The organism is Xenorhabdus sp. SGI 60, from assembly GCF_056632175.1.
Window position 1 is genome coordinate 4,010,370 of sequence record NZ_CP196860.1, and the last position, 115,343, is coordinate 4,125,712.

The following is a 115,343-nucleotide window of genomic DNA, read 5'->3' on the forward strand; positions in this document are numbered from 1 at the left end:
TACATTTGTTGCCAAATAAGCCCCTTGTTTAATCAACCAATGATTACCTTCGTTCGCAGGAGTGCCTAATGGACCAGGTAATGCAAAGATGTCTCGCCCTTGTTCAAGTGCACAACGCGCTGTAATCAGTGATCCACTATTCTTATGAGCTTCCACAATAAGAAGAGCCAAACTTAACCCACTAATAATTCGATTTCGCCTTGGGAAATGTTTGGCTTTAGGTGGTGCATCAGGAAAAAATTCGGAAACTAATGCCCCATTTTCTTTAATATGTCCGGCCAAGGACTTATGTCTACTGGGGTAGATATTTTTAAAACCACTACCAAGTACCGCGACTGTTTTCCCTCCCGAATCTAATGCTGCCTGATGGCAGATACCGTCAATACCAATCGCCAGTCCACTAGTTATTACCAGATTATTTTTAGCCAAATCACTAGCAAATATCTTTCCCCATTTTTCACCATAAAAAGTCGCAGCCCTACTACCAACCATTGAAATTTGCTTTTGAGATAAGACCGATACATCACCTATAACAAAAAGAACAAGAGGTGGAGAGTGTATTTGCTTTAATAAAGGCGGATATGCGGGATGAGAGAAAGTCAACAAATGATGATCTGGTTGTTCTAACCAATTGAGAGCCGAAATCAGCACAGAAGTGTTAGCTTTCATAAATTGCAAGCATTGTGCAGATGACAGACCACATGCTTTAAGAGAAGATATACTGCAATTTTTCGTTTGTAACAGGCGATCCATAATAAACATGGCCTTCGCTGCTGAAAGATAAGAGACCATTTTCATTCTTAACCACATTTCCATCGCTTCCATATCGTCATCCTGACCTAAGGTTGAGAGCAATCCTCTCATGATTAATTTATGTTCAATACTGTCAATCTAAATGGGAAATGTCTAGAATAGGCATCGATTATCACTCACTTTTTGGATGCAGTTCTAAACATATATGTCAATTTTACAAGTATTACATTATCCAGACGAACGACTTCGCACAGTTGCCAAGCCAGTAGAAAAAGTCGATGCAGAAATTCAGCGTATCGTTGATGATATGTTTGAAACGATGTATGCAGAGGAAGGTATTGGTTTAGCGGCAACACAAGTCGATATACATCAGAGAATTATTGTCATTGACGTCTCTGAGGAGCGTGATCAACGTCTTGTTCTGATTAACCCGGAATTGATTAATGCAACCGGTGAAACAGGAATAGAAGAAGGTTGTTTATCTGTTCCTGAACAGCGTGGATTTGTGCCTCGTTCTGAGCAAGTAAAAATTAAGGCCTTAGACTATAACAGCCAACCATTTGAATTAGAAGCTGATGGATTATTGGCAATCTGTATTCAACATGAAATGGATCATTTAGTCGGTAAACTCTTTGTTGATTATTTATCACCATTGAAACGCCAACGCATCCGTCAGAAAGTTGAAAAAATTGACCGACTGAGAGCCAAAAACAAATAACTTTTATTATCGCAGGAAATAACAGTGTCTGATTCTTTACGTATTATTTTTGCCGGAACGCCTGATTTCGCGGCTCGCCATCTGACTGCTTTATTAAACTCTCAACACCAGGTTGTCGGAGTGCTCGCTCCACCAGACAAACCGGCAGGAAGAGGTAAGAAACTGACACCAAGTCCTGTAAAGGTATTGGCTGAAGAACATGATATTCCTGTTTTCCAGCCAAAAACCTTACGTACAGAAGAAAGCCAGCAATGGATCATAGAGCAGCAAGCTGATATTATGATCGTTGTTGCCTATGGCTTAATTCTTCCTCAAGCCATTTTAGATATACCACGTCTAGGATGTTTGAATGTCCACGGTTCTTTGCTACCTCGCTGGCGTGGTGCAGCCCCCATTCAGCGCTCCATTTGGGCTGGCGACCAAGAAACTGGCATAACGATCATGCAAATGGATGCAGGACTTGATACGGGTAATATGCTGTTGAAAGCCATTTGCCCAATTACAAATGAAGATACTAGTGCTAGTTTATACGAAAAACTTGCCAATATTGGGCCAAAAGCCCTACTCAACACCTTAGATTTAATCACATCGGAGACATGTCAACCTGAAATTCAGGATGACACACTTGCGACCTACGCCGAAAAACTGAGTAAAGAGGAAGCAAAAGTAGATTGGAATTTACCTGCAAGCCAAATTGAGCGTTGTATTCGTGCTTTCAACCCTTGGCCTATGAGCTTCTTCTTAGTTGATGATCAACCAATTAAAATCTGGCTGTCAGAAGTCATTGCAGAGCAAACCACCCAAGCTCCTGGAACAATTATCAGCGCAGATAAAAAAGGTATTCAAATTGCAACTGCGGATGGGATATTAAATATTGTTCAATTGCAACCACCGGGCAAGAAAGCAATGTCGGTTGCCGATCTCTTAAACTCCAAACGTGAGTGGTTTACACCTGGCAGCAAAATCAACTGATACTAACCTGACTTTGCCTGAATATTTTAGCCTTCAGGCTTCTTCCTATCTACTATGCTGACGAAAGTCAGCTTTTTGACCATACCATGAAAAATACATATAACCTGAGAAGCATCGCTGCAAAAGCAATCACTCAAGTGCTTGACCAAGGGCAATCCCTCAGTACTGTTATCCCTGAACTCCAACAAAAAGTTTCTGATAAAGATAAGGCGTTGTTGCAAGAAATCTGTTTTGGTGTGATGAGAGTATTACCTCAGCTTGAGTGGTTTATCAGTCAACTAATGGCAAAGCCATTGAAAGGAAAACAACGTATTTTCCACTACCTAATCATGGTTGGTATATATCAGCTGATATATACACGTATACCTGCACACGCTGCACTTGCCGAAACCGTCAATGGCGCTACTAATTTAAAACGACCACAGCTTAAAGGGGTAATTAATGGTGTCCTTCGCCAATTTCAGCGCCAACAACAAGAATTAATCGAACGGGCAAATAATCAACACCTACATCCCAAATGGCTGCTAGAACGCATTCAAAAAGCATATCCACAAAATTGGCAAACTATAGTGAATGCCAACAACCAAAAACCACCTATGTGGCTACGAGTTAACCAATTCCATCATACGGCGAAAGAATATCTTGCACTATTAGAAGAAGCTAATATAGAAGCAGAATTAGATATCAACCATCCTAGTGCTATTCGTCTTCTGAACCCCTGTCCTGTCAGTGCATTACCCGGATTTAGCCAAGGCTGGGTAACTATTCAGGATCGCTCCGCACAGGGATGTGCTGAACTCTTAGGCCCATGTAACGGTGAATCTATACTGGATCTTTGTGCTGCACCTGGCGGAAAAACTACTCATATCCTCGAAATAGCACCAAAATCTAAGGTTCTCGCTATCGATATTGATGAGCAACGAATTAAGCGAGTAAAAGAGAACTTACAACGACTTAACTTGCATGCTGTCGTCAAAACAGGTGATGGACGCCTTCCACACGAATGGGCTGCTGATGAACAATTTGATCGTATTCTTCTTGACGCGCCATGCTCTGCTACAGGGGTTATTCGCCGTCACCCTGACATAAAATGGCTGCGCAGGAATGAAGATATAAATCAACTGGTTACATTGCAATCTGAAATCCTTGAAGCTATCTGGCCATATTTGAAGCGGAATGGCACGCTGGTTTATGCCACCTGTTCAATTTTACCTCAGGAAAATAGTGAGCAAATAAAAGAGTTTTTGGCCCGTCATCCCGATGCAGTATTATCAGAAGCAGGTAATTCGGATACTCCTGGAACACAAATTATTCCAGAAGCTACGGGCGGTGACGGTTTCTTTTATGCCCGACTAACTAAGCAATAATAACGCTCTCTCGTTCCAACTGAACGAGAGAATTTTATGGTTTTGCTAAAATATCAAGAATAAAAGATGGCTTCCAATTGAGAAGAGAATGCTATGAAGATAATCATTCTGGGTGCTGGCCAGGTTGGTGGAACATTAGCTGAGAATTTAGTTGATGAAAACAATGATATTACTGTCGTTGATACTGATACAGATCGTCTACGCCAGTTACAGGATAAATTCGATCTCCGAGTTGTCAATGGCCATGGCTCCCATCCCAGAGTATTGAAGGAAGCTGGCGCTGAAGATGCTGATATGTTAATAGCTGTCACAAATTCAGATGAAACCAATATGGTTGCATGCCAAATTGCTTATTCTCTATTTAACACACCTAATAAAGTCGCCAGAATACGCTCATCAGAATATATCCGAGAATCAGAAAAATTATTTCAACCTGATGATATTCCTATTGATTATCTAATATCTCCTGAGCAACTGGTTATTGATTACATCTATAAATTAATCCAATACCCAGGAGCATTACAAGTTGTTAATTTTGCTGAAGGGCGTGTCAGCATTGTCGCGGTTAAGGCCTATTATGGTGGTTCACTGGTAGGCAATGCCTTATCCTCACTCCGAGAGCATATGCCACATATTGATAGCAAAGTTGCTGCAATATTTCGTCAAGATCGCCCTATTAGACCTCAAGGTTCAACAATTATTGAAGCTGGAGATGAAGTCTTCTTCGTTGCTGCATCACAACATATCAGGGCCGTAATGAGCGAATTACAACGCCTTGAAAAACCGTATAAACGCATCATGATTGTTGGTGGCGGTAATGTTGGTGCAGGCCTAGCCTCACGACTTGAAAAAGATTACAGCGTCAAGCTAATTGAACATAACCAAAAAAGAGCCATTGAATTAGCTGAACTATTGCACGATACCATCGTGTTTTATGGCGATGCTTCAGACCAAGAATTACTAGCTGAAGAACACATTGAGCAAGTTGACGTTTTTATAGCGCTAACAAATGATGATGAAGCCAATATTATGTCAGCCATGCTTGCAAAAAGAATGGGGGCCAAAAAAGCAATGGTTCTTATTCAACGCAGTGCATATGTTGATTTAGTACAAGGTGGGGTCATTGATATTGCAATTTCACCTCAACAAGCAACAGTATCGGCGCTACTTGGTCATGTCCGTAAAGCAGATATTGTTAGTGTGTTCTCATTAAGAAGAGGAGTTGCTGAAGCTATCGAGGCCATAGCTCATGGAGATGAACATACTTCAAAAGTTGTTGGGCGTAAGATAGGTGATATCAAATTACCACCAGGAACAACAATAGGTGCCATTGTCCGTAATGAAGAAGTCATCATTGCTAATGATTACAGTATTATTCAACAAGGTGATCATGTAATCATGTTTATTACTGATAAAAAATTCGTGCCTGAAGTAGAAAAGCTTTTCCAGCCAAGTCCTTTCTTCCTGTAAAAACACCAATTCGGACTTATTCGATTATAGTATCTACTTAAAAAGCTAGAAGGCCAATGATAACAACTTGATAAAATTATTATCATTGGCCTCCCAACCATGCTTTTCTTTACGATTATAACTTCCTTTACCTTTTTTATTTTTCTCTACTCTCTGCCTAAACAAAGGATCATGTAATAAGGCTTCTATAGCATTATCTTTGATAACACCTTTTTTATGGCGATATGTTGTCATAATAACCTCTAAATTAATAAAATCATTTTATGATTAAAAACAGTGCGATTGTACTCTTAGCACTCAGAACAATAAAGAAAAATTATCTGTTTGTCGCACCTTCTTCCAGAATTTCTAATATAGAACAATATGTACTGACGTGAGTACTACCACAGCAAGCATCACTCAACATTTTCAAAGAATCACACATTTTTTGCATTTCTAATAATTTTTCTTCAACTTCTCGCAATCTAGAATCAACAATATGTTTTGATTCCTTGCAAGTATGATGCTCAGGATCAACCCGAATAGATAATAGTTCTACAATTGCTTCGAGTGTAAAACCTAATTGTTTTGCATAGCGGATAAAACGTAATCGCTGTAGATCCTGTTCAGTATATAGTCTATAACCACCTTCTGTTCTTTCTCCATGAAGCATCAGCCCCTGTTTTTCATAAAAGCGGATAGTGTCCGGTGTTACACCTGCTAATTTTGCCAACTGACCGATACGATACATAAGATTCTTCCTATCAAGTAGAAAATAATCACAATACTACCAGAATAGGCTAAGAGATCATCTGAACAGGAAAAATTTGCAGATTAGCTGATGAATATAAAACGGAGAATTAGAGGATCAAAATTAACAGGCAATAAAAAACCGGGATAATACCCGGCTTTTTACGCTCCTACAGATTACTCTGCAGACGCTACTTCTGTCTGAGACTCTGCTGCACGGTCAACAAGCTCGATGTATGCCATCGGTGCATTGTCACCTGCACGGAAGCCACACTTCAGAATACGAGTGTAACCACCTGCACGGCTCGCAAAACGCGGGCCCAGTTCATTAAACAGTTTTGCCACGATCTCGTTATCACGAGTACGGGCGAATGCCAGACGACGATTAGCTACGCTGTCGGTCTTGGCAAGAGTAATCAGCGGCTCAACGACGCGACGCAGTTCTTTCGCTTTAGGCAGAGTCGTCTTGATGATTTCATGACGAACTAAAGAACCTGCCATGTTACGAAACATAGCTTGGCGATGGCTGCTGTTGCGGTTCAATTGACGACCACTCTTACGATGGCGCATGACCTTATCCTTCTCAGTAAAACCTTAACCTGTGATCTAGTTACTCATCAGCAATACTTGCTGGTGGCCAGTTTTCCAGACGCATGCCCAGAGAAAGTCCACGTGAAGCCAGTACATCTTTAATCTCAGTAAGAGATTTTTTACCCAAGTTAGGTGTTTTAAGTAACTCAACTTCAGTACGCTGTACCAGATCACCGATGTAGTGGATAGCTTCTGCTTTAAGGCAGTTAGCAGAGCGGACAGTCAATTCCAGATCGTCAACAGGGCGCAGCAGGATCGGATCAAACTCTGGCTTCTCTTCTTTTACTTCTGGTTGACGTACATCACGTAAATCAACGAAAGCTTCTAGTTGTTCAGCCAGAATGGTAGCTGCACGGCGAATCGCCTCTTCAGGATCGATTGTACCGTTAGTTTCCATCTCGATAACCAGCTTATCCAAGTCAGTACGCTGTTCTACACGAGCTGCTTCAACATTGTAGGCGATACGCTCTACTGGGCTATAGCAAGCATCTACTAACAAACGACCGATAGGGCGCTCATCTTCTTCCGAATGAATTCGGGCAGAAGCCGGCACATATCCACGACCGCGCTGAACTTTTATACGCATACTAATGGAAGCGCTTTCGTCAGTCAGATGGCAGATTACGTGCTGCGGCTTGACGATTTCGACATCACCATCATGGATGATATCGGCTGCAGTCACAGGGCCAATGCCAGATTTATTCAAAGTAAGGATAACTTCATCTTTACCCTGAACTTTCACCGCCAGCCCTTTCAGATTGAGGAGAATCTCCAGGATATCTTCCTGTACACCTTCTTTGGTGCTGTACTCATGCAGTACACCATCAATCTCAACCTCAGTCACCGCACAACCCGGCATAGACGAAAGCAGAATACGGCGCAGTGCGTTGCCAAGAGTATGGCCAAAGCCACGCTCTAATGGCTCAAGGGTCACCTTGGCGTGCGTCGAACTGACTTGCTCGATATCTACCAGGCGCGGTTTTAGAAACTCTGTCACAGAACCCTGCATTGTGTCCTCTCTTTGGTACTAAGCTTTACTTAGAGTAAAGCTCGACGATCAGGTGTTCGTTAATGTCAGCGGATAGATCAGTACGTTCAGGAATACGCTTGAACACACCTTCCATCTTCGCAGCATCAACTTCCAACCAAGTTGGTTTCTCACGCTGCTCAGCCAGCTCTAAAGCTGCTTTAATGCGAGCCTGCTTCTTCGCTTTTTCACGAACGCTGACTACGTCATTCGGGGATACCTGATAAGAAGCGATGTTAACAACGCGACCATTTACCATGATAGCCTTGTGGCTTACCATCTGGCGTGATTCAGCACGAGTCGCGCCAAAACCCATACGATAAACGACGTTATCCAAGCGACTTTCCAGCAAATTCAGCAGGTTTTCACCTGTGTTGCCTTTCAGACGAGTCGCTTCTTTATAGTAGTTACGGAATTGACGTTCCAGAACACCGTAAATACGACGAACTTTTTGTTTTTCACGTAACTGTACACCATAGTCAGACAGACGCGGTTTACGTGCGCCGTGCTGGCCTGGTGCCTGTTCTAACTTACACTTGGTGTCAATCGCGCGAACGCCAGACTTCAGGAAAAGGTCTGTACCCTCGCGACGGCTCAGCTTGAGCTTAGGACCCAAATATCTTGCCATTTTCTTTCTCCAACAATCCTAAAAAACGAAGACGTACTAAACGCGACGTTTTTTCGGTGGACGACAACCGTTATGAGGGATCGGAGTCACATCCGTAATATTAGTAATGCGGAAACCAGCCGCATTTAATGCGCGGATAGTTGACTCACGGCCAGGACCAGGTCCTTTAACCATAACTTCCAGGTTCTTAATTCCGTACTCTTTTACTGCTTCAGCGCAGCGCTCTGCCGCAACCTGAGCTGCAAACGGAGTAGATTTACGAGAACCACGGAAACCGGAACCACCGGCAGTTGCCCAACCCAATGCGTTACCCTGACGATCAGTAATAGTAACGATGGTATTGTTGAAAGAAGCATGGATATGAGCCACACCGTCAGAGACTTGTTTTCTTACACGCTTACGTGCACGAATAGGTGCTTTTGCCATTATTCAATACCCCGATTATTTCTTGATCGGTTTACGCGGACCCTTACGGGTACGTGCATTGGTCTTAGTACGCTGACCGCGAACTGGCAGACCACGACGATGACGCAAACCACGATAGCAACCAAGATCCATCAGACGTTTGATACTCAGGGTTACTTCACGACGCAGATCACCTTCTACAACGTATTTGGCAACTTCGTCACGCAGCTTGTCAATTTGCTCTTCAGACAGCTCACTGATCTTAACATTTTCAGCAATGCCCGCTGCTGCACAAATTGCTTGTGAGCGGGTTTTACCGATACCGTAGATCGAAGTTAATGCGATTACAGTATGTTTCTGATCAGGAATGTTAATGCCTGCTATACGGGCCACTATGCACTCCTACAATATTTATTCACTGCAACATCATTCTGAAAAGCCCGTTTTCAGGATACTCAAACAATGTTGCTGTCAGATAAAAAGATTGGCTGGCTAATTTAGCCAGCTCAACCCAACTTTGCAAGAAAAATATGCGACTAATTAGCCTTGGCGCTGTTTGTGCTTAGGCTCTGCATTGCAAATCACACGAACGATACCGTTACGTTTAACAATTTTGCAATTGCGGCATAATTTCTTGACGGAAGCACGAACTTTCATTTTTACTCTCCGTAACTTCTCAAGCAAACCAATTAGCGGTTATATCCTTTCAGGTTTGCCTTCTTCAATGCAGACTCATATTGACTCGACATCATCAGAGTTTGCACTTGAGCCATAAAGTCCATGATGACGACGACTACAATCAGTAAAGAAGTACCACCAAAATAGAATGGAACTTTCATTGCATCACGCATGAACTCCGGGATTAAGCAGATAAAAGTAATATATAACGCACCAATTAAGGTTAGACGAGTCATTACTTTATCAATGTACTTAGCCGTTTGCTCTCCCGGACGAATTCCTGGTACGAATGCACCAGACTTCTTCAGGTTATCTGCTGTTTCTCTTGGATTGAAAACCAAAGCCGTGTAGAAGAAACAGAAGAAGATGATTGCAGAAGCGTATAATAACACATAAAGCGGTTGACCTGGTTGCAAATACATAGAAATAGTTGTCAACCAATTCCAGCCTGTTCCCCCTCCGAACCAAGAAGCTATGGTACCGGGGAACAAAATAATACTGGAAGCAAAAATTGCAGGGATAACCCCAGCCATATTCACTTTCAACGGCAAATGTGTACTTTGTGCCGCAAAAACTTTACGACCTTGCTGACGTTTTGCATAGTTAACAACGATACGACGTTGACCACGCTCAATGAAAACAACGAAGAAAGTTACGGCAAATACTAATACTGCAACCAACAGCAACAGGAGGAAGTGCAGGTCGCCTTGCCGAGCTTGCTCGATGGTGTGACCAATTGCAGGCGGTAGACCCGCAACGATACCAGCAAAGATTATGATTGAAATACCGTTACCGATACCTCGCTCAGTAATCTGCTCACCCAACCACATCAAGAACATGGTTCCCGTGACCAGACTTACAACAGCCGTGAAATAGAATGCAACGCCAGGATTAATAACTAATCCTTGCATCCCAGGCATATTCGGCAACCCAGTAGCAATACCGATTGACTGGAATATTGCCAGCACCAATGTGCCATAACGGGTGTACTGACTGATCTTACGACGACCAGCTTCCCCTTCCTTCTTAATCTCTGCTAAACGGGGGTTAACCACAGTTAACAACTGGATAATAATAGATGCAGAAATATACGGCATTATACCCAGTGCAAAGATAGAAGCACGGCTTAAAGCACCACCAGAGAACATGTTAAACATTTCAATGATGGTGCCTCTTTGCTGCTCGAGCAATTTGGCAAGCACAGCGGCATCAATACCAGGGATTGGAATAAAAGAGCCAATACGGAAAACAATTAGAGCTCCAATGACAAACAAAAGTCTGCGTTTTAACTCGCCTAATCCGCCTTTGGCACTTTGAAAATCTAATCCTGGTTGTTTAGCCATCTGTTACTTATTCCTCAATTTTACCGCCAGCAGCTTCAATTGCAGCACGGGCGCCTTTAGTAACACGCAAGCCACGCACAGTTACTGCGCGATTGACTTCGCCAGAAAGCATTACTTTTGCGAATTCAATTTGAGGGCCAATAATGTTAGCAGCTTTCAGTGCATTCAGATCGATAACATCGCCTTCAACGCGAGCAAAATCAGACAGACGAATTTCTGCGGTGACCATTGCCTTACGTGAAGTAAAACCAAATTTTGGCAGACGACGGTATAAAGGCATCTGGCCACCTTCAAAACCACGACGAACGCCACCGCCAGAACGAGACTTCTGACCTTTGTGACCACGACCGCCGGTTTTACCCAGACCAGAACCAATACCACGACCTACACGTTTAGGTGCGTGCTTGGCACCTTCAGCCGGAGACAGAGTATTTAAGCGCATCTGTTACTCCTCAACTTTAACCATATAGGAAACCAAGTTGACCATACCGCGAATAGCTGGTGTATCTTCACGCTCAACAGTATGCCCAATGCGACGCAGACCTAAACCAGTCAGAGTTGCCTTATGCTTAGGCAAACGACCAATTGAACTGCGAACCTGAGTGATTTTAATAGTCTTAGCCATGGTCATTACCCCAGAATTTCTTCGACGGATTTGCCACGCTTAGCTGCGACCATTTCTGGAGACTTCATGCTGTCTAAAGCGTCCAGGGTTGCACGAACCACATTAATCGGGTTAGTGGAACCGTAGGTTTTAGCCAGTACGTTACGAACTCCAGCCACTTCCAAGACAGCACGCATCGCACCACCGGCGATGATACCTGTACCTTCGTGAGCAGGCTGCATGAACACGCGAGAACCGGTGTGTGAGCCTTTCACTGGATGGTACAGAGTGCCGCTGTTAAGTGCGACGTTTTTCATATTGCGACGTGCTTTTTCCATCGCTTTCTGGATTGCTGCCGGAACTTCGCGTGCTTTGCCGTAGCCAAAACCAACGCGACCGTTACCATCACCAACTACAGTCAGTGCTGTAAAGCTGAAAATGCGGCCACCTTTAACGGTTTTAGATACGCGGTTTACCGCGATCAGCTTTTCCTGCAGTTCGCCAGCTTGTTTTTCGATGTGAGCCATCTTACACCTCTACCTTAGAACTGAAGGCCAGCTTCACGGGCAGCATCTGCCAGTGCCTGGACTCTACCATGATATTGGAAACCAGAACGGTCAAAGGATACATCTTTGATGCCTTTTTCCAGAGCACGTTCAGCAACAATCTTACCAACTAATGCTGCGGCTTCTTTGTTTCCAGTAAATTTCAGTTGTTCACTGATAGCTTTTTCTGTTGTAGAAGCGGCCACCAGAGTTTCAGAACCATTTGGTGCAATAACCTGCGCATAAATATGTCGAGGGGTACGATGTACCACCAAGCGAGTCGCACCCAGTTCTTTGAGCTTGCGGCGTGCGCGGGTCGCACGACGGATACGAGCTGCTTTCTTATCCATAGTGTTACCTTACTTCTTCTTAGCCTCTTTGGTACGCACGACTTCATCGGCGTAACGAACACCCTTGCCTTTATATGGCTCAGGACGACGATAGGCACGCAAATCTGCCGCAACCTGACCAATCACCTGCTTATCAGCACCTTTCAGTACGATTTCAGTTTGTGATGGGCATTCCGCAGTTATGCCTGCTGGCAGCTGATGCTCAACCGGATGCGAGAAGCCTAAAGACAAGCTAACTGCGTTGCCTTTAACTGCTGCACGATAACCAACACCAACCAGCTGAAGTTTCTTAGTGAAACCTTCGTTAACACCAATAACCATAGCGTTCAGCAGAGAACGAGTTGTACCTGCCTGCGCCCAAGCGTCAGCAAAACCTTCGCGCGGAGCGAAAGTCAGTTGGCTATCCGCATGATTAACTTCAACTGCGTTGTGGATTTTACGACTTAGCTCGCCGTTTTTACCCTTAATCGAAATAACCTGACCGTCGAGTTTAACCTCTACGCCGGCAGGAATGACGACGGGTGCTTTTGCAACACGAGACATTCTTTCCTCCCGAATTAAGCTACGTAGCAGAGAATCTCGCCACCCAGACCAGCCTGGCGAGCTGCACGATCAGTCATTACACCTTTAGAGGTAGAAACAACAGCGATTCCCAAACCAGCCATAACTTGTGGCAGCTCATCTTTTTTCTTATAGATGCGCAGACTTGGGCGGCTTACACGCTGAATGCTTTCTACAACAGCCTTACCTTGGAAATACTTCAGAGTGACTTCCAGTTCTGGCTTAGTGTCGCCTTCGATTTTAAAATCTTCAATGTAACCTTCTTCCTTCAGCACCTTGGCAATTGCCACTTTCAGCTTGGAGGAAGGCATGGTGACCGCAACTTTATTCGCGGCCTGACCGTTACGGATACGGGTCAGCATATCCGCGATCGGATCTTGCATGCTCATCTGTCTTTACTCCCGTGATTCAATTGGTGACAATTACCAGCTAGCCTTTTTAAGGCCCGGGATTTCACCGCGCATAGCGGCTTCACGGACTTTAATACGGCTCAACCCAAACTTCCGCAAAAATGCATGCGGACGCCCAGTTTGACGGCAGCGGTTACGCTGACGGCAAGGGCTGGAATCACGTGGCAGTGTTTGCAGTTTAAGAACAGCATTCCAACGGTCTTCATCAGATGCGTTTACATCAGAGATGATCGCTTTCAGTTCAACGCGTTTTGCGAAGAATTTCTCAGCTAATTTCGCACGTTTTACATCACGTGCTTTCATTGATTGCTTAGCCATGAGTACCCTGCCTTACTTGCGGAACGGGAAGTTAAACGCAGCCAACAGTGCGCGGCCTTCATCATCAGATTTCGCAGTAGTGGTGATAGTAATATCCAAACCACGTACGCGATCCACTTTATCGTAATCGACTTCAGGGAAGATGATTTGCTCACGAACACCCATGCTGTAGTTACCACGACCATCGAATGATTTAGCGGACAAACCACGGAAGTCACGGATACGTGGTACAGCAATAGAAATCAGGCGCTCAAAGAACTCCCACATGCGTTTTCCACGCAGGGTTACTTTACAGCCGATTGGATAGCCCTGACGGATTTTGAAGCCTGCAACTGATTTGCGTGCTTTGGTGATCAATGGCTTCTGACCAGAGATTGCTGCCAAGTCAGCCGCTGCGTTATCCAGCAGTTTTTTATCAGCAATTGCTTCACCAACACCCATGTTCAGGGTGATCTTCTCGACCCGAGGGACTTGCATGACAGAATGGTAACCAAACTGAGTCATCAGTTTTTTGACTACCTCGTCTTTGTAGTAATCATGCAGTTTCGCCATCGTATACTCCAAATTACTTGATAGTTTCGTTGTTAGATTTGAAGAAACGCACTTTTTTGCCATCTTCGAATCTAAAACCTACACGGTCAGCCTTGCCGGTTGCTGCGTTGAAGATTGCAACGTTAGAAACATCAATAGCTGCTTCTTTTTCAACGATGCCACCTGGTTGGTTCAGAGCCGGAACTGGCTTCTGATGTTTTTTTACCAGGTTGATGCCTTCAACAATAACTTTACCAGAAGAAAGAACCTGTTTTACTTTACCGCGCTTGCCTTTGTCTTTACCAGTCAGCACGATAATTTCGTCATCACGACGGATTTTCGCTGCCATAGCCTGCTCCTTAGAGTACTTCAGGTGCCAGAGAGATAATTTTCATGAACTTTTCATTACGAAGTTCACGAGTCACCGGCCCAAAAATACGCGTACCGATAACTTGCTCACTATTGTTGTTCAACAATACGCAAGCGTTGCTATCGAAGCGAATGACAGAACCGTCCGGGCGACGAACACCCTTCTTGGTGCGCACCACTACCGCTTTCAGGACATCACCTTTTTTCACTTTACCGCGAGGAATTGCTTCCTTGATAGTGATCTTGATGATGTCACCGACATGTGCGTAGCGACGGTGCGAGCCACCTAGAACCTTGATACACATTACGCGACGTGCACCGGAGTTGTCGGCCACGTTCAGCATAGTCTGTTCTTGGATCATTTTAGTGCTCCGCTAAATGTCAACTACTACTGAGCCACTTTATTTTAAAGAGGCCGTTTCAATATCCCATACTACGAGGGCGCGGCATTATAACACCACATCTTCGCGATGGACAGAAAAATAAACGGCCCCGTTATTTTTTGGGCCGTTTATTTTGTACGATACAGCGATCTATTATAGAACCGCTTTCTCTACGACGCGAACTAAAGTCCAAGATTTAGTCTTAGACAGTGGACGGGTTTCGCGGATTTCCACTACATCGCCAATTCCACATTCATTGTTCTCGTCATGTACGTGCAGTTTAGTCGTACGTTTGATGAACTTACCATACAATGGGTGTTTCACCTTACGCTCAATAGCAACAACAATGGATTTTTCCATTTTGTCGCTAATAACACGACCTTGCAGAGTACGGATTTTATCGGTCATTACGCACCCGCCTTCTCAGTCAGTAAAGTCTTAACGCGTGCAATATTACGACGCACTTGTTTCAACAGGTGAGACTGTTGCAGCTGGCCACTTGCCGCCTGCATACGCAGATTGAATTGTTCACGTAACAGGTTCAGCAGCTCAGTGTTCAGCTCTTCAACGCTTTTTTCGCGCAGCTCTTGTGCTTTCATTACATCACCGTCTTAGTTACAAAGGTGGTTTTGATAGGCAGTTTCGCTGCTGCCAGCTTGAATGCTTCACGAGCCAGCTCTTCAGGCACACCGTCCATTTCATACAGGACCTTACCGGGCTGGATCAAGGCAACCCAGTATTCTACGTTACCTTTACCTTTACCCATACGCACTTCGAGTGGCTTTTCGGTGATAGGTTTGTCTGGGAACACACGGATCCAGATTTTACCTTGACGTTTAATTGCACGGGTCATAGCACGACGTGCCGCTTCGATCTGACGAGCAGTCAGACGACCACGGCCCACAGCTTTCAGACCGAAAGTGCCGAAGCTAACATCCGCACCTGCAGCCAGACCACGGTTGCGGCCTTTGTGCACTTTACGGAATTTCGTACGCTTTGGTTGTAACATCAGCGACTCTCCTTACTTGCGGCCTTTACGCTGCTGCTTTTTAGGTTGAGCAGCCGGTTTTTCCGCCTGTTCAACTGCAGCCATACCACCCAAGATCTCACCTTTGAAGATCCATACCTTAACGCCGATTACACCATAAGTGGTGTGCGCTTCAGAAGTATTGTAGTCGATGTCTGCACGCAGAGTATGCAGAGGTACACGACCTTCACGATACCACTCAGTACGTGCAATTTCAGCACCGCCCAGACGGCCGCTGACTTCCACTTTGATACCTTTAGCGCCCAAACGCATAGCGTTCTGTACAGCACGTTTCATAGCACGGCGGAACATTACACGACGTTCCAGCTGTGAACTGATGCTGTCAGCAACCAATTTTGCGTCCAGTTCAGGTTTACGTACTTCGGCAATATTGATCTGCGCAGGAACGCCAGCGATATCCGCTACAGCCTTACGCAATTTTTCAACGTCTTCACCTTTTTTACCGATTACAATGCCTGGACGAGCAGTGTGAATGGTTACACGGATGCTTTTCGCAGGACGTTCGATAACGATACGTGAAATAGATGCTTTAACCAGTTCTTTGTTCAAGTACTGGCGAACTTTAAAGTCGCTGTCCAGGTTGTCAGCGAATTCTTTGGTATTCGCATACCAGGTAGAGTTCCAAGGTTTGACAATACCCAGACGAATACCATTAGGATGTACTTTCTGACCCATTGCTAGTCTCCAGAGTCTCAGCGATCGGACACAACCACAGTAATGTGGCTGGTGCGCTTCAGGATACGATCTGCGCGGCCTTTGGCACGAGGCATAATACGCTTCATAGTTGGGCCTTCGTCTACGAAAATTTTCGTGACTTTCAGATCATCGATGTCAGCGCCATCGTTGTGTTCTGCGTTAGCAATAGCAGACTCAAGTACTTTCTTCACTAAACCAGCAGCTTTTTTGTTGGTATAGGTCAGAGTTTCCAGAGCTTGCGACACTTTCTTACCGCGGATCAGGTCAGCCACAAGGCGAACCTTCTGAGCAGAAGAACGAGCGTGGCGATGTTTAGCGATAGTTTCCATCTCTTCCTCCTACCTTAGCGCTTTTTAGCCTTTTTATCGGCCGCATGGCCGCGATAAGTACGGGTCGGCGCGAATTCACCCAGTTTATGACCAACCATTTCGTCGGAAACAAAAACTGGTACATGCTGACGACCATTATGGACCGCGATGGTCAAACCGATCATGTTAGGAAAGATCGTTGAACGACGGGACCAAGTCTTAATAGGCTTTTTGTCTCCGCTTTCCACCGCTTTCTCTACCTTCTTCAGCAAGTGCAGGTCAATAAATGGACCTTTCTTGAGAGAACGTGGCATGGTTTATCCTCTAATTATTTTTTAGAACGGCGACGTACGATATATTTATCAGTACGTTTGTTGCTACGGGTCTTCTTACCTTTGGTCTGGATGCCCCATGGAGTTACAGGGTGTTTACCAAAGTTACGACCTTCACCACCACCATGTGGATGGTCTACTGGGTTCATCGCCGTACCACGAACGGTAGGACGAATACCACGCCAGCGGCTTGCACCAGCTTTACCCAGAACGCGCAGCATATGTTCTGCGTTACCAACTTCACCTAAAGTAGCACGGCAATCAGACAGTACTTTACGCATTTCACCAGAACGCAGACGCAGGGTCACATAAGAACCATCACGTGCAACGATCTGAGCATAAGCACCTGCTGAACGAGCCAACTGGCCACCTTTACCTGGTTTCATTTCTATGTTGTGAACAGTAGAACCAACCGGAATGTTGCGCATTGGCAAGGCGTTACCGGTCTTGATCGCTGAATCAGCACCAGACTGGATTTGATCACCCGCTTTCAGGCCTTTAGGCGCAAGGATGTAACGACGCTCACCGTCTTTGTACAGAACCAGTGCGATGTTTGCTGAACGGTTTGGATCATATTCCAGACGCTCAACAACAGCAGGGATACCATCTTTATTACGTTTAAAGTCAATCAGACGATAATGCTGTTTATGGCCACCACCAATGTGACGAGTGGTAATACGACCATTGTTGTTACGACCACCAGTTTTGTTGTTTTTTTCCAACAACGGAGCATAAGGTTTACCCTTATGCAGCTCAGGGTTAACCACTTTAACAACGTGGCGACGGCCCGGAGACGTAGGTTTACATTTAACAACTGCCATTGTTCTTTACTCCTCCGACTTACTCAGCGCCGCCAACGAAGTCCAGGTTCTGGCCTTCTTTCAAGGTGACGTAAGCCTTTTTCCAGTCGCTACGACGACCAATACGCTGTCCGTGGCGTTTAACTTTACCTTTAACCAGCAAAGTGTTTACACCTTCAACTTCAACTTCAAACAGTTTCTGTACGGCAGCTTTGATCTCTGCTTTAGTCGCGTCTTTCGCAACTTTGAGAACGATGGTGTTGCTTTTCTCCATCGCTGTAGAAGCTTTTTCAGATACGTGCGGCGCGCGCAGTACTTTCAGCAGACGTTCTTCACGGATCATGCCAGCATCTCCTCAACTTGCTTCACAGCTTCAGCAGTCATAACCACTTTGTCGAAGGCAATCAGGCTTACAGGATCAATACCTGCTGTATCACGAACGTCAACCTTGTACAGGTTACGAGCAGCTAAGAACAGATTCTCATCAACTTCGCTAGTGACGATCAGCACGTCTTCCAGAGCCATTTCTTTTAGTTTCTGTACCAGCAACTTAGTTTTAGGTGCTTCAACAGAGAACTTCTCGACAACGATCAGACGATCTTGACGTACCAGTTCAGACAGGATGCTTTTCAGAGCACCACGGTACATCTTCTTATTAACTTTTTGACTGTGGTCCTGTGGTTTCGCTGCAAAAGTTACACCACCAGAGCGCCAAATTGGACTCTTAATAGAACCAGAACGCGCACGGCCAGTGCCTTTCTGACGCCATGGTTTTTTACCTGAACCAGAAACTTCAGCACGAGTTTTCTGAGCACGAGTACCTTGACGAGCACCAGCTGCATACGCAACAACTACTTGATGCACAAGCGCTTCATTGAAATCACGCCCGAAGGTAGTTTCGGAAACAGTCAGCGCGCTTTGCGCGTCTTTCATTACCAATTCCATTCCTATCTCCTTGACGTTACGCCTTGACAGCCGGTTTTACGATCAGGTTACTGTTCGTTGCACCTGGAACAGCACCTTTGACCAGCAGCAGGTTACGCTCAGCGTCAACACGTACTACATCTAAGCTCTGAACGGTTACGCGCTCATTACCCAGTTGGCCTGCCATTTTCTTGCCTTTAAACACTTTGCCCGGAGTCTGGTTCTGACCGATAGAACCCGGAACACGGTGAGACAAGGAATTACCATGGGTAGCATCTTGAGTACGGAAGTTCCAGCGTTTAACAGTACCCGCGAAACCTTTACCTTTAGATGTACCAGTAACGTCAACTTTTTTAACATCAGCGAAAATTTCAACGCTAATGCTTTGACCTACAGTGAATTCAGCATCGTCTTCTGACAGGCGGAATTCACGCAGAATGCGGCCAGCTTCAACGCCAGCTTTAGCGAAATGACCTGCTTCAGCTTTCTTAACACGACTAGCTTTTTTGCTACCAGTCGTTACCTGAATTGCACGATAACCGTCAGTCTCTTTGTTTTTAACTTGAGTTACACGGTTATTTTCGATTTCGATAACAGTTACAGGGATTGAAACGCCATCTTCAGTGAAGATGCGAGTCATGCCCACTTTTTTACCGACTAAACCAATCATTGTTTCAACCTCTCAATCGTTCAATGACCTGATTAACCCAGGCTGATCTGCACATCTACACCGGCAGCCAGATCCAGACGCATCAGAGCATCAACGGTTTTCTCGGTTGGCTCAACGATGTCAACCAGACGTTTGTGAGTGCGAATTTCGTACTGATCACGCGCATCTTTATTTACGTGTGGAGAAATCAGAACGGTAAAACGCTCTTTACGAGTCGGCAGAGGGATCGGACCACGAACCTGCGCACCAGTGCGCTTCGCAGTCTCTACGATTTCCGCAGTTGATTGATCGATCAAACGATGATCAAATGCTTTCAGGCGGATACGGATTCTTTGGTTCTGCATGAGACCAGAGCTCCAACTATTTTATAAACGTAAATGATTACTCCTCACACCCATTTCGGTTGATGGGAGAGCGTAATCGTTCTGTGCATAACCCCCATATCGGAGGTATTTTAAATGGCGGTTATTTATCAACCGCTCATTACTGATAATAAATCAGTCCTACTCTGTGTAGGTAAGCCCGCGCATTATACGTGAATTTACCCACAAAGCAATATTAAGAGTGAAATCTATGCAAAAAGTACATACTAGAAAGAGGAAAGTAAGAAAGAAAATGGAAGAAAACGCCCTATATACATCAAATTATAGGGCGACAAAATTATAGCTATTCTTCTTCACTAAGCTGAGATTGAATGTAATTTTGTATTCCAATTCTAGTTATCAGTTCAAGTTGAGTTTCCAACCAATCAATATGATTTTCTTCATCAGCAAGCACCTCTATCATCAAGTCTCTACTAACATAATCATGAACTGAATCGGCATATGCGATTGCTTCTCTGAGATCTTTTGCACCACGTAATTCTAATTCCAGATCAGATAGCAGCATTTCTTCCACATCTTCCCCGATATTGAGTTTGCCTAAATCTTGTAGATTTGGCACCCCTTCCAGAAAAAGAATACGTTCAATAAATTTATCTGCGTGCTTCATCTCATCAATGGACTCGTGATACTCGACATCATTCAAACGTATCAATCCCCAGTTCTTAAACATTCGAGCATGCAAGAAATATTGATTGATGGCGACAAGTTCATTGCCGAGAAGTTTATTAAAATATGCAATTATTTTTTTATCACCTTTCATAGCAAGGTCCTCCGCTTCCAGTAACTAAAGTGTAGTACTAATTTGGCAGAGTAATTGCAAGAAAATTGTGCTTATTTTAGGCAACATTATTTATTGGAGGTAGTAGGGCAATTTCCTCATTCATGATTTCACGTGCTTGACGTATACATTTTCCGCAGTCGCTTCCTACAGGAACAAAATTCCTCAACTCTCTGATAGAGCGAATATGTTGCTGATGAACAGCATTACGTATGGTTTTATCGCTTATTGCATTGCAGAGACAAACATACATGGAAGCACTCTTCTAACTATTTACACACTTTTGATGACTATTTAGGTCGGATAAAAACCCCATACCCAAAATTTATCCACGCTTATAAAATAAACGAAACCCCGCAATAGTAAATAGAAATAAATATCATTTCAATTATTGTTTTTATTTTGTTGAGTAACAAAAAAACCACCAATTTCGGTGGCTCAAAATACAAAAAGAGGAGCTAAGGCTCCTCTTTCTCATAATCTTTTGATAACTAAAGATTAAGCAATGACTTTAGCAACAACACCGGCGCCTACAGTACGGCCACCTTCACGGATGGCGAAACGCAGACCTTCGTCCATTGCGATTGGGGCAATCAGGTTAACTACCATGTTGATGTTGTCACCTGGCATTACCATCTCTACGCCTTCTGGCAGTTCGATAGTACCGGTTACGTCAGTGGTACGGAAGTAGAACTGTGGACGGTAACCTTTGAAGAATGGGGTATGACGGCCACCTTCATCTTTGCTCAGGATATACACTTCAGATTCGAACTGAGTGTGTGGGTGGATAGAACCCGGCTTCGCCAGAACCTGACCACGCTCAACGTCGTCACGCTTAGTACCACGCAGCAGAACACCCACGTTCTCACCCGCACGGCCTTCGTCCAGCAGTTTGCGGAACATTTCAACACCGGTACACGTGGTTTTAGTGGTTTCTTTGATACCCACGATTTCAACTTCGTCACCGACTTTAACGATACCACGCTCTACACGACCGGTTACTACAGTACCACGGCCGGAGATGGAGAATACGTCTTCGATTGGCAGCAGGAATGGCTTGTCAATGTCACGCTCTGGTTCTGGAATGTAAGTATCCAGTGCTTCAGCCAGTTCGATAACTTTCGCTTCCCACTCTGCGTCGCCTTCCAGCGCTTTCAGCGCAGAACCGCGGATAATTGGGGTGTCGTCGCCTGGGAAATCGTACTGAGACAGCAGCTCACGCACTTCCATTTCGACCAGTTCCAGCAGCTCTTCATCATCAACCATGTCACATTTGTTCAGGAACACGATGATGTAAGGAACGCCTACCTGACGACCCAGCAGGATGTGCTCACGAGTCTGTGGCATTGGGCCATCAGTTGCAGCAACAACCAGGATCGCGCCGTCCATCTGAGCTGCACCGGTGATCATGTTTTTCACATAGTCGGCGTGGCCTGGGCAGTCAACGTGTGCGTAGTGACGAGTTGGAGTATCGTATTCTACGTGAGAAGTAGAGATGGTGATACCACGTGCTTTTTCTTCTGGCGCGTTGTCGATCTGGTCGAATGCACGCGCGCTACCACCGTAAGTTTTTGCCAGAACGGTAGTGATTGCAGCAGTCAGGGTAGTTTTACCGTGGTCAACGTGGCCGATAGTACCAACGTTAACGTGCGGTTTTGAACGTTCAAACTTTTCTTTAGACATTAGGTTGTCCCTCTAAGACACGGAATCGGTGGTTTCACCACATCAACCAAGCAATCGCTTGCGAGATATTTACAGGAAGAAAATCAGGAAGTAACAACAGGAGAAGTGGTGCTGATAGGCAGATTCGAACTGCCGACCTCACCCTTACCAAGGGTGTGCTCTACCAACTGAGCTATATCAGCACATCTTGGAGCGGGCAGCGGGAATCGAACCCGCATCATCAGCTTGGAAGGCTGAGGTAATAGCCATTATACGATGCCCGCGTGAACTCGGCTACCTGACTTTAATCAGCTGTATACTATATCTTAAGTGTTTTTTCTAGAGTATAACTCGAGCTGAACACTCAAGATCGAAACTGGTTAATGGTGGTGGGGGAAGGATTCGAACCTTCGAAGTCTGTGACGGCAGATTTACAGTCTGCTCCCTTTGGCCGCTCGGGAACCCCACCTTTCCAAATTTTTAATGGTGCCGGCACCAAGAGTCGAACTCGGGACCTACTGATTACAAGTCAGTTGCTCTACCAACTGAGCTATGCCGGCATCAAGTGCTGCGCATTCTAGAAAGAGTTGGCCCACGATGCAACAAAAAAATTGTTTTTTTTGTTCTTTTGCTCACAAAACAATCTCTTTTAGTGCTTCTGGTGTTTTTTTCAATAGTTTCAGATTAAATATCCAACAAGAAACTCTTGTACAGGAAGAACCAATAAATACATCTGCCAATTATTTTTTTAAAATTATTTGTATCACACTTGTCTCTATCTTTATAAAAGAAAGAAACTGACGGTCATAATAGACTCAGAAATAATACATTTTTGCATTTGCCATCAAAAAAATGACTAAAATCATAAAAAATTCTACGCCTACGATGTCGCAACCGATATGATGAGATTTATTTTTTTGTCGGATACGGGTGTTCTCAACAACCTGTCCAACCTGCATAGACAGGCAGATGTTGGCTTATGAATAAGAAAGAATCTTTTTTGACGACTCCATATTTACAATTTGATCGTAAACATTGGGCCACATTGCGTGACTCGGTGCCTTTAACATTAACAGAAGAAGAAGTCGCTGCTTTAAAAGGGATCAATGAAGAAATCTCAATAGATGAAGTGATTGAAATCTATCTTCCATTGTCACGCCTACTCAATTTTTACATTAGTTCCAATTTGCGGCGGCAAGCTGTTCTTGAGCAATTCCTAGGGACAGATGAACAAAAAATACCTTATGTTATTGGGATAGCAGGCAGCGTTGCTGTTGGAAAAAGTACAACCGCACGCTTATTACAGGCGCTACTAAGCCGTTGGCCAGAACATCGTCGTGTCAAATTAGTGACAACAGACGGTTTTTTGCACTCCAACAATATATTAAATGAACGTGGATTAATGAAAAAAAAGGGATTCCCTGAATCCTATGATATGCGTAGCTTGGTCAAATTTGTTGCCGATATAAAATCAGGTGCAGAAAAAGTCATCGCGCCGGTATATTCTCACCTGAGCTATGACATCGTTCCTCATGAGCAACTTATTATCGAAAAGCCAGATATTCTTATCCTCGAAGGTTTAAACGTATTACAAAGTGGCATGGATTATCCACATGAGCCACATCATGTATTTGTCTCTGATTTTGTTGATTTTTCTATTTATGTAGATGCACCGGAAGAATTACTCGAACAATGGTACGTCAATCGTTTTCTTAAGTTTCGGCAAGGCGCTTTTTCCGATCCTGATTCTTATTTCCACAATTATTCTAAATTAACGACAGAAGAAGCGATAGAAGTAGCTTCGAGTATTTGGCAGGAAATCAATGGATTAAACTTGCAGCAAAACATCTTACCAACGAGAGAACGGGCTAGTTTGATTATGACGAAAGGCATCAATCACACGATTGAAAGCGTCAGATTAAGGAAATAAAGCAAAAAGCCGGAAATATTTCCGGCTTTACATTCAACAACCTCGCAAGGAAATTTCGCCGCCGATATAAGGCGTAACAACGCCATTAATATCAAGTAACAAAGCCCCTTGTTGATCTATTCCACGAGCTATCCCATGAACTTCCTGATCACCAATAATTAATTTCACCGAACGATTAATAAAATTATCTAATTCAAACCACCGAGCAATGAAAGAAGTTAGTCCTTCATTTTCAAATTGCATTAACGCTTTTTTAAGTCCCACTATGATTTCAGAGACCAACTTATTCCGTTCAATAATCGTTCCTGATTGCTGTAAATTAGTCCAATTTTGATTAATTGATGTCTGTTGATCGCTACTCATCGAAATATTCATGCCTATTCCGATAACAACATGGGCTGCATCTCCCGTTTTTCCCGTTAACTCAACCAATATTCCAGCAAGTTTTTTATCATTTAAGTATAAGTCATTTGGCCATTTTACTTTTACTCTTTCTGCTCCCTGGCGATTAAGAACTTCTGCAATGATAATACCAACGACTAAACTTAAACCTATCGCTGCTGCTGGCCCTTGTTCCAAACGCCAATACATAGATAGATATAAGTTGCGCCCAAAAGCAGAAACCCACTTTCTACCACGACGCCCTCTACCTTCATATTGATATTCTGCAACACAGGAATCTCCTGAATCGAGTTCAGCTAACTTTTCCAGAATATATTGATTCGTGGAATCAATGACAGGAATTACTTCAATACGATCATTAGGAAGATAGTTTTCAATAACTTCTTTATCCAGAAGATTCATTGGGGCAGGAAAGCGATAACCTTTGCCTGGAAGAGTGAGAACCTCTACTCCCCATTCACGAATAGTTTGAATATGTTTATTGATACCTGCTCGGCTCATTCCCAGTTCCTGACCAAGTTGTTGGCCTGAATGAATTTCGCCATCAGATAGTACTTTAATTAATTTTAATGGGATACTAAGATCTTTCATGAAATACATTCCACTGCGTCTATCTCACCTGCACTGCCAATGAAGCGTACCTCAGGCTCTAAGAAGATATTAAATTTTTCTGCAACCTTATTACGTACATAAGCAGCCAAGGTAATGACATCTTGTCCCGTTGCATTACCTTTATTAATTAATACCAATGACTGTTTCAGGTGTACGGCAGCGCCACCAATAGCATAACCCTTCAATTGACATTGTTCGATAAGCCAACCCGCTGCAATCTTTACGCTATACCCATTATGAGGGTATTGAGGGCAGTTGGGATATTCAGACTTAATCCTGTATGCTAACTCAATCGATATAATAGGGTTTTTGAAGAAACTACCTGCATTACCCATCAACGCAGGATCTGGTAACTTACTCTGGCGCATTTCACACACAGCATCGAATATTTGTTCTGGTGTGACTTTTTCTCGTGAGAACTTCGCTAAGGCACCGTAAGTTAAAATGGGTTCCCATTTTTTATTCAAACGTAAACCAACCGCTGTGATAGCATAACCATCTTTATATTGACGCTTAAAGATGCTGTCTCTATACGCAAATTGACAATCATTCGCCGTTAGACGGATTAAATTACCTGTTTTCAGCTCAACAAAATCCACATACTCACAAACATTTTTAAATTCAACACCATATGCTCCAATATTCTGGATTGGAGCAGAGCCAACATTTCCAGGGATCAAGGCTAAATTTTCCAAACCATAGATCCGTTGTTTAAATAAATAAGTAATCAGTTCATGCCAGTTTTCACCTGCACCAACATGAATGTGCCATGCAGTATCTGACTCTTGTATATTGATACCAAGAATACGATTTAAGATCACAGTACCTTTAAAATTTTCGGTGAAAAGGATGTTACTTCCTCCTCCCAATAATAAAATAGGATGATCTTTTTCCATTGCTTCTTGCCATAAAGCCAAAAGCGATTCAATAGAAGTGGCTATACCAATATGATCAGCACTGGCTAAAATGCCAAACGTGTTAAACGTTTTTAGTTGAGTAGATTGACAGACAGACATTCATTTCAAACTCAATAGGGTAATTTAAGTCGTAGTCTACCAGACTCTATATTTGAAAGATAAGTAAGTAGTTACCTGACACCTATCTATTGAATTGATGGAAATAAAAAAAGAACTAGAAATGCAAAAGGCCACCCAATATGGGTGGCCTTTTGACTGGATATTAAAGCTTGGCAGTTTCCTACTCTCGCATGGGGAGACCCCACACTACCATCGGCGCTACGGCGTTTCACTGCTGAGTTCGGCATGGGGTCAGGTGGGACCGCCGCGCTATCGCCGCCAAGCAAATTCTGTTGTATTTGCCGAACATATTATTCATGGTGCTGATACCCAGATTCGAACTGGGGACCTCACCCTTACCAAGGGTGTGCTCTACCAACTGAGCCATATCAGCAAATACTAAATAAAATAAAAAATGTTGCCAAATGGGCAACAATTATAAAGTGATGTCTGGCAGTGTCCTACTCTCACATGGGGAGACCCCACACTACCATCGGCGCTACGGCGTTTCACTGCTGAGTTCGGCATGGGATCAGGTGGGACCACCGCGCTGTTACCGCCAGACAAATGCTGTATTCAATCCCGAACAAGCTGCTGTGCTCTCTGAAACCTTCTCTCAATCCCCAAAACACCTTCGGTGTTGTCAGGTTAAGCCGCACGGCTCATTAGTACCGGTTAGCTCAACGTCTCGCAACGCTTACACACCCGGCCTATCGACGTCCTCGTCTCGGACGGTCCTTCAGTACCCTCAAAGGAGTAAGGGAAGACTCATCTTAAGGCAAGTTTCCCGCTTAGATGCTTTCAGCGGTTATCTCTTCCGCACTTAGCTACCGGGCAATGCCATTGGCATGACAACCCGAACACCAGTGGTGCGTCCACTCCGGTCCTCTCGTACTAGGAGCAGCCCCTTGCAATCTTCCAACGCCCACGGCAGATAGGGACCGAACTGTCTCACGACGTTCTAAACCCAGCTCGCGTACCACTTTAAATGGCGAACAGCCATACCCTTGGGACCTACTTCAGCCCCAGGATGTGATGAGCCGACATCGAGGTGCCAAACACCGCCGTCGATATGAACTCTTGGGCGGTATCAGCCTGTTATCCCCGGAGTACCTTTTATCCGTTGAGCGATGGCCCTTCCATTCAGAACCACCGGATCACTATGACCTGCTTTCGCACCTGCTCGAGCTGTCACTCTCGCAGTCAAGCTGGCTTATGCCATTGCACTAACCTCCTGATGTCCGACCAGGATTAGCCAACCTTCGTGCTCCTCCGTTACGCTTTGGGAGGAGACCGCCCCAGTCAAACTACCCACCAGACACTGTCCGCAACCCGGATAACGGGTCCGCGTTAGAACATCAAACATTCAAGGGTGGTATTTCAAGGATGGCTCCGTGCAGACTGGCGTCCACACTTCACAGCCTCCCACCTATCCTACACATCAAGGCTCAAGGTTCAGTGTCAAGCTATAGTAAAGGTTCACGGGGTCTTTCCGTCTTGCCGCGGGTACACTGCATCTTCACAGCGAGTTCAATTTCACTGAGTCTCGGGTGGAGACAGCCTGGCCATCATTACGCCATTCGTGCAGGTCGGAACTTACCCGACAAGGAATTTCGCTACCTTAGGACCGTTATAGTTACGGCCGCCGTTTACTGGGGCTTCGATCAAGAGCGTCGCGTTGCCGCTAACCCCATCAATTAACCTTCCAGCACCGGGCAGGCGTCACACCGTATACGTCCACTTTCGTGTTTGCACAGTGCTGTGTTTTTATTAAACAGTTGCAGCCAGCTGGTATCTGCGACTGGCCTCAGCTCCGGACGCCTGGTCCTTCACCTAACGCCAGCGTGCCTTCTCCCGAAGTTACGGCACCATTTTGCCTAGTTCCTTCACCCGAGTTCTCTCAAGCGCCTGAGTATTCTCTACCTGACCACCTGTGTCGGTTTGGGGTACGATGGACCATAATCTGAAGCTTAGGGGCTTTTCCTGGAAGCGGGGCATCAGCAACTTCAGCACCGTAGTGCCTCGTCATCGTGCCTCAGTGTTAGGGATAACCGGATTTGCCTGATTATCCCACCTACACACTTAAACCGGGACGACCGTCGCCCGGATTGCCTAGCCTTCTCCGTCCCCCCATCGCAATTATGGCCCGTACAGGAATATTAACCTGTTGCCCATCGACTACGCTTTTCAGCCTCGCCTTAGGGGTCGACTCACCCTGCCCCGATTAACGTTGGACAGGAACCCTTGGTCTTCCGGCGAGCGGGTTTTTCACCCGCTTTATCGTTACTTATGTCAGCATTCGCACTTCTGATACCTCCAGCAAACCTCACAGTTCACCTTCAACGGCTTACAGAACGCTCCCCTACCCAACAACACATTCATGTCGCTGCCGCAGCTTCGGTGCATGGTTTAGCCCCGTTACATCTTCCGCGCAGGCCGACTCGACCAGTGAGCTATTACGCTTTCTTTAAATGATGGCTGCTTCTAAGCCAACATCCTGGCTGTCTGAGCCTTCCCACTTCGTTTCCCACTTAACCATGACTTGGGGACCTTAGCTGGCGGTCTGGGTTGTTTCCCTCTTCACGACGGACGTTAGCACCCGCCGTGTGTCTCCCGTGATAACATTCTTCGGTATTCGCAGTTTGCATCGGGTTGGTAAGTCGGGATGACCCCCTAGCCGAAACAGTGCTCTACCCCCGAAGATGAGTTCACGAGGCGCTACCTAAATAGCTTTCGGGGAGAACCAGCTATCTCCCGGTTTGATTGGCCTTTCACCCCCAGCCACAAGTCATCCGCTAATTTTTCAACATTAGTCGGTTCGGTCCTCCAGTTAGTGTTACCCAACCTTCAACCTGCCCATGGCTAGATCACCGGGTTTCGGGTCTATACCCTGCAACTTAACGCCCAGTTAAGACTCGGTTTCCCTGCGGCTCCCCTATACGGTTAACCTTGCTACAGAATATAAGTCGCTGACCCATTATACAAAAGGTACGCAGTCACCCTGATAAATCAGGGCTCCCACTGCTTGTACGTACACGGTTTCAGGTTCTCTTTCACTCCCCTCGCCGGGGTTCTTTTCGCCTTTCCCTCACGGTACTGGTTCACTATCGGTCAGTCAGGAGTATTTAGCCTTGGAGGATGGTCCCCCCACGTTCAGACAGGATACCACGTGTCCCGCCCTACTCTTCGAGCTCACAATATCACACCTCTTCGGATACGGGGCTGTCACCCTTTACTGCCGGCCTTTCCAGACCGTTCTCCTGACGTGTGTATCGCTGATGGCTCTGGGCTCCTCCCCGTTCGCTCGCCGCTACTGGGGGAATCTCGGTTGATTTCTTTTCCTCGGGGTACTGAGATGTTTCAGTTCCCCCGGTTCGCCTCATTAACCTATGAATTCAGTTAATGATGGTGCAACGGATTGCACCGGGTTTCCCCATTCGGACATCGCCGGCTGATAGCGCTTCATATCAGCTCACCGGCGCTTTTCGCAGATTAGCACGTCCTTCATCGCCTCTGACTGCCTAGGCATCCACCGTGTACGCTTAGTCGCTTAACCTCACAACCCGAAGGTGTCTTCGAATCGGAGTTATTGAGAGACTCCTCAATACCGTCCTCAAGACAGATACTGAGTGTTTCAAATTTTCAGCTTGTTCCAGATTGTTAAAGAGCTAATATTGCTAAACCGACGCGCACGTCCGCTTAACAATATTTCGGTGGCACCGTCTTTCACCCGATACCAGAGCAAGATGGCGTCCCCTAGGGGATTCGAACCCCTGTTACCGCCGTGAAAGGGCGGTGTCCTAGGCCTCTAGACGAAGGGGACTCAAAGTCTTCTTCGCAGACGCTTGCTCTGCTTTATTTCATCAGACAATCTGTGTGAGCACTGCAACAAAATCCACTATCTTTTCGGTAAGGAGGTGATCCAACCGCAGGTTCCCCTACGGTTACCTTGTTACGACTTCACCCCAGTCATGAATCACAAAGTGGTCAGCGCCCTCCCGAAGGTTAAGCTACCGACTTCTTTTGCAACCCACTCCCATGGTGTGACGGGCGGTGTGTACAAGGCCCGGGAACGTATTCACCGTAGCATGCTGATCTACGATTACTAGCGATTCCGACTTCATGGAGTCGAGTTGCAGACTCCAATCCGGACTACGACAGACTTTATGAGGTCCGCTTGCTCTCGCGAGGTCGCTTCTCTTTGTATCTGCCATTGTAGCACGTGTGTAGCCCTACTCGTAAGGGCCATGATGACTTGACGTCATCCCCACCTTCCTCCGGTTTATCACCGGCAGTCTCCCTTGAGTTCCCACCATGACGTGCTGGCAACAAAGGATAAGGGTTGCGCTCGTTGCGGGACTTAACCCAACATTTCACAACACGAGCTGACGACAGCCATGCAGCACCTGTCTCACGGGTCCCGAAGGCACTTCCGCATCTCTGCAGAATTCCGTGGATGTCAAGAGTAGGTAAGGTTCTTCGCGTTGCATCGAATTAAACCACATGCTCCACCGCTTGTGCGGGCCCCCGTCAATTCATTTGAGTTTTAACCTTGCGGCCGTACTCCCCAGGCGGTCGATTTAACGCGTTAGCTCCGGAAGCCACAGCTCAAGGCCACAACCTCCAAATCGACATCGTTTACAGCGTGGACTACCAGGGTATCTAATCCTGTTTGCTCCCCACGCTTTCGCACCTGAGCGTCAGTCTTCGTCCAGGGGGCCGCCTTCGCCACCGGTATTCCTCCACATCTCTACGCATTTCACCGCTACACGTGGAATTCTACCCCCCTCTACGAGACTCTAGTCAACCAGTCTTAGATGCCATTCCCAGGTTAAGCCCGGGGATTTCACATCTAACTTAATTGACCGCCTGCGTGCGCTTTACGCCCAGTAATTCCGATTAACGCTTGCACCCTCCGTATTACCGCGGCTGCTGGCACGGAGTTAGCCGGTGCTTCTTCTGCGGGTAACGTCAATCACAGCACTTATTCAGTCCTGTGCCTTCCTCCCCGCTGAAAGTACTTTACAACCCGAAGGCCTTCTTCATACACGCGGCATGGCTGCATCAGGCTTGCGCCCATTGTGCAATATTCCCCACTGCTGCCTCCCGTAGGAGTCTGGGCCGTGTCTCAGTCCCAGTGTGGCTGGTCATCCTCTCAGACCAGCTAGGGATCGTCGCCTAGGTGAGCCATTACCCCACCTACCAGCTAATCCCATCTGGGTTCATCCGATGGCGTGAGGCCCGAAGGTCCCCCACTTTGCTCGTTCGAGGTTATGCGGTATTAGCCACCGTTTCCAGTGGTTATCCCCCTCCATCGGGCAGATCCCCAGACATTACTCACCCGTCCGCCGCTCGCCGGCAGGAAAGCACGCTTTCCCCCGCTGCCGCCCGACTTGCATGTGTTAGGCCTGCCGCCAGCGTTCAATCTGAGCCATGATCAAACTCTTCAATTAAAGTGTTTGATGCTCAAAGAATTCTGACTGTTCGTTCATAATGAATTAACTGTTCAGTCACTCTTCAAGACTGTTTAATCTTTTTCGCCTTGCGGCGTCAGATAGTGTCTTGCGAGTGCCCACACAGATTGTCTGATTAATTTGTTAAAGAGCGGTAGCAACCGGAAGCCTCTTCCGGGTTGCGAGGCTGCGTATCTTACGCTTTTCGCCTCGGGAGTCAAGCGATTATTTTCGCTTTTCTCTCACTGTCCTTCGCGGCCTGTTTCAGCGCAGCGTCGGTCAGTGGTGGCGCATTATAGGGCGTTTTACGGCGCTGACAATAGTTTTTTTGAAAAAAATTACCAAGTGGTGATTATTACACCAAATTGCACTTAAGTTGGTAGTTTTTCCAGCGTTAAGAAGCCTAATTCGCGTAAAACGGGATGTAATGTTTCGCTCTCCGGTTCGATCTTTGTGCAATAGGCTAAGTTATCCGCTGTTGTTAAAAACAAATCTTCCCGATTTTTGACAAGCCATGCAGTTCTGCGAGCAATTGCCGCTCCCGAATCAATTAATCTTGTTCCATCTGGTAAAACTTGAGCAATTTCTTCTGCTATCAGAGGAAAGTGTGTACACCCTAAAATAACGGTATCTGGTGGCTCTTTCATTCTTAGCCACGGTTTCAGTATTTTCTCTAACTCTTTTAGAGGAACATCCTTACCATGTAATTTTCGTTCAGCTAACTCAACCAATTCAGCAGAGCCAATTGCATACATCTGGCAATCCGTAGCAAACCTTGCGATTAATTCTTTGGTATAGTCGCGCTTCACTGTGGCACTTGTCGCCAATAATCCCACAACACGGTTACAGGTTAGCTTCGCCGCAGGTTTGATCGCAGGCACAACACCAACCACAGGAAAAGAAAAACGTTCACGCAAGGCGGGCAAACTGACCGTACTGGCAGTATTGCAAGCAATCACGACAACTGCCAAAGGGTGTTTTTTCTGGATCGTATCAACAATCTGAACAACCCTTTCTACAATTACTTCCGCCGTTTTCTCGCCATAAGGGAATGCTTCATTATCGAAAGCATATATATAGTGGAGATCTGGCAAAAGTTGCCGAATCTCTTGATAGACAGATAAACCACCCACTCCAGAATCAAAAACCAGAATCGTTGGACGGGCGGTCTTGTTTAAATCAGAAGTTGTAGCTTCCAGTAAGGTAGTATTCTCTTCCTGGGGTGCGATAGCCATAGGCTGTCTCATAATGCTTATCAAACAGATTGGCTATTCTAGCACGGATTGTCAGGTGGTCAGTGATCGAATATGCGGCGCTGATATCCCACAGATTTACGCCCGCTAATTTTACTGTTTTCGCAGGATATACATTATAGTCTTGGTCATAACGCCGACCAATATATTGATAGGTTATTCCCCAATCGACATTAAACGCTTCCCAATCCAATTGATATTTAACTTGCTGTTTAGCCCTGCGAGTTAATTGCTGCCCACTGCCATCACGCGGATCAATGAACTGTAATGTGAGTTGATGTTGGAATAAGCCAGTCTCCATTGTTCCCGTCCATTCAACACCTTTTATTTTTGCCTTATCACCGTTCTCATAGCGGTTATTTGCAAAATTTATCAACTGCTCAATATCGTTACGATAAGCAGATAGACGCCAATTAAGTGGCCCGGTCAATCCTTCAATTCCGATTTCCCATTGCTTGCTTTTTTCTGCTTTAAGGTTTTCATTCCCCCATTTGCTATAAAGCTGATTCAAAGTTGGTGCTTTGAATGCCGTTCCATACGAAGTGATAAAACGATAACCATCAACAAATTCCCAGCCGATGCCGATTTGCCCTGTAGTATTCCAGTTATAATCAGAATGGTGATCTGAACGTATAGCACCTTCTAAAATGACATTCTGCACCTTTTGCTGCGCAGTTAAATAGAGTCCCGTATTATCAACATGTTTTTGTACAGGGATGTTATTAGAGCCTGCGGCAACCCATTCTCTTTTCCAATCAACCCCACTACTGATTGCCCCATGACCAACCTGCCACGTATTTCCCCATTGCACATTGTACTGTTTTGAATCACTCAGACTGGCGTTATTGCCATAACGCCCATGCTTAGGAACATAATCGTAATCTTTGACATGACCGTAACTGACAATGAATTGGGAAGAATAACCGCCTTGATTAAATTGAATACCCGCATCATAGGAACGATTGAACAGTTCGCGAGTGTCTGCTTCGCCGATATTCCATGCATCATAAGCCGTCCGATTATTCAATCCATAGGCTCGGGCAAATCCGCTTATTTGCTCACTTATTTTATGATCTATTTCCAACCACAGCATTTTACTCATAAAGCCATCACGATCTGGCTGACGATATCCCCCTGTTTTACCATCAACTATCACATCAAACCCTTTGGTGTAGGTATAGCCGGCGGCTGTAGTTAATAAAGTATTCTCACCGAGTTTTTGCTGTGTTGAACCATTATAGTTCTGGTATCCGTTTGAGCCGATACCCGCATTCAGTGTTATCCCACGTTGTTCCCGTTTTGTGATGATATTGATCACGCCACCAATGGCATCAGAACCATATACAGCAGAACGCGCGCCACGGATATATTCTATTCTTTGCACCATTGAGATTGGGATCTGGCTAAAATCGGCGGCTCCGGTAATGCCTGCCTGATTCAAACGGATCCCATCCACCAGCACCAGTGTATGATTTGAGTTCGTACCACGAACAAATAAAGAAGAGTGCTGCCCAATCCCCCCATTCTGCGCAATATCAATACTCGGCAACCGGCGAAAAACATCCACCAGGCTACTGGATTGCCAACGATCTATATCTTCACGAGTCACTACCGTCGTTGGCGCCAACACTGAAGAAATCGGCTGCTTAAAGCGATGAGCTGTAATCACCAACGTATCCTGATTATCTGCCACTGCAAAATGGTTCCAACCAGAAAATATCGCCACGGACGCAGCAGATAGAAGAAGATGTTTTTTATTTGCCATAAGATTTGTGATGAGAATGAGTGTGGATCTGGCTATTTATATTAACGATAAAGCGTCATGCTACGATGAAGGCTTTAGCGTGTCCAGAATGCCCCTCTATCAAAAAAGCGCGGATAAACTAGAAAACTGGACATCCTTTGCACTTGCCCTACAATGCCGCACGGAAATTTTTCTTAACGCGACCATACGAGAACCCGATAATGCAGAATGCCTTGCCAACGGAAAATTATGAAAATCAATTGACGGAGAAAGTTTATCGTCTAAAAGGAATGATGCTCCCCTTTAGCGCACCTGAGCCTGAAGTTTTCCGTTCCCCGGCATCACATTACAGAATGCGCGCAGAATTCCGTATCTGGCATGAGGAAGATGACCTCTACCACATTATGTTTGATCAGCAGACCAAACAGCGTATCCGCATTGATCAATTTCCAGTTGCCAATCAGCTCATCAATAAAATGATGCAAGCCATTATAGCTGGCGTAAAAGACAATCCCGTATTACGCCATAAACTGTTTCAGGTGGATTACCTTTCTACCCGCAGTAACAAAATTATTGTCTCCCTGCTTTATCACAAAAAACTGGGGGATGAATGGCGTGAACATGCAACCGCTCTGCGTTCTCAACTCATCGCCACAGGGTTTGATGTACAACTTATTGGACGCGCTGCAAAAACCAAGATCATGCTTAACCATGACTATATAGATGAAGCGTTGTCTGTTGCAGGTAAGACGATGATTTACCGTCAGGTCGAAAATAGCTTCACACAACCGAATGCCAGCATCAATATTCATATGTTGGAATGGGCAATTGATATCACCAAAGGCTCGAAAGGTGACTTGCTTGAGCTGTATTGTGGTAATGGTAATTTCTCCCTGGCGCTGGCGCAGAATTTTGAACGTGTACTGGCGACAGAAATTGCCAAGCCTTCCGTAGCTGCGGCACAATTTAATATCGCAGCAAACAAAATTGATAACGTACAGATTATCCGCATGTCAGCGGAAGAATTTACCCAGGCGATGAACGGAGAGCGTGAGTTTAACCGACTGCAAGGAATTGATTTAAGCAGTTATCAATGTGAAACCATTTTTGTTGATCCACCGCGCAGCGGACTGGATGAAGAAACGCTAAAAATGGTTCAAGCGTATCCACGTATTCTTTATATTTCCTGCAATCCAGAAACACTTTGCCAAAATCTGGAGACGCTGACACAAACCCACAAAATCAGCCAACTGGCACTCTTTGACCAATTCCCTTATACCCACCATATGGAGTGCGGTGTCCTACTGGAAAAAAGAACATAGTCGTCATTAAAAACCCAAACGCCACCAAATTGACTTTGTGGCGTTTTTATTGAATCGTTCTTGATAAAAGCGATTAGCTTTGGCTTTCTGAAGTGAGCGCTGCTTGCTGCTTGCGTTTTTTCATCTTTAGGTAGATCCAAAACACCAAGACAGTACCAATAACGACAGGCAAGAAATTAGAGCCAATTGCTGGATATTCCATCCGAATAAATGCGTTATACACAAACATGCCTAAGAAGAAGCATCCCACGGCCAGCTTTGGTAATCCTTCTGCCATCGGATAATTCAAATAACGTTGATGGAGACAATATAAAGAAAGTACCAGTGCAATAAGAGGGAAAATAGAAAAAGGGACAAATGAATTAAAAAATGTTGAGAAAGTTCCGTGTGTTGCCATTCCAACGATAAGAGCCAGCAACATTGTGCTTTTATCTTGGCGGTATTGTTCCATCGTATTATTCTCCTTTCATTATTATTCAGAGGTTTTAGGGATCGCTTTAGGGACAGTGTTTTTTTCTTGCTCACGACGATACCAATAATAAGCGCCTTTGGAAATTATACGGAGTTGCAGAACCAAACGCTCTTCGAGACGACGCCTTTTTTCTTCATCAATATCCAGCGCTTCTGCACCTGCACTGAATACGATTGTCACCATCGCCTCGGCTTGTATTTCAGTGAAATGGCGTGGCATATGGCTGGCTTGCTCAAGGTAGTCTGCCAATTCGGCAATAAAATGTTGGATTTCCCGTGCTACAGCAGCACGAAATTCAGCCGATGTACCGGAACGTTCACGCAGCAACAGCCGGAACGCATTAGGATTGTTGCCAATAAACTCCATGAAAGTTGAAACCGAAGTACGAATGACACTGCCGCCTTTGGCGATGCGCTGACGTGCCTGACGCATTAACTGACGCAACATCAAACCACTTTCATCCACCATCGTCAGCCCCAGTTCATCCACATCGCGAAAATGTCGATAAAAAGAAGTTGGTGCAATACCCGCTTCCCGAGCCACTTCCCGTAGGCTCAGGCTGGTAAAGCTGCGTTCAGCACTGAGTTGGCTGAATGCCGCCTCAATCAGGGAGCGGCGGGTTTTTTCTTTCTGTTTTGCTCTAACGCCGGTTACGTTACTCACAACAATCCTGATCTATCTCGACTCTAATCGGGCAAATATAACAGATTCTGCTAAGTTTGCTGTGATTGTTCTCTTAAAGATATTATTCGATGTTTTCCTGATCTATTTCTAAACAGTGAGATAAAAACCTTATGCTCATTGGGTTATTGCATCAAGTAATGTTAAGATAGCGTTGTTATTTTGTGTAAAAACAGGTCTTTCCTCTATGCAACATACTCATTTTGATGCCATTGTGATTGGCTCTGGTCCCGGTGGGGAAGGAGCAGCAATGGGGCTAGTAAAACAAGGCAAAAACGTTGCTGTTATAGAACGTTATAATAATGTCGGTGGTGGATGTACTCATTGGGGTACAATACCGTCGAAAGCGCTCCGCCATGCTGTTAGTCGTATTATCGAATTTAATCAAAATCCCCTCTACAGTGATAACTCCCGCATTCTTCGTTCCTCGTTTTCAGAAATTCTGCGCCATGCTGAAGTCGTTATTAACCAGCAAACTAAGATGCGCCAAGGGTTTTATGAACGTAACCGTTGCCGAATGTTTGCAGGAGAAGCCACTTTCATTGATGAACATCGGGTAAGTGTGCGTTATGCCGATGATAGTGTTGATATCTTGAGTGCAGACAACATTATCATTGCCACCGGCTCCCGTCCTTACTGTCCTCCTGATGTCGATTTCACCCACTCCCGTATTTATAACAGCGATACCATACTGCAACTGGATCACGAACCTCGCCATGTCATTATTTATGGTGCCGGAGTGATTGGTTGTGAATATGCCTCCATTTTCCGCGGACTAGGTGTTAAGGTGGATTTGATCAATACTCGTGATCATCTTCTGTCCTTTCTTGATCAAGAAATGTCTGATGCCCTTTCCTATCATTTTTGGAATAGTGGTACGGTCATCCGTCATAACGAAGAATATGAAAAAATTGAAGGCGTTGATGATGGTGTTATTGTTCACCTGAAATCTGGCAAGAAAGTCAAAGCGGATTGCCTGTTGTATGCCAATGGCAGAACAGGTAATACAGACATGCTAGGTTTAGAAAATGTCGGACTGGAAACAGACAGCCGAGGTTTACTGAAAGTCAATCGTGTCTACCAGACCAACAATGAAAACATCTATGCAGTGGGTGATGTTATTGGCTATCCAAGTTTGGCTTCTGCGGCCTATGATCAGGGACGCATCGCTGCAAGAGCGATGACCACAGGCAATGCTAATCTGCATCTGGTGGAAGATATCCCAACCGGGATTTATACCATTCCTGAAATTAGTTCGGTGGGCAAAACCGAGCAGCAATTAACCGCAATGAAAATCCCTTATGAGGTAGGTCGCGCCCAATTCAAGCATCTGGCAAGAGCGCAAATTGCCGGTATGAATGTTGGCAGCATCAAAATCCTGTTCCACCGTGAGACAAAACAGATTTTAGGCATCCACTGTTTTGGCGAACGTGCCGCAGAGATTATTCATATTGGTCAGGCCATTATGGAACAAAAAGGTGAAGGCAATAATATCGAATATTTCGTTAATACTACCTTCAATTATCCAACAATGGCGGAAGCCTACCGTGTTGCGGCACTCAATGGGCTAAACCGATTATTTTGATGTTTTTCCGGGTATTTCAAAATAATTGCCCATTTTAGTACGGATCGCCTCTGCCAATTGCTCATAGCGACCACGCAGAGGTGAGCCGGGACGATAAACCAATATGACGGTCCGCTTAGGTTCCGGTTCATAACACTCCAGATAGCAAACCCCATCCCGTCTTCTCTCATTCGGCACTGACAAATCAGGTAATAATGTAATGCCGCTGCCCGCTGCGACCATATTGCGCAGAGTTTCCAGACTGGTCGCCCTAAAATGGGTATCTTCTTTGGCTCCCGCCTGGAAACAAAATCCCATCGCCTGATCACGTAAACAGTGCCCATCTTCCAGCATCAATAACTTCTCGCCGGATAGCTCACCCATCTTAATTTTGTCCCGCCCAGCCCATTTATGCTCCTCATATACCGCCAGCTTCATGGGTTCTTCAAACAACGGCACTTCGATAAATGCTTCGGTTTCTTTCACCAACGCCAAAATAGCGCAGTCAAGCTTTCCACTATCAAGTTGAGCCAACAAGTTTAAGGTTTGTGCCTCATGCAGGTACATTTCCAATTTGGGGAACAATTTATGCAGTTCAGGAATAATCAGTGGCAGGAGGTAGGGACCGATTGTTGGAATAAGACCGATATGCAACGGCCCAGACATACTTTCACCTTGAAGGGAGGCCATTTCCTGCAAAACCTTCACTTCCCTCAAAACGGTTTTGGCCTGTTCCACTAGCAACATTCCCTGTTGGGTAAACAATACCTTGCGGCTAGTGCGTTCCAGCAGCATCACGCCAAGCTCATCTTCCAGTTTGCGGATTTGCCCGCTCAGTGTCGGTTGGCTGACATGACAAGCATCAGCGGCTCGGCGAAAATGTCGGTATTCAGCAAGTGCTACAAGGTATTCCAGATCGCGGATATTCATTCCCAACCTCAGCATTTGATATCAATGATAGTATTGACCAATAAATCATTATATCCACGAGGGGAAAAAACTATCAACTGCGTGTGATTATTGATGTTTTTAGCTAAATCGCTGCTTGGCCTGAGCAATCGCTTGCTTCACTTGTTCTTGCGCTACACCACCTTTTGCCAGTCGCTTGTCCAAACACGATTGCAACGATAAAATATCATAGACATCCACAGCAATGACGTTGCTGAATTTTTGCAATTCAAGCAGAGAAAGCTCTTCCAACGCCTTACCTCTGTCAATTGCCGCAACAACAACTTCACCAACAATGTGATGTGCCTCGCGGAACGGAACACCTTTTGCGACCAGATAATCAGCCAGCTCAGTCGCATTAGCATATCCTTGCTTTGCTGCTTCCTCGCAACGGGGGCGTTTTATCTGAATGCCATCTAACACCAGTATCGCCATATGCAAACAATTCAACCAGGTATCCAGTGCATCAAACAAGCCTTCCTTATCTTCCTGCATATCTTTATTGTAAGCGAGAGGAAGTCCTTTCAGCATCATCATCATCCCCGTTAACGCTCCCTGAACTCGGCCACATTTACCACGGATAAGCTCCAACGCATCCGGGTTTTTCTTTTGTGGCATCAAGGAAGAACCGGAGGTTACCCGATCCGACAACTCAACAAATCCAGCCTCTCCGCTATTAAAGAAAATCAGATCCTCAGCAAAACGCGAAAGGTGGATCATGCTAATGCTCGCATCCGACAGCAGCTCCAAGACATGATCACGATCAGACACGCTATCCAGGCTATTGCGTGTCGCCGAAGCAAAACCTAGCCATGACGCCAGTTGCTCACGATCAATATCATAAGCCGTTCCTGCCAGCGCCCCGCATCCCAACGGACTGACATCTAACCGCCTTAATGCATCTTGCAATCGGCTTTCATCACGACTCAGCATTTCCATATAAGCCAAACACCAATGGGCAAAAGTGACAGGTTGCGCCCGCTGTAAATGGGTATAACCTGGCATTACCGCATCCTGATTGTTTTCAGCAGTGAATACCAACGCTTGTTGCAACTCATCTAATGCTTTTAGAATGTGGACGATCTGATCTTTACACCATAATTTCAGGTCAGTTGCGACCTGATCATTACGGCTGCGTCCCGTATGAAGTTTCTTCCCCAAATCGCCCACTTTCGAGATAAGTTGCCCTTCTACCCAACTGTGAATATCTTCCGCATCGCTTTGCAAAATGGCCTTGGGGTTGGTTCGCACTTCATCCAGTAACGCATTTAAAGCCAGCTCCAGCTTTTGCTGCTCTTCGGCAGTTAACACGCCGACCGTCACCAACGCTTTCGACCATGCAATCGAGCCAATAATATCCTGCTCCGCCAAACGATAATCAAAACACAGTGAATCATTGAATTGCTTGAACCGCTGATCGGCTTCTTGACTGAAACGCCCACCCCAAAGTGCCATAATATCGTTCCTGTTTTTTCTAATCGCTATTAATTACTAAAAGTTGCTCGCCCCAAAATTACTTTTTGCTGTTCAGTGCACGAATACGTGAAGAAAGCGAATAGAGGCGAATAAACCCTTCTGCATGGCGATGATCGTAAACTTCATCCTCGCCAAAAGTGGCGAATTCTTCAGAATAGAGACTATTGGCTGATTTTTTCTGCACTGCCGTTACCTGCCCTTTATAAAGTTTCAGGACAACTTCACCACTGACACTGGCTGCTAAAATTTCTGCTGCCGCTTGAATTGATTGACGTAATGGCGCAAACCAACGGCCGTCATAAACCACATAAGACATCTCCAGCCCCAGTTGTTGACGCCATTTAAAGCTATCGCGATCCAGAACCAGTTGTTCGATACCACGCAGTGCTTCCATCATGATGGTTCCCCCCGGCGTTTCATAACAACCACGGGATTTCATGCCTACCAAACGATTTTCCACGATATCGATCCGGCCAATGCCGTGCCTGGCTCCCAACTTATTTAACTCATCAATGCATTGATAAGGTGAAAGCGCCTGATCATTCACGCCAACTACTTCACCGCTTTCAACCGTTACCGTGACATATTCTGGTTCATTGGGCGCCTCTTCTGGTTCGACTGTCCACACCCAACAATCTTTATTGGCAGCATTCCACGTGCTTTCCAGAACCCCACCTTCGGTTGAAATGTGCCAGGCATTTTCATCACGGCTATAAATTTTCTCCAGCGTTGCGGTTGTCGGGATATCACGAACTTTCAAATAATCCAGCAGCGCTTCACGGGAACGCAGATCCCATTCCCGCCACGGAGCCACAACTTTCAGATGTGGTGCCAATGCGGTATAAGTACTTTCAAACCGAACCTGATCATTACCTTTACCTGTTGCACCGTGGGCGACGGCATCCGCGCCCACTTTCAGAGCCAACTCAACCTGAGCTTTAGCAATAATTGGACGAGCCATTGACGTACCAAGCAGATAGCTTCCCTCATACAGTGCGCCAGTTTTTAACACAGGATAAACATACTCTTTGATAAACTCTTCGCGCAGATCAACGACATGGCATTCGGAAGCACCGGAACGTAGTGCTTTCTGCTCCACACCGTCCAGATCTTCACGACTTTGGCCGACATCAGCGACAAACGCAATTACTTCACAATTGCCATAATGCTCTTTCAACCACGGAATAATGGCGGATGTATCCAAACCACCTGAATATGCCAACACGATTTTCTTAATGCTTTTAGTCATAGAGATAACCTTTTTAATTTTAGTAAAAACATAAGTTCGATAAATACACGTTCAATTACGCCAAAATTCGTGTGCCAATCGGTATACCATTAAATAACGCAATCAATTGATCTGCATGACGCCAACTCGCGATATCCACGGGTTGTCCGAGTGTTTTTGCCGCTTCCAGCGCTGCATTCACTTTCACTATCATGCCGTCGGTGATAATACCTTGATCGATAAGCTGCGTGATCTTCTCTGCCGTCACTTCTGGGATCTTTTTCCCTTTCCCATCCAAAATACCGCTGACATCGGACAACAAGATCAAATCTGCATTCAGTACTTGTGCGATGGTCGTCGCAGCTTGATCGGCATTCACATTCATCAACTCACCCTGCTCAGTGATACCAATTGAGCTGATAATCGGCATATAGCCCACATCCAGCAAAATTTTCAGGAGATCAGGTGTTCCTGGTTGAGCCTTTCCAGTGTGGCCAAGCTCTTCATCAAGTTGAGAAACTTTAACCATTCCCCCATCACCCAGACATAATCCGATAGCAGGCAAACGATACTTTGTTGCCGACGCCAGCAATTTCTTGTTGGCAGTTCCGGCTAACGTCCCTGTAATGATGTCGATTTGATCCTCTGGCGTCACCCGCAGACCTTGTTTCTTCAAAATCGGCATCTGTAATCGCTGCATCAACTCATCAACCAAGCAACCACCGCCGTGTACAATGACCAGCGGACGTTTATGGGTTTTTCGGTATAACTGTAATGCGGTAAATAACCGTTCTAGCGCTTCTTCACTGTCTAATAACACACCACCCAACTTGATCACTAACGGCTCCATCGGATTCACCCTCTGTCGATATTCATATCTGTAGGTTAGAAATTAAAGTAGTGCCTGAGTTTCTTCATACCCAAAACGAATATTCATGCACTGTACTGCTTGTGCAGCGGCCCCTTTCAACAAATTATCCTCAGCCCCTACGATGATCAGGTGTTGCCCCTGAACAGCAAAACCAATATCGCAGAATGGCAAACCAACAACGGCTTTCAACGCGGGAACCCCTTTGCTATATAACCGCACCAACGGCTTATCATGATAGGCCTGTTTATAAGCCTCCCTAATTTGTGCTTCTGTCACACCAGATTTCAATTTACAGGTAATTGTGGCAAGAATACCGCGTGAGAAATTGCCCAAATGGGGGGTAAAAATCACCTCAGTACCTAAATGTGCTGTGATTTCAGGTTGATGACGATGGTTAAAAACCCCATACGGTTGCAAACTCACTTCACAGAAACTATTGGTGATCGATGCTTTCCGGCCAGCACCACTGACACCACTGACCGCATTGATAACAGGCCAATGTTCTGTATCTAATAAATTTTGTTCAAGCAACGGTTTCAAGGAAAGTTGGGAAACAGTAGGGTAACAACCGGGAACAGCAATCAATTGCGCTTGCCTGATTTTTTCTGCTTGCCATTCTGCCAATCCATATACCGCTTGCTCCAACCACAGCGTATTTTTATGTTCAAACCCGTAGTATTTTTTATAGAACTGTGTATTTTGTACGCGATAGGCACCAGATAAATCAAACACGATACAACCTGCTGCCAGAAATATCGGGGCAATATCATGGCTGACTTCATGGGCTGTGGCGAGGAAGACCACATCAATCCCTTTTGCCGCTTCACTCACATCGGCCAACGGCTGTAAGGGCAAATCAAGAATACCCCGATATTGTGGATGAAGTTCTGAAAAACATTTCCCTGCATCTAAACTTTGAGAAGAAACCATCAAGCCGGAGAGATGGACATAGGGATGACGTTGCAGATATGCTGCTAACTCAGCTCCGGTATAACCACTGGCACCAACTATCAGCGTATTCAACATGGGATATATTCACCTTATAGTATTAACCCAATAATATTAATTCAATGACTTTATTGAATTAATATGCAATTAATTTGCATTAATATTGATACTATTATGAGTAAGGGCTGTCAACAGTGAATCTTAAATTACCGTCTTTTATTAAATTATATCATCAGCTCATTGCGGCTCCTTCTATCAGCGCAACTGATGCTGAACTCGATCAAAGCAATGAAGTTGTTATCAATCTGCTGGCGGAATGGCTAAAAGAGCTCGGGTTTGCCATTGAAATTCAAGGCGTCCCCGAAACTCGAGGTAAATTCAATCTGCTGGCAACATTAGGCAGTGGTTCCGGTGGTTTACTCCTATGCGGCCATACAGATACCGTTCCTTTTGATGCGGGGCGCTGGACACAAGATCCCTTCACACTGACCGAACGCGATGGCAAATTATATGGACTTGGGACGGCTGACATGAAAGGCTTTTTTGCCTTTATCGTTGATGCGTTACGGGATATCGATGTCAGTAAACTATCTCATCCCCTTTATATTCTGGCCACCGCTGACGAAGAAACATCAATGGCAGGCGCTCGTTACTTTGCTGCCAATGCCCATATTCGGCCGGATTTTGCCATCATTGGCGAACCGACATCATTACAGCCAATCCGCGCCCATAAAGGGCATATAGCCCGGGCGATCCGCATTGAAGGAAAATCAGGGCATTCCAGTGATCCGGCACGAGGCGTCAATGCCATTGATCTGATGCACGAATCCATTACCCAGCTAATAAAACTACGCCACACCTTACAAGAACGCTATCACAATCCGGCATTCGTCATCCCTTACCCAACCATGAATTTCGGCCATATTCACGGTGGTGATGCCGCAAATCGCATTTGTGCCTGCTGCGAGCTGCATATGGATATCCGTCCGCTTCCTGGATTGACTTTGCAGGATTTAAATGAATTGCTGAATGACGCACTGGAACCGGTAAAACAGCGCTGGCCGGGTCGCCTGAACGTGACAGAACTTCATTCCCCCATTCCGGGCTATGAATGCCCAACAGACCATAAGCTGGTCGGCGTGATTGAAAAATTGTTGGGAACGAAAGCAGATACCGTCAATTACTGTACGGAAGCGCCTTTTATTCAGGAATTGTGCCCAACATTGGTTTTAGGACCGGGATCAATTGAACAGGCGCACCAGCCTGATGAATTTTTAGATATGGCCTTTATTGAGCCAACCAGAAAACTGCTTTCACAACTTGTAGAACATTTTTGTTTGAAAGCGGGTTAAAGCGGTTCTGTTTTCCAGCCGTCAAATAGCAAATTGGTTTCCTCTGCAGAAGTGTTCATAATAACCTCGGTGAGTGCATCGGGGTTTTTTGCTATTTAGAGCTAAGGAAAAATTTTAACCCCCATTGCTTATATCCCCATCCCAACAACCTTTCTTCCTACTTCACAATAGAACTTTTTGGTTGTGAATCAGGGTGATGGGATGGCGCGCCGCCGCGTTTTTCCGCGTGGCTCCAGGTGTTCAGATGCTGGCTCCATACCAGCGTACAATTTTCCGTCCCAGCGCATCACGACGGTTGAACTGAACGTGGTTCAGATGGTTAAGGCACATTCTAAGCAAAACCGCGTGTAAATAAGGATATGAAAATAGAACATTATTACACCGTGGGATACGTGCCGCAAAATGATAAGGTAGCCGCCCCACCTGCGATCCATCTTAAAGGCTAATGGTTTAAGGCGGCAGGCTTTGATAAGGGCTGCACACTAACCGTAAAGATACTGGATCGTTGTCTGGTGCTGATCCCACAGCGATGACACCCGCACCATCAAGCAGCAGTATCAGCGCCAGCAAGACCAGCTCAGCGAGATTAAGCTGCGGATGCGCGAACTGATTGGTGGGTACAAAAGCCGCTAAGAGCAGGAACTGAGCGGCCTTAAAGAAAGCCGGAAGATCTTATGGATCATCGGCTTCATGACTCATTTATATTCAAATATTACTCAATTTCAATTATTAAGTTATCAACCCATATATCAAAATTACTTTTTGACATTAAAAATAAAGCCTCTAATAAATTAGAACACTTTATTTTTTCACAATGATCATCACTGATGTCTTTTTCAGCAAAAAAACTGATAAATAACTTAACATGTGTCAATTTGTTCATTGATATGAATTTTTGAATAGCATCACTAAACTCTATTATTCTCTTTGTAGGATTTTCATATTCTTTCCAGTCCTCAAACTCACCTGCGAATGTTTTATCTACAAAATCAATAAAGTATTTATCACTATATTCTTTGAAGTAATCCAGCTTAACAAATTGAACTTCATCATTGAACTTCACCTCAAAGCCGATATTTTCAAACAAATATGTTGATGACGGAGGAGCGCTTTCATTCCAATCAAATGATATTAATTGAGAACAATCGAAATTACTTTTCATAGATTATATTTTCCGTTGTATACATGATCATATAACTGTTTTATATCTTTTGTAGAAGGTGAAGTAACACCGCCATCACTCGTTTTTGTTCCTTGTGAACCATATACATCTCCAGTTTTAGGAGAAACATTTCTTACTGGTTGATGGACATGAGGGCTAATACCAGCATGAGAATCTAAACCATAGCGCTTAAATTGCCCGCCTACTTTACCTTTATTATTATTAAAACCTGGCGATTGCGTGAATAACAATGTCTCGCGGTCAGGAGCAACATGTTTTTTCATAAAACCGTCTAAGGTTCTATCTTTAGGATCAGGGGTCTTACCCCCCGTATTTGACGATTCTCTAGCTGCCTTACTTGCTTCAATATTAGCCTTCACACGAGCTATGATTTCCGGGCACGTTTCTAACCCGAACGGATCTATAAAATTCGCCGGATTATGCACATATCCATACGGATTAAATCCACCCAGCAACCCGAATAGGGTCTTCGGAGATTCCGACACGACCATACTTTTTTGGTGAGTTTTTCTTTTAATAACAGCTTGTTAAAGAACCGTTTTTACCCGTACTGCCCACGCCCGCGAACCTAAAATGCCGATGTGCACTTTAGGGTTGTTTTGCGGTTTTGCTCCGGTGCACTTTTACCCTGCTTCCGCTGCAAGCCATGGTGCAGTATAGCGCCCCTTTTCCTTTGTGATGGGCTGAACAGCCTGTTTTTGTGCGGTTTTTCACGGCAACGGCCGCACACCGACCAGCTTGCTGGGCGGTGGGCGGCCGTTCTGCGGGTGCGGGTGGCATAGAGCCTGCCAGCGGCGCTCTGCGACGCTCTGATGCACGGAAGCCTAAGCAGGGGCACGGCTTTGTTGACGGCACTTTTCCAAGGGAAGCCCCCTGCGGGGGCTGCATGCGGGGGCGCAGTCAGTCGCAGCGGGGTCGGGGCGGGGGAGGTAAACGCGGAGGCCGCAGGCCGACCTGCCTCAGGGTTGTTTGCCCAAGTCACGCAGGCCGCTAAAGATGAAGGGGTTTTATCCGAACGGGGGCACGGTGTTCCGGTCTGGCGCGGTTTTTGGCAGGCATTGGCTCAGGCGGTTAGAGCATAAGGCGCAGCCTTGTGCGGTGCACCCCTGCGATGCCGAACAGCGGGGGCGCCAGACATAATGCAAATTATACGTTGCGAGCCGCTCCGGCCGCTGGCTGGCAGCGTGGCTGCCCGGTGAGTGGCGTGTAATTCCCCACATTATGTTGAGTGGGCTTTGGGCGGCCTGCACTGACTCAACGGGGACACAGTTGTTCAGGCCGACCATTGCCCACGTACCCCCGCAAGCACTGATGCTAACGGGCAGTCCGGTTACGGTCTGCCCCCGCACCGATCCCAGCGAACTCAACGGGGACTGCCGGGCTGTCCGGTGCGCGGGGGGTTCAGTTCGGCGTCTGGCTCTCCGCTGACACTGCCTGAGCCGCTCTCTGGCGTTGATTTTGTCGGATTATCACGCTCTGCCGGGTGTGTCTGTTGATGCACTTCTTTCAGGTGTCCGATAGCGACCCGCGTATAAATTTGCGTCGTTTCCAGACTGGCATGGCCTAATATGGCCTGGATATGCCGCGTATCCGCGCCGTTCTCCAGCATCTGCGTGGCCATCGCATGGCGGAACAGGTGACAACCGCCCGGTTTTTCAAATCCTCAGTACGATGAAGCGCATTGCGGACTATTTGCGTCAGGTGTCCATCGGTCAACCCCTTACCTTTATTGGAGACAAACAGATAACCCGGTCTTTTCCCCCACCAGACGCGGGCGCACTTCCTCCAGATAGCTCTGTGTCCACTGCTGTGCCGATTTACCGAACGGCACAACTTGATCTTTCGTCCCTTACCCAGCCTGATAGACCACGCCGCGCCCGAAGTCCACATCACCCACCTGTAACCGCTGTAGCTCTGAACGCCGGATGCCTCTGCTCCATAACATTTCCATGATGGCCCGGTCACGCAGACCCAGCGGTGTTCTCTGATCGTCAAGTCAGGATATGGGCGGTTTCTTCTTCACTCGGGATTGCCCCGGTAACCCTTTATCTGTCGGTAGCTCCAGATCCGCGCCGGGTTATACAGCAGGTATTGCCGTTAACCAGCTGAACAGAGCCGCAGGTGTCAGTCTTTTTCGATGTTAGTGCTTTCCGTAAGGGGCTGACCCACGGTTTTTCGGTTTTTGCGCTGCAGATAACGTTGCCAGCTTTCCAGATGGGCGAAGCTCACCTGTTGCGCCGGTTGTGATCCCCCGTTCATCACACCAGCGGACCAACTGCATCAGATTCGACTGATACGTCGTAGCCGGGTGTCCCGCGTATAACGCAAGGTATCAAGGTGTTCAATGTAATTTTGGATATGTTGTCTGAGTGTAATCGATGCCATGATAATCCCCCTTTCTGTGTGAGAAGCACTGTGGTTACGATGGGATAAATTAATGTGGTGGGAACCGTGTTTTTTGAGGTTGTCCGACCGCTTTTGGTGAAGCCTCTGCTGCCTGCGTTATGATTTCGGTTTTGCTATGCCACCCCGACCAACTAACCCGACTGGGGGACGACCGTTGATTTTTACCCCGACCGAAGTAAGTCATACCTCCTGTCACGGCACGATAAGGCCGCACAGGTACGCGGTGTCGCTGTCGTCACCATCAAACAGCAGTTCATAGGCGAACGTCAGCCCGCTGCCGGTGCAACAGCAGATATTCCATTTCAACCAGCCGCGAGAGATGGATCTTTAACTGCGTATCGCCCCACTGCACCGCATAGTCGCGCAACTGTTTCGGGTAAAAATCATCTCATGCCGTGGCTGCGCTGCGTTATGCTGTATCAGCAGCAACAGCTTGCGCGTCTGCGGCGGCATTTCGTCGAGTGTCCGGCCTAAGATTTCATGCGCCAACTGATTGGCAAGCCGGATATCGTCTTTGGTCACTTCGATGTATTCAAGTCGTCTGCCGCGATGTTCGGCAGTTTTGATTTCCCGCTGGTACTGGTGCAACAAGGCGATACTTTGGATCAGGGTGAGATATTTCATATGATCACGGCGGGTGCGGGTCTTATCGGTCATAAAGGTGAGCTGGCTGGCATACGGATTCACGACATTTAATGGTTTCAGCAACCGCTGGGCATTTTGATGACGCTGCGTCAGATAATCGCGCTCGTTCTCAGCCAGCAAGCCTTCGAGTGTCTGCTTCTGGCGCTGTAACGCATGGATCGCTTCGGTCTGTTCGCGGGATTCGTTGACGGTCAGCACCAGACAACGATTGAGCAGTTCTTCGTCAATATCGATGGCCGTTGTGGTGAGCATCAGCATCACCGGGCCTTTGACGGTATAGCTTTTGGTGACCAGTTCCCCGTGGCTTCATCCTTGCCCGTGCTCGCCATCGTCAGCTCGCCGTCTGACTGCAACAGCTTGAGCGCATAGGCCGCCTGCCGCACCCCTTCTTCTTCCGCGATGGCGAGGATTTTATGCTGGAGATTAGTTTCACCGAGGTAAAACAGGCTTTGCCCGGTCATGGCGCTGTACTGGATACGCTCTTCTTCGGGGATCAGGTTTAGCACGGCATCCATTAATGAGGATTTCCCGGCGGCGCTGCTGCTCTGGATCAGGACGGCTAAGGGTTTGGGTAATTTTCGGCTCACCGCCGCCAGATACGCTGCGAGCAGATTGGTGGACTCACCGACCACCCCACAGGCGGCTAAATCCGCCGTGATACGGCTGCCAGCGCCGGATCTTGCAACAAGTCCAGCGCGGCCTGCTGTTCATCGGATTCAAAGACTTTGCGGCGTGTTCCGTTTCTGCGGCCACCTATGTTTTCGTACCAGTAACACCCGCCCCAGCGCACGTGAAGCGTTATCCGGTAACGCCAGTTCCTGCGCGGCTTGACGCACGAACCCTGTCCGCGCACGGGCGCTCAGGATATCGAGACTGTCCACGAACAACGCCCCGCTGTTTTTATCCAGCAACTGCACGTTGATTTTCATGACCGCACCCATTGTTTGGCGGCACACCCGCGCAGCCGCCATTCCCGTTTGCCTGTCAGATAACCAGTACGCCATATCCGCGTTCCAGACCACGCCCGGCTGTCACTCTGGGCACAGGCCGCCGAGATGCGGATCGGCAACGTGCCGGCAGCACTGTATGACAGCTGGTGCTTTTCGTTGGTTTACCGAGCCCATTGCGCGATTCAAGTAACTGACCGAAAGCCGTTTCCGGGTTTGCCACCCACTAAACGATTGGCATCACTCCTTCCGGGAACACCACCCGCCAGGACATCCACCCATTAATGCAACTCTGCCGCCAGTGCTGCGGCCGCTTCATTGTCTGCCTTGTCATTGTCATAGGCGATATGCATTTGCTTAATCTCATCTGCTGGAATGCTGCCCGTCGGTAAAGCCGTGAACCCCAGAGAACAGGTGACGTTGCGAAAGCCCGCACACCAGAACGACATCGCATCAATCAGCGATTCACACAGGATAACGGACGCCCAGCCCGGCTTCATTCCAGACACCGCCATGCTCACCCGGTAAATACAGATGCCGCGGTGTGCCTATCCCGCGATTTTACGCCCGTACATCTCCTGTATCTGCCCTCCAGACCGATCACCGGCACAACCAGCGAGCCGCTGAAGTGTTCGTGCCCGCTGTCGCGCAATAGCCCGACGGCCTGCAACGGCGCGCGGATCTCCGCGCCCGCTTTGGTTTTTTTCTCCGGTAAGCGATAACCCAGAGTGCGGTTGGCAAAGCCCAGTTTAAAATGGCTGACCAGCTCAGGATGATCGAGACGGCGTTTTTTCAGGTACGCCAGCGCTTCCGGCGCATTCAGCAGGGTCTGGTGATAAAAGGTGATCACCCGCTGACAACAGCGCCTGCCGCCCGATCCCCTCCGCCACCGACGGCACCGCTGACCAGCGGCTCGACCGCCGGATTGTTCCCCAGCACGGCCCGCAAGCGTTCGGCGGCATGGCGCAGACTTAAACCTCCGTTTTCATCACCCAGTCGAGTACCAGCCGCCGCATCGCAGCCAAAGCAGTGATAGAGATTTTTCGCCGGGGTGATCACCATCGAGGGCGTTTTCTCCTGATGGAACGGGCACAGCACGGTCATGTCTTTGCCGCGCTTAAAAAGCGGCCGCCCTTGCTGCTCAATAACGGCAACTAAAGAGACGGCGGATTTCAGGTGCTGTAATTCTGCTTCCGGGATGCGAGCCATATCAAATGTCCTTTTAAAACCTTGTCAATGCACTTTATAGTATTATTATATGTTCTATAAAGGTTACTTCGTCAAGTCTATTTAGAGCAGGGGACGATAATGGAACTCATCGATATTGATAAAGGAACGGACTGGATGAGTTTTCAGCCCGCTTTCTGCAACTGCGCAAGCAAAACGGCATGACTCAGCCACAGATGGCTGAACGGGTCGGTATACACCTGACACAAGTACGCCGTTGCGAGTCTGGCGTGGCACAGCCCTTTTGGACATTCTAAAGCGGATTGCCGTCACGTTTAGCGTGTCGGCGACTGGCTGATATTTGAGGAAGACGAGCGCGAGCCGCAGGATGAACTGAAGCTGAAGTTTGAGGCGGTTAAACAGATGGATGAGGAAGAGCAGCGCTCTGTCACTGATATATTTGATGCCCTGATATTAAAACATCAGGCAAAACGGCTGTTTGGATGACCTGATTTAACGCGGCGCTGTTGTGCTTGCAACACACCAACGCCGCTGACCACAAGCAACTATTGAGGAGTTGAATGATGGCTAAGGCGCATTCTAAGCAAAACCGTGCAGTAAATAAAGCCACAAAAACAGAACGTTATTACACCGTGGGATACGTGCCGCAAAATAACAAGGCCACCGCCCCGCCTGCGATACACCTGAAAGGCCAGTGGCTTAAGGCTGCCGGGTTTGATAAGGGTTGCACCCTCACCGTGAAGATTATGGATGGCTGTTTGGTGCTTATTCCTGACAGCGACGACACCCGCACCATCAAGCAACAGTACCAGCGCCAGCAAGACCAGCTCAGTGAGATTAAGCTCAGGATGCGGGAACTGCTTGGCGACTACAACAGCAACTAAGGGCAGGGACTGAGCGGCTCTAAAAAGAAGAAAGCCGGAAGATTATGGGATCTTTCCGGCTGATTTCAACGATATTTTATATCTGATTTTTATCGAAATAAGCCATAGATATAAACTCTCCAAAAATACTATTTCTTATTATTAATGAACAATGCAGTTGCTTAAATCCAAATAGTTAGTCATTACCTCTGACATATTCTTCAAGAAAACCTTTTATTTCTGTCAAAAAAAGAGACTTATCGTCTATTTCATAGTCAAAAATAAAATTCATTTCAGAAAAAACAACATCAATAAGATTAACTTTTCCATTTATAATAAAGTTAATAGACTGAATCACTTTATCTCTATTGGCTGGTATATATTCTAAAAACCAAGGTTTGAGAACAATTTCTGAAACAGAACGTAGATCATCTTTATTATTCACATTTTTATTGTTAATTAACAAATAATCTTTATCACTGATAACTTCCTCATCAAGAGCAGAAAGAAAACCTACTAATATAGAAATTTCATTTTTAGTTTTTAAATCAAATTTATTCATTATCTCCCCCATACAGGATATGCAGTGATTGTTTGCCCATTTGGAGTTAAGATCACTGTTGCGGTACTCGAAGTGCCATATGTTGGGCCAGTCTTGCTATACCCTTCACCGATTCTTCTTCCATACGGAATTGTAGCTTTAGTCACAACGCCACCTGATTGTCGCTGAATAGTTTGTGCTCGTTGTATAGCATTTAATTGATCTCTATGACTATCAAATCGAGTTGCTGCCATCGGTGTACGCTGCTGAACTCCCGTAGTAGGATTCGCTCCATTAGTTGCTCGCCCAAGCTGGGATTCTAAAGACGTTTGGGCACCATGTCTCTCAAGGAAGTGAGATCTAGGATTCATACTTTCCATTTCTTGTAAACGTCTGAGTGCATTAGCCTCTGCAAGCTCATTGATCCTTGCCTGCCTTTGTTCCCTAGTAAGACTTGCCGGACAATCCGTCAACCCAAACGGGTCAATAAAATTGACCGGATTATGGACATAAGCATAGGGATTAACACCACCCAGCAGCCCTATGGGGTCTTAGGAACGATTCCGGTGCGGTCATACTGTTTTAGGTGATTTTTTCTTTGACTATCAGCTTGTTAAAGAACCATTTTTACCTGTTCCGCCCATCCCCGCGAACCTAAAACGCCGATGTGCACTTTTGGCCTGTTTTGCGATGTTGCCCCAGTGCGCTTTTTGCCCTGCTACCACCGCAAGTCGTTGTGCAGTATAGCGCCTCTGTTTCTTATTAATGGAGTAAACAACCTGATTTTGTGCGGTTTTTCAAAGCGGCAACGGGCGAACGCGGCCCAACTTGCTGGGCGGCGGGCGCACGTTCTGCGGGTGCGGGTGGCATAGAACCCGCCAGCGGCGCCCTGCGACGCTCTGAGGCACTAAAGCCGAAGCAGGAGATCGGTTTGTTTGAGGGCACAAGCTTTACTCAAGGGAAGCCCCCTGCGGGGGCTGCATGGGGCGAAGTCAGTGCAGCGGGGTCGGGGCGGGGGAGGTCAACGCGGAGGCCGCAGGCCAACCTGCCTGCAGGGTTGTTTACCAAAGCCAGGCAGGCCGCTAAAAAAGAAGGGATTTTAGCCTATCGGTGGCTCGGTGCTCGGGTGGCCTGTTTTTGGCAGGCATGGGTTCCGGCGATCAGAGCATAAGGCGACAGCCTTGTGCGGTTGCACCTCTGCGATGCCGATAAGCGGGGGCGCCAGACATAATGCGATTATACGCTGCGAACCGCTCACCGATGCCGCTGAGCTGGCTGCGTCGCCGCCCGGTGAGTGGCGTATAATTTCCCCACATTATGTTGAGTGGGCTTTGGGCAGCCTGTACTGTCTCAATGGGGACACCACTTCCGCTGACCATTGTCCACGTATACCCGCAAGCGCCGAGGCTAACGGGCATTCCTGCCACCGTCTGCCGGGGCCCCGAACCCCGCGCACTTAACGGGGACTGCCGGGCTGTCCGGTGTTCTGTGGCTTCGTTTCGGCATCCGGCTCACTGCTGACACTGCCTGAGCAGCTCTCGGTGCTGTCGGATTATCACGCTCTGCCGGGTGTGTCTGTTTATGCACTTTTTTCATGTGTCCGATGGCAATATACGTATAAATTTACGTCGATTCCAGACTGGCATGACCTAATATGGCCTGAATATGCCGTGTATCCGCGCCATTTTCTAACATCTGGGTCGCCATGCCATGGCGGAACAGGTGACACGCCCCAGGTTTTTCAAGATGCCCCTCCAGCACGATGAAGCGCATTGCGCACTATTTGTGTCAGGTGTGCCATCGGCTCAACGCATTAACGTGTTGTGAGACCAACGGATAACCGGGATCTTTTACCCGACCAGACGCGGGCGCACCTCATTCAGATAACTTTGCATCCAGTGGTGTGCCGACTTGCCGAAGGGCACAACCCGATCTTTCTTCCCCTAGCCCTGATACAAAACGACCGCGCGCCGAGCGAAGTCCACATCACTCACCTGTAACTGCTGTTTCTCGATGCGCCGCATGCCGCTGCTCCATAACATTTCCATGATGGCCCGGTCGCGCAAAACCAGCACTCACTGATCGTCAAGGCTTACAAAACATGGGGGGTTTCCTGTTCGTTCAGGATCTGCCTCGGTAAACGCTTTGCTTCTGTCGGGGCAGCTCCAGACTGCCCGGCCGGGTTATACAGCGTATTGCCGTTTCCAGCCCCCAACTGAACCAGATACGCACGTTGATCAGCTTTTCACAATGAAGTGCTGGCCGCAAGGGGCTAACCCTGCGGCTTTGCGGTGAAACGGCAGATAACGTTGCAGGCTTTCCAGTAATCACCGGTGATCACCTGTGACATGGTTATTCGATCCGTTCGTTCATCACACCAGCCGGCGAACTGCATCAAATCTCTTCTATAGGTGTAAAGCGTGCGGGTTAGCCGGAATGTGCTCGCAGGGCATCGAAAAAAGGTTTAATATGTTCAATGTAATTTTGGTTTTGTTGTCTGATGTTATCATGCTGAAACTCCTCTCTGTGATGGAAGGACTATGGTTACGAATGGAGGGTATAAATTAATGTGGTGCCGGAACCGTGTTTTTGAGGTTGTCCGACAAACGCGCTGTGAGCCTTGCTGTCTGCGTTGTGATTGCATTTTGCTATTCCGACCGGCCCGCACCGACTTGAACCCCGACTCAGAGACAACACGCTTAGATTCCGCACCAACTTGACACCTCCTACGGCACAATCAGGCCGCACAGGTGTGCGGTGTCGCTGTCGTCACCATCAAACAGCAGCACGTCCCAGGCCATCAGCCCGCGCTGCCGTGTGCAGCAGCAGGTATTCCATTTCAACCAGCCGCGAAAGATGGAATTTGAGCTGATTATCCCACTGGGTATAGCCACGACATCGCGCTATTTTCGGGTAAAAATCATTCATGGCCATGGTGCGCTGCCCTATTCCTTAATCCATCTCTGTATCAGCAGCAACAGCTTGCGCGTCTGTGGCGGCATTTCGTCGAGTGTCCGGCCTAAGATTTCATGCGCCAACTGATTGGCCAGCCGGATATCGTCTTTGGTCACTTCGATGTATTCAAGCGTTTGCCGCGATGATCGGCAGTTTTGATGTCCCGCTGGTACTGGTGCAGCAGGGCGATACTCTGAATGAGTGTCAGATATTTCATATGATCGCGGCGGGTACGGGTTTTATCAGACATAAAGGTGAGCTGGCTGGCATACGGGTTGACGACATTTAGTGGTTTCAGCAACCGCTGGGCATTTTGATGAAGCTGTGTCAGATAATCGCGCTCGTTCTCAGCCAGCAAGCCTTCGAGCGTCTGCTTCTGGCGCTGTACCGCATGGATAGCTTCGGTCTGTTCGCGGGATTCGTTGACGGTCAGCACCAGACAACGATTGAGCAGCTCTTCGTCAACATCAATGGCGGTTGTGGTGAGCATCAGCATCACCGGGCCTTTGACGGTATAGCTTTTGGTGACCAGGTTGCCGGTGGCTTCATCCTTACCCGTGCTCGCCATCGTCAGCTCGCCGTCTGACTGCAACAGCTTGAGCGCATACGCCGCCTGCCGCACGCCTTCTTCTTCCGCGATGGCTAAAATCTTGTGCTGGAGATTGGTTTCACCGAGATAAAACAGGCTCTGCCCTGTCATGGCGCTGTACTGGATACGTTCTTCTTCGGGGATCAGATTCCAGACCGCATCCATCAGGATGCTCTTGCCGGCCGCACTGCTGCTCTGGATCAGGACGGCTAAGGGTTTGGGTAACTTTCGGCTCACCGCCGCCAGATACGCCGGCTAACAGATTGGTCGATTCACCCACAACGCCACAGGCGGCTAAATCAGTGGTTATACGTTGTCATTCTGGATCTTGCAATAAATCAGGCTGCTGCCCGTTCATCGATTCAAAACGAGTGGCGGCGTGTTCGCGTTTCTGCTGCCTCATGAACGTTGCTGTCCAGCACCAGTAACACCCGCCCCAGTGCACGCTTTCAGCGTTATCCGGTAATGCCAGTTCCTGCGCGGCCTGACGCACGAACTGGCCGCCACGGGCGCTCAGGATATCGAGACTATCCACGAACAGCGCGCCGCTGTTTTCTAATAACTGCACATTGATTTTCATTATGACCGCACCGATTTTTGGCGCGCACCCGCGCAGCCGCCACTCCTGTGTGCCTGCCGGATAACGATATGGCCGTTCTCAGCGATTGTCCACCACGCCCGTTGTCAGGCTGGGCGCTGGCCAGCGGCTAAGAAGCTGGGGATTTTGGTACTGCCAGCAGCATTTTTGACAGCGGTGCACCTTTTCGCGGTTCGTGCATCGGCCATTGCGCATTCAAGTAACTGACCGAAAGCCGTTTCCGGGTTAGCGACGTGTCACAGCTAAAACGTTCGCATCCTTCCGGCAAATATCACCCGCCAGACGTCCATCCCGCTTAGTTCCAGCTCTGCCGCCAGTGCAGCGGCCGCTTCATTGCCTGCCTTATCATTGTCATAGGCAATATAGATTTGCAGGATTCGTACTTGGAATGCTGCCGGTGGTCGGCAAAGCCATGAACCCCATACGAACAGGTGACATTGCGAAAGCCGGCACACCAGAACGACATCGCATCAATCAGCGATTTACACAGGATAACGAGGCCGCCGATCAGCCCCGCTTCATTCCAGACACCGCCATGTTCACCCGGTAAATACAGATGCCGCGGTGTGCCTGGCGCAAGCGATCGTGATTTTACGGCCGTACATTTCCTGTATTTGCCCTCCAGCACCATCACCGGCACAACCAGCGAGCCGCTGAAGTGTTCCTGCCGCTCTCCCGCAATAGGCCGACCGCCTGAACCGGCCCACGGATCTCAGCGCCCGCTTTGATTTTTTTCTCCGGTAAGCGATAACCGAGTGTCCGGTTGGCAAAGCCCAGCTTAAAATGACTGACCAGCTCAGGATGATCAAGGCGGCGTTTTTTCAGATACTGATGGGCTTCCGGCGCATTTAGCAAAGTCTGGTGATAAAACTCAACCACCCGTGACAGCAGCGCCTGCTGCCCGATCGCCTCCCGGGGCAGCTCTGCCATGCTAACCAGCGGCTCGACCGCCGGATTGTGCCCCAGCAGCGCCCGCAACCGTTCCGGGCATGACGCAGACTTAATTCTTCGGTTTTCATCACCCAGTCGAGTACTGAGCCTCCCGCATCGCAGCCAAAGCAGTGATAAAGATTTTTCGACGGGGTGATCACCATCGAGGGCGTTTTCTCCTCATGGAACGGGCACAGCACGATCCGGTCTTTGCCGCGTTTAAAAAGCGGCCGCCCCTGCTGCTCGATAACAGCCACTAAGGGGACGGCGGATTTCAGGTGCTGTAATTCTGCTTCCGGGATGCGAGCCATAAAAATGTTCCTTTTAAAACCTTGTCAATGCTCTCTATAGATATTATTATATGCTCTATAGAGGTCACTTAGTCAAGCTATTTAGAACAGGGGGCGATAATGGAACTCATCGATATTGATAAAGGAACAGACTGGATGAGTTTTTCTGCCCGTTTTCTGCAACTGCGTAAGCAGCACGGCCTGACTCAGCCCCAGATGGCTGAACGGGTCGTATACACCTGACACAAGTACGCCGTTACGAGTCTGGCGAGGCACAGCCCTCGTAGGATTCTCAAGCGGATTGCCGTCACGTTTAGCGTGTCGGCGGACTGGCTGATATTGAGGAAGACGAGCGCGAGCCGCAGGATGAACTGAAGCTGAAGTTTGAGGCGGTTAAACAGATGGATGAGGAAGAGCAGCGCTCTGTCACTGAGATATTGGATGCCCTGATATTAAAACATCAGGCAAAACGGCTATTTGGATGACCTGATTAACGCGGCGCTGTTGTGGTTGCAACACACCAATGCCGCTGACCACAAGCAACTATTAAGGAGTTGATAATGGCTAAGGCGCATTCTAAGCAAAACCGCGCGGTAAATAAAGCCGCCAAAACCGAACGTTATTACAACGTGGGATACGTGCCGCAAAATAACAAGGCCAAAGCCCCGCCTGCGATCCATCTAAAAGGCCAGTGGCTCAAGGCTGCCGGGTTCGATAAGGGTTGCACCCTGACCGTGAAGATTATGGATGGTTGTTTGGTGCTGATCCCTGACAGCGATGACACCCGCACCATCAAGCAGCAGTATCAGCGCCAGCAAGACCAGCTCAGTGAGATTAAGCTGCGGATGCGCGAACTGATTGGTGGGTACAAAAGCCGCTAAGAGCAGGAACTGAGCGGCTCTAAAAAGAAGAAAGCCGGAAGATCACGGGGATCTTTCCGGCTGATTTCAACGATATTTTATATCTGATTTTTATCGAAATAAGCCATAGATATAAACTCTCCAAAAATACTATTTCTTATTATTAATGAACAATGCAGTTGCTTAAATCCAAATAGTTAGTCATTACCTCTGACATATTCTTCAAGAAAACCTTTTATTTCTGTCAAAAAAAGAGACTTATCGTCTATTTCATAGTCAAAAATAAAATTCATTTCAGAAAAAACAACATCAATAAGATTAACTTTTCCATTTATAATAAAGTTAATAGACTGAATCACTTTATCTCTATTGGCTGGTATATATTCTAAAAACCAAGGTTTGAGAACAATTTCTGAAACAGAACGTAGATCATCTTTATTATTCACATTTTTATTGTTAATTAACAAATAATCTTTATCACTGATAACTTCCTCATCAAGAGCAGAAAGAAAACCTACTAATATAGAAATTTCATTTTTAGTTTTTAAATCAAATTTATTCATTATCTCCCCCATACAGGATATGCAGTGATTGTTTGCCCATTTGGAGTTAAGATCACTGTTGCGGTACTCGAAGTGCCATATGTTGGGCCAGTCTTGCTATACCCTTCACCGATTCTTCTTCCATACGGAATTGTAGCTTTAGTCACAACGCCACCTGATTGTCGCTGAATAGTTTGTGCTCGTTGTATAGCATTTAATTGATCTCTATGACTATCAAATCGAGTTGCTGCCATCGGTGTACGCTGCTGAACTCCCGTAGTAGGATTCGCTCCATTAGTTGCTCGCCCAAGCTGGGATTCTAAAGACGTTTGGGCACCATGTCTCTCAAGGAAGTGAGATCTAGGATTCATACTTTCCATTTCTTGTAAACGTCTGAGTGCATTAGCCTCTGCAAGCTCATTGATCCTTGCCTGCCTTTGTTCCCTAGTAAGACTTGCCGGACAATCCGTCAACCCAAACGGGTCAATAAAATTGACCGGATTATGGACATAAGCATAGGGATTAACACCACCCAGCAGCCCTATGGGGTCAGGACTGATATACTGCCCCGTTTCCGGCGAATAATACCTAAATCGGTTATAATATAACCCACTTTCCTCATCCTCATATTGCCCCATAAACCGCAGGTTGCAGTTGACGTGATAATCAGGGTCGTTGGAGGCAATCACCAGCGATCGTTCCGCTTTGCCCCACGTGGTTAACCGCTGTGCCCACACCAGAATCCCTTCCTCATTAAGCATCTCGCGCGGCGTGCCCTGATGGTCACTGACAATATAGTGTAGCTTACCTCGTTCAAAGCGGGCCGATGGTGTTAATGAACCGGGTTCATAAAGCCAGCGGATACGCTGATCTTCTGCTGGCGTACCATCCGCGTAAATCGGCGTTTCTTCGATAAGCTGGTCACCGCTCCACAAATAATCATGCCCGACAATCGCATCGGCTTTCGATTCCATATCCGGCCTGCCCGCTAACCATAATTTTAAATTAGCAGAGGCCCGTTTTCCATCATACACTTTCAGCTTCCGGATCCTTCTGCCAAAAGGATCATATTGATAATGCCAGCGTGAGCCGTCTGGTGTTTCACATTGCGTCAGCTGATTGAGTACATTCCAGCGATAACGCCATATTTGTGGACGGAAGCCATCACGGTACTCATTTTTCTCTACCAGCCGTCCAGCAGTATCGTAATGATAACGGCTATCTCCGTGCTGCATCACCCGCCCGGCTTTCTGACGCTGGACGATCTGCGCCACCGCTCCGCGTGCATCGGTAGGAATGTGCTGGCTTAGGTTGCCATTGGCATCATAACTGAACTGCTCTTTGTATGGACAGGAACCCTGATACCGTGTCTGGATTATCTGGCCGTTAACATTGTAACGGTAACGGGTTTGTCCCCAGCGACCGTCATCAATTACCCGGAGGTTGCACGCCCGGTCATATTGCCAGCTCCGGTTAACCGCCGTAGCCTGGGGGGGAAAATGCGGATCATTTTGTTGCAGGGTTTCCCGGAAAAAGGTGGTTGCCCGACCGGCCGACTGATGGGCCAGCAATCCCGTCGCGGTGTAACGGCTGGCAAGGATAAAGCCAAGGGCACTTTCCCGCACGGTTTCCTGCCCGAGCGGATCATGCTGTAAAGAAAGCGGGCTATGTTGGTTGAACTGAAAATGATTCAACCACCCCATCCGGTTATACCCAAAATGCAGGGTATCCCCGCCCAGAGTTTCGGCTGTCGGCAGGTCGTTAAGGTCATCCCATTCACGGTTAATCTCACGCCCGTTCAGGCGCTCGCCAGTCAGGCGTCCTGCCTCGTCATATTCAAATTCCACCACGGCATCGGCTGAGGTAGCGCGAACCAGCCTGCCCTGCGTGTCATAGGCATAATCAGTCACCGACTGCAATTCATCATGCAGTTTCCCGGCCTGCCAGTATTCCTGCCGCTGGATTTGGTCATTAGCGGTATAACAAAAACGAATGAACTGACCGTTAGGATAGCGGATCAGCGTCCGGCGGCCGGCTCGGTCATAGGTATATTCGACTGTTCGCCCGGTAAAATCGGTTTCACGGATAATTTGTCCGGCTAAATCCCGCTCATAGCGATAGGTTTCACCGGTGGCCAGGGTCACGCTGTTCAGGCGAATTAAGCGATCATAACCAAAATGCAGCACCGTCCCATCCGGGCGAGTGAGCTGGGTCAGCAGGTCAAAGGCGCTATAGGTATAACGCGTGGTATTTCCCTCACCGTCCGTGACCGCAGTGACCCGGCGTTCATTGTCATAGCTGATGTGCTGTTTCACCCCGTCCGGCCGTTCGATTTCCGTGACGCTGCCTGCCGGGCTGGCATGAAACGCGCAGTGCTGATAACGGGTTTTCTGTCCCAACGCATCGGTCACACTGTGCAACCGCCCCAGCCCGTCCTGCTCATAATGCGTGGTGTAACCGTTTGGCGCCAGGACCTGATGCAACTGGTGTTGTTCGTATTCATAACGCCACTGGGTGCCATCCGGTAGCACCCGCCGCAACATCTCACCCTGCGGGTTATAACGGTATTCTTCCCGCCGCCCTTGTGGGTCTGTCACCGCATCCAGTGCGCCCTGTTCACTATAGTGAAAAATCCACTTTTTGCCGTTCGGCAGTTTGGCCTGCAACAGTTGACCGTATTCATCATAGTCATAGACAAATATTTCACCGGAAGGCAGCGTCAGTTGGGTCAGTTCGCCGTAGGGCGTGTATTCGAACTGGGTTTTTCTGCCCAGTGGATCAGTTTCTGAAAGTTGATGGCTCAGATCCCATTCCAGTACCGTTTCCCGCCCCAATGAGTCAATTTTGCGGGTGATCTGGCCGTTTTCGTTGTACCAATAGCGGGTACAACCGCCTTCTGCATCCAGATAGGTGGTGACTTTGTTGACATCATCATACAAAAAACGATCCTGCCAGTAGCCTTGTGGGGTTCTGACCGAGACTACCCGTCCCCGGTTGTCATACCCCATCGACACATCGGTGGTGTCCGTGTCATGCCAGCGGGTCATATAACCGCGGGGATCATATTCGTGCCACAGGTGACTGAACTGAAACGCATGACATTCTGACAGATAATCTTGCGGGTTATATCGGCAGGTCACCAAAGTCTGGCGCAGTTCTCCGGTCAGGTACTCGATAGAAGCCAATCGGTTCTGATAGTAATCCAGTAACAAACGATAACCATCGGAATGGATAACCTGTGACAGCCGATATTGTTGCTCCCCAAAGGGATCTGCGTAATGGAAAGTGATTTGGTTATTGTGACGGTCACGGATTGTAGACAATAACCGTTTATCGCCGGCCTGCTGTTCAAAACTCAACGTTAATTGGGTCTGACGATCAAACAGGTGCAACCCGCCTGTTAAAGTGCCAAACAGCAGATAATGTCCGGCATGCAGGTTAACCGAGAACACATTTTCTTCCGGCGTATGGAATGTGTAGACCACCCCATCGGCATCCGTGAAATGCGTCACTTCACCCGCTCGCCTTAAATGTTGTGACCAGTCATCGGACCATTTAGGGCCAAACAAGCCCGCAAAATTTTCGGTTGAACGGTAAGTTCGGGTCAGTGAGAGCGGTAATGTGCCCGGCAGGGAGAGCAGGGGCCATTGTTGCAAAAAATCCCCGGTGGCCATATCGACCGGGTCACTACAGGTATCTTTCTCGTTCGGTTTTTTACTTTGCTTCTGGGTCGATTCCTTCGGTTTATCCGATTTGGTGACCCCTTTTTTATTGCGTGGCAAGGGCAATAAACCGGCGATAACCACGGCCCACTGCAAGGTTTTATTGCTTTCCTGCAAAATAGGAAGCGCCTCTCCCGTTTCCGGGGTAATGGAAATCGATCCCGCTGCACTGTTGATATTGGCATCACAGGTGGTGCGATGCCCCAATCGGGCAATTGGCTTGCCGTTGGCAAACACGGTCTTTGCGCCTTCAGCGACCACGCCGGGAGGATGGTCACTGCATACCACCGGGTCGCCTTTCCGCGCGACCGGTTTACCCTCAAAGAACACATTGGGTGATCCTTTCGCAATGGTGCCTTTATTGCTGCCATATTGCCCGATGGCGGCGCCAATCCCAGCACAGGTTCCACCAACAAACCCGCCAGCGGCTGCGGCGGCGGCAACCACAACCAGTGCCGCCCCGCCCGTGGCAACCACCAGAGCGCCCACCGCAACCGCCGCGACAGCCCCCAGTAAAATCCCGCCCAGCGCCCCCCACAACCCGGCATTCTTGTTCTGATGGGCAATGGCATCGCCTTCCCTGGCCGGATTTTCACCTTCGGTTGCCACAGTGCCCATGCCCATCCCTTTGGCGATAGCGTGGCCGATTTTATCGCCGACATACATCCCCGCGGCCCCGCCTGCGGTGCCGGCGGCTAATCCCACCGCAAAAGGGACAGCAGCGCCCGTGGCCGCCGCATAGGTCGCACTGGTTGCCAGCGTGGCATCGGAGAAAGTATCACTTTGTAAAAACGCCAGCGCCCGGTCAGAAGTGGATTTTTCTGTCCGTGGCGGCACGGGCGCAGGTTTGCCTCCCTTTGAAGGCAGGGTAGGATTGCTGGCGACCGGTGACGGAGACGGTCGCCCAGCCGCTGCTGCGCCCATAATCACATTCTGTGAAACACTCATGTCACACCTCCCTGTCAGGCGTTATCTTTCTGCTCACCGCGCAGCCGGAACGTGGCCATCATGGTCTGCATTTGTTCCCGCTGTGCCGGTGTCATCGCGCCCTGACAGGAGCCGGTGAAAATCAGCACGTCCCTGGGTGCATTCAGCATCATCATCAGTTGGTGCACCGTTCCGTTCGGGGCACGCCAGCGAAATTCAAACGTCTCCGTTTCAAACCCGTTCAGCGCCCCCGATTCATGGGCTATCGCTTCATAATCTTTTAATTGCTTGCCAATTGCGGTCATTTCCCGCTCGGCAAACTGACTGAATGTCAGTCCCCACGGTAAATTATCGCGGGAAATGGTGAAACTGGTGCCATTTTTTTCATCGGTGCTGTTCAACACCAGAATACTGGCATCCTGCCAGCTGGCCGGCAGCATGATGGTGCCCTGATTGAAGTGAAAAGGGGTGAGATCAAGTTGATTGTTCATGGAAGTTCCTTCTTGCTGCAATTTAAAAATCAATGTGTTATTTGTTGATGTTAACCTGGCCACCTAATACGGTGACCCCGCTGTCGTTTAGCTCAATACTGGCCCCCCCAAACGAAATTTTGATGTTGGTTTTCGTCATCTGGAGGGTGCCGCTGCCCACTTTCAGCGTGATATCATCTTCCGCTTCATATAATTGTGTTCCCGCGCCAGCTTTACCTGCCGTGGCTTTCACCTGTACCACATTGGCTTCAGTACTGCGTGTCTGACCGATAGTTTCTGTCAGATTACCTTGCTGCACGGTTTTGAATTCATCACCTGTCTGGATTGTCAAAGTCCGGTCGCCTGCCTCCACCACCAGACTCTGGGCATTTTTAACTGTGGTATCCATGTCCCGCTGCGCATGTAACGCCAGCCGCTCACTGCCTTTCGCATCCTCAAACAGCAGCTCGTTGTAGCCTTCGCCTTTGTGGGTTTTGGAGCGGAAGGCCATCTGGGTTTTGCTGCCCGGCAGGGTGCCCGGCGGGATATTGCTGGCATGGTAGGTGCGCCCGGTGACGATGGGCTGATCCGGGTCGCCGTGCAGAAAGTCCACCACCACTTCCTGCCCGATACGCGGAATAGCCAGCATCCCCCAGCCCTGTCCCGCCCACGGTTGGGTGACCCGTATCCAGCACGAACTCTGGTCATCGCTCTTGCCGTCACGATCCCACGGAAACTGAAGGCGGATACGGCCGTACTGGTCACAGAAAATCTCTTCGCCGGCCGGTCCCACCACTTCGGCAATCTGCGGGCCGTCGATGACCGGTTTGGGCAGGGGCGTCGGGCGCCAGTGCTGGTTATGGCGGATAAAGTGAAAGTGGCTGCTCAGGGTGGTACCCGTGCCGCTGTTGGCGGTTTCCAGCGCCTGCGGCTGGCTGCCGGCATGATGGGTTCCCACCACCTGCCATGGCTGGTTTAGATCTTCACGCGGGTGGTGGCTCAGGGTGAATAATTTACCTGGCTGGATGGCAATGGCATGGCCGCTGCCTTGCCCGGTCATGGCATTGTTGCGCAGGGCTTCCAGCCGGTAACGGGTAAAATCTTTCCCGTGCGCTTCATCCTTAAAACGCCCCGGATAGTCGTAGTGCTCGTAATACCGTTGTTGCAGGGTATCTTCCTTCATCTGCTGGCTGAATTCGGCTGGCCAAGCCGGGTTTTTGAAGGTGTAATCTTTCAGTTGCACCTGGGCCGGTCGCACCTGGGCGCTACAGGTCAGGCTGCTGATGGCCGGTTCACCGGTGGTACTCACATCGCCCGGCTGGTAAGGAAACACGTTACCCGGGGTACCGAACCGCAGTCATCAGCAAATACCAGCGTGTTACGCCCGTTACCACATTCAAAGAAATAGAAAATCCCCTCTTCGGCGGTCAGCCGTTGCAGAAACGCGAAATCACTTTCCTGATATTGCACACAAAATTCCCGCTCTGGGTGGGCGTGGCGCAGGCTGAACACCACGTCACGGATACCGTGCTCTTTCAAAATCGTGGTGATAATGGCGGCGATATTAAGTTGCTGGAAAATGCGCGAATTCTGACGCAGGGTGGTACGCCACAGATCCGGGCGAATGCTCATCTGGTAGGTGGTCTGGTGCAACCCGGTGTTACCCTGCTCAAAGCGGGCCACCACTCCCGTGATGCTGCGCTGTTCAACGCCTTCCTGCAAAATGGTCAGTGTCGCCGTGCGATCCAATACCGCCGGAAAATCGATCGCCGGATCCGCACTGGCCAGCCCCACTTCCAGCTGGAACGGCTGGGAAAAGTGTTCACTCAGGGTGAAGTCGGTGACGGCAAAGGTTTGTGGTGCCAGGCCACCGGCGGTCAGGGTAAATTGCAGCCCGCTGGGCGAGCTTCCGTCCCCAGACAACTGACTGATTTTTTGCAGGGCTTTGGTGGCGGTGCTATGTCCGGCGGCCGCTTTTTGAGCCAGCCCGCCGGCAAAACCGCCGCCGGTGATACCGCTCCCGATCCCCCCTGACAACCCGGGGGATGGTTCCCGTGAAACAAAAGATTGCCCCTGCTTCAGTTTGGCGAGGATCTCTTTATCGGCGGCGCGTCTGGCCAGTTTGTCGGTGAGGTCTTTTCCGCTTTCACTCAGCTGCCCGGCGGACTCTTTCCCCTGCCGAACAAAGGATTGCCCCTGATGTAACTGATTGAAGATTTTTTTCTCTGACATGGTTATCTTCCTGAAATAATGACGAACGCGATGGCGCCGGCTCTCCCGTCTGATTGCCCGGCAGGCCATCACACCCGGCACAAGAGTTAAATGTCATTCACGTTGTCTCTGACAAATGGGTTCATTAAGTCCGCAGGTTGTGGCCTTGTCGCAGGCTTAATAGCGGAATAAACGCCACTATTACGCCGGGATAGGGCGATAATTTGCAAAGACGCTGTTGCCCGAATTCATCGGTATTCATGGTGAATAAATTGGGGGAATGATAAAGAGCGAACGCGTAAAAACCAAATTCACGCCAGTGAAATAAAACGTTGCCAGCAACAATAGCGGAATAAAAAGTTAAAATCATTGCTTCACTGGCGGAATATGCTGTCTTTTTATAAAGGGTTAACGCATTATTTTGCCTCTTTTAGCTGAGAGGGCAAAACACATTTTACTAACGGACTGATTTAATTATGAAAATGTAAAATTCACTGCTTTGGAAAGGATGATCATTTTCATTTTATGATAATGATCACGAAAATGATTTTTAAAAGAATAAAAGAGTGATTAACGCCATCATTAAATAAATCGCTATAACACACAATAGCGATGTCATTCGGGTTAAAAATAGCAAAATCAATATAAACTGGCATATTCAATATGTTCTGTAAAATTCTGGACAACGACATTATTCACAAAAGCCGCCGGACACAACTGTGGTTAAAGAATAACCCTAAATTCAAATTGTTATTCCAGCCGGTTTACTCGCCTTGGGTCAATGTGATTGAGAAACGGTAGCACGCCTTACATGAAACGATCACACGCAACCACAAGTGCAGATATATGTGGCAACTTCTCAGGCAGGTTAGGCATTTTATGGGCACGGTATCACCCTATCCCGGAAATGGGCATGGAATGGCAAAAATGTAGCACAATTAGGATCAGCTACTTAGGGCGGGCGTTCACCCATAGTCAGTTGTGAAAAAGAAATTTTGAAAATTTACACTAAGCCAATTCAGTTTAATTTAAATAGCTGGGATAAAATTTCATTTATCTGGATTAAATTAAAAAAACAAAATGGAATGTTTTTTAATGGTTTTATTCATGTATTTTTTGAAAAGCATAATAAAAATAATGGTAAAGTTTATATTTGAAGTTAAATGTCTGATGACTATTTTTTCATAAAAAAGGAGTTACAAATGGCTTGGATTTATCATCAATACTCAGGCGAATTATATCATGACGATAAATTAGTTTACCGTAATGGATATAGTGGAAATGGAATACATAAAAACAATCCTGCTTCAGAATCGATACGTGGAAAAGGGCCAATCCCTAGGGGTCAATATACGATTGGAGGCTATACCAGTAGTAAAGGTGCAATGACTATCCATTTAGAGCCACGTGAGGGTAACAATATGTACGGAAGGGATCTTTTTAGAATACATGGTGACAGCACGAAAAGACCCGGTGAGGCATCAGAGGGTTGTATAATTGTTGGAAAAAGTGCAAGAAGAGAGATAATTGATTCTATGGATAGAGAGTTAATAGTGAAATAGGCCATGAAAAAAAATATTTTATTTTCGATGTTATTTATTCCTACTATTGCTTTTTCTTCAATAAAAGATGATACCGAAAAAGCTTTAGATTATTGCGCAACTAGTCAGTCTTGGGCTGCGCAGATTGTTATAACTAATTCTTATCAAAAAAATAATCAATTCGATAGAATGAAAGCAACATCTTCTCTACTAGAACGAACCAAATTAGTAAAAGAAGGTAAGCCAATTGTTCTTAAAGAATCGGGGCAGTTATATACGCAGACATTAGAAATAATTATTCCGTATATTGATAAAAACAAAAAACCTGCTGTTTTTATTGCTTCATCAATTATTTCAGCAGAAGAATGCTCATTATCAGAGGTGGCCTATTTTGATATAACTCCTGAAATCGATTGAGAGGCGGCGTCACTTGGATTTTTTACCAAGTGACGCCACCTAAAAAAACTGGATACACCAACTCTGTCACGACTTTGTCTTCTCCTTTTCTCATTATTCCCCAACATGAATTTCTTTCCTGATCATTTTGAATATTCCTCATTGGGAATAAGCCATTTCTCGATTGACTAAAAACTCCGCTTCGCCCATTCTATTTGGACATCTAAACGGATAGACATTTAAACACTTAAACATCTAAAAATATGTTCATGAGGGCACAGGGTATGAGTTTTTTTCACGCTAATCAGCGAGAAGCGCTGAACCAGAATCTGGCTGAACTTGAAGGGCAAATTCGTGTTTCCTTTGAATTCTTTCCACCCAGAACGGCTGAGATGGAACAAACCCTGTGGAAGTCCATTGATCGCTTGAGCAAGCTGAAACCTAAATTTGTTTCTGTTACCTATGGCGCCAACTCTGGCGAACGTGATCGCACCCATAGCATTATTAAGGGCATTAAAGAAAAAACAGGCCTTGATGCAGCCCCACACCTGACTTGCATTGATGCCAGCCGTGAAGAGCTGAGCAACATTGCTCATGATTATTGGCAAAACGGTATTCGTCATATTGTGGCATTACGTGGTGATTTACCGACTAACGGTTGTAAACCAGAAATGTACGGTGCTGATTTAGTTGAGTTATTAAAAAAAGAAGCGGATTTTGATATCTCTGTTGCGGCTTATCCAGAAGTGCATCCAGAAGCGAAAAGTGCACAGGCAGACTTGATCAATTTAAAACGTAAAATTGATGCCGGAGCCAATCGTGCCATTACCCAATTCTTTTTTGATGTGGAAAGTTACCTGCGTTTTCGCGATCGTTGTGTCGCAACTGGGATTGACGTGGAAATTGTACCAGGGATCTTACCCGTCTCGAACTTCCGTCAGTTACAACGATTTGCCACGCTGACCAATGTACGTATTCCAAGCTGGATGACCAGAATGTTTGAAGGGTTAGATGATGATCCAGAAAGTCGCAACTTAGTCGGTGCCTCTATTGCGATGGATATGGTGAAAATTCTCAGTCGTGAAGGCGTGAAAGATTTTCATTTTTATACCCTGAATCGGGCAGAATTGAGTTATGCCATCTGCCATACATTGGGAGTACGTCCTTGTTAAAACCCAAAAAGCCGAACAGTTTCCCTATTCGGCTTCTATGATTAAAAAATATTTAAATTATCCTGTATTACGCATGCCTGCTGCAACGCCGGCAATCGTCACCATCAGCGCTTGTTCAAGATGCGGATCAGGATTTTCCTGCTGACGGGAACGCTGTAATAATTCGGCCTGTAGTACGTTCAACGGATCGGTATACACGTTACGCAAAGCAATAGATTCGGCGATCCACGGCAAATCTGCCATCAATTGCTCATCCTGTGCAATGGTCAATACCGTTTCGATATCCTCTGCAAGTTGGTTACGCAATTTTACACCTAATGACCACAGTTTCGGTTCTACCAAACGTTGATCGTAATATTCCGCTAACCACAAATCTGCTTTGGCAAATACCATCTCCAACATGGCAATACGCGTATTGAAAAATGGCCAGTCGCGACACATATCCGTTAAAACTGACAAATTACCAGCATCGATCACCCGTTGCAGCGCTGTACCCGCGCCTAACCATGCCGGCAACATCAAGCGGTTTTGCGTCCAGGCAAATATCCACGGGATCGCTCGCAAACTTTCAACGCCTCCGGTCGGGCGTCGTTTAGCCGGCCGCGAACCCAAAGGCAGTTTTGCCAACTCTTGTTCCGGTGTCGCTGCCCGAAAATAAGGCACAAATTCCGGTTGCTCACGGACATAATCACGATACATGTCACAGGAAACATCAGAGAGTGTATCCATAATCTGGTGCCATTCCGGTTTCGGCTCCGGTGGCGGCAATAAGTTTGCTTCCAGAATCGCACTGGCATACAAGGCCAAACTGCTGATCGTTACCTGCGGCAAACCAAACTTAAAGCGGATCATTTCCCCCTGTTCCGTTACCCGAAATCCTCCTTTCAAGCTGCCCGGCGGTTGGGAAAGTAAAGCCGAATGGGCTGGAGCACCACCACGGCCAATCGTACCACCACGTCCGTGGAACAGAGTGAGTGTCACTCCTTCTTTTTCACACACGTTGATTAATGCATCCTGTGCCCGATATTGTGCCCACGACGCCGCCATCACCCCTGCATCTTTGGCTGAATCGGAGTAACCAATCATCACCATCTGCTTATCCTTAATCAGATCGCGATACCACTCAACGCCCAATAGTTGCCGAATTACACCTTCTGCATTGTTCAGGTCATCAAGGGTTTCGAACAACGGCACAACCGGCAATGACAATGGGCATCCCGCCTCTTTCAACAATAATTTCACCGCCAAGACATCAGAAGGGACTTTCGCCATAGAAATAACATAAGCCGCAATCGAATCTTGTGGTGATTCAGCAATCACCTTGCAGGTATCGAAAACTTCTTGCGTTTCTGCGCTTGGTTGCCAATCACGCGGGGTCAGAGGGCGTTTTGATTGCAACTCTCTCAGCAGGAACACCTGCTTTTCGGTTTCAGGCCAGCTCGCATAATCGCCCATTTCCAGATATTGCGTCAGTTCAGCAATCGCATCGCGATGGCGGGTACTTTCTTGGCGGATATCAATACGCACCAAAGACAAACCAAAGCAACGGATGCGACGCAAGGTATCCAACAATTGCCCGCTGGCGATAATTTCCATACCGCAATCCTTCAGGGATTGATAGCAGGCATATAGCGGTTGCCATAACTGTTCGTTATGCAGGAGTAGATCCGCTGGTGGTAAAGCTTGCTCGCCCTTAAGACGTTTTTCCAGATAAGCCAGTGTGTTATTTAATTGCGTGCGCAATTGTTTGGCAATTTCACGGTAAGGCTCTAAAACATGCTCACCTCCCGCCATTTGGCGCAGTTCAGGTGTACATTCCGACATGGAGAGTTCAGAGACTAAAACCTGAATATCTTTCAGGAACAGATCGGCGGCCTTCCAACGGCTCAACAGTAAAACATGACGGGTAATTTCAGCGGTAACGTTAGGATTCCCATCGCGATCACCCCCCATCCAAGAGGTGAAACGTACTGGCACGGCGTCCACTGGCAAGCGATGGTCAATGGATTCTTCCAGTTGTTCATTGAATTCACGCAGGAATGCGGGCACACCTTCCCATAAGCTGTTTTCAACCACAGCAAAACCCCATTTTGCTTCATCAATTGGGGAGGGACGGTTCTTACGGATCTCATCAGTATGCCATGATTGGGCAATCAACTGACGCAATCGGCGCATGATGTTATTGCGTTCATAATCTGCCAAATCGTCATGATCAAGCTGTGCCAGACAGCCATTAACTTCAACCAACTTATGAATCAGAGTACGGCGGGCAATTTCTGTCGGATGAGCGGTCAGAACTAATTCAATCGCCAATTCATTGACTGCCTTGATCAGATCGTCATTGCTGAATTGTTTGTCTTTGAGTCGATTAAACAGGGCTGCCAATGCAACCGGATTACTTGCTGCTTCGCCGTGTGGCGAAATGCTGTGATATTGTTCGGCAACGTTAGTCAGATTTAAAAACTGGTTAAACGCACGGGCAACAGGCAATAATTCATCATTGGATAAATTTTCCAGCGTCGATAAAAGCTGCTGACGGTGAGTTTCATTACCTGCACGGGATGATTTAGATAACTTCCTGATCGTTTCAACCTTATCAAGAATATCTTCTCCTGAAGCTTCTTTAATTGTATCGCCCAGCAACTTACCGAGCATACTGACATTACTTCGCATTGCGGAATATTGTTGATTCATGTGGTTCCTGGCCTTGTGTTGCTGTATGTCACCTATTTCACCAATGGATTGGCTTACCCTATTTTCTGTCTAAATGTTTCATGTTTTGCTGTAGAGCGTGTTCTTCTGTTTATCTCTAACGTTCTATTCATATCAGAAAACAAACAACTTGGGCGAATTTTAAAGCCTGATTACTCAATATTTCTCCTACAGAGATATTCTGTTACAGAAGTTGCGATAGACGATTTAAATCCGATTGGATTGCCCCTGCGGTAACATCTCGCCCCGCTCCTGGCCCACGGATCACTAACGGATTATCACGATACCAGCGGCTTTCTATCGCAAAGACATTATCTGCCGGCAGCAGTGAAGCTAATGGATGATCGCTATGCACTGCTTCCACTCCCACTTTCGCCTTACCACTGGCATCAAAACGCGCGACATACCGTAGTACCATGCCCATTTCCTGCGCCGCTTGCAAACGTTGCAACATTTGTTCATTAATGACCGCACTATTTTCAAAGAACTCTTCAATGGAGCCGCTCCGAGCCTCTTTCGGTACTAAAGACTCAACACGCACATGATTAGGCTCTATCTCATAACCCGCTTCGCGCGCCAGAATAACCAACTTACGCATTACATCTTGACCGGAAAGGTCAATGCGCGGATCAGGTTCCGTCAACCCTTGTTGCCATGCTTGTTCTACTAAGTCACTGAAAGGCACAGAACCATCAAATTGCAAGAACAGCCAGGATAATGTGCCGGAAAAAACGCCACTGATGGATAAAATGGTATCACCGCTTTCCCGCAGATCCCTGACAGAGTGGTTAATCGGCAGCCCTGCACCCACTGTGGCGTTGTATAACCAATGACGCCCCGTTTTTGCAAAGGCATCACGGATCATACGATATGTATTGCTGTCGGAAGAACCGGCGACTTTATTGGCACTGATAACGTGGAGTCCATAGCTGGCAAAGTAGATATACTCTTTAGCCAATTCTTCACTTGCCGTGACATCCAGAACAACCAAATCATCATAAGGATGTGCCCGCATCCATAAAAACAGGGCATCGTCTTCATGTTCAGTTGCTTCATCATCAAAAAAGGCCAACGCACGACTAGCATCAATGCCCTGATAATTCAGTAAACTCCGGCGACTATCGACGACACCCGCCAGAATAAATTCAAATCCACTGCGAGCAGAAATGTTCTTCTGTTCACGGGCAAACAGCTCCAGCCAACGAGAACCAATATTCCCTTTGCCAAAGAGCACCAAACCGATGCGTTTTTCTGCCCTGAACAGGCTTTGGTGCAATCCCTGAATCAAATGTGATGTCTGATTCGAACGCAGTATAGCAACCAGACTAATGTCATCTTCTGCATGCCAGATAAATTCAACTGGCTGATCTTTTAATTGTTGATAAAAACGATGGCTATGCAGCGGATTCTTGCATACACCCGCCCCCACTAATGCCACCAGCGCTAAACCTTCACGCAAAGAAAGTTTGCCGGGTATGGAGGCATCCTGCAAAACATCCAGGGCGCTATTCACAATCTCAGAGGTATAACAAAGTTGGATCAGGTTGCAATCTGCATGTAACCCTGTTGCCAATGGCCGGATTTGGGCGCGCTTCAATAAAGAATCAATGTCCTTATGGATTTGCTTGAAATCGTGGGCTGGAGAAACATGCAATTCAATCAGGCAAACATCATCATGGCTGGTGACAATTTTTGCCCCTGTCCCCGTTGCCAGCACCCGTTCAATCCGGGTGGAACCCTGTTCAGGTTGGTAACTGCAACGCAATTGCAGATCAATATCGCTGAGAGAAACAGGCTGCAATGTACGAGTATGGAGAACAGGTGCGGCTAAACGTGCCAATTCACTGGCTTCATCCAAACGCAGCAACGGCAACAGGCAGGCATCGTTAACTTTACGTGGATCGGCACTGTAAACCCCCGCCACATCACTCCAAATTGTGACTTTTTTGGCTTCTGCCAAAGCCCCGACTTGGGTAGCAGAATAGTCGCTGCCATTGCGTCCCAACAATACCGTCTCCCCCTTCTGATTACTGGAAATAAAACCGGTAACCACTAAACGCTTATTGGGGTTTTGGATCAATAATTGGCTCAGTAGAGGTTGGGATAAGCTGACGTCAACTTGCGGTTGAGCAATACGCTCTGCCCGCAAGAACTGACGCGCATCCAGCCATGCACTGGGGATACCCTGATTTTCCAGCACCGCCGCCATTAAACGGGCAGACCAGATTTCCCCATGACCGACAACTTCGGCATATGTGATATCGGTGACGGGCTTATCCAACAATACGCTCAATCTTTCCAGATCAGCGATAAACATTGCGTTCAGTTCTTCTGCAACTGTTTCGGGCAACAAGCCACGGATCAATTCTTGCTGGTAACGCCGCAAAGATTGCTGTATTTGATGTGCTGATATCCGGTCACTCTGACTCAATTTAAGCCAATCAATCAACTGGTTGGTCGTACTCCCCGCGGCCGATACCACCATCAAATCACCCGGCTGGCTGTAGTTCGCCATAATTTCAGCAACCCGCTGATAACATTTCACATCAGCCAGGCTACTACCACCAAATTTATGTAACTGACGGCCAGATTCCGCCCCCGCTGTTGCCAGTATACTCATGATTAATGATTACCTCGTTACCGCTGCCTGAAATGCATTGTCCAGATCAGCAATTAAATCCTGACTATCTTCAATTCCTACAGAGACACGAAGAAGCAAATCCGTAATCCCTGCCTGAGTCCTTGCTTCTGCCGACATTCCCGCGTGTGTCATTGTTGCAGTATGAGAAATCAACGACTCCACACCACCGAGAGATTCAGCCAAGGTAAATAATTTTAACGCAGATAAGAAACGACGCATGGCCTGCTCATCACCATCCAGTTCGAAACTTAGCATCGCCCCAAAACCTTGCTGTTGCTTAACAGCAATTTCATGCCCCGGATGGTTCTTCAACGCAGGATAGAAAAGCCTTTTCACTTGGGGCTGCTGTTGCAAATAATCCACAATGGCAACAGCATTGTTTTGTTGGAGCAACACACGGGCAGATAATGTACGAATGCCACGCAGTAGCAGATAGCTATCAAACGCCGCAGCCGTCACACCAATATTGTTCGCCCACCAAGCCAACTCTTCCGCAATGGATGGCTCCTTAGCGATAATTGCGCCTGCGATCAGATCAGAGTGTCCATTCAAATATTTCGTGCAAGAATGCACTACTAAATCTGCCCCCAAATCCAATGGCTTTTGCAGTACAGGACTTAAGAACGTGTTATCGACCATAGCCAGTGCCCCAATTTCATGGGCCAATCCACAAATGTATTGAATATCTACGATCCGCAACAAAGGATTACTCGGTGTTTCAATTAGCACCAGTTTGGGCTTTTTGGCCAACGCTTGTTTCAACGCCTGTTCATCTGACTGATCAACAAAAATCACCTTGTATGCACCACGCTTGCTCAGACTGTCAAACAGCCGGTAACTACCGCCATAACAATCATGGGGCGCCACCAATAAATCTCCCGGTTTCAGGAATACGGTACAAAGCAGATGAATCGCTGACATGCCACTGCTGGTCATGACTGCGCCAGCTCCTCCTTCCAGCTCGGCCAAAACCTGTTGGACAACATCACGACCAGGGTTGCCACGGCGTGAATAATCATGTCCTCTGGGTTCATTGAAACCGGTAAAGTTGTATGTACTGGAAAGATAGATAGGCGGAACAACACAACCATATTGTTCATCAACATTTAAACCACTGTGAACCGCAATTGTCGCTTGCTTACACCCCATAACCTTTCCCCATCGTCGTTATTATTAGCGTCACGCAAGAATAACGACTGGAAAGATGGACGTCAATACATCTAGACATCCAAATTATTTTGCGGTTTAATACCACAATTCTATGGCTGTCATTACACTTTATATGTCTTCTGGTTATATTTTATAAATTAGTGCGGGTGGGACGATATAGTCGACAGGCTAATTATGTTAGACTACTGAATTATCGATATGAAAACAGATCAGCAATTCCTTCCAATTTCTGATCTCAATTACTTGATTCAAAAATTATTTAAGGTATCTCATGGCTGAGTGGAATGGTGAGTATGTCAGCCCTTATGCTGAACATGGCAAAAAAAGTGAACAGGTCAAAAAAATTACAGTTTCAATCCCGCTAAAGGTATTGAAAATCCTGACTGATGAGCGCACTCGCCGTCAGGTAAACAATTTGCGTCATGCAACAAACAGTGAATTGCTGTGTGAAGCTTTTCTCCATGCGTTCACCGGACAGCCTCTGCCTAACGATAACGATTTGCGCAAAGAACGCCATGATGAGATCCCAGAAGCAGCGAAGGCCATGATGCGTGAAAAAGGCATTGATCCTGATACATGGGAATATTAAGAATAAAAAAACGCCCGATGCAAAAACATCGGGCGTTTTTTTTGTTCTGACCCGCCTGTATTGATTACAGACAGGAGAAAATCATTATTTCTTAGCACCAGGAACGCTGAAACGTTTGTTAAAGCGATCAACACGACCACCAGTTGCAACATCACGCTGCTTACCCGTGTAGAACGGGTGACATGCACCACAAACGTCCAGGTTCAGATCGTGACCTACAGTAGAGTTGATTTTGATGACATTACCGCAAGAGCAATTTGCAGTAATTGCTTCGTATTTAGGATGGATACCTTGTTTCATGGGAAACCTCTGTTCAGGCCGTGTCGCTATCCAGCCTTGTTTTGCTGCCAGACACCACACGTCGTATTGATAAATAAAAATATGTATCGGTAATTTCTATACCAAAGGCGGCGGATCATACAGAATATCTGTTTATTGCGCAATGAAATCTGCCGATTTGCTATGATACCCTTATCGCCATATGTTCTTTTATACGTTCTTTCATCTGGTCATTAATTATCTGGAAATCACCTTATGACAGTTGTCCAGGTTGCATTGCCTGTTCCCCTAACCCGCTCGTTTGATTATCTACTGCCTACAGGGTTACCTTTACCAGCTATTGGTGTTCGAGTACTCGTGCCTTTTGGTAAGCGTAATGCGATAGGTATCATCACTGGTATCGCAGACAGCAGCGAATTTCCTCCTGAGCAGCTCAAGTCTATTGCCACCATTCTTGATATCCACCCCCTTTTTCCTAACGATCTCTGGCAATTGCTTCAGTGGGCCGTCAGCTATTATCACTATCCGCTGGGCGAAGTGTTATTCCATGCCTTGCCTGTCTTGCTACGGCAGGGAAAACCGGCAGAATTTTCCCCACTCTGGCAATGGCAAGTCACCGACGCTGGCCGTGAACTTCCACTGGCTCAACTCAAGCGCTCCGCCAAACAACAAAAGGCATTGGCCGCTTTGCGCCAACGCCCTGTTTATCGTCACCAAGTCTCTGAATTGGAGTTAAGTGAAAGCGCACTGCAATCACTGAAAAAGAAATCACTGATTGCCCTGCATCCCATCCAACCAGAAGCGGAAAATTGGTGTGAGCATTTTAAAACCATTGGCGAACGGTTAACACTCAATACAGAACAAGCTACTGCGATAGGCGCCATCCGTGCAGAAGATCAAACCTTTTCTCCGTGGCTATTGGCGGGAATCACGGGATCGGGTAAAACGGAAGTCTATCTCAGTGTACTGGAGAACATTCTTGCACAAGGCAAACAGGCTCTTATTTTAGTGCCGGAAATTGGCTTGACTCCACAGACTATCCGTCGGTTCCGGGAACGTTTCAACGCGCCTATTGATGTTCTGCATTCAGCCTTGAATGACAGCGAACGGCTGACAGTCTGGCTGAGAGCGAAAAGAGGGGAAAATGCCATCGTTATCGGTACACGATCGGCTTTGTTTACTCCCTTTGCTCATCTAGGTGTCATTATTATCGATGAAGAACATGACAGCTCTTACAAACAGCAAGAAGGCTGGCGCTATCATGCCCGCGATCTGGCGGTGTTTCGGGCGAAAAAAGAGGGGATTCCGATCATTATGGGTTCTGCCACCCCCGCACTGGAAACACTGTATAATGTGCAACAGGGGAAATATCGCCAACTAACCTTAACTCAACGGGCAGGCCGCGCCCAACCCGCCACTCAGCATTTATTAGATCTGAAAGGATTGCCATTGACGGTTGGGTTATCCCAGCCGCTCATCAATCGCATGGGTGAACATCTCAAGGCTGATAATCAGGTCATCCTATTTCTGAACCGTCGTGGTTATTCCCCCGCCTTGCTCTGTCACGAATGCGGTTGGATAGCAGAATGCCAACGCTGTGATCACTATTACACCCTGCACCAAAATCATCACCACCTGCGTTGCCATCACTGTGACAGCCAGCGCCCAATCCCACGCCAATGCCCGCAATGTGGCACCACTAACTTAATTCCCGTTGGTTTAGGTACTGAGCAGCTTGAAGATGGTATTACAAAATTGTTCCCCAACACTCCAGTTACCCGTATCGACCGTGATACCACCAGCCGCAAAGGAGCACTGGAACAGCAACTGGCCGAAGTACATCAAGGTGGCGCCCGTATCTTGATTGGTACGCAAATGCTGGCGAAAGGTCACCATTTCCCCGATGTTACACTGGTCGCCTTACTGGATGTCGATGGTGCCCTGTTTTCTGCTGATTTTCGAGCCGCCGAACGTTTTGCCCAACTCTATACCCAAGTTTCCGGTCGGGCTGGACGGGCTGGAAAGCGGGGAGAAGTTGTCCTCCAAACCCACCATCCTGAGCATCCACTTTTGCAAATATTGTTGGAGAAAGGCTACGATGCCTTTGCCCAGCAAGCAATGGAAGAGCGTCAGCAAGTTCACCTGCCACCGTTTGTGAGCCATATCCTGCTCCGCGCAGAAGATCACGACAATCACCAAGCCTCCGCATTTTTGCAACAAATGCGTCAATTGTTTGAACATCATGCACTGTCTGATAATCATTTATGGATCATGGGACCTGTACCCGCATTACTGGCCAAACGTAGCGGTCGTTATCGTTGGCAGTTGATGATTCAGCACCCTTCCCGCATTTTTCTCCAGAAAATGATGGCCGGAATCTATCCCCAAATCACGACACTGCCACAAGCGCGTAAAGTGAAATGGAACATTGATGTTGATCCCAGCGAAAGTTGATAATTATTTCTTTAATTTGCGAAGCACCTCTAAGAAATGATTCATATCACACTTTTTATGCAAACAAAGTAACAGATTGATCGGTTAATCAGCTTAAAATGAAATTATTAATATAACTGTAGAAAACAATTCGCCAGCACGCCCCTCTCAGGCAAGACGGGCGTTTTTTTAGCAGCCGGATAGCAATCGTTTCGCTGCGTGTGGAGAGTGAGGAGTGAACTATGGAAAAAAGGAAGAGCGCGCTGGTAACCATGAAAGATGTTGCCAAAGTGGCTGGTGTTTCTACCGCAACTGTATCAAGAACATTAATGAATCCTGACAAGGTTTCTGCCCGTACACGCCAGAAGGTCGAGAATGCGGTGTTGGAAGTGGGTTATTATCCCCACAAACTGACCAAAAATTTACGGCGTAATGTATCCAGAACCATCCTGGTTATTGTGCCTAATATCAGTGATCCTTTCTTTACTGAGGTTATTCGGGGCATTGAAGAAACCGCCACTGAACATGGTTACCTGGTTCTGATTGGTGATTGCAAGCATCAACAGCAACAAGAACATGCGTTTATCAATCTTCTGATCACCAAACGCATTGATGGTATGGTGCTACTGGGTTCCAACATTCCTTTCGATGTTTCCAAAGAAGAACAGAAAAACCTGCCTCCCATGGTTATGGCCAATGAATTCACTCCAGAACTGGAACTACCCACGGTCCATATTGACAACCTGACAGCCGCCTTCAATGCCACTCATCATTTGCAAAAACTGGGACACAAACGCATTGCCTGCATTACCGGGCCGGAAACCATGCCATTGTGCCACTATCGTTTACAAGGTTACATCCAGGCATTGCGGCGCACAGGAGAAGAAATTCGCGAAGAATATATTATCCGCGGTGATTTCACCCATGAAAGCGGAGCGACATTGGCAGAAACCTTGCTTAACCTGCCAGAGCCTCCAAGCGCTATTTTTTGCCATAGTGATGTCATGGCTCTGGGCGCAATGTGGCAAGCTAAAAAAATGGGATTAAAATTACCAGAAGATCTCTCTGTTGTCGGTTTCGATAATTTAAATCTGGCTCAATACTGCGAACCAGCCCTAACCACGGTGGAACATCCCCGTTATGAGATTGGATATCATTCCATTCTGTTGTTGCTGGAACAGCTTCAAGGCCGTTTGGTTTTTAAAGGTTCAAGATTATTGGAGGCAGAATTGATCATTCGTGCGAGTACTTGTTCGCCTAAAAGCTAGGCAAATAACGACAGCTTAAGTAACATTAGTTACCTATCCTTTAATTTTTTAAATAACTCAGTGAATTAAACAGTGGCACAACGAGATTATGTGAGTCGCGGGCGTAGCAATCCCCGTCAGAAAAGTACTGGTAAGAAAAAAAATCAGGCTCAAGGATTACCCAAAACTACATTAGCCGTTGCCGTGGCCTTAGTGGTCATGTTTATTGGTGGGCTTTATTTCATCGTACACAATAAACAGGAAGAAAATAAGCAGGAAGGAAGTGCACAAAATGCCTCACCGTCTCATCATCAAACCAAGGGACACGGCTTGCCACCAAAACCAGAAGAGCGCTGGAGTTACATCAAAGAATTGGAAAATCGTCCTGTTAATGAATCTTCTATCCAGGAAGGCGATGCAACAGTAAATAAACCGCTAAACCAACCTCCTCAATTAACGTCTGAACAGAAACAGCTACTCGAACAAATACAAGCAGATATGCGCCAACCGCCTATTTCATTGAAAGAGGTGCCTTATAACAGTGAACCTGTTCCACGTTCACGTGTGTTGATTAATCCGCCAGAACAAAAGTCGGCCGCCGTGCCGGAAAAAAAGCCTTCAACGTCTTCGTCTTCCCAGGCCAGTACAAAGTCTGAGGTAAAGGAGGCGAAATTGATGCTACAATGCGGCTCTTTCCGCACAATGGAACAGGCAGAGTCCGTCCGAGCCAGCCTTGCATTTGCAGGCATTGAGAGTCAGATTACCACGAAAGACAACTGGAACCGTGTTGTACTTGGCCCTTATAAAAATAAAGCCAGCGCTGAGAAAATGCGCGAACGGGTCGCAGGTGCTGGTGTACCTGGCTGTATTCTCCGCCCTACCGGGGGTTGAAAAAGTAGAAAGCTCCCCCATCTTAATCTCTAATAATATACACATGGTGCTTTTATCAGCAGTGCGCAAGCAATTGTGGGATAACAAATTAATGCTCCGTGTGTACCATTTTCTATTTTGTAACCAGGGGCTAACTCGTGACTACAATCGTAAGTGTTCGCCGTAATGGCAAAGTTGTCATCGGTGGTGATGGACAAGCAACAATGGGTCATACCGTTATGAAAGGCAATGTCCGCAAAGTACGCCGCCTTTACCATGACAAAGTCATCGCGGGTTTTGCCGGCGGTACTGCCGATGCTTTCACGCTGTTCGAGCTGTTTGAACGGAAACTCGAAATGCATCAAGGGCACCTGACCAAAGCAGCCGTTGAACTAGCCAAAGATTGGCGAACAGATCGCATGCTACGCAAGTTGGAAGCCCTGCTTGCTGTCGCAGATGAAAATGCTTCTCTGATCATTACAGGCAATGGTGATGTGATTCAGCCAGAGAATGACCTTATCGCCATTGGTTCCGGTGGATCATATGCACAGGCGGCTGCCCGCGCTATGCTGGAGACAACCGAACTCGGCGCCAGAGAAATCGCAGAACGCGCTTTAACTATCGCTGGCGATATCTGCATCTACACCAACCATAATCACAACTTCGAAGAACTGCCTTCGAAAGCGTAAGGATAGATAGTATGTCTGAAATGACTCCTCGCGAAATTGTCAGCGAACTAAATAATCATATTATCGGTCAGGACAAAGCAAAACGTGCCGTTGCTATTGCCCTGCGTAACCGCTGGCGTCGCATGCAGTTAGATGAATCACTGCGTTATGAAGTCACACCAAAAAATATTTTGATGATAGGCCCGACCGGTGTCGGTAAAACCGAGATTGCCCGTCGTCTGGCAAAACTGGCCAATGCTCCCTTTATCAAGGTTGAAGCAACTAAGTTCACCGAAGTGGGTTATGTTGGTAAAGAAGTCGATTCCATCATTCGTGATCTCACTGACGTAGCAGTAAAAATAGTCCGTCTGCAATCCATTGAGAAAAACCGCTATCGTGCAGAAGAGTTAGCAGAAGAGCGTATTCTGGATGTCCTGCTGCCACCAGCAAAAAATAACTGGGGACAGACTGAAACTCAAGCTGAGCCGTCTTCAACCCGTCAGGCATTCCGCAAGAAATTGCGTGAAGGCCAGTTAGACGATAAAGAAATTGAAATTGAAGTTTCAGCCGCTCCAGTTGGTGTTGAAATCATGGCACCTCCGGGCATGGAAGAGATGACGAATCAGTTACAATCCATGTTCCAAAACCTGGCAGGCCAGCGTCAAAAAAGCCGTAAGATGAAAATCAAAGACGCATTCAAGTTGCTGATCGAAGAAGAAGCGGCAAAATTGGTCAATCCTGAAGAACTGAAACAGCAGGCAATTGATGCAGTTGAACAACACGGCATCGTTTTCATTGACGAGATCGATAAGATTTGTAAACGCGGTCAAACTTCCGGTCCAGATGTTTCCCGTGAAGGTGTTCAGCGCGATCTGCTGCCACTTGTAGAAGGTTGCACCGTTTCCACTAAACACGGTATGGTCAAAACCGATCACATCCTGTTTATCGCCTCCGGTGCATTCCAGGTTGCCAGCCCTTCTGATCTGATCCCAGAACTTCAAGGCCGCTTGCCAATCCGTGTTGAATTGCAAGCCCTGACTACCGAAGACTTTGAACGTATTCTGACTGAGCCTAATGCTTCGCTCACTGAACAATACAAGGCCCTGATGGCAACGGAAGGCATGGGCATTGAATTCACGGCTGACGGTATCCGTAAAATTGCGGAAGCAGCATGGCAAGTCAATGAAACCACTGAAAACATCGGTGCCCGTCGTTTGCACACCGTGCTTGAACGTATGATGGAAGACATCTCTTTCGACGCCAGCGAACGTCAAGGGCAGACTGTCGAAATCAATGCCGATTACGTCAAAGAGCACTTGGACGAATTAGTTGCAGATGAAGATTTGAGTCGGTTTATTTTATAATCAGTCATATTATTGGTTTGATTAGCGCCAATAATTCGCCGGACTTATGCAAAATGGGAGGCTTTTAGCCTCCCATTTTGCAATTTTCGATGGTATAAAATTTATTACATCAATCATAATGACAAACAGTGACAATATGAGCTTAACAATGTCTATCAGTCAGATACAGGCATGGCTGGAAAGTTTACGCCCTAAAACGCTCCCACTGGCCGTTGCTGCCGTCATAACGGGTTCAGCCCTTGCATCATGGATTGGACATTTCAAATGGCCTGTCGCGTTACTGGCTTTATTAACTGCGGCCCTGCTGCAAATTCTTTCTAACCTCGCCAACGATTATGGTGACGTAACCAAAGGCAGTGACACAGAAAATCGCATTGGTCCAAGTCGCGGTATGCAAAAAGGCCTGATTACCGCAAAGCAGATGAAAAGTGCATTGAAACTCACTGTACTACTCTCTTGTTTATCAGGAAGTGCCCTGATTGCTGTAGCCTGCAATAACCCAAGCGACATTATCGGATTTTTGATCCTGGGATTACTGGCGATAGTCGCTGCTATCACTTATACCGTGGGTACTCGTCCTTATGGTTATCTGGGGCTGGGAGACATTTCTGTCCTGATTTTCTTTGGCTACTTGAGCGTTCTTGGTACTTACTATCTGCAATCCGGTATTTTTTCCATAAGCACCATTTTGCCCGCAACTGCCAGTGGCTTACTTTCTGTGGCAGTCTTAAACATTAATAACCTACGCGATATCGAAAATGACCGCCAAAATGGTAAAAATACGCTGGCTGTCCGGCTGGGAGGAAAAAAGGCTCGCTATTACCATGCAGCCGTTCTGCTAACTGCCATGCTCTGCCTTGTCACCTTCACGCTTCTATACCTGAATAATTGGTTTAATTGGTTGTTCCTGCTCGCTTTTCCTCTGCTGTTAAAACATATGATGCAAGTGCTGCGTGATCCAACCGCTGAAGGTATGCGTCCCAAATTAGTACAAATGGTCAAAGCAGCATTATTGACCAATATTCTGTTTTCCATTGGATTGGTACTTAATTAAGCGAGTAAGCATCGATTTTACACATAGGTTTCAAGATTGATGGTTTTGCCAACACTGGCTTTAAGAGGATATACTGTTCGTTCCTTGCATAAACCAGACGTAAATCCCATGAAATATGATACTTCCGAACTTTGTGATATCTATCAAGAAGATATAAATGTGGTAGAGCCAATCTTCACCAACTTTGGTGGGCGGACTTCATTTGGTGGTCAGATCATCACAGTGAAATGTTTTGAGGACAATGGCCTCCTTTATGATTTACTTGAAGAAAACGGACATGATCGCATTTTGCTCGTTGATGGTGGTGGATCGGTACGCAAGGCACTCGTTGATGCAGAACTGGCTCAACTCGCCGTCAATAATGAGTGGGAAGGCATCGTCGTCTATGGCGCAGTACGCCAGGTCGATTATCTCGCAGAACTTGATATTGGAATTCAGGCAATGGCTGCTATTCCTGCTGGCTCCAATAGCGAAGGGGGGAGAAAGTGATATCAGGGTGAATTTTGGTGGCGTCACATTCTTCTCTGGTGACTATCTCTACGCAGATAATACCGGCATTGTCTTATCAGATTTCCCTCTGGAGATTGATGAAGAGCTAAGTTAAAGGGTATATAAAAAGGGCGTAATAATTATCGCCCTTTTTCAGCTAAGATATTGAATACCTTATTGTACATCTTCCATCTTACCCAACAAAGTGCGTAAGCGCTCTTGCCATGCTGATTGTTCTTGTTTGAGCTGCTCATTTTCACGTACCAGAGAATCACGGCTATCTGCCATATTCTGGACATCCTGAGATAAGACTGCATTCTTTTCTTTTAATTCTTCAATTTCCATTTGCAGCAAAGTGATGGTATCAATCGCCTGCTGAACTTTAGATTCTAGTTTCTCAAAAACTTCAAATGACATTCTGGGGCCCCTCTTGTAAGCAATGTTATTGATTGTATTTAGCCTATTGACGTCTGTCTAGTTTCATCCTTGCAATGTGCGGCATAACGCGAAATATAACGACCAAACCCAAATGTCTGTAAGATCACATTTCCAAGCTCAATAAAACTGCAAATAAATGCGAATTCGCTCATTTTGTTGACGCAACACGCAGATTTCAATTTCGCTATTTCTCGTTTACGCGCATTAACGATAAATTCACAGGCACCTTTCTCTTAATACATAAGAAAGGACTAATAATTAATCACTCTTCCCCCTGTACTTTGTTATTGGATATAGGATATAGAAATGAGCCAGACCACAACTCCAACATTATCAGGTCAATGCATTTCCGAATTTCTCGGTACTGCGTTGCTCGTTTTTTTTGGCTTAGGCTGCGTTGCTGCTGCACGAATCGCCGGAGCACAACTGAGCTTATGGGAAATCAGCATTATCTGGGGCTTTGGCGTCGCGCTGGCAGTTTATCTCACTGCCGGAATTTCAGGCGCGCATCTTAACCCCGCAGTGACCATTGCGTTATGCCTGTTTGCCAACTTTGACAGAAAAAAAGTGCTGCCTTACATCATTGCCCAAATGCTCGGTGGTTTTGTCGCAGCACTCATCATCTACATAATGTATTACAACCTTTTCCTTGATTATGAGCAAGTTCATAACATTGTGCGCGGCTCGCAGGAAAGTCTCTTTACTGCGGGGGTTTTCTCCACTTACCCAGCTGCCCAGCTCTCCGTATTTCATGCATTTATCGTTGAAGTTATTATCGCCGCCGTTCTGTTATGCCTGATCCTGTCCCTGACCGATGATGGCAATGGTATCCCACGAGGACCTTTGGCTCCTTTGTTAATTGGGATTCTTATTGCTGTTATCGGTGGCTCGTTTGGCCCACTGACCGGATTTGCCCTGAATCCAGCTCGTGACTTCGGCCCCAAATTAGTTGCTTACTTGACTGGCTGGGGAGACATTGCCCTAACTGGGGGCCGAGATATTCCTTATTGCCTTGTTCCATTGGTAGCGCCTATCGTTGGCGCGATTTTAGGTGCTTTTGGCTACCGCAAGCTGATTACTCGCCATTTACCACGCGAGATTTAAAATACATAAAACCAGGTTAATCGTTATGACAACAGAAAATACTACAGAAAAAAAATATATTGTTGCACTGGATCAGGGCACGACCAGTTCACGCGCCGTTGTACTTGATCACGATGCCAATATTGTTTGCATCTCACAGCGTGAATTCCCACAAATCTATCCCAAGCCTGGCTGGGTAGAGCACGATCCAATGGAAATCTGGGCAAGCCAAAGCTCTACCTTAGTTGAAGTACTGGCAAAAGCCGATATTCGCTCTGATCAAATTGCCAGCATTGGTATTACCAACCAACGAGAAACAACTATTGTCTGGGAAAAAGAAACCGGTAAACCAATTTATAACGCGATCGTATGGCAATGCCGCCGGACAGCTGATATTTGTACCAAACTGAAACAGAAAGAGGGTCTGGAAGAATATATCCGCCACAATACCGGTTTGGTTATTGACCCTTACTTCTCCGGTACGAAAATAAAATGGATTTTGGACAATATCGAAGGTGCCCGTCAACGCGCTGAAAATGGTGAACTTTTATTCGGTACAGTCGATACATGGCTAGTCTGGAAAATGACTCAGGGACGTGTACATGTGACCGATTACACCAATGCCTCCCGTACCATGCTGTTTAATATCCATAATCTGGAATGGGATCAAAAAATCCTTGAAGAGTTGGGCATACCTCGCGTTATGCTGCCTAGAGTCGCCGCGTCCTCGGAGATCTATGGCCAAACCAATATCGGCGGTAAAGGCGGCACCCGCATTCCTATTGCAGGTATCGCAGGCGACCAACAAGCCGCTTTGTATGGGCAACTGTGTGTACACTCTGGAATGGCAAAAAATACTTACGGCACTGGCTGCTTCTTACTGATGAACACAGGCAAAGACGCCGTCCGTTCCAATCATGGCCTGTTGACAACTATTTGCTGTGGTCCACGCGGTGAAGTCAATTATGCACTGGAAGGCGCAGTATTTGTTGGAGGAGCATCCATTCAATGGCTGCGTGATGAACTGAAACTCATTGCGGATGCCACAGATTCAGAATACTTCGCGACCAAAGTCAAAGACAGCAATGGTGTTTACGTTGTGCCTGCCTTTACTGGCCTTGGCGCACCATATTGGGACCCTTACGCCCGTGGCGCTATTTTTGGCCTGACCCGCGGCGCCAATAGCAATCATATTATTCGTGCTACATTGGAATCCATCGCTTACCAAACCCGCGATGTATTGGACGCTATGCAGGCTGATGCGGGTACACGTCTGCAAGCCCTGCGCGTAGATGGCGGTGCTGTCGCCAACAACTTCCTGATGCAGTTCCAGTCCGATATTCTCGGTACGCGTGTGGAACGCCCTGAAGTACGTGAGAGCACAGCGTTAGGCGCGGCTTTCCTTGCCGGTTTAGCCGTCGGCTTCTGGCGGGATCTGGATGAAGTGAAAAGTAAAGCAGTAGTCGAAAAAGAATTCCGCCCAAGTATCGAAACAACTGAACGTAACCATAAATACAATGGCTGGAAAAAAGCCGTCGCCCGTGCCCAAGAGTGGGAAGATCGCGCCTAACCGCGAAATATAGCAAATTAAAGGCCCTGGCATTCTGACATTTTATGTACTTTGTCAGGGCCTTTTTAAAACACCGTGGTTTATCAATTTTACAAAGTCGTATGTTTCTGACTCTGGAACTGCTGGGAAATGATGACAAACAGCCATAGTGAACCCCTCAAGCTCTTAATAAAGAACCTGATGAATTGACTTCATTAGACATGATCCTCTTGGTAAATCTATATTTTTTCTTTGCAGTATACAATTTTACATGAAGAAAAAATTACAGATACATTATCCATATATGTCAATAAAAATGTACATATCAGACCATAATATTGGCAAAAACCCAGTTAATCGAACTGTAACACGTAATCGATAATGCTATTTCAAGTAATCACGTAGAATCGTTACAAAAAATCATCAATTTGTGTAGAGAGGTTAATCGTAATGGCAAATTGGGTTACAGGAAAAGTTACTGACATAACCAACTGGACTGATTCGCTTTTCAGCATCAGAGTTCATGCACCAATAGAAAAATTCACCGCCGGACAATTTGCAAAACTTGCACTGAAAATTGGGGAGGAACGCATCCAACGGGCTTACTCTTACGTCAACGCTCCCGATGACAATAATCTGGAATTTTATTTGGTGTCCGTTCCTGAAGGAAAACTCAGCCCCCGATTAGCTGCACTAAAAACCGGTGATGAATTGCTGGTAACAGAGCAAGCGGCGGGTTTTTTCGTTCTTGATGAAATCCCTGACTGCCAAACACTCTGGATGCTTTCCACTGGCACCGCCATTGGGCCTTATCTTTCCATTCTCCAGCAAGGAACTGATCTGGAACGATTCGAAAATATCGTTTTGGTTCATGCTGCCAGGTGGGGAACGGATTTAAGTTATTTACCTATGATGCAGGAATTAGAGAAAAAATTTCAGGGTAAACTGCGAATACAGACCATCGTCAGCCGAGAAAAATGGCCTGATTCACTCATAGGCAGAATTCCAGCATTAATTGAAAATGGCGAATTGGAATCGGCTGTCGGCTTACCCATTCAGGCAGAAAACAGCCATGTCATGCTGTGCGGGAATCCCCAAATGGTCAGGGATACCCAGCAACTATTAAAAGAGCAGCGTAATATGGCAAAACATCTGCGGCGTAAACCAGGCCATATCACCAGCGAGCAATACTGGTAATCAGTGTTCCCTGGCAGAAATATAATCAACCGTTTCTGCCATCTCACCAAAACGATTGGCGCCTTCCGTACCACGGAATACACCACAATCTAATATCATCATGACAAAAATCAGTGTCGGGACAAAACGACCAATTCCCCACTGCCATATTGGTGCCATTGCACTCCAATCCAGAGACAGCAATACCCAGGCCAGTGCAATTAACAATACCCAGCCACCACGTTTATTTCGGTCATGCAGGCGTTTCGAAAAAATCGCCGTGGTTGGATACAATAGCAAAGCAACCCCAACCGCCGCATAATTCATGGGGAGAACATTCATTCCATGCAGTGTCAGGAGTATAAATATCAAGGCGAAACAAATTCCGATGCCGATCCAAAACTCTCGTCGTCCAATTCGGCCTTTGAATGAAAATCCCCATTGTTGTAATGTCATGTACTCTTTTCCAATTGTGGATGCTGTTTTTCCAGGATTTAACTCAGTGAGTAATAAGATGAAAACAGGCATGAATAAATTTCTGATGGCAATATTAATCGTTTTTGGCATCGGTTTGCCATTATCAGCCTCTGCCGATAAACCTTCTGTCACACCAGAAATAAACTCACCGTTAATCTACCTGCTGCCGGATTCCCCGACTTTCGAAGAAACCATCCCTGCCTTTCGGGAAAAATATAACAAAAAACACCCTGACATTCCCTTGTACGAATATAGGGTGATTGCAAGCAAAGATATTTCTCAGCCTTTTATCCGCGCCGCCAGTAAAATCAATGACAATATTTACTCTTCAGCGGTACTGGAACGAGGCAGCGAAAAGATTAAAAGCCTGCAACTTACCTTGCTGCCATCACAAAGTGAACAACAAAATGAACGACACCGTATACTGGCAAAACAATATATAACGGCCCTGATCAGCCAATTCGAACCGACACTTTCCGCTGAACAATCACGGTTCCAATTGGAAAGGCTGTTGCGGGCAGCAGAAAACCGCCCTGTTTTCAGTCAAAAAATGGGAGCAATGCGCTATATCATCGTAAACAGCAGCGAAAATATAATGACCTTCGCAATTGAACCGATTAAGCTATCGTTATCTGACACAGCAGCACATGAAAATTAGTGACACAGCGCAGAGCTATTCGCGTTGATGATCTTTATACTGTCGGGATTCCGCTTACAGGGGAATGACATTACCATAATGTCATCCAAAGAAAGAGTATTCATTCAGTTCGCAATTTGATTATTTTCTGGTTGGAGGGAAAAATATGCGACATCCATTAGTTATGGGTAACTGGAAATTAAATGGCAGTACCCACATGGTTAACGACCTGATTGCAGGCCTGCGTAAAGAACTGAGCAACGTTGACGGCTGTGGCGTCGCTATTGCACCACCAACAGTTTATGTTTCTCTGGCAAAAAATGCCCTAGCGGGTAGCCGTATCGCCCTAGGTGCGCAAAATGTTGGTGTCAATCTTTCTGGTGCCTTCACTGGCGAGACATCCGCAGAAATGCTAAAAGACGTCGGTGCCAAATATATCATTATCGGTCATTCTGAGCGCCGTACTTACCACAAAGAGAGCGACGAATTCATCGCGAAGAAATTCGCTATTCTGAAAGAGCAAGGCCTGATACCTGTTCTGTGCATTGGCGAAACTGAGCAAGAAAATGAAGCCGGTCAGACTGAATCCGTCTGCGCACGCCAAATCGATGCCGTTCTGAACACGCTGGGCGCCGAAGCATTCAAAGATACGGTTATTGCTTATGAGCCAGTTTGGGCAATCGGCACCGGTAAATCTGCAACGCCTGCCCAGGCTCAAGCTGTGCATAAATTTATCCGCGACCATATCGCAAAACAAGATGCCGCTATCGCTGAACAGGTCATTATTCAATATGGTGGCTCGGTTAACGCCAGCAATGCAGCAGAGCTGTTCACCCAGCCGGATATCGACGGTGCTTTGGTCGGTGGTGCATCACTGAAAGCTGATGCCTTTGCTGTTATCGTAAAAGCCGCAGCAGAAGCGAAAAAAGCGTAAGCTTTTAATCAAGACAAATAATGCAACCGCCACGCAGCATTACTTGTGGCGGTTTTCTATTCCAAATCAGTTCAATGATTAGCGCCGGATAATGTCGTCAAATGTTCCGCCTGTGGCAAAATGTTCTTTCTGAGCGTTATCCCAGCCACCAAAGACCTCATCAATCGTAAAAAGCTTCAAATCAGGAAAAACCGCGCGGTATTTTTCTGCGATTGCTTTATCACGAGGACGATAATAGTTCTTGGCGGCAATCTCCTGCCCAACCGGAGAATAAAGATATTTCAGATATTCTGTTGCCAGTTCGCGTGTTCCTCGTTTATCAACCACCTTATCGACAACAGAAATCGTTGGCTCTGCCAAAATAGAAATGCTCGGCGTCACAATTTCAAACTTACCTTTGTCCAACGCATTAATTGCCAATAAAGCTTCATTTTCCCAGGCAATCAATACATCGCCAATGCCGCGCTCCACAAACGTATTCGTTGCACCGCGGGCGCCGGAATCCAGCACTTCAACATTTTTATAAAGTGCTTTCACGAATTCTTTGGCTTTAGTCTGATCTTGATTGTTATGCGCCAGGCCATATCCCCAGGCAGCCAGATAATTCCAACGTGCTCCACCGGAGGTTTTTGGATTCGGCGTAACCACCGCAACATCTGGGCGAATCAAATCCGACCAATCCTTAATCTGTTTAGGATTTCCTTTTCTCACTAAAAAGACAATGGTTGATGTATAAGGCGCTGAATTATCCGGTAAACGCTGAATCCAATCCTTATCAATGCGTCCATGCTCTGCAATGGCATTTACATCATAAGCCAAGGCCAACGTCACAACATCCGCCTGAAGACCATTAATAACGGAAGTTGCCTGCTTGCCGGAACCGCCATGTGATTGACGAATTTTTACATCATCCCCCGTTTTGTTATGCCAGTATTCGCGGAAGGCCTCATCATATTGCTGGTAAAATTCACGCGTCGGATCATAGGAGACGTTCAATAATTGCCGATTTTTTGCCCATGCACTGTTAGTCATCAGTGTCATCGCCAACGCCACCAAGACTAACGCCGATACCACATACTCTTTTGTCATTGCCCATTTTGAGCCTTTATTTATACCCCTTGCATCCACGATAATATTTCCTCTAAGTTATTATGATTTCTCTATAAAAACTGACAGAAAGCGTTATGACGCAGAAATAATTTTAAATTTCTGCTTATGCATAAGAAGAATATGAGGCACGAGACAGCCAGATCATATGGCTGTCTCCAAAAGAGGATCTTACAGGCAAGAAAGGATTAGTAGAGCTTCTTCGCGGTTTCCAGCCACTCTTTCTTAAAAACACGCTGCATATTTTGCACCGCATCAATAATATCGTGATGAACAAGTTTCTCGTTCTGGATACCAACACAACGACCGCCGTGTCCTTCCTTCAGGAGTTGAACAGAATACGCCCCCATACGGGAAGCCAGAATGCGGTCATAAGCAACCGGTGCACCGCCACGCTGGATATGCCCTAATACCGTCGCGCGGGTTTCATGGCGGGTTTCTGTCTCAATATATTTCGCCAGTTCAGCGACATCACAGACATGCTCAGTTATAGCAACAATCGCGTGACGCTTACCTTTTTCAATCCCAGCCTGAATTTCAGCCAGCAATTCCTCACGATCAAATGGAACTTCATTTTCAGGCAGAACAATAAATTCACATCCACCCGCGATTGCCGCTGATAAGGTCAAATCACCGCAATAACGCCCCATCACTTCAACAATCGAAATTCGTTTATGGGAAGTTGACGTATCGCGCAAACGGTCAATCGCTTCAACCACCGTTTCCAGCGCGGTGAAATAACCAATGGTGTAATCTGTACCCGCAACATCATTGTCAATTGTTCCAGGCAAACCGATGCAAGGGAAACCCGCTTCGGTCAGCTTTTTCGCGCCTAAATAAGAGCCGTCTCCTCCAATCACCACCAACGCATCAATCCCATTTTTGCGCATGTTTTCAATGGCAATTTCCCGAACCTTATCATCCCTGAATTCAGGAAAACGAGCTGACCCCAAAAACGTACCACCGCGGTTAATCATGTCGGAAACACTAAAGCGATCAAGCTTCTTCATGCGGTTTTCATACAACCCCAGATAGCCATCATAAATGCCATAAACCTCTAACCCTTCGGTTAAAGCGGCACGAACAACACCACGAATAGCGGCGTTCATGCCAGGCGCATCACCGCCACTCGTTAAGACTCCGATTCTTTTAATCTTGTTGATCATGATGACCTCTGACTTGTAGATATAATATTTGAGAAACCTGATTGTCACTGCATTAGCTGAATTGATTCAACTCTAACTATAATACGGAAAAACCCCCAGTCTGCATCAAGATTATGCCTGTTTTTTGATGTTCTTTTGATTATGAATAAATTCCCCTTCAATCCCAGCGGTTTTTATGCTCTTCAGACACGACAGAGCAAGGATCTTGGTGAATAATAATATCGGCACCGGGAAATCTACTCCGCAATTTATTTTCAATCCCTTCGGCCAAAGCATGTGCCTGCACCAATGGCAAATTATCAGCTATCTCCAGATGGAACTGGATAAAACGCGTCGGGCCAGATTGACGGGTCCGCAGATCATGCCCACCAGCTATACCTGGATAATTTTGGATGATATCAATAATCTCCTGTCGCTCTTCATCTGGCAAGGCGCGATCAAGTAAAGACTGTACGGCATCATAGCCCATCCGTAACGCACTATAGAGGATATAGACTCCAATACCCAAGGCAAAGATTGCATCCGCACGTTTAAATCCATACAGGCTCAAAAGCAACGCCAGCAAAATCGCCCCATTCATCAATAGATCGGACTTATAATGCAGCATATCCGCACGGATCGCCTGACTTTGCGTTTTACTGATCACCCATTTCTGGAACGTGACTAAACATAACGTGGAAATCAGAGCAATGACAATGACCCATATGCCTATTGCCGCATGTTCCAGTGGTTTGGGGGAATACAGATGCTGGAAGCCCGTCAAAAACAAAAAAATTGCCGAACCGGAAATAAACATACTTTGCGCCAAAGCCGCCAGTGATTCAGCCTTACCATGCCCAAAAGTGTGTTCGTCATCAGCAGGTTGAAGTGAATAGCGCACAACAAAAAAATTCGTCAAAGACGCAGCCAGATCAACCAATGAATCCACCAGCGCCGCCAATAAACTCACCGATCCCGTCAACCACCAGGCAAAAATTTTCACGATCAACAACACACTCGCCAATACCGTTGCCGCCAACGCTGCGGAAATGACCCATCGCCCATAATTTATACTCATTGACTACCACCTTTCGGTTACTCAGTCTCAGGTATAAACATAGCGCGTCAGATGGAAAAATATAGGGGCGGCAAAGCAGTGAGTCGATTCTCTCCAACATTCCACCGTGACCCGCAATTATTCCACCAAAATCCTTCACTCCACTGTCTCGTTTAATCGCCGACATACATAATCCACCCATAAACCCCATCAGGGTGATTGCCAACGACATCAGTCCCGCCTCCCAAGGGGAAAAAGGCGTTACCCAGAACAACGAGACATCACCGCAAACAAAATAACCGAACCTATTGGCCCAATTACAATAGCCAGGACACAGATGATACACATCATCCACCAGCCACGAATTCGGGCATTCAGATTATCGATAGTGACATTGCTTTTCCCCCCCGAATACCACGAGGCTAAAATACCACCAATCACACTGGCGATAACTAATATCCCAAATATCCCTCCCAACAACAGCATCAGATCATGATCGACATCTGTCATAGCACTAACTCCTGTAATACCTACTTAGTGTCATTTTATGAATCATTAAAAATCTTTATTATCAATGCCAAATGCCCTTACCATACTTAGTGTCATTTTATGAATCATTAAAATTATCTTGCGTACAGGCGGGTTACCATCGTGATAGGTTAGTAACATGGATAACCGTTATGAATGGAATAAGTTTTTGCGTAGAGGCGGGTTAAGAGGCGACCACTTTCACACAAAGTAGTCGCCGTCCCTCATACTGACCTGGGGATTATTAACATCGGAGCAACCGTATGCGAATGGAATTGATCCATCGTATGAGTGAGCACTTTCACAAAAGTCGTTCCGCGGGTATTATCATGCCATTACCATCTAAGTATACGGATACTTTATGAATAAGTTTTTGGTACATGGCGGGTTACTCCTAATACGACGGTTTGAACAGTGTTATCTGGATTATCAGAACTATCAGCCATTTATAACCGTAGAAGGAGTCATCGAATCAGGAGAAGAGGCGACCACTTTCACACAAAGTACGCTCCCTCTGACAAGTGGAGAGTGTATGGGACCATCCAGTGGAGAACGATGCGACTGGCGAAGTATCGCAGGATCGTTTATGCGCGGAATTGCGATGACGGCTAGGGATTGGGTCTGCTATGAGTGGGAAAAACCGACAGTAGTGACGTTACAGAATGGGAGGGACAAAGGGCGGCCAATATTATGCGATGAAACAGAAAATTCCCGGTCACCCTATGGACGGCTAAATGGGTATGCTATCAATGATTATTCTCCTGAAACCGCTGAAGATTGGAACGGGCTAAAGTCTGCATGGGGGATAATGGTAACCGACAGGATTTAGTTGAACAGTTATTCTGGCTTCATTACAGACGGCATTTGCCAGAAAATATGCAATGAAGCTTAACTACCCTGATGGATATTCAACAGGTCTGAAAAGCCGAATTTGATGTCTTTGATAGCCAAAACTATTGAGCAAACGCTTTTGATAAAGAACGGAATAAGCAAAACTTATCTGGCAATACCGAATGTTTTATAACAACACCAATAATATTCAAAGATGTGGAATATCTTGGCAATGGTTCTGGGGACTTAGGTTCAGCATGTTAATGCGTGTTTGCAGGGTCGTTATTACCCCGGGCTGAAATACATTACCGAAGACGAAGCCAAAAAGCTGGGCATATCTGCCGGACGTATATCTGCACGGATACAGCCACTAGCCTGCTCGCGGCTTTACGTCACTCTTATCGCGCTAAAATTGTGATCTCCTTTGGAACAGTTTCATTACTACCCGCTGGTTCTGGTCTGCGCAGGATACAATGGACACGCGGTCAATCAGATTTCAGTAGTACCGTGGATGATTTATTACAGGATAAGGACAGCCCGGCTAATACAGTACAATGGAATACCGTACTGATCTCTAATATTTGCCATTTGCGCAGGCAGTAGCGGAATTAAAATTAAAAAATGAGAAAGGCGAAATTGCCGGAATTATAACTGAATGAGGTGATAAATCGGTGATTATACCTGAATATCACGGATAAACAATAATCACCGGTTGCGCGCCGAGCACAGCCTAAAACATTAGCAGGGGGCTCATCATGATCACGTCCCTATTGCTACTCCAGTGCTTTAGGCCAGTCAATGTCAGGGGCTTTTGAACAATCTTTAAATGAAATTAAAAATTTGATGAAAGTAAAAATCACAAAAAAAAGCCCCTCAAGGGGGCTGAAAGACAGGGATGGTGTCTATGGCAAGGAAAATCGTTATTGCTGCTACTGCATAACAAAAATAAGTTCACTTTTCGAGCTTCACATTCGTATTCGTTTGTTTTAGGCGATCTTTTAGTAACTCTTTCTGCTCTGGTGTTAACAGTTGATAAACCTGATTACTAACACGCGCAATTTCTACATCCAGAGCAACATTCTTTTCGGCTATTTTTTCAAGCTGCGAACGAACCTCAGCTTCATCAAAATCCTCTGTTGTCAAAAGCGCATTCAACTTGCGATGCTCAGTTCGCATATCAATCAGCGGCTGCTCATACTGATGCTGCTGTTTGACTAAATTCCACATCTGTTCACGTTGCTGTTCAGTTAACGCTATTCCACCGAAGATGTAACTATAGTTATATTGACCATCCCGGTGATGATTAAAATTCCTCTTATAACCATATGACATACAATATGGGTGCGGAGTGGAGGAACTAATCTCAGGAATATGATCCGTATCAGCAGTTTTAGCTAAAGCTTCAGTTGTTCCGACGACAACCATTGACGCTAAAGCCAATATTGCTATGTTACGCATTAAATTTCCTCGCTTTCTCGAACAGCAGCATTCGATTCAGTGCGGATAACTATAACCCTACGGCTGCAAACTAGCGTCAGAGCATGTAAAAGAACGTAAAGTCATGGAATAGCGAAGTTTGTTATCGTATTTTGCTCTTGGAGGAAGAATTAATGCATAAAATCTTATTAGTTGATGATGACCGCGAGCTGACATCGCTATTAAAAGAATTGCTCGAAATGGAAGGATTCAATGTTGTCATCGCCTACGATGGCGAACAGGCTTTACAATACATTGATTCTTCAATTGACCTATTGTTGCTGGACATCATGATGCCGCGCAAGAACGGCATTGAGACGCTGAAAGAGCTACGGCAATACCATCAGACCCCCGTTATCATGTTAACGGCTCGTGGCAGCGATTTAGACCGCGTTTTGGGATTAGAACTGGGAGCGGATGACTATCTCCCCAAACCTTTTAACGATCGTGAACTGGTCGCCCGTATACGTGCCATTTTGCGCCGTTCCAACTGGAGTGAACAACAAGCTGACGTTGGGACACCTATACTGGAGATCGATAAACTGCAACTTAACCCCGGACGTCAGGAAGCCAGTTTTGGTGGTACGATTTTGGATCTCACTGGCACGGAATTCACCCTGCTTTATTTACTCGCACAACATTTGGGACAAGTTGTTTCCCGTGAACATTTAAGCCAGGAAGTATTGGGAAAACGCTTAACGCCTTTTGATCGGGCTATTGATATGCATATTTCTAATCTACGCCGTAAATTACCAAACAGAACAGATGGACTACCATGGTTTAAGACATTACGCGGCCGTGGATACTTAATGGTTTCCTCAAAATGATCAATAGCTTGACGGCCCGTATATTCGCAATTTTTTGGTTCACGCTCGCACTTGTCCTGATGATAGCCTTAATGGCTCCCAAACTGGACTCACGGCAGTTGACTCCTCTTTTAGATAGCGAATATCAGTTGGGGGAAAAACTGGCAAAACAAGTAGAAGAAGAATTAATACACGACTCTGGGAATGACCTATTCTGGTGGCTACGTCTGGATCGCGCTATTGCCTTGTGGACTCCACCTGGCCAGCGCCTGATCCTCGTCTCCAGTGAAGGACTTATCAGTGACATCAATACCCCGACCCACCAACAACAAGTTATCCGCAACTTTATCGGCCAATCCGATAACGCCGATCACCCCAAAAAGAAAAAATATGGCCGTTCGGAAATACTCGGTCCTTTTTCTGTCCGCGATGGCGAAGATCATTACCACCTCTACATCATTAGACCAGCAGGCAGCCCACAATCAGATTTTATTAATTTAATGTTTGACCGACCATTTTTACTACCCGCGGCCACCATGTTAATCAGCGCGCCATTACTCTTGTGGCTGTCATGGAGTCTGGCAAAACCCGCTCGGAAGCTCAAAAACGCCGCCGATGACGTTGCGAGAGGAAACTTACGGCAACACCCTGAGCTGGAATCCGGCCCACAAGAGTTTTTAGCGACCGGCAGTAGTTTCAACCAGATGATCAGTGCATTGGAAAGGATGGTCACCGCCCAACAGCGGCTGATTTCCGATATCTCCCATGAACTGCGCACGCCGCTTACCCGTTTACAGCTAGCGACTGCTTTACTACGCCGCCGTCATGGTGAAAGTAAAGAGCTGGAGCGTATCGAAACTGAGACCCAACGTTTAGATGGTATGATTAATGACCTGCTAGTACTTTCCCGCAATCAACATAAGAACGAGTTACTGCGCGAGAATATCAAAGCCCACGATATATGGTCTGACATCCTGGAAAATGCGAAATTTGAAGCCGAGCAGATGAGCAAGACGCTGGATATCGTCTCACCTCCCGGAAACTGGATAATTTATTGCAACCCAGCAGCACTCGGTAGTGCACTGGAAAATATCGTCCGCAATGCACTGCGTTACTCCAGCAACCATATTGCCGTTGCATTTAAGGCAGATAACCAAGGCGTGACGATTAGCGTTGATGACGATGGGCCAGGAGTCAGCCCAGAAGACCGAGAACATATCTTCCGCCCGTTTTATCGAACGGATGAGGCACGGGATAGAGAGTCCGGTGGAACCGGATTAGGGTTGGCGATAGTTGAAACAGCAGTCAGCCAGCATCGCGGCTGGGTGAAAGCAGAAGATAGCCCTTTGGGTGGGTTGCGACTGGTAATTTGGCTGCCATTACATGGAAGATAAGATAGGCGGCTTTCGCCTTGAAATTTAGTTAGTTACAAAATGTAACAATTAAAGAAAAAAGCTATTATACTTGACCTCAATGCGTCAAGGGACTAATCTCGTCGCAGCTTAACACAAATCGTTGATATGTTAATTTTTGTTAAGCAAAAAATTCCTTTTATATTAATTGGATAAGTCAAATTGTGACACATAACAGGCACTCTGGGAGCCGTAACCTAGTGCGGTAGCTTTGATGCAGTTTTAATCTTGTTCAAAAATTCAATCATCACTCCACTTTCCTGTTATATCTTTCAAATTAATGCTCATATGAACTAAAAAAATGCTCTTAATCTAAGAACATTTTTTTAGCTTAATTTTATATGGTATATCAAAGGCCTATAACATGTCATTTCTGAATCAATTAATTAACAAGTTTAATAATAAAAATGCAAATATAGCTATTGTTGGGTTAGGGTATGTTGGACTACCTTTAATGCTGCGATACAATGATATTGGTTTCAAAGTTATCGGTTTTGATATAGATAAAAACAAAACAGATAAATTAAGTCAAGGGCTAAGCTATATTGAGCATATTTCTTCCTCTAAAATTCAAAAGGCCATTGAAACCGGTTTTGAAGCAACAACCGATTTTTCAAGAATTTCCGAATGTGATGCAATTATTCTCTGTGTACCAACACCATTAAATAAATACAGAGAGCCTGATATGAGTTTCGTTATAAATACAACGGATATGGTGAAATCATTCTTAAGGCAAGGTCAAGTACTTTCTCTAGAAAGCACAACTTATCCGGGAACAACTGAAGAAGAACTATTACCACGAGTAGAAGAGAATGGTTTAAAAGTTGGTGAAGATGTATTCCTGGTCTATTCACCAGAACGTGAAGATCCGGGTAATCCAGATTTTGAAACTAGAACAATCCCAAAAGTCATTGGTGGACATACAGAAAACTGCCTAAAAGCAGGTATTGCCATCTATCAACCTGCTATTGACCGAGTCGTTCCCGTTAGCTCCACAAAAGCGGCTGAAATGACTAAGCTACTTGAGAATATACATAGAGCCGTTAATATAGGTCTAGTCAATGAAATGAAACTCGTTGCAGACAAAATGGGCATTGATATACACGAAGTCATCAGAGCGGCTGCAACAAAACCATTTGGCTTTGTACCTTATTATCCAGGGCCAGGGTTAGGTGGTCATTGTATCCCTATCGATCCCTTCTATTTAACATGGAAAGCCAGAGAATACGGTATCAATACTCGTTTTATTGAGCTTTCTGGTGAAGTTAATTCATCAATGCCAGATTATGTTGTCACTAAAACAGTCTTAGCCCTAAATAAAGCTAACAAATCCATTAATGGAAGCCGTGTACTTGTATTAGGGATTGCATATAAGAAAAACGTTGATGATATGAGGGAAAGTCCATCAGTCCATATAATGGAAAAATTAAGAGACTTAGGGGCATTAGTAGAGTATTCAGACCCACACGTTCCTTCTTTTCCTAAAATGCGTGAACATCACTTTGATTTAACAAGTCAGATTATAACTAAAAATAATTTAAAAGAATTCGATTGTATTATTTTAGCAACAGACCATGATAAGTTTGACTATAACCTAATAATTAACAATGCAAAAATAATTGTTGATACTCGTGGGAAATATTCTCCTGAACATAATAATGTAATAAAAGCTTAATTTGGGATTAAATATGTTTGATACTATTACAGATAGAAAAATAAAATTTGCATTAGTTGGATGTGGAAGAATCTCTAAAAATCATTTTAACTCTTTAGAAGTACATAAAAATAATGCTGAATTAGTTGCTGTTTGTGATACAGATCCTGTTGCTCTTAATGCAGCCACAGAAAAAACGGGTGCTAAAGGATTTGATAATCTACATAATATGCTAGATAACATTTCAGCTGATATCATCATCCTAACAACACCTTCGGGACTCCATCCTGAACAAGCCATTGCTTGCCTAGAAAAAGGTTTCCATGTGATTACTGAAAAACCCATGGCAACTCGTTTTTCTGATGGAGAGGAAATGGTTAAAGCTGCCGATAAAGCTGGTAAGCGCTTGTTTGTAGTCAAACAAAATCGCTTAAATGCAACTCTCCAATTGCTAAAACGTGCGGTAGAAGAAAAGCGTTTTGGTCAAATCAATATGGTTCACCTCAATGTATTTTGGACACGCCCTCAAGATTACTACGATCAAGCCGCATGGCGTGGTACATGGGAATTTGATGGTGGTGCGTTCATGAACCAGGCTAGTCATTATATTGATCTATTAGAATGGCTCATTGGTCCAGTCAGAGATATTCAAGCAATGATGTCTACACACTTAGATATTGAAGCTGAAGATACAGGTGTACTAAATATTAGGTGGCGAAATGGTGCATTAGGCTCAGTGGCTGTTACTATGTGTACTTATCCTAAAAACCTAGAAGGCTCTATAACTATATTAGGGGAAAAAGGAAGTGTTAGAGTTGGAGGTTTAGCCGTTAACGAAATTCAAGAGTGGAATTTTGCTGACGAAAAAGATTACGACCAACAAGTAAAAAATGCCAATTACGAAACAACTTCAGTATACGGTTTTGGACATCCACTATATTATAAAAATGTTATCGATGTAATGAGAGGAGAAGCAGAACCAATAACTGACGGACGGGAAGGATTAAAATCTCTTGAATTACTCATCGCCGCTTATCTTGCTGCCAGAGATAACAAAACAGTATCTTTGCCTCTAGTGTACTAATTAAGACAATTTATTATGTCAACTATAGAAAATATTATGATCCATTCAAGCGCAATTGTTGATGATGGCGCCAGAATTGGCAAAAACAGCCGTGTCTGGCATTTTACACATGTTTGTTCTGAAGCTGAAATCGGAGAAAGTTGCTCTTTAGGACAAAATGTATTTATCGGAAACAAAGTAATTATTGGTAATCACTGCAAAATACAAAACAATGTATCCATCTATGATAACGTTTATTTAGAAGATGGTGTTTTTTGTGGCCCAAGTATGGTTTTTACTAATGTCTATAATCCCCGTTCTTTCATCGAAAGAAAGAATGAATATAAAAATACTTTAGTAAAAAAAGGGGCAACCTTAGGAGCCAACTGTACAATAGTTTGTGGAACAACAATTGGTTCTTATGCTTTTATTGGTGCAGGAGCTGTTGTCAATAAAGATGTTCCTGATTATGCACTGATGGTTGGGGTACCCGCAAAACAAATAGGTTGGATGAGTGAATTTGGTGAACAGTTAGATCTACCATTGCATGGAAAAGCCACTACAACATGTCCTTATACAGGGCATATCTATCAATTAGATGATAACAGTGTAAAAAGAATCAAATAATATAGGAAAAATATATAATGCAATTCACAGATCTAGCAGCACAACAACTCAAAATTAAAGATAAAATAGACGGAAATATCCAAAAAGTATTAGCACATGGAAAGTATATTCTAGGTCCAGAAGTCTCAGAATTAGAAGAAAAACTCGTAGAATATACTGGAGCAAAATATTGTATAACATGTGCGAATGGAACTGATGCTTTACAAATTGCCTTAATGGCTATTGGTATCAAACCTGGTGATGAAGTCATCACTCCTGGGTTTACTTACATTGCTACAGCTGAAACAGTTGCTCTTTTAGGTGGTATTCCTGTATATGTTGATGTAAAACCAACAAGTTATAATTTAGATCCTGGACTATTAGAAGCAGCCATAACTCCAAGAACTAAAGCAATTATTCCTGTTTCTTTATATGGTCAATGTGCTGATTTTGACGAAATCAATGCAATAGCAGAAAAACATAATATTATCGTTATAGAAGATGCAGCCCAAAGTTTTGGAGCAACATATAAAGGTAAGCGTTCTTGTAACTTAACAACCATTGCATGTACAAGCTTTTTTCCAAGTAAACCACTAGGATGCTACGGTGATGGTGGTGCTATTTTTACAAGCGATGAAGAATTAGCAAAAATTATGCGTCAAATTGCCCGTCATGGACAAGACCGAAGATATCATCATATAAGAGTTGGTGTTAATAGTCGTTTAGATACATTACAAGCTGCTATTCTGTTACCAAAACTCGAAATATTTGATGAAGAGATGGAACTGCGACAAGTCGTTGCCAAAAACTACGATAAAGCTTTAAACGAGATTGGGATTATGACAACTCCGTATATAGAACCGCATAATATATCTGCGTATGCTCAATATACTATTCGTGTTAAAGATCGCGATGAATTGCAAACAAAATTAAAGGAAAAAGGTATCCCTACCGCTATTCATTACCCTCTACCTTTGAATAAACAACCTGCAGTTGCTAGTAATGTAATTCTTCCTGTTGGAGACCAAATCGCACAAGAAGTGATTAGCCTACCTATGCATCCTTATTTAGAATCAATTTGTATAAAAAAAATATCAGAAAATTTACTTCATGAAACCCACTAAGCTGATTACTAATCTCAATAAAAGCACTTTCTATAAAAATGTTTTTAAGCTAATCAGTAGTACCTTAGGGGCACAAATGATTACATTATTATCAATGCCCCTAATTACTAGATTATATTCCCCGACTGAATTTGGCATATTAGCTATATTCATGATGTTAACTACAATTTTATCATCGGTATCTAGTTTAAGATATGAACTAGCTATAAATCTATGTAATAATAAGGACAAAAGCAAGGTTGTTTTATTTTTAACCACGGTAATTTATGTATCGTTCACAGTTTTAATTTCGATTCCTTCACTTTTTTACTCAAAAGAAATATCCATTTACTTAGGTAATGAAAAATTATCCGATTATTTATTTCTCATACCAATTTTATTAATATTGGTAAATTTCAATAGAGTTTTAACATATTGGGTATTAAGAAATAAGGATTTTTCTCTTATTGCAAGGATAAAAATATCACAATCCATTAGTCAAATTCTGATTCAAATTTTTGGATTTCGGCTAGGAGTACTTGGATTAATTATAGGCTATTTTAGTAGCCAAATATTTGGAGTTTATACATTATTCAAATATGCCTTAAAAACAAAAGCTTATATAATACCTAAAAAAAAACAAATTGTATGGGCAATTATTAAATATAAAAACTTCCCTATATATAGTACATGGGCTACATTATTAGATAATTTTAGTGGCAAAATTCCTATATTACTTCTGACGATACTATATAATCCTTACTATGCTGGTTTGTATGCTTTTGCTGATAAAATATTATTGGCACCCATAACACTAGTAGGGCAATCTATAGGAAATGTTTTTTATGCAGAAGCCAGCCAAGTTAAAAACAATACTAATTTAAGTAAATTAGCACTACAGGTTTTCAATATTCTTGTTCAAGTGATCTCTCCACTACTAGTTTTATTGTTTTTGACAGCACCTATTTTATTCAATTTACTATTTGGAGAAAAATGGGAGGAAGCTGGTTATTACTTTCGTTACCTCTCACCTCTCTTCTTTTTATTATTTGTTTTTACTCCAATAAGTAATATTTACTATATATTAAACAAACAAAAACAATGGGGATATTTTCAAATATTACTACTAGTAAGTGGAGTATTATTTATATTTATAGGACATACTACATCAAATATTGACACATCTATAATATTATTCTCCATATCACAATCATTTTGCTGGTTATTAATTATAGATTATATTTTTTCTGTTCTTAATATACAAAGAAAAATTTACCTTCATATGTTTTTTTCTAATTTTTTAATCTCTCTTTTAATAACATTACCAGCAACAATAGGATTTCTATATAGCAATAAAGACTTTCATGTTCCTTTACTTATTGGAATATGCATTAGTTTATTATTAATTTTATTTAAAAACAGAAAACTCATATGGAAAAAAAATCATGAAAAAATCATTTAACATATTTATGTTCATATTAGTTAACATCTATAAGTCTATTGTTTTATATAAATCTCATTATTTAAAAGCAAAAGCTTTTGAAAACGAGGAATTTATCATTAAAAGAACAAATCATTCAGAGATAAAAAAAATATTACAACTCTATGAAAATGAAAACAATTTAACTTTTTATACAAAGATCTTATGGTTAACATGTCCTAATTTAATATTACATATATACGATAAAAAAAAAATAAAATTGTCGGATTCGCTTCCTACTATATAAATAAATTAGATTTAAAACTGAATAACATTCACCTAGCTTATTATTATTTAAAGACAGAATATAGAGGAAAAAAAATAGGAGAAAAAATAATTTCCTTTTCTATTGAATATTTTCAAAATACAGGATTCAATGGAATATCAGCTAAAGTTAATGAGGATAATATCACTTCCTTTAATCTATTAAAAAAATTAGGATTCTATGATATAAATTACTATTCTGGTGAATCCAATAAAAAAAATTTTTTTTATTTAATAAAACCATTTAAGGAAAAAAATGAATAGTAAAAAAGAATATAGAGAATTATGTAATATAGATGAATCAATTCCATTATTCAGCCAAGCCTGGTGGTTAGATGCTACAGCTGGTGATGCAAGTTGGGATGTTATATTATATAAAGATAAAAATAAAAATATAATAGGTTCTTTACCATTTCAGTTTAAAAAAAAGCTATTTTTTAAAATAATCACTTCTCCTAGATTAACTCAAACACTTGGCCCATGGATAAAAACAGACCACTCTCAAAAGTATGCTAAAAAACTATCAACCGAAAAGCAAATAATTACTAGTTTGTACAAGCAGTTACCAAAATATGACTTATATCAGCAAAATTGGCATCCAAACTATATAAACTGGTTACCAGCCTATTGGTTAGGATATAAACAAACAACTAACTATACATATGTGATTGATGCTCTATCAGACTTAGATTCTATATGGAAAAATTTTGAAAATAGTACAAGAACAGAGATAAAAAAAGCTATCAATAGATTCAATCTTTCTGTAACAATAGAAGATAATATAGAAGAATTTATTAGATTAAATAGATTAGTCTTTAAAAGACAAAATATGCAGCCACCATACTCAGATGAATATGTTAGAAATTTAGACAAGGCATGCAAAAAAAGAAATTGCCGGGCTATATTTTTTGCTAGAGATGATAATAATATCGCCCATGCTGCTGAATATATTGTGTGGGATAAAAATAGAGTTTATGATCTAATGGGTGCAGCCGATCCTGATCTAAGGAAAAGCGGTGCTACTAGTTTATGTATGTGGGAAGCAATAAAATTTACACACTCAAAGTCAAAGATATTTGATTTAGAAGGTTCAATGATAGAGCCAATAGAGAAACTATTTAGGGCTTTTGGTGCCAAACAAGTTCCCTATTTCAAAATAACTAAGACGAATTCTAATCTTTTAAAATTGTATAATCTTATAAAATGAAATCATGAATAGAAAAATATTAAATTGGTTAGAGTCTGTATTAATGAATCATTACGGCGAAAGATTTTTATTAAACTACGTTAATGGTTTTATTTATTTAACAATCCCTAAATGCGAAAAAAAAAGTATAGTATTTTCTAATACAGAAAATAATTTTTATAAACTTGGTAAAAGTGAATTAAATTGTAATTATTGGTCTCCTGAATCAGAAGGCTTGCAATCAGTATTGGGGCATCCTTTACCTATTCTTTCAAATTTACCTATCCCCAATAATTTAATAGAGTACAATATTCATTCCTTAAAAGTAAAATATGATCTACTTGGTATGATTTATTGGATATTATCACGTTCAGAAGAAGTCAATCGAGACAATGAACTTGATATTTATGGCCGCTTTCCAGCTATAGCTTCTCACGCATACAATAATGGCTATCTTAATAGACCTATTGTCGATGAATGGTTATATATATTAAGACAATTAATATATAAATTATGGCCTAAGTTGCCTTTAAGAGAACATAAATTTGAAATAAAAGCAACGCATGATGTAGATCGCCCTTTCCGTTTTAAATTTTCTGACAATAAAACTTTCTTTAAAAAAATAGCTGGAGATATCATAAAGCATAAAAGGGCTAGTTCTTTAATCTATGCTCCCTTAATAAAATTAGCATCATCCGATTTCTTTCTAAAAAGAGATCCATATAATTCATTTGACTGGATCATGGATATATCAGAGAAAGAAAATATTAAAAGCGAATTTTATTTTATTTGTGATATAACAGACCAAGAAAAAGATGCTGATTATAATATTGAATCTCCCTTGATAAAAGAACTCATAAAAAAAATACATAAAAGAGGACATATCATAGGATTACATCCAAGCTTCAATTCATATTTATCCGAATCACAAATAAAGTCCGAGTTTAATAAATTATTAAAGTTATTATCTAACGAAAAAATAAAACAAAAGAAATATGGTGGTCGTATGCATTATTTAAGGTGGTCTCATCCTAAGACACTTATGTCATGGGAAGAAGCTGGTTTGAATTACGACAGTACATTAGGATATGCAGATCTGCCTGGTTTTAGGTGTGGGACATGCTTTGAGTATCCAGCAATAAACCCCATAACCCATGAATCTCTAAAACTACGTATAAGGCCATTAATTGTTATGGAATGCTCAATTTTATCATCAAAATATATGGGAGTTAATTTAGAAAAAGCAGAAGAAATATTTAATTATTATAAGAAAACTTGCCAGAAAGTTAATGGTATATTTACATTATTATGGCATAACAGCGAATTGTTCAATAAAAATTTACGTATATTATACAAAAAAGTAATAAATACAAGATAAGTTAAAGTGGTTATATATTAACCCGTCACTCCGTGGACATATTTGTAATAAGTTCATCAGAAAAACTATTTGCATCAGTGGTATAATCAGTAATCCGAAGACTGACTGCCTGTTCTTATGAAATTGAAATCGAATATCACCCTGTCTGAACCTGAACGTCTTACATTACAACAATTGGCTTTGAATCACAGACACCGGGACATCCGCACACGAGGTACGGGACTGCTTATGCTTGCCCGAGGCATCAAGCCTCGTCAGATTTCCGATGAGATAGGATGCAGTCTCCGCGTTATCTATGACTGGGTTCACGCCTGGCATGATTCAGGGATAGCCGGATTATTAGGCGGTCATGTCGGAGGCCGATATCCCGCCATGACACCGGATATGATTGCCACCGCAGTCGAATCCGCTCGTGCAGAATCGCTGACGTTAGCCCGTATCGCACAGAAAGTTGAGGACAAGCATGGCCCGCTACCCTGTACGCTGGAGACATTGGCTAATACACTGAAAAAGCAGGGGTTAACCTATAAGCGAGCTCGCCTGTCTTTAAAAAATCTATGGTTCCCCTCCTTTTTGCAACACTGATTTTTGATGAATTTTTGGCTTGCTTCAATCTATCCGGCGTCACGGTAGGTAAAAATACCTGCGCCTTGATGAGTTCCGCGCCTGATGAACCTTAAAAAACGCCCGGCTTCAAAGAGCCATTTTTTAAATCAGGTTTCTCATCAGGCCGATAGGCCGTTCATGTCATCTATTATCAGTCTTCGCAAAACCGGTGAGGTAACATTTAAATAAGTTCACAATAACGTCCGCTTCAGGCGGAAAATACCGTGTGTTGTGTCGTTATAGCCCACGCTATCCGGGCGAATTTATTAGCCAATGCACAGGCCACAATATTAGAATGTTTTCGTTCAAGTTGCTGCTTGACCCAGTCAGCCAGTTTTCCCTGCCTGTGCTCGATATGGAGTATGAACGACCGGGCACAGAGCACCAGCAGTTGCCGGAGTGTCTTGTTACCCCGTTTACTGATCCCCAATAAGGTCGTCTTTCCCCCGGTACTATACTGGCGGGGCACCAATCCCGTCGAGGCCGCAAAATCCCGGCTGCATGCGTATTGTTTCCCATCACCGAGTTGTGAGGAAAGCACACTCGCCGTGATGAAACCAATGCCGGGGATAGTCATCAGCCGTTGTCCGGTATCATCCTGAGCAATCGCCTGTGACAGTGCGGTTTCAATCTCGGTGATTTGTTCAACCAAATAGTGATAATGCGCCTGTAAACGCAGTAATACCTGCACCAGATAAGGGGGAAGGGGATGTTCGGCCAGCACAGTGGAGAGTCGTTTTATCACGGCAATCCCCTTGGGCATACTGATACCAAATTCAAGCAGGAAGGCGTGCATTTGTTTAGTCGTTTTCACTTTATCCTGTACCCGCGATTCACAGACGCGCTGTAGGGCACGCATAGCCTGCTGAGCTTCAGTTCTGGGCTGAACGAAACGCATTGAGTTACGTGAGGCCGCTTCACAGATAGCTTCGGCGTCAATAAAATCGTTTTTGTTGCTTTTGACAAAGGGACGGACAAACTGGGGAGAAATTAGCTTTGCCTCATGCCCCAAATCAGCAATCCGCCGTGCCATGTAATGCGCGCCAGCACAGGCTTCCATGACAACCGTTGTCGGAGAGCAATCAGCTAAGAATTCCATCAATTTAGTTCGGGTGAATTTTTTACGTAGCAGGGCTTTTCTCGATTGATCTTGGCAATGGACATGAAAAGAATGTTTTCCGAGATCGATACCAATAAGTGCGGTGGTGTTCATGATGGTAGCTTCTTGTCAAAGATAATCACCCCGTAATATACTGCCGTTAGGGTGAGGGGAACCATCTCATTAAACGCGATGAAGTGGCGTTTGCTGAACAAGCGACCTTATTGAATAAAATTAAGGCGGGTGCGCGATCCGGTCATTATCGACTGGTTTACCTTGATGAGGCGGGTTTTTCCGCCTCTCCGCCAGTGCAATATGGATGGAGCCCACGGGGTGAACCTCATGAAGCGGAGCCGCAAAATCATGTTAGACGGTCAGCGTTGGGGGCGCTCAATTACACCGATAACACCCTGTTTTATCAGATAAAACAAGGCAACATGACGCGCACTGATGTGATTGATTTTTTAGAGCAAGTGGCAAAAAATGGCGACAATCGTCTGACATTTTTAGTCTTGGATAATGCTCCTATTCATCATGGAATCGATAAAGAAATTAAACATCGCTGGTTGATGGAACATAATATGATGTTACTTTATCTTCCCGCTTACAGCCCAGAGCGGAATCTGATTGAAATTGTCTGGAAACAGGCGAAATACCATTGGCAACGTTTTATTACCTGGACTCAGGAGACCATGGAAGATGAAATTAATACATTATTAGCAGGCTATGGTCACCAATTTGCAGTTAATTTCTCTTGAGGACTTATATTGATTTTAAATAAATTATATAAATTTCATGCGGATGTTAAATTTTAATTAGATCAATAAATTACGAATGCGGTGCGAAATGTCGGATTAAATAGTTAGATTTCACATTAAATATATTAACGGAGCGGCAATTTACATCGTTCTATAAACCCAGACTTTATGCGGCTTACAGCTACAAAAAATCCGCTCTAAATACCTCGCGGGTTAATAATGTTTACATTCAATGAAAGTGTCTATCATCTATCACTTTGTCGTGCATTTCTTCCGATTTAGAATAACCTATCGTTTTTCGATTCAGCCTTTTTATTCGGGTACGGTGGATGAGATTGGTACTCTCTATACGTTGGGTAAACGTCTTTCCTGTTAGATGCTCTTCCTCAGGAAAACAATCATAAACGGCATAATCCCCCGTACAATAAAACTGGATATGAAAGGATGACAAAAGTTCAAGCAGTTTTTCAAAATGGTAGGAAGCTGCTTGATTTCTCACGTCGCGAGGATTCAAGCTCACCGCCAGCCACAGTGCCTCATTATTATGAAAAGTCATTTAGCTTTTTTCGGCTGCGATCACCAAAAGCATGGGCCACTATTCGTTTCATACGGGGTTCCCAAACATACCAAAGTCAGCGCTGATTTTTCTTATTTCCTACAAACGACCATTGCTCATCTATTCCGCAGATAAGCTGAATGTTACTTCCCCCAAGAAGCAGAGTGGTTACGTTTCACGGGTGGAGTTTTTAAGCGTTTTCATCACAGTTCCTGTTGCCATCTTCAGTACACGAACTGTGTCACGAATACCACCGTTGTTTATGGTCATATCGACAATATGCTATTTAATTGCAGGCTTGATGAGTGTACTCTTACCAGGGCAACCGCATGAGTTATCAGCATGTTAAAACAAACAATTAATTAACACTAAAGTCTTGATGAGAACACCTTGTGTGGTTAATTATAGAGCAATAAGGTGAACCAACATTACGTCATATTCGCTTAAATATTGTGTATTGAATCCATTCTGAAACATCTATTTAACAAAAAATCAACTCATGCGGGAGCCCTGTGTACTCTTACTGAAAGATTTTACGACAAACAGTGCAGTGATAGTGGTGATGGTTACCGTTATCTTTCCCATGTTCTTTGACATTTTTTGATTTGTGGCAAGAACGATAATAAACATCAACTTTAGCCATGTGACACTATAAAAAGCGGGAAGCATATTACAACAGCTAACTATTTGTACCAATCTAACTTGAAGATGCTGGTTTCAAAATCTGGAAATTATCATTCAATCGACAAACGAATTCACCCGCTTTTTCCCGGAGCGTGACACGAAAAAAGTGGTGAATTGCCTCGCGAAACACTTTCGGTGTGGCGAAGTAGACATTGTTACGCACCTGCTGCCCATTCATATATTTCCATAATCGCTCAATGGGATTGAGATTAGAACTGTAAGGCGGCAGATAATGCGACTCAATGTTGAGGATCTAGGCAATATCTTTCACCAAATCGGTACGGTGATAACCCGCTCCATCCAGAATGATGTGAATTTTTTGCGCAAGCGGATAGATCTCCCGAATGGCACCAAAATACGCCACATTTTCCGCGTTAATGCTCGGATATTCACAAATAATGGTCTCTTCAATACACTGTAAATTGAGGTTAGCCATCAAGTTGATACGGGTACGACTGCCGGTGGTTTCGACCATTTTAACCTGCTCCCTGCCGCGCTTCATCCAGCCGGAACTTAATTTTGTGGACTGGGTGGGATGCACGGCATCAATAAACAAAATCGGCTCATTTTTTTGGCCACAGGTGTCTTTCAGCGCGTTGTAGGTCTTAATAAATTGTTGCTGTCTATCTTCATCGAATTTATGAGGCGTCCCCATCGGCTTTTTGTCGCTGAACCCCTGACGGTGAAGCCATTTCGTCATCCCGGCCACCGTAAAAGCAACCTGCCAGCGAGTCCAGACATAAGCCACAATTTGCGCGGTGGTATGCATCAAATTTATCGTCAGATGTTCAACTAACGCTGTTGTTTGTTCGGCAGATAAACGGCTTTCAGAACCGCCGTTTTCAGGAGACAGTTTTTCCTCAGCGAAGTAATCCTTCAGATGGCGGCTGACCGTGCCTTCATGAAGATACGCAGGGCTTGCGCAATCATCTGGGCAGTCCAGCCCTCCGACGCCAACAGGACAGCCTTGATGCGATCACGTACACGCCCATCACGGGTCGTATCATGCATCAATTCGAGGGCTTCTTTTTGATACTGTCAGCGTAATTTTCATGGGGCAATATTGATCTGATGAGAATGAAAAATCAAGCATCTTCAATTACGATGGGTATAATCCATGACCGTTTTTATATATGGCCTAAAAAACTAATTTCCGCATATTTTTATAAAAACCCAGAAGGCTTCATTAAATATGAAACACACCTATAGAGAAGAAAAACTTGCATTTTTTTCCATGATTATAATTTTTCCGGGATTTTTTATATACAATTATTTATTATCATTAAAAATAATAATGAATATACCTTATATGACCATTACACCTTTACTGTCTGTATTTATTTTTTCCATTATAAAACTAATTAAAATAAAAGAAAAAAACACATCCCTTTATTTAATAGAATGTATTTTCTTTTTGTTTATTATATATAACTTAACTATCGCCTCTATTAACTTAATTTTCAACAACAAATTAAAGATAGATATTTTTATATGGAATATACAACAAACAATCCAATTAATATGTTTATATATTATAGGAAAATATATCTTTTTTACGCAAAAATTAAAAAGACAATTACTTTTACTCTCTACTTTAATAATGGTAATTTTTTATCTCAAATTTAACTCCCAAAGGTATCTACACTTCTCTTTATCTGGTGAGGGAACCTCTAACTATATGTCTCTAGGCAATGTCATGTTTATTACTTTCCTAATGACATATTATAATATAAATAATACTTTTTTTAAATTTATATTTTTTATATTATCGACTTTAATACTTTTACTCCTAGGGGCAAGATCAGAATTATTAGTGTATGTATTGTGCATACCATTTTTTTATATAATTAACACTAAAAAACACATTCAAACAATGTTATTTTTATTAATTCCGATTATTCTATTTATATTCAGCACTAATTTAAGCTTTATAATAGAAATTATTCCGGAAAGTCGCATAACAGATTTATTTGAAAATAAAGAAAAAGCGACATCTATAATAGCAAGAATAAGACTGTTAAACAATGGAATGAATTCTATACTAGATAATCCTATATTAGGGGATTATGGTAGTTATACATTATTACCTGGGCAGGGAATTGGAAGCTATATACACAATATATTATCTGCATG

117 protein-coding genes, 6 tRNA genes, 4 rRNA genes and 10 pseudogenes (2 of these 137 cut by a window edge) are annotated in these 115,343 nt (G+C 45.3%); 47 read left to right on the forward strand and 90 right to left on the reverse strand.

Annotated elements, in window-relative coordinates:
* Positions 1–825, reverse strand: partial view of a DNA-protecting protein DprA gene (gene dprA / locus ACSJJG_RS18930; RefSeq protein WP_481090223.1) — the 5' portion only. It extends 264 nt beyond the left edge of the window; only the first 825 of its 1,089 coding nucleotides appear in the window; its start codon is at positions 823–825; its stop codon lies off the left edge, out of view.
* A 133-nt stretch (positions 826–958) separates the two neighbouring features.
* Here dprA and def point away from each other — a divergent pair, with 133 nt between their 5' ends.
* The 4 genes from def (at position 959) to trkA (ending at position 5,280) form a co-directional block, all read left to right on the forward strand.
* Entirely contained in the window at positions 959–1,471 is a 513-nt protein-coding gene (gene def / locus ACSJJG_RS18935; protein ID WP_481090224.1) for a peptide deformylase, read from the forward strand.
* A 24-nt stretch (positions 1,472–1,495) separates the two neighbouring features.
* A complete protein-coding gene (gene fmt / locus ACSJJG_RS18940; protein WP_481090225.1) occupies positions 1,496–2,443 on the forward strand; it encodes a methionyl-tRNA formyltransferase in 948 nt (315 codons plus the stop codon).
* An 86-nt stretch (positions 2,444–2,529) separates the two neighbouring features.
* Positions 2,530–3,810, forward strand: coding sequence for a 16S rRNA (cytosine(967)-C(5))-methyltransferase RsmB (gene rsmB, locus ACSJJG_RS18945; protein ID WP_481090226.1), 1,281 nt, complete (start codon positions 2,530–2,532; stop codon positions 3,808–3,810).
* Between the two features lie 93 nt (positions 3,811–3,903).
* Positions 3,904–5,280 carry a Trk system potassium transporter TrkA gene (trkA, locus tag ACSJJG_RS18950; protein WP_481090227.1) on the forward strand — a complete coding sequence of 459 codons (1,377 nt, stop codon included), beginning with the start codon at positions 3,904–3,906 and terminating at the stop codon, positions 5,278–5,280.
* 45 nt (positions 5,281–5,325) lie between these two features.
* Here trkA and ACSJJG_RS18955 read toward each other — a convergent pair whose 3' ends face one another.
* From ACSJJG_RS18955 to ACSJJG_RS19135, 37 genes are all read right to left on the reverse strand, one after another.
* Complete coding sequence (locus ACSJJG_RS18955; protein WP_099133067.1) at positions 5,326–5,514, reverse strand: alternative ribosome-rescue factor A; 189 nt, start codon at positions 5,512–5,514, stop codon at positions 5,326–5,328.
* 82 nt (positions 5,515–5,596) lie between these two features.
* On the reverse strand, positions 5,597–6,010 hold the full coding sequence (gene zntR, locus ACSJJG_RS18960; RefSeq protein WP_481090228.1) for a Zn(2+)-responsive transcriptional regulator: 414 nt from the start codon (positions 6,008–6,010) through the stop codon (positions 5,597–5,599).
* 176 nt (positions 6,011–6,186) lie between these two features.
* Positions 6,187–6,579: a 50S ribosomal protein L17 gene (gene rplQ, locus ACSJJG_RS18965; protein ID WP_074021494.1), complete on the reverse strand. Its 393-nt coding sequence runs from the start codon at positions 6,577–6,579 to the stop codon at positions 6,187–6,189.
* 40 nt (positions 6,580–6,619) lie between these two features.
* Complete coding sequence (locus ACSJJG_RS18970; protein ID WP_038269634.1) at positions 6,620–7,609, reverse strand: DNA-directed RNA polymerase subunit alpha; 990 nt, start codon at positions 7,607–7,609, stop codon at positions 6,620–6,622.
* Positions 7,610–7,634: 25 nt separating this feature from the next.
* Positions 7,635–8,255 (reverse strand): 30S ribosomal protein S4, encoded by a 621-nt coding sequence (rpsD, locus tag ACSJJG_RS18975; protein ID WP_045960135.1) that lies wholly within the window; start codon positions 8,253–8,255, stop codon positions 7,635–7,637.
* A gap of 36 nt (positions 8,256–8,291) precedes the next feature.
* Complete coding sequence (gene rpsK / locus ACSJJG_RS18980) at positions 8,292–8,681, reverse strand: 30S ribosomal protein S11 (protein WP_002919257.1); 390 nt, start codon at positions 8,679–8,681, stop codon at positions 8,292–8,294.
* A 15-nt stretch (positions 8,682–8,696) separates the two neighbouring features.
* On the reverse strand, positions 8,697–9,053 hold the full coding sequence (gene rpsM / locus ACSJJG_RS18985) for a 30S ribosomal protein S13 (RefSeq protein ID WP_038240472.1): 357 nt from the start codon (positions 9,051–9,053) through the stop codon (positions 8,697–8,699).
* A gap of 147 nt (positions 9,054–9,200) precedes the next feature.
* Positions 9,201–9,317: a 50S ribosomal protein L36 gene (gene rpmJ / locus ACSJJG_RS18990; protein ID WP_045968063.1), complete on the reverse strand. Its 117-nt coding sequence runs from the start codon at positions 9,315–9,317 to the stop codon at positions 9,201–9,203.
* 32 nt (positions 9,318–9,349) lie between these two features.
* The gene (gene secY / locus ACSJJG_RS18995) at positions 9,350–10,681 is read right to left on the reverse strand and encodes a preprotein translocase subunit SecY (protein WP_481090229.1); all 1,332 of its coding nucleotides are present in this window, start codon (positions 10,679–10,681) and stop codon (positions 9,350–9,352) included.
* A gap of 7 nt (positions 10,682–10,688) precedes the next feature.
* Positions 10,689–11,123: a 50S ribosomal protein L15 gene (gene rplO, locus ACSJJG_RS19000; protein WP_045960137.1), complete on the reverse strand. Its 435-nt coding sequence runs from the start codon at positions 11,121–11,123 to the stop codon at positions 10,689–10,691.
* A gap of 3 nt (positions 11,124–11,126) precedes the next feature.
* Positions 11,127–11,306: a 50S ribosomal protein L30 gene (gene rpmD, locus ACSJJG_RS19005; RefSeq protein ID WP_045968059.1), complete on the reverse strand. Its 180-nt coding sequence runs from the start codon at positions 11,304–11,306 to the stop codon at positions 11,127–11,129.
* Between the two features lie 5 nt (positions 11,307–11,311).
* Positions 11,312–11,812, reverse strand: a complete 501-nt coding sequence (rpsE, locus tag ACSJJG_RS19010; RefSeq protein WP_047771698.1) for a 30S ribosomal protein S5 — start codon at positions 11,810–11,812, stop codon at positions 11,312–11,314.
* 14 nt (positions 11,813–11,826) lie between these two features.
* The gene (gene rplR / locus ACSJJG_RS19015; protein WP_047771700.1) at positions 11,827–12,180 is read right to left on the reverse strand and encodes a 50S ribosomal protein L18; all 354 of its coding nucleotides are present in this window, start codon (positions 12,178–12,180) and stop codon (positions 11,827–11,829) included.
* 9 nt (positions 12,181–12,189) lie between these two features.
* Positions 12,190–12,723 carry a 50S ribosomal protein L6 gene (gene rplF, locus ACSJJG_RS19020; RefSeq protein ID WP_047771701.1) on the reverse strand — a complete coding sequence of 178 codons (534 nt, stop codon included), beginning with the start codon at positions 12,721–12,723 and terminating at the stop codon, positions 12,190–12,192.
* A 14-nt stretch (positions 12,724–12,737) separates the two neighbouring features.
* Positions 12,738–13,130, reverse strand: coding sequence for a 30S ribosomal protein S8 (gene rpsH / locus ACSJJG_RS19025; protein WP_038269618.1), 393 nt, complete (start codon positions 13,128–13,130; stop codon positions 12,738–12,740).
* Positions 13,131–13,163: 33 nt separating this feature from the next.
* Positions 13,164–13,469: a 30S ribosomal protein S14 gene (gene rpsN / locus ACSJJG_RS19030; protein WP_010847489.1), complete on the reverse strand. Its 306-nt coding sequence runs from the start codon at positions 13,467–13,469 to the stop codon at positions 13,164–13,166.
* 12 nt (positions 13,470–13,481) lie between these two features.
* On the reverse strand, positions 13,482–14,021 hold the full coding sequence (gene rplE, locus ACSJJG_RS19035) for a 50S ribosomal protein L5 (RefSeq protein ID WP_189760123.1): 540 nt from the start codon (positions 14,019–14,021) through the stop codon (positions 13,482–13,484).
* Between the two features lie 13 nt (positions 14,022–14,034).
* A complete protein-coding gene (gene rplX, locus ACSJJG_RS19040) occupies positions 14,035–14,349 on the reverse strand; it encodes a 50S ribosomal protein L24 (RefSeq protein WP_481090230.1) in 315 nt (104 codons plus the stop codon).
* Between the two features lie 10 nt (positions 14,350–14,359).
* Entirely contained in the window at positions 14,360–14,731 is a 372-nt protein-coding gene (gene rplN, locus ACSJJG_RS19045; protein ID WP_010847486.1) for a 50S ribosomal protein L14, read from the reverse strand.
* Between the two features lie 174 nt (positions 14,732–14,905).
* Positions 14,906–15,160 (reverse strand): 30S ribosomal protein S17, encoded by a 255-nt coding sequence (gene rpsQ / locus ACSJJG_RS19050; protein WP_038240484.1) that lies wholly within the window; start codon positions 15,158–15,160, stop codon positions 14,906–14,908.
* On the reverse strand, positions 15,160–15,351 hold the full coding sequence (rpmC, locus tag ACSJJG_RS19055; RefSeq protein ID WP_010847484.1) for a 50S ribosomal protein L29: 192 nt from the start codon (positions 15,349–15,351) through the stop codon (positions 15,160–15,162). Before rpmC ends, rpsQ begins: the two co-directional genes overlap by 1 nt.
* Positions 15,351–15,761 (reverse strand): 50S ribosomal protein L16, encoded by a 411-nt coding sequence (gene rplP, locus ACSJJG_RS19060; RefSeq protein WP_012990491.1) that lies wholly within the window; start codon positions 15,759–15,761, stop codon positions 15,351–15,353. Before rplP ends, rpmC begins: the two co-directional genes overlap by 1 nt.
* A 12-nt stretch (positions 15,762–15,773) precedes the next feature.
* Entirely contained in the window at positions 15,774–16,475 is a 702-nt protein-coding gene (rpsC, locus tag ACSJJG_RS19065) for a 30S ribosomal protein S3 (protein WP_010847482.1), read from the reverse strand.
* 17 nt (positions 16,476–16,492) lie between these two features.
* Positions 16,493–16,825 carry a 50S ribosomal protein L22 gene (gene rplV / locus ACSJJG_RS19070; protein ID WP_010847481.1) on the reverse strand — a complete coding sequence of 111 codons (333 nt, stop codon included), beginning with the start codon at positions 16,823–16,825 and terminating at the stop codon, positions 16,493–16,495.
* A 14-nt stretch (positions 16,826–16,839) separates the two neighbouring features.
* Complete coding sequence (rpsS, locus tag ACSJJG_RS19075; RefSeq protein WP_011148791.1) at positions 16,840–17,118, reverse strand: 30S ribosomal protein S19; 279 nt, start codon at positions 17,116–17,118, stop codon at positions 16,840–16,842.
* Positions 17,119–17,132: 14 nt separating this feature from the next.
* Entirely contained in the window at positions 17,133–17,957 is an 825-nt protein-coding gene (gene rplB, locus ACSJJG_RS19080) for a 50S ribosomal protein L2 (protein ID WP_481090231.1), read from the reverse strand.
* Positions 17,958–17,976: 19 nt separating this feature from the next.
* The gene (rplW, locus tag ACSJJG_RS19085) at positions 17,977–18,279 is read right to left on the reverse strand and encodes a 50S ribosomal protein L23 (RefSeq protein ID WP_038269605.1); all 303 of its coding nucleotides are present in this window, start codon (positions 18,277–18,279) and stop codon (positions 17,977–17,979) included.
* Positions 18,276–18,881, reverse strand: a complete 606-nt coding sequence (gene rplD, locus ACSJJG_RS19090; RefSeq protein ID WP_099133064.1) for a 50S ribosomal protein L4 — start codon at positions 18,879–18,881, stop codon at positions 18,276–18,278. Before rplD ends, rplW begins: the two co-directional genes overlap by 4 nt.
* A gap of 16 nt (positions 18,882–18,897) precedes the next feature.
* Complete coding sequence (gene rplC, locus ACSJJG_RS19095) at positions 18,898–19,530, reverse strand: 50S ribosomal protein L3 (RefSeq protein ID WP_189760120.1); 633 nt, start codon at positions 19,528–19,530, stop codon at positions 18,898–18,900.
* Between the two features lie 32 nt (positions 19,531–19,562).
* The gene (rpsJ, locus tag ACSJJG_RS19100; protein ID WP_001181005.1) at positions 19,563–19,874 is read right to left on the reverse strand and encodes a 30S ribosomal protein S10; all 312 of its coding nucleotides are present in this window, start codon (positions 19,872–19,874) and stop codon (positions 19,563–19,565) included.
* Positions 19,875–20,196: 322 nt separating this feature from the next.
* Positions 20,197–20,673 carry a bacterioferritin gene (gene bfr, locus ACSJJG_RS19105; RefSeq protein WP_481090232.1) on the reverse strand — a complete coding sequence of 159 codons (477 nt, stop codon included), beginning with the start codon at positions 20,671–20,673 and terminating at the stop codon, positions 20,197–20,199.
* 76 nt (positions 20,674–20,749) lie between these two features.
* Positions 20,750–20,944, reverse strand: a complete 195-nt coding sequence (gene bfd / locus ACSJJG_RS19110; RefSeq protein ID WP_193852279.1) for a bacterioferritin-associated ferredoxin — start codon at positions 20,942–20,944, stop codon at positions 20,750–20,752.
* Between the two features lie 245 nt (positions 20,945–21,189).
* Positions 21,190–22,374, reverse strand: coding sequence for an elongation factor Tu (gene tuf, locus ACSJJG_RS19115; protein ID WP_047770768.1), 1,185 nt, complete (start codon positions 22,372–22,374; stop codon positions 21,190–21,192).
* Positions 22,375–22,480: 106 nt separating this feature from the next.
* Positions 22,481–22,556 (reverse strand) — tRNA-Thr (locus ACSJJG_RS19120).
* A 6-nt stretch (positions 22,557–22,562) separates the two neighbouring features.
* A tRNA-Gly gene (locus tag ACSJJG_RS19125) sits at positions 22,563–22,637 on the reverse strand.
* Positions 22,638–22,737: 100 nt separating this feature from the next.
* Positions 22,738–22,822, reverse strand: a tRNA-Tyr gene (locus ACSJJG_RS19130).
* A 15-nt stretch (positions 22,823–22,837) separates the two neighbouring features.
* Positions 22,838–22,913: transfer RNA gene (locus tag ACSJJG_RS19135), tRNA-Thr, on the reverse strand.
* A gap of 419 nt (positions 22,914–23,332) precedes the next feature.
* Between ACSJJG_RS19135 and coaA the strand changes: the two genes are divergently transcribed.
* Entirely contained in the window at positions 23,333–24,283 is a 951-nt protein-coding gene (gene coaA / locus ACSJJG_RS19140) for a type I pantothenate kinase (RefSeq protein ID WP_481090233.1), read from the forward strand.
* 33 nt (positions 24,284–24,316) lie between these two features.
* On the opposite strand, the gene birA is transcribed toward coaA, so the two are convergent.
* The 10 genes from birA to btuB all read right to left on the reverse strand — a co-directional run bounded on the left by birA (position 24,317) and on the right by btuB (position 34,784).
* Positions 24,317–25,276 carry a bifunctional biotin--[acetyl-CoA-carboxylase] ligase/biotin operon repressor BirA gene (gene birA, locus ACSJJG_RS19145; RefSeq protein WP_481090234.1) on the reverse strand — a complete coding sequence of 320 codons (960 nt, stop codon included), beginning with the start codon at positions 25,274–25,276 and terminating at the stop codon, positions 24,317–24,319.
* Positions 25,273–26,313: a UDP-N-acetylmuramate dehydrogenase gene (gene murB, locus ACSJJG_RS19150; protein WP_481090235.1), complete on the reverse strand. Its 1,041-nt coding sequence runs from the start codon at positions 26,311–26,313 to the stop codon at positions 25,273–25,275. Before murB ends, birA begins: the two co-directional genes overlap by 4 nt.
* 168 nt (positions 26,314–26,481) lie before the next feature.
* Positions 26,482–26,597: ribosomal RNA gene (gene rrf, locus ACSJJG_RS19155) — 5S ribosomal RNA — on the reverse strand.
* Between the two features lie 34 nt (positions 26,598–26,631).
* A tRNA-Thr gene (locus ACSJJG_RS19160) sits at positions 26,632–26,707 on the reverse strand.
* A 54-nt stretch (positions 26,708–26,761) separates the two neighbouring features.
* Positions 26,762–26,877 (reverse strand): 5S ribosomal RNA (gene rrf / locus ACSJJG_RS19165).
* 80 nt (positions 26,878–26,957) lie between these two features.
* Positions 26,958–29,869 (reverse strand): 23S ribosomal RNA (locus ACSJJG_RS19170).
* Between the two features lie 191 nt (positions 29,870–30,060).
* Positions 30,061–30,136, reverse strand: a tRNA-Glu gene (locus ACSJJG_RS19175).
* A gap of 87 nt (positions 30,137–30,223) precedes the next feature.
* Positions 30,224–31,766, reverse strand: a 16S ribosomal RNA gene (locus ACSJJG_RS19180).
* The 16S, 23S and 5S rRNA genes sit together here with 2 tRNA genes alongside, the layout of an rRNA operon.
* 371 nt (positions 31,767–32,137) lie before the next feature.
* Positions 32,138–33,001, reverse strand: a complete 864-nt coding sequence (gene murI / locus ACSJJG_RS19185) for a glutamate racemase (RefSeq protein WP_481090236.1) — start codon at positions 32,999–33,001, stop codon at positions 32,138–32,140.
* Positions 32,946–34,784 carry a TonB-dependent vitamin B12 receptor BtuB gene (gene btuB, locus ACSJJG_RS19190; RefSeq protein WP_481090237.1) on the reverse strand — a complete coding sequence of 613 codons (1,839 nt, stop codon included), beginning with the start codon at positions 34,782–34,784 and terminating at the stop codon, positions 32,946–32,948. The genes murI and btuB overlap by 56 nt, the downstream gene beginning before the upstream one ends.
* A gap of 200 nt (positions 34,785–34,984) precedes the next feature.
* Here btuB and trmA point away from each other — a divergent pair, with 200 nt between their 5' ends.
* A complete protein-coding gene (gene trmA, locus ACSJJG_RS19195; RefSeq protein ID WP_481090238.1) occupies positions 34,985–36,085 on the forward strand; it encodes a tRNA (uridine(54)-C5)-methyltransferase TrmA in 1,101 nt (366 codons plus the stop codon).
* 73 nt (positions 36,086–36,158) lie between these two features.
* Here the strand turns inward: trmA and ACSJJG_RS19200 are convergent, their stop codons facing one another.
* Together ACSJJG_RS19200 and fabR are read right to left on the reverse strand one after the other, a co-directional pair.
* On the reverse strand, positions 36,159–36,536 hold the full coding sequence (locus ACSJJG_RS19200) for a YijD family membrane protein (protein ID WP_481090239.1): 378 nt from the start codon (positions 36,534–36,536) through the stop codon (positions 36,159–36,161).
* Between the two features lie 21 nt (positions 36,537–36,557).
* Positions 36,558–37,220, reverse strand: a complete 663-nt coding sequence (gene fabR / locus ACSJJG_RS19205; RefSeq protein ID WP_099131873.1) for an HTH-type transcriptional repressor FabR — start codon at positions 37,218–37,220, stop codon at positions 36,558–36,560.
* A 205-nt stretch (positions 37,221–37,425) separates the two neighbouring features.
* Between fabR and sthA the strand changes: the two genes are divergently transcribed.
* Positions 37,426–38,823, forward strand: coding sequence for a Si-specific NAD(P)(+) transhydrogenase (sthA, locus tag ACSJJG_RS19210; protein WP_481090240.1), 1,398 nt, complete (start codon positions 37,426–37,428; stop codon positions 38,821–38,823).
* Here sthA and oxyR read toward each other — a convergent pair.
* The 5 genes from oxyR to argC all read right to left on the reverse strand — a co-directional run bounded on the left by oxyR (position 38,815) and on the right by argC (position 44,351).
* On the reverse strand, positions 38,815–39,732 hold the full coding sequence (gene oxyR / locus ACSJJG_RS19215) for a DNA-binding transcriptional regulator OxyR (protein ID WP_481090241.1): 918 nt from the start codon (positions 39,730–39,732) through the stop codon (positions 38,815–38,817). The two genes, sthA and oxyR, sit on opposite strands and share 9 nt — an antisense overlap.
* A 99-nt stretch (positions 39,733–39,831) precedes the next feature.
* Positions 39,832–41,205 carry an argininosuccinate lyase gene (gene argH, locus ACSJJG_RS19220; protein WP_481090242.1) on the reverse strand — a complete coding sequence of 458 codons (1,374 nt, stop codon included), beginning with the start codon at positions 41,203–41,205 and terminating at the stop codon, positions 39,832–39,834.
* 58 nt (positions 41,206–41,263) lie between these two features.
* Positions 41,264–42,475, reverse strand: coding sequence for an argininosuccinate synthase (locus ACSJJG_RS19225; RefSeq protein WP_481090243.1), 1,212 nt, complete (start codon positions 42,473–42,475; stop codon positions 41,264–41,266).
* A 55-nt stretch (positions 42,476–42,530) separates the two neighbouring features.
* Positions 42,531–43,304, reverse strand: a complete 774-nt coding sequence (gene argB / locus ACSJJG_RS19230) for an acetylglutamate kinase (protein ID WP_481090244.1) — start codon at positions 43,302–43,304, stop codon at positions 42,531–42,533.
* A gap of 42 nt (positions 43,305–43,346) precedes the next feature.
* Positions 43,347–44,351 (reverse strand): N-acetyl-gamma-glutamyl-phosphate reductase, encoded by a 1,005-nt coding sequence (argC, locus tag ACSJJG_RS19235; RefSeq protein ID WP_481090245.1) that lies wholly within the window; start codon positions 44,349–44,351, stop codon positions 43,347–43,349.
* A 116-nt stretch (positions 44,352–44,467) separates the two neighbouring features.
* Between argC and argE the strand changes: the two genes are divergently transcribed.
* Positions 44,468–45,625: an acetylornithine deacetylase gene (gene argE, locus ACSJJG_RS19240; protein WP_481090246.1), complete on the forward strand. Its 1,158-nt coding sequence runs from the start codon at positions 44,468–44,470 to the stop codon at positions 45,623–45,625.
* Positions 45,626–46,337: 712 nt separating this feature from the next.
* Here the strand turns inward: argE and ACSJJG_RS19245 are convergent.
* Both ACSJJG_RS19245 and ACSJJG_RS19250 read right to left on the reverse strand, forming a co-directional pair.
* The gene (locus ACSJJG_RS19245) at positions 46,338–46,787 is read right to left on the reverse strand and encodes a hypothetical protein (RefSeq protein WP_189760653.1); all 450 of its coding nucleotides are present in this window, start codon (positions 46,785–46,787) and stop codon (positions 46,338–46,340) included.
* A complete protein-coding gene (locus ACSJJG_RS19250; RefSeq protein ID WP_189760654.1) occupies positions 46,784–47,167 on the reverse strand; it encodes a hypothetical protein in 384 nt (127 codons plus the stop codon). The genes ACSJJG_RS19245 and ACSJJG_RS19250 overlap by 4 nt, the downstream gene beginning before the upstream one ends.
* A 483-nt stretch (positions 47,168–47,650) precedes the next feature.
* Between ACSJJG_RS19250 and ACSJJG_RS19255 the strand changes: the two genes are divergently transcribed.
* Entirely contained in the window at positions 47,651–47,890 is a 240-nt protein-coding gene (locus ACSJJG_RS19255; protein WP_481090247.1) for a hypothetical protein, read from the forward strand.
* A 281-nt stretch (positions 47,891–48,171) separates the two neighbouring features.
* On the opposite strand, the gene ACSJJG_RS19260 is transcribed toward ACSJJG_RS19255, so the two are convergent.
* From ACSJJG_RS19260 to ACSJJG_RS19275, 4 genes and pseudogenes are all read right to left on the reverse strand, one after another.
* The gene (locus tag ACSJJG_RS19260) at positions 48,172–48,417 is read right to left on the reverse strand and encodes a tyrosine-type recombinase/integrase (protein ID WP_481090248.1); all 246 of its coding nucleotides are present in this window, start codon (positions 48,415–48,417) and stop codon (positions 48,172–48,174) included.
* Between the two features lie 240 nt (positions 48,418–48,657).
* Entirely contained in the window at positions 48,658–48,759 is a 102-nt protein-coding gene (locus ACSJJG_RS19265) for a hypothetical protein (protein WP_481090249.1), read from the reverse strand.
* 189 nt (positions 48,760–48,948) lie between these two features.
* On the reverse strand, positions 48,949–49,089 hold the full coding sequence (locus ACSJJG_RS19270; RefSeq protein ID WP_481090250.1) for a hypothetical protein: 141 nt from the start codon (positions 49,087–49,089) through the stop codon (positions 48,949–48,951).
* A 317-nt stretch (positions 49,090–49,406) separates the two neighbouring features.
* Positions 49,407–52,015, reverse strand: a pseudogene (locus ACSJJG_RS19275) (CHC2 zinc finger domain-containing protein).
* Between the two features lie 179 nt (positions 52,016–52,194).
* Between ACSJJG_RS19275 and ACSJJG_RS19280 the strand changes: the two are divergent.
* Both ACSJJG_RS19280 and ACSJJG_RS19285 read left to right on the forward strand, forming a co-directional pair.
* Positions 52,195–52,480: pseudogene (locus ACSJJG_RS19280) on the forward strand (helix-turn-helix domain-containing protein).
* A 77-nt stretch (positions 52,481–52,557) separates the two neighbouring features.
* Positions 52,558–52,878, forward strand: a complete 321-nt coding sequence (locus tag ACSJJG_RS19285; protein ID WP_481090457.1) for a SymE family type I addiction module toxin — start codon at positions 52,558–52,560, stop codon at positions 52,876–52,878.
* Positions 52,879–53,053: 175 nt separating this feature from the next.
* Here ACSJJG_RS19285 and ACSJJG_RS19290 read toward each other — a convergent pair whose 3' ends face one another.
* Complete coding sequence (locus ACSJJG_RS19290) at positions 53,054–53,419, reverse strand: hypothetical protein (RefSeq protein ID WP_189760001.1); 366 nt, start codon at positions 53,417–53,419, stop codon at positions 53,054–53,056.
* Positions 53,419–53,769 (reverse strand): hypothetical protein, encoded by a 351-nt coding sequence (locus tag ACSJJG_RS19295; RefSeq protein WP_282892746.1) that lies wholly within the window; start codon positions 53,767–53,769, stop codon positions 53,419–53,421. The genes ACSJJG_RS19290 and ACSJJG_RS19295 overlap by 1 nt, the downstream gene beginning before the upstream one ends.
* 416 nt (positions 53,770–54,185) lie before the next feature.
* Between ACSJJG_RS19295 and ACSJJG_RS19300 the strand changes: the two genes are divergently transcribed.
* Positions 54,186–54,569: a hypothetical protein gene (locus ACSJJG_RS19300; RefSeq protein WP_481090251.1), complete on the forward strand. Its 384-nt coding sequence runs from the start codon at positions 54,186–54,188 to the stop codon at positions 54,567–54,569.
* Here the strand turns inward: ACSJJG_RS19300 and ACSJJG_RS19305 are convergent.
* The 6 genes and pseudogenes from ACSJJG_RS19305 to ACSJJG_RS19330 form a co-directional block, all read right to left on the reverse strand.
* Positions 54,559–54,816: a hypothetical protein gene (locus ACSJJG_RS19305; RefSeq protein WP_481090252.1), complete on the reverse strand. Its 258-nt coding sequence runs from the start codon at positions 54,814–54,816 to the stop codon at positions 54,559–54,561. The genes ACSJJG_RS19300 and ACSJJG_RS19305 overlap by 11 nt on opposite strands.
* Before the next feature lie 205 nt (positions 54,817–55,021).
* Entirely contained in the window at positions 55,022–55,171 is a 150-nt protein-coding gene (locus tag ACSJJG_RS19310; RefSeq protein WP_481090253.1) for a tyrosine-type recombinase/integrase, read from the reverse strand.
* Positions 55,172–55,519: 348 nt separating this feature from the next.
* Complete coding sequence (locus ACSJJG_RS19315) at positions 55,520–55,729, reverse strand: hypothetical protein (RefSeq protein ID WP_481090254.1); 210 nt, start codon at positions 55,727–55,729, stop codon at positions 55,520–55,522.
* 404 nt (positions 55,730–56,133) lie between these two features.
* Positions 56,134–57,246, reverse strand: a pseudogene (locus ACSJJG_RS19320) (DNA primase); the annotation flags it as partial.
* Between the two features lie 12 nt (positions 57,247–57,258).
* A complete protein-coding gene (locus ACSJJG_RS19325) occupies positions 57,259–57,522 on the reverse strand; it encodes a hypothetical protein (protein WP_481090255.1) in 264 nt (87 codons plus the stop codon).
* 260 nt (positions 57,523–57,782) lie between these two features.
* Complete coding sequence (locus tag ACSJJG_RS19330; protein ID WP_481090256.1) at positions 57,783–57,995, reverse strand: toprim domain-containing protein; 213 nt, start codon at positions 57,993–57,995, stop codon at positions 57,783–57,785.
* Here ACSJJG_RS19330 and ACSJJG_RS19335 point away from each other — a divergent pair.
* Complete coding sequence (locus ACSJJG_RS19335; protein ID WP_481090491.1) at positions 57,953–58,090, forward strand: hypothetical protein; 138 nt, start codon at positions 57,953–57,955, stop codon at positions 58,088–58,090. The genes ACSJJG_RS19330 and ACSJJG_RS19335 overlap by 43 nt on opposite strands.
* Positions 58,091–58,170: 80 nt before the next feature.
* Here ACSJJG_RS19335 and ACSJJG_RS19340 read toward each other — a convergent pair whose 3' ends face one another.
* Positions 58,171–58,470, reverse strand: a complete 300-nt coding sequence (locus tag ACSJJG_RS19340) for a hypothetical protein (RefSeq protein WP_481090492.1) — start codon at positions 58,468–58,470, stop codon at positions 58,171–58,173.
* Positions 58,389–58,781: a CHC2 zinc finger domain-containing protein gene (locus ACSJJG_RS19345; protein ID WP_481090257.1), complete on the reverse strand. Its 393-nt coding sequence runs from the start codon at positions 58,779–58,781 to the stop codon at positions 58,389–58,391. Before ACSJJG_RS19345 ends, ACSJJG_RS19340 begins: the two co-directional genes overlap by 82 nt.
* A 135-nt stretch (positions 58,782–58,916) precedes the next feature.
* Between ACSJJG_RS19345 and ACSJJG_RS19350 the strand changes: the two are divergent.
* Both ACSJJG_RS19350 and ACSJJG_RS19355 read left to right on the forward strand, forming a co-directional pair.
* Positions 58,917–59,245: pseudogene (locus tag ACSJJG_RS19350) on the forward strand (helix-turn-helix domain-containing protein).
* 75 nt (positions 59,246–59,320) lie between these two features.
* Positions 59,321–59,641, forward strand: a complete 321-nt coding sequence (locus ACSJJG_RS19355) for a SymE family type I addiction module toxin (RefSeq protein WP_481090258.1) — start codon at positions 59,321–59,323, stop codon at positions 59,639–59,641.
* Between the two features lie 176 nt (positions 59,642–59,817).
* Here the strand turns inward: ACSJJG_RS19355 and ACSJJG_RS19360 are convergent, their stop codons facing one another.
* From ACSJJG_RS19360 to ACSJJG_RS19380, 5 genes and pseudogenes are all read right to left on the reverse strand, one after another.
* Positions 59,818–60,183, reverse strand: a complete 366-nt coding sequence (locus tag ACSJJG_RS19360; RefSeq protein ID WP_189760001.1) for a hypothetical protein — start codon at positions 60,181–60,183, stop codon at positions 59,818–59,820.
* A complete protein-coding gene (locus ACSJJG_RS19365) occupies positions 60,183–64,832 on the reverse strand; it encodes an RHS repeat-associated core domain-containing protein (RefSeq protein WP_223281729.1) in 4,650 nt (1,549 codons plus the stop codon). The genes ACSJJG_RS19360 and ACSJJG_RS19365 overlap by 1 nt, the downstream gene beginning before the upstream one ends.
* A 14-nt stretch (positions 64,833–64,846) precedes the next feature.
* Positions 64,847–65,365, reverse strand: a complete 519-nt coding sequence (locus ACSJJG_RS19370; protein WP_282885565.1) for a DUF1795 domain-containing protein — start codon at positions 65,363–65,365, stop codon at positions 64,847–64,849.
* Positions 65,340–67,513, reverse strand: a pseudogene (locus tag ACSJJG_RS19375) (type VI secretion system Vgr family protein). The gene ACSJJG_RS19370 and the pseudogene ACSJJG_RS19375 overlap by 26 nt, the downstream one beginning before the upstream one ends.
* 124 nt (positions 67,514–67,637) lie before the next feature.
* A complete protein-coding gene (locus tag ACSJJG_RS19380) occupies positions 67,638–67,862 on the reverse strand; it encodes a hypothetical protein (protein ID WP_481090259.1) in 225 nt (74 codons plus the stop codon).
* A gap of 305 nt (positions 67,863–68,167) precedes the next feature.
* Here ACSJJG_RS19380 and ACSJJG_RS19385 point away from each other — a divergent pair.
* The 4 genes and pseudogenes from ACSJJG_RS19385 to metF form a co-directional block, all read left to right on the forward strand.
* A pseudogene (locus tag ACSJJG_RS19385) lies at positions 68,168–68,425 on the forward strand (transposase); the annotation flags it as partial.
* Between the two features lie 230 nt (positions 68,426–68,655).
* Positions 68,656–69,054 (forward strand): tlde1 domain-containing protein, encoded by a 399-nt coding sequence (locus ACSJJG_RS19390; RefSeq protein ID WP_481090260.1) that lies wholly within the window; start codon positions 68,656–68,658, stop codon positions 69,052–69,054.
* 3 nt (positions 69,055–69,057) lie between these two features.
* Positions 69,058–69,450, forward strand: coding sequence for a hypothetical protein (locus ACSJJG_RS19395; RefSeq protein ID WP_481090261.1), 393 nt, complete (start codon positions 69,058–69,060; stop codon positions 69,448–69,450).
* A 263-nt stretch (positions 69,451–69,713) separates the two neighbouring features.
* Complete coding sequence (gene metF, locus ACSJJG_RS19400; RefSeq protein ID WP_481090262.1) at positions 69,714–70,601, forward strand: methylenetetrahydrofolate reductase; 888 nt, start codon at positions 69,714–69,716, stop codon at positions 70,599–70,601.
* A 57-nt stretch (positions 70,602–70,658) separates the two neighbouring features.
* Here metF and ppc read toward each other — a convergent pair whose 3' ends face one another.
* The 3 genes from ppc to metB form a co-directional block, all read right to left on the reverse strand.
* Positions 70,659–73,295 carry a phosphoenolpyruvate carboxylase gene (gene ppc / locus ACSJJG_RS19405; protein ID WP_481090263.1) on the reverse strand — a complete coding sequence of 879 codons (2,637 nt, stop codon included), beginning with the start codon at positions 73,293–73,295 and terminating at the stop codon, positions 70,659–70,661.
* 202 nt (positions 73,296–73,497) lie between these two features.
* Entirely contained in the window at positions 73,498–75,933 is a 2,436-nt protein-coding gene (locus tag ACSJJG_RS19410) for a bifunctional aspartate kinase/homoserine dehydrogenase II (RefSeq protein ID WP_481090264.1), read from the reverse strand.
* Between the two features lie 9 nt (positions 75,934–75,942).
* Positions 75,943–77,103 carry a cystathionine gamma-synthase gene (gene metB, locus ACSJJG_RS19415; protein ID WP_481090265.1) on the reverse strand — a complete coding sequence of 387 codons (1,161 nt, stop codon included), beginning with the start codon at positions 77,101–77,103 and terminating at the stop codon, positions 75,943–75,945.
* A 292-nt stretch (positions 77,104–77,395) separates the two neighbouring features.
* On the opposite strand from metB, the gene metJ reads away from it, so the two are divergent.
* Positions 77,396–77,713 carry a met regulon transcriptional regulator MetJ gene (gene metJ, locus ACSJJG_RS19420; protein ID WP_481090266.1) on the forward strand — a complete coding sequence of 106 codons (318 nt, stop codon included), beginning with the start codon at positions 77,396–77,398 and terminating at the stop codon, positions 77,711–77,713.
* 84 nt (positions 77,714–77,797) lie between these two features.
* Here the strand turns inward: metJ and rpmE are convergent, their stop codons facing one another.
* Entirely contained in the window at positions 77,798–78,013 is a 216-nt protein-coding gene (gene rpmE / locus ACSJJG_RS19425) for a 50S ribosomal protein L31 (protein WP_481090483.1), read from the reverse strand.
* A gap of 234 nt (positions 78,014–78,247) precedes the next feature.
* On the opposite strand from rpmE, the gene priA reads away from it, so the two are divergent.
* The 7 genes and pseudogenes from priA to rraA all read left to right on the forward strand — a co-directional run bounded on the left by priA (position 78,248) and on the right by rraA (position 86,232).
* Positions 78,248–80,446 (forward strand): primosomal protein N', encoded by a 2,199-nt coding sequence (gene priA / locus ACSJJG_RS19430; protein ID WP_481090267.1) that lies wholly within the window; start codon positions 78,248–78,250, stop codon positions 80,444–80,446.
* A gap of 221 nt (positions 80,447–80,667) precedes the next feature.
* Positions 80,668–81,693 carry a DNA-binding transcriptional regulator CytR gene (cytR, locus tag ACSJJG_RS19435; protein WP_481090268.1) on the forward strand — a complete coding sequence of 342 codons (1,026 nt, stop codon included), beginning with the start codon at positions 80,668–80,670 and terminating at the stop codon, positions 81,691–81,693.
* 72 nt (positions 81,694–81,765) lie between these two features.
* Positions 81,766–82,563, forward strand: a complete 798-nt coding sequence (ftsN, locus tag ACSJJG_RS19440; protein WP_481090269.1) for a cell division protein FtsN — start codon at positions 81,766–81,768, stop codon at positions 82,561–82,563.
* Between the two features lie 137 nt (positions 82,564–82,700).
* Positions 82,701–83,231: an ATP-dependent protease subunit HslV gene (gene hslV, locus ACSJJG_RS19445; protein WP_047768620.1), complete on the forward strand. Its 531-nt coding sequence runs from the start codon at positions 82,701–82,703 to the stop codon at positions 83,229–83,231.
* A gap of 11 nt (positions 83,232–83,242) precedes the next feature.
* Positions 83,243–84,574 carry an HslU--HslV peptidase ATPase subunit gene (hslU, locus tag ACSJJG_RS19450; RefSeq protein ID WP_481090270.1) on the forward strand — a complete coding sequence of 444 codons (1,332 nt, stop codon included), beginning with the start codon at positions 83,243–83,245 and terminating at the stop codon, positions 84,572–84,574.
* Between the two features lie 136 nt (positions 84,575–84,710).
* Positions 84,711–85,628, forward strand: a complete 918-nt coding sequence (locus ACSJJG_RS19455; protein ID WP_481090271.1) for a 1,4-dihydroxy-2-naphthoate polyprenyltransferase — start codon at positions 84,711–84,713, stop codon at positions 85,626–85,628.
* Positions 85,629–85,736: 108 nt separating this feature from the next.
* Positions 85,737–86,232: pseudogene (rraA, locus tag ACSJJG_RS19460) on the forward strand (ribonuclease E activity regulator RraA).
* A gap of 59 nt (positions 86,233–86,291) precedes the next feature.
* Here rraA and zapB read toward each other — a convergent pair.
* Positions 86,292–86,534: a cell division protein ZapB gene (gene zapB / locus ACSJJG_RS19465; protein ID WP_099131891.1), complete on the reverse strand. Its 243-nt coding sequence runs from the start codon at positions 86,532–86,534 to the stop codon at positions 86,292–86,294.
* A gap of 327 nt (positions 86,535–86,861) precedes the next feature.
* Here zapB and ACSJJG_RS19470 point away from each other — a divergent pair, with 327 nt between their 5' ends.
* The 3 genes from ACSJJG_RS19470 (at position 86,862) to fpr (ending at position 90,384) form a co-directional block, all read left to right on the forward strand.
* The gene (locus ACSJJG_RS19470; protein ID WP_481090272.1) at positions 86,862–87,659 is read left to right on the forward strand and encodes an MIP/aquaporin family protein; all 798 of its coding nucleotides are present in this window, start codon (positions 86,862–86,864) and stop codon (positions 87,657–87,659) included.
* A 25-nt stretch (positions 87,660–87,684) separates the two neighbouring features.
* Positions 87,685–89,208 (forward strand): glycerol kinase GlpK, encoded by a 1,524-nt coding sequence (gene glpK / locus ACSJJG_RS19475; protein WP_481090273.1) that lies wholly within the window; start codon positions 87,685–87,687, stop codon positions 89,206–89,208.
* A gap of 429 nt (positions 89,209–89,637) precedes the next feature.
* The gene (gene fpr / locus ACSJJG_RS19480; RefSeq protein ID WP_481090274.1) at positions 89,638–90,384 is read left to right on the forward strand and encodes a ferredoxin--NADP(+) reductase; all 747 of its coding nucleotides are present in this window, start codon (positions 89,638–89,640) and stop codon (positions 90,382–90,384) included.
* Here fpr and ACSJJG_RS19485 read toward each other — a convergent pair whose 3' ends face one another.
* Positions 90,385–90,819, reverse strand: a complete 435-nt coding sequence (locus ACSJJG_RS19485; RefSeq protein WP_481090275.1) for a DUF805 domain-containing protein — start codon at positions 90,817–90,819, stop codon at positions 90,385–90,387.
* A 46-nt stretch (positions 90,820–90,865) separates the two neighbouring features.
* Between ACSJJG_RS19485 and ACSJJG_RS19490 the strand changes: the two genes are divergently transcribed.
* Both ACSJJG_RS19490 and tpiA read left to right on the forward strand, forming a co-directional pair.
* On the forward strand, positions 90,866–91,498 hold the full coding sequence (locus tag ACSJJG_RS19490; RefSeq protein WP_481090276.1) for a DUF1454 family protein: 633 nt from the start codon (positions 90,866–90,868) through the stop codon (positions 91,496–91,498).
* A 145-nt stretch (positions 91,499–91,643) separates the two neighbouring features.
* Entirely contained in the window at positions 91,644–92,411 is a 768-nt protein-coding gene (gene tpiA, locus ACSJJG_RS19495; RefSeq protein WP_481090277.1) for a triose-phosphate isomerase, read from the forward strand.
* Between the two features lie 78 nt (positions 92,412–92,489).
* Here the strand turns inward: tpiA and ACSJJG_RS19500 are convergent, their stop codons facing one another.
* The 4 genes and pseudogenes from ACSJJG_RS19500 to ACSJJG_RS19515 all read right to left on the reverse strand — a co-directional run bounded on the left by ACSJJG_RS19500 (position 92,490) and on the right by ACSJJG_RS19515 (position 96,230).
* On the reverse strand, positions 92,490–93,452 hold the full coding sequence (locus ACSJJG_RS19500; protein ID WP_481090484.1) for a sulfate ABC transporter substrate-binding protein: 963 nt from the start codon (positions 93,450–93,452) through the stop codon (positions 92,490–92,492).
* 254 nt (positions 93,453–93,706) lie between these two features.
* Complete coding sequence (pfkA, locus tag ACSJJG_RS19505; RefSeq protein WP_481090278.1) at positions 93,707–94,684, reverse strand: 6-phosphofructokinase; 978 nt, start codon at positions 94,682–94,684, stop codon at positions 93,707–93,709.
* A gap of 157 nt (positions 94,685–94,841) precedes the next feature.
* Entirely contained in the window at positions 94,842–95,741 is a 900-nt protein-coding gene (gene fieF / locus ACSJJG_RS19510) for a CDF family cation-efflux transporter FieF (RefSeq protein ID WP_481090279.1), read from the reverse strand.
* 27 nt (positions 95,742–95,768) lie between these two features.
* A pseudogene (locus ACSJJG_RS19515) lies at positions 95,769–96,230 on the reverse strand (phosphatidate cytidylyltransferase).
* Between the two features lie 379 nt (positions 96,231–96,609).
* On the opposite strand from ACSJJG_RS19515, the gene ACSJJG_RS19520 reads away from it, so the two are divergent.
* Positions 96,610–97,077, forward strand: a complete 468-nt coding sequence (locus ACSJJG_RS19520) for a hypothetical protein (RefSeq protein WP_481090280.1) — start codon at positions 96,610–96,612, stop codon at positions 97,075–97,077.
* A gap of 269 nt (positions 97,078–97,346) precedes the next feature.
* Complete coding sequence (locus ACSJJG_RS19525) at positions 97,347–97,682, forward strand: hypothetical protein (protein WP_481090281.1); 336 nt, start codon at positions 97,347–97,349, stop codon at positions 97,680–97,682.
* A gap of 348 nt (positions 97,683–98,030) precedes the next feature.
* Here ACSJJG_RS19525 and ACSJJG_RS19530 read toward each other — a convergent pair whose 3' ends face one another.
* Complete coding sequence (locus tag ACSJJG_RS19530; protein ID WP_481090282.1) at positions 98,031–98,537, reverse strand: Spy/CpxP family protein refolding chaperone; 507 nt, start codon at positions 98,535–98,537, stop codon at positions 98,031–98,033.
* 152 nt (positions 98,538–98,689) lie between these two features.
* Here ACSJJG_RS19530 and cpxR point away from each other — a divergent pair, with 152 nt between their 5' ends.
* From cpxR to ACSJJG_RS19585, 11 genes are all read left to right on the forward strand, one after another.
* The gene (cpxR, locus tag ACSJJG_RS19535) at positions 98,690–99,382 is read left to right on the forward strand and encodes an envelope stress response regulator transcription factor CpxR (RefSeq protein ID WP_047768645.1); all 693 of its coding nucleotides are present in this window, start codon (positions 98,690–98,692) and stop codon (positions 99,380–99,382) included.
* Positions 99,379–100,755 carry an envelope stress sensor histidine kinase CpxA gene (cpxA, locus tag ACSJJG_RS19540; protein ID WP_481090283.1) on the forward strand — a complete coding sequence of 459 codons (1,377 nt, stop codon included), beginning with the start codon at positions 99,379–99,381 and terminating at the stop codon, positions 100,753–100,755. The genes cpxR and cpxA overlap by 4 nt, the downstream gene beginning before the upstream one ends.
* Before the next feature lie 382 nt (positions 100,756–101,137).
* Positions 101,138–102,448 (forward strand): nucleotide sugar dehydrogenase, encoded by a 1,311-nt coding sequence (locus tag ACSJJG_RS19545; RefSeq protein ID WP_189760040.1) that lies wholly within the window; start codon positions 101,138–101,140, stop codon positions 102,446–102,448.
* A gap of 13 nt (positions 102,449–102,461) precedes the next feature.
* A complete protein-coding gene (locus tag ACSJJG_RS19550) occupies positions 102,462–103,511 on the forward strand; it encodes a Gfo/Idh/MocA family protein (RefSeq protein ID WP_189760039.1) in 1,050 nt (349 codons plus the stop codon).
* Between the two features lie 15 nt (positions 103,512–103,526).
* Complete coding sequence (locus tag ACSJJG_RS19555) at positions 103,527–104,117, forward strand: acyltransferase (protein ID WP_223281734.1); 591 nt, start codon at positions 103,527–103,529, stop codon at positions 104,115–104,117.
* Positions 104,118–104,134: 17 nt separating this feature from the next.
* Positions 104,135–105,220 (forward strand): DegT/DnrJ/EryC1/StrS family aminotransferase, encoded by a 1,086-nt coding sequence (locus tag ACSJJG_RS19560; protein WP_223281733.1) that lies wholly within the window; start codon positions 104,135–104,137, stop codon positions 105,218–105,220.
* A complete protein-coding gene (locus tag ACSJJG_RS19565; RefSeq protein WP_223281732.1) occupies positions 105,207–106,661 on the forward strand; it encodes a lipopolysaccharide biosynthesis protein in 1,455 nt (484 codons plus the stop codon). Before ACSJJG_RS19560 ends, ACSJJG_RS19565 begins: the two co-directional genes overlap by 14 nt.
* Before the next feature lie 237 nt (positions 106,662–106,898).
* Complete coding sequence (locus tag ACSJJG_RS19570; RefSeq protein ID WP_189760058.1) at positions 106,899–107,207, forward strand: GNAT family N-acetyltransferase; 309 nt, start codon at positions 106,899–106,901, stop codon at positions 107,205–107,207.
* Entirely contained in the window at positions 107,200–108,150 is a 951-nt protein-coding gene (locus tag ACSJJG_RS19575; protein WP_223281731.1) for a GNAT family N-acetyltransferase, read from the forward strand. Before ACSJJG_RS19570 ends, ACSJJG_RS19575 begins: the two co-directional genes overlap by 8 nt.
* A 4-nt stretch (positions 108,151–108,154) precedes the next feature.
* Positions 108,155–109,507 carry a polysaccharide deacetylase family protein gene (locus ACSJJG_RS19580; protein ID WP_223281730.1) on the forward strand — a complete coding sequence of 451 codons (1,353 nt, stop codon included), beginning with the start codon at positions 108,155–108,157 and terminating at the stop codon, positions 109,505–109,507.
* A 117-nt stretch (positions 109,508–109,624) separates the two neighbouring features.
* Positions 109,625–110,092, forward strand: a complete 468-nt coding sequence (locus ACSJJG_RS19585; protein WP_282885564.1) for a helix-turn-helix domain-containing protein — start codon at positions 109,625–109,627, stop codon at positions 110,090–110,092.
* Between the two features lie 229 nt (positions 110,093–110,321).
* Here the strand turns inward: ACSJJG_RS19585 and ACSJJG_RS19590 are convergent, their stop codons facing one another.
* The gene (locus ACSJJG_RS19590) at positions 110,322–111,326 is read right to left on the reverse strand and encodes an IS110 family RNA-guided transposase (RefSeq protein WP_481090284.1); all 1,005 of its coding nucleotides are present in this window, start codon (positions 111,324–111,326) and stop codon (positions 110,322–110,324) included.
* A gap of 68 nt (positions 111,327–111,394) precedes the next feature.
* On the opposite strand from ACSJJG_RS19590, the gene ACSJJG_RS19595 reads away from it, so the two are divergent.
* Positions 111,395–111,970, forward strand: a complete 576-nt coding sequence (locus ACSJJG_RS19595; protein WP_193836436.1) for an IS630 family transposase — start codon at positions 111,395–111,397, stop codon at positions 111,968–111,970.
* A 229-nt stretch (positions 111,971–112,199) separates the two neighbouring features.
* On the opposite strand, the pseudogene ACSJJG_RS19600 reads toward ACSJJG_RS19595, so the two are convergent.
* Positions 112,200–112,805, reverse strand: a pseudogene (locus ACSJJG_RS19600) (IS1 family transposase); the annotation flags it as partial.
* Between the two features lie 418 nt (positions 112,806–113,223).
* Positions 113,224–114,264, reverse strand: a pseudogene (locus ACSJJG_RS19605) (IS630 family transposase).
* A gap of 138 nt (positions 114,265–114,402) precedes the next feature.
* On the opposite strand from ACSJJG_RS19605, the gene ACSJJG_RS19610 reads away from it, so the two are divergent.
* Positions 114,403–115,343: the 5' portion of an O-antigen polymerase gene (locus ACSJJG_RS19610; protein ID WP_282885562.1), read on the forward strand. It continues 247 nt past the right edge of the window; only the first 941 of its 1,188 coding nucleotides appear in the window; the start codon lies at positions 114,403–114,405; the stop codon falls past the right edge of the window.

Bases quoted from the DNA above. Each gene is read 5' to 3' on its own strand.
- ACSJJG_RS19545 (WP_189760040.1), top strand. From the start codon at position 101,138: ATGTCATTTCTGAATCAATTAATTAACAAGTTTAATAATAAAAATGCA.
- ACSJJG_RS19290 (WP_189760001.1), bottom strand. From the start codon at position 53,419: ATGAATAAATTTGATTTAAAAACTAAAAATGAAATTTCTATATTAGTA.
- ACSJJG_RS19260 (WP_481090248.1), bottom strand. From the start codon at position 48,417: ATGCTGGAGAACGGCGCGGATACGCGGCATATCCAGGCCATATTAGGC.
- ACSJJG_RS19580 (WP_223281730.1), top strand. From the start codon at position 108,155: ATGAATAGAAAAATATTAAATTGGTTAGAGTCTGTATTAATGAATCAT.
- ACSJJG_RS19390 (WP_481090260.1), top strand. From the start codon at position 68,656: ATGTCTGATGACTATTTTTTCATAAAAAAGGAGTTACAAATGGCTTGG.
- fpr (WP_481090274.1), top strand. From the start codon at position 89,638: ATGGCAAATTGGGTTACAGGAAAAGTTACTGACATAACCAACTGGACT.
- rplN (WP_010847486.1), bottom strand. From the start codon at position 14,731: ATGATCCAAGAACAGACTATGCTGAACGTGGCCGACAACTCCGGTGCA.
- cytR (WP_481090268.1), top strand. From the start codon at position 80,668: ATGGAAAAAAGGAAGAGCGCGCTGGTAACCATGAAAGATGTTGCCAAA.
- zapB (WP_099131891.1), bottom strand. From the start codon at position 86,534: ATGTCATTTGAAGTTTTTGAGAAACTAGAATCTAAAGTTCAGCAGGCG.
- ACSJJG_RS19380 (WP_481090259.1), bottom strand. From the start codon at position 67,862: ATGATTTTAACTTTTTATTCCGCTATTGTTGCTGGCAACGTTTTATTT.
- rpsQ (WP_038240484.1), bottom strand. From the start codon at position 15,160: ATGACCGATAAAATCCGTACTCTGCAAGGTCGTGTTATTAGCGACAAA.
- ACSJJG_RS19270 (WP_481090250.1), bottom strand. From the start codon at position 49,089: ATGCAGTTGGTCCGCTGGTGTGATGAACGGGGGATCACAACCGGCGCA.
- glpK (WP_481090273.1), top strand. From the start codon at position 87,685: ATGACAACAGAAAATACTACAGAAAAAAAATATATTGTTGCACTGGAT.
- rplE (WP_189760123.1), bottom strand. From the start codon at position 14,021: ATGGCGAAACTGCATGATTACTACAAAGACGAGGTAGTCAAAAAACTG.
- rpsN (WP_010847489.1), bottom strand. From the start codon at position 13,469: ATGGCTAAGCAATCAATGAAAGCACGTGATGTAAAACGTGCGAAATTA.
- ACSJJG_RS19245 (WP_189760653.1), bottom strand. From the start codon at position 46,787: ATGAAAAGTAATTTCGATTGTTCTCAATTAATATCATTTGATTGGAAT.
- coaA (WP_481090233.1), top strand. From the start codon at position 23,333: ATGAATAAGAAAGAATCTTTTTTGACGACTCCATATTTACAATTTGAT.
- murI (WP_481090236.1), bottom strand. From the start codon at position 33,001: ATGGCTATCGCACCCCAGGAAGAGAATACTACCTTACTGGAAGCTACA.
- argB (WP_481090244.1), bottom strand. From the start codon at position 43,304: ATGGAGCCGTTAGTGATCAAGTTGGGTGGTGTGTTATTAGACAGTGAA.
- ACSJJG_RS19565 (WP_223281732.1), top strand. From the start codon at position 105,207: ATGAAACCCACTAAGCTGATTACTAATCTCAATAAAAGCACTTTCTAT.
- ACSJJG_RS19335 (WP_481090491.1), top strand. From the start codon at position 57,953: ATGAACCCCATACGAACAGGTGACATTGCGAAAGCCGGCACACCAGAA.
- trmA (WP_481090238.1), top strand. From the start codon at position 34,985: ATGCAGAATGCCTTGCCAACGGAAAATTATGAAAATCAATTGACGGAG.
- rplQ (WP_074021494.1), bottom strand. From the start codon at position 6,579: ATGCGCCATCGTAAGAGTGGTCGTCAATTGAACCGCAACAGCAGCCAT.
- argH (WP_481090242.1), bottom strand. From the start codon at position 41,205: ATGGCACTTTGGGGTGGGCGTTTCAGTCAAGAAGCCGATCAGCGGTTC.
- ACSJJG_RS19575 (WP_223281731.1), top strand. From the start codon at position 107,200: ATGAATAGTAAAAAAGAATATAGAGAATTATGTAATATAGATGAATCA.
- hslU (WP_481090270.1), top strand. From the start codon at position 83,243: ATGTCTGAAATGACTCCTCGCGAAATTGTCAGCGAACTAAATAATCAT.
- metJ (WP_481090266.1), top strand. From the start codon at position 77,396: ATGGCTGAGTGGAATGGTGAGTATGTCAGCCCTTATGCTGAACATGGC.
- ACSJJG_RS19355 (WP_481090258.1), top strand. From the start codon at position 59,321: ATGGCTAAGGCGCATTCTAAGCAAAACCGCGCGGTAAATAAAGCCGCC.
- ACSJJG_RS19285 (WP_481090457.1), top strand. From the start codon at position 52,558: ATGGCTAAGGCGCATTCTAAGCAAAACCGTGCAGTAAATAAAGCCACA.
- pfkA (WP_481090278.1), bottom strand. From the start codon at position 94,684: ATGATCAACAAGATTAAAAGAATCGGAGTCTTAACGAGTGGCGGTGAT.
- ACSJJG_RS19200 (WP_481090239.1), bottom strand. From the start codon at position 36,536: ATGGAACAATACCGCCAAGATAAAAGCACAATGTTGCTGGCTCTTATC.
- rplF (WP_047771701.1), bottom strand. From the start codon at position 12,723: ATGTCTCGTGTTGCAAAAGCACCCGTCGTCATTCCTGCCGGCGTAGAG.
- rpsC (WP_010847482.1), bottom strand. From the start codon at position 16,475: ATGGGTCAGAAAGTACATCCTAATGGTATTCGTCTGGGTATTGTCAAA.
- btuB (WP_481090237.1), bottom strand. From the start codon at position 34,784: ATGGCAAATAAAAAACATCTTCTTCTATCTGCTGCGTCCGTGGCGATA.
- rpsK (WP_002919257.1), bottom strand. From the start codon at position 8,681: ATGGCAAAAGCACCTATTCGTGCACGTAAGCGTGTAAGAAAACAAGTC.
- rplD (WP_099133064.1), bottom strand. From the start codon at position 18,881: ATGGAATTGGTAATGAAAGACGCGCAAAGCGCGCTGACTGTTTCCGAA.
- ACSJJG_RS19340 (WP_481090492.1), bottom strand. From the start codon at position 58,470: ATGGCAGAGCTGCCCCGGGAGGCGATCGGGCAGCAGGCGCTGCTGTCA.
- def (WP_481090224.1), top strand. From the start codon at position 959: ATGTCAATTTTACAAGTATTACATTATCCAGACGAACGACTTCGCACA.
- rplV (WP_010847481.1), bottom strand. From the start codon at position 16,825: ATGGAAACTATCGCTAAACATCGCCACGCTCGTTCTTCTGCTCAGAAG.
- ACSJJG_RS19265 (WP_481090249.1), bottom strand. From the start codon at position 48,759: ATGGAAATGTTATGGAGCAGAGGCATCCGGCGTTCAGAGCTACAGCGG.
- tpiA (WP_481090277.1), top strand. From the start codon at position 91,644: ATGCGACATCCATTAGTTATGGGTAACTGGAAATTAAATGGCAGTACC.
- rpsH (WP_038269618.1), bottom strand. From the start codon at position 13,130: ATGAGCATGCAAGATCCGATCGCGGATATGCTGACCCGTATCCGTAAC.
- rpsE (WP_047771698.1), bottom strand. From the start codon at position 11,812: ATGGCTCACATCGAAAAACAAGCTGGCGAACTGCAGGAAAAGCTGATC.
- ACSJJG_RS18970 (WP_038269634.1), bottom strand. From the start codon at position 7,609: ATGCAGGGTTCTGTGACAGAGTTTCTAAAACCGCGCCTGGTAGATATC.
- rplX (WP_481090230.1), bottom strand. From the start codon at position 14,349: ATGGCAGCGAAAATCCGTCGTGATGACGAAATTATCGTGCTGACTGGT.
- ACSJJG_RS19560 (WP_223281733.1), top strand. From the start codon at position 104,135: ATGCAATTCACAGATCTAGCAGCACAACAACTCAAAATTAAAGATAAA.
- rplB (WP_481090231.1), bottom strand. From the start codon at position 17,957: ATGGCAGTTGTTAAATGTAAACCTACGTCTCCGGGCCGTCGCCACGTT.
- cpxR (WP_047768645.1), top strand. From the start codon at position 98,690: ATGCATAAAATCTTATTAGTTGATGATGACCGCGAGCTGACATCGCTA.
- priA (WP_481090267.1), top strand. From the start codon at position 78,248: ATGACAGTTGTCCAGGTTGCATTGCCTGTTCCCCTAACCCGCTCGTTT.
- ACSJJG_RS19360 (WP_189760001.1), bottom strand. From the start codon at position 60,183: ATGAATAAATTTGATTTAAAAACTAAAAATGAAATTTCTATATTAGTA.
- ACSJJG_RS19500 (WP_481090484.1), bottom strand. From the start codon at position 93,452: ATGACACTGATGACTAACAGTGCATGGGCAAAAAATCGGCAATTATTG.
- secY (WP_481090229.1), bottom strand. From the start codon at position 10,681: ATGGCTAAACAACCAGGATTAGATTTTCAAAGTGCCAAAGGCGGATTA.
- rplO (WP_045960137.1), bottom strand. From the start codon at position 11,123: ATGCGCTTAAATACTCTGTCTCCGGCTGAAGGTGCCAAGCACGCACCT.
- ACSJJG_RS19310 (WP_481090253.1), bottom strand. From the start codon at position 55,171: ATGCGCTTCATCGTGCTGGAGGGGCATCTTGAAAAACCTGGGGCGTGT.
- fieF (WP_481090279.1), bottom strand. From the start codon at position 95,741: ATGAGTATAAATTATGGGCGATGGGTCATTTCCGCAGCGTTGGCGGCA.
- ACSJJG_RS19365 (WP_223281729.1), bottom strand. From the start codon at position 64,832: ATGAGTGTTTCACAGAATGTGATTATGGGCGCAGCAGCGGCTGGGCGA.
- murB (WP_481090235.1), bottom strand. From the start codon at position 26,313: ATGTCTGTCTGTCAATCTACTCAACTAAAAACGTTTAACACGTTTGGC.
- ACSJJG_RS19550 (WP_189760039.1), top strand. From the start codon at position 102,462: ATGTTTGATACTATTACAGATAGAAAAATAAAATTTGCATTAGTTGGA.
- birA (WP_481090234.1), bottom strand. From the start codon at position 25,276: ATGAAAGATCTTAGTATCCCATTAAAATTAATTAAAGTACTATCTGAT.
- rpsS (WP_011148791.1), bottom strand. From the start codon at position 17,118: ATGCCACGTTCTCTCAAGAAAGGTCCATTTATTGACCTGCACTTGCTG.
- ACSJJG_RS19530 (WP_481090282.1), bottom strand. From the start codon at position 98,537: ATGCGTAACATAGCAATATTGGCTTTAGCGTCAATGGTTGTCGTCGGA.
- metB (WP_481090265.1), bottom strand. From the start codon at position 77,103: ATGGGGTGTAAGCAAGCGACAATTGCGGTTCACAGTGGTTTAAATGTT.
- rpmC (WP_010847484.1), bottom strand. From the start codon at position 15,351: ATGAAAGCACAAGAGCTGCGCGAAAAAAGCGTTGAAGAGCTGAACACT.
- ACSJJG_RS19295 (WP_282892746.1), bottom strand. From the start codon at position 53,769: ATGAATCCTAGATCTCACTTCCTTGAGAGACATGGTGCCCAAACGTCT.
- ACSJJG_RS19305 (WP_481090252.1), bottom strand. From the start codon at position 54,816: ATGCCCGTTAGCCTCGGCGCTTGCGGGTATACGTGGACAATGGTCAGC.
- rplW (WP_038269605.1), bottom strand. From the start codon at position 18,279: ATGATCCGTGAAGAACGTCTGCTGAAAGTACTGCGCGCGCCGCACGTA.
- rplC (WP_189760120.1), bottom strand. From the start codon at position 19,530: ATGATTGGTTTAGTCGGTAAAAAAGTGGGCATGACTCGCATCTTCACT.
- ACSJJG_RS19520 (WP_481090280.1), top strand. From the start codon at position 96,610: ATGAATAAGTTTTTGGTACATGGCGGGTTACTCCTAATACGACGGTTT.
- cpxA (WP_481090283.1), top strand. From the start codon at position 99,379: ATGATCAATAGCTTGACGGCCCGTATATTCGCAATTTTTTGGTTCACG.
- ACSJJG_RS19555 (WP_223281734.1), top strand. From the start codon at position 103,527: ATGTCAACTATAGAAAATATTATGATCCATTCAAGCGCAATTGTTGAT.
- ACSJJG_RS19455 (WP_481090271.1), top strand. From the start codon at position 84,711: ATGAGCTTAACAATGTCTATCAGTCAGATACAGGCATGGCTGGAAAGT.
- ACSJJG_RS19585 (WP_282885564.1), top strand. From the start codon at position 109,625: ATGAAATTGAAATCGAATATCACCCTGTCTGAACCTGAACGTCTTACA.
- bfr (WP_481090232.1), bottom strand. From the start codon at position 20,673: ATGAAAGGTGATAAAAAAATAATTGCATATTTTAATAAACTTCTCGGC.
- rpmE (WP_481090483.1), bottom strand. From the start codon at position 78,013: ATGAAACAAGGTATCCATCCTAAATACGAAGCAATTACTGCAAATTGC.
- ACSJJG_RS19410 (WP_481090264.1), bottom strand. From the start codon at position 75,933: ATGAGTATACTGGCAACAGCGGGGGCGGAATCTGGCCGTCAGTTACAT.
- ACSJJG_RS19470 (WP_481090272.1), top strand. From the start codon at position 86,862: ATGAGCCAGACCACAACTCCAACATTATCAGGTCAATGCATTTCCGAA.
- argC (WP_481090245.1), bottom strand. From the start codon at position 44,351: ATGTTGAATACGCTGATAGTTGGTGCCAGTGGTTATACCGGAGCTGAG.
- rpmJ (WP_045968063.1), bottom strand. From the start codon at position 9,317: ATGAAAGTTCGTGCTTCCGTCAAGAAATTATGCCGCAATTGCAAAATT.
- rpsJ (WP_001181005.1), bottom strand. From the start codon at position 19,874: ATGCAGAACCAAAGAATCCGTATCCGCCTGAAAGCATTTGATCATCGT.
- tuf (WP_047770768.1), bottom strand. From the start codon at position 22,374: ATGTCTAAAGAAAAGTTTGAACGTTCAAAACCGCACGTTAACGTTGGT.
- ACSJJG_RS18955 (WP_099133067.1), bottom strand. From the start codon at position 5,514: ATGACAACATATCGCCATAAAAAAGGTGTTATCAAAGATAATGCTATA.
- zntR (WP_481090228.1), bottom strand. From the start codon at position 6,010: ATGTATCGTATCGGTCAGTTGGCAAAATTAGCAGGTGTAACACCGGAC.
- trkA (WP_481090227.1), top strand. From the start codon at position 3,904: ATGAAGATAATCATTCTGGGTGCTGGCCAGGTTGGTGGAACATTAGCT.
- rpmD (WP_045968059.1), bottom strand. From the start codon at position 11,306: ATGGCTAAGACTATTAAAATCACTCAGGTTCGCAGTTCAATTGGTCGT.
- ppc (WP_481090263.1), bottom strand. From the start codon at position 73,295: ATGAATCAACAATATTCCGCAATGCGAAGTAATGTCAGTATGCTCGGT.
- ACSJJG_RS19345 (WP_481090257.1), bottom strand. From the start codon at position 58,781: ATGGCTCGCATCCCGGAAGCAGAATTACAGCACCTGAAATCCGCCGTC.
- ACSJJG_RS19590 (WP_481090284.1), bottom strand. From the start codon at position 111,326: ATGAACACCACCGCACTTATTGGTATCGATCTCGGAAAACATTCTTTT.
- metF (WP_481090262.1), top strand. From the start codon at position 69,714: ATGAGTTTTTTTCACGCTAATCAGCGAGAAGCGCTGAACCAGAATCTG.
- ACSJJG_RS19225 (WP_481090243.1), bottom strand. From the start codon at position 42,475: ATGACTAAAAGCATTAAGAAAATCGTGTTGGCATATTCAGGTGGTTTG.
- rplP (WP_012990491.1), bottom strand. From the start codon at position 15,761: ATGTTACAACCAAAGCGTACGAAATTCCGTAAAGTGCACAAAGGCCGC.
- sthA (WP_481090240.1), top strand. From the start codon at position 37,426: ATGCAACATACTCATTTTGATGCCATTGTGATTGGCTCTGGTCCCGGT.
- rplR (WP_047771700.1), bottom strand. From the start codon at position 12,180: ATGGATAAGAAAGCAGCTCGTATCCGTCGTGCGACCCGCGCACGCCGC.
- ACSJJG_RS19395 (WP_481090261.1), top strand. From the start codon at position 69,058: ATGAAAAAAAATATTTTATTTTCGATGTTATTTATTCCTACTATTGCT.
- ACSJJG_RS19485 (WP_481090275.1), bottom strand. From the start codon at position 90,819: ATGACATTACAACAATGGGGATTTTCATTCAAAGGCCGAATTGGACGA.
- rsmB (WP_481090226.1), top strand. From the start codon at position 2,530: ATGAAAAATACATATAACCTGAGAAGCATCGCTGCAAAAGCAATCACT.
- oxyR (WP_481090241.1), bottom strand. From the start codon at position 39,732: ATGAATATCCGCGATCTGGAATACCTTGTAGCACTTGCTGAATACCGA.
- ACSJJG_RS19325 (WP_481090255.1), bottom strand. From the start codon at position 57,522: ATGAAAATCAATGTGCAGTTATTAGAAAACAGCGGCGCGCTGTTCGTG.
- bfd (WP_193852279.1), bottom strand. From the start codon at position 20,944: ATGTATGTTTGTCTCTGCAATGCAATAAGCGATAAAACCATACGTAAT.
- rpsD (WP_045960135.1), bottom strand. From the start codon at position 8,255: ATGGCAAGATATTTGGGTCCTAAGCTCAAGCTGAGCCGTCGCGAGGGT.